The 83,655-nt window shown below is 55.2% G+C and carries 80 protein-coding genes, 1 tRNA gene and 2 pseudogenes (1 of these 83 cut by a window edge); 30 read left to right on the top strand and 53 right to left on the bottom strand.

Translation table 11 applies throughout. From position 1 onward, the window contains the following. Both F0319_RS15060 and F0319_RS15055 read left to right on the top strand, forming a co-directional pair. The coding region (locus F0319_RS15060) for a hemagglutinin repeat-containing protein (RefSeq protein ID WP_188035108.1) at nucleotides 1-3,363 on the top strand (3,363 nt) is incomplete at its 5' end. Further along, nucleotides 3,350-3,601: a hypothetical protein gene (locus F0319_RS15055; protein ID WP_127729056.1), complete on the top strand. Its 252-nt coding sequence runs from the start codon at nucleotides 3,350-3,352 to the stop codon at nucleotides 3,599-3,601. The genes F0319_RS15060 and F0319_RS15055, both read left to right, overlap by 14 nt. Before the next feature lie 56 nt (nucleotides 3,602-3,657). On the opposite strand, the gene F0319_RS15050 is transcribed toward F0319_RS15055, so the two are convergent. The 4 genes from F0319_RS15050 to F0319_RS15035 form a co-directional block, all read right to left on the bottom strand. After that, nucleotides 3,658-4,746, bottom strand: a complete 1,089-nt coding sequence (locus F0319_RS15050; RefSeq protein ID WP_149367292.1) for an AAA family ATPase — start codon at nucleotides 4,744-4,746, stop codon at nucleotides 3,658-3,660. 146 nt (nucleotides 4,747-4,892) lie between these two features. Beyond that, nucleotides 4,893-5,852 carry a YbgA family protein gene (locus tag F0319_RS15045; RefSeq protein WP_149367291.1) on the bottom strand — a complete coding sequence of 320 codons (960 nt, stop codon included), beginning with the start codon at nucleotides 5,850-5,852 and terminating at the stop codon, nucleotides 4,893-4,895. A 102-nt stretch (nucleotides 5,853-5,954) separates the two neighbouring features. Beyond that, entirely contained in the window at nucleotides 5,955-6,371 is a 417-nt protein-coding gene (uraH, locus tag F0319_RS15040; RefSeq protein WP_149367290.1) for a hydroxyisourate hydrolase, read from the bottom strand. A gap of 99 nt (nucleotides 6,372-6,470) precedes the next feature. Beyond that, nucleotides 6,471-7,196 (bottom strand): MerR family transcriptional regulator, encoded by a 726-nt coding sequence (locus tag F0319_RS15035; protein ID WP_149367289.1) that lies wholly within the window; start codon nucleotides 7,194-7,196, stop codon nucleotides 6,471-6,473. Between the two features lie 117 nt (nucleotides 7,197-7,313). Between F0319_RS15035 and F0319_RS15030 the strand changes: the two genes are divergently transcribed. Further along, nucleotides 7,314-7,838, top strand: coding sequence for a lipocalin family protein (locus F0319_RS15030; protein ID WP_008500115.1), 525 nt, complete (start codon nucleotides 7,314-7,316; stop codon nucleotides 7,836-7,838). Nucleotides 7,839-7,841: 3 nt separating this feature from the next. Here F0319_RS15030 and F0319_RS15025 read toward each other — a convergent pair whose 3' ends face one another. Genes F0319_RS15025 through F0319_RS15000 form a run of 6 tightly spaced genes read right to left on the bottom strand, consistent with a single transcriptional unit; the run spans nucleotide 7,842 to nucleotide 13,878 of the window. Next, nucleotides 7,842-8,852 (bottom strand): fimbrial protein, encoded by a 1,011-nt coding sequence (locus F0319_RS15025; RefSeq protein WP_111964361.1) that lies wholly within the window; start codon nucleotides 8,850-8,852, stop codon nucleotides 7,842-7,844. Then, nucleotides 8,852-9,370: a fimbrial protein gene (locus F0319_RS15020; protein WP_111964279.1), complete on the bottom strand. Its 519-nt coding sequence runs from the start codon at nucleotides 9,368-9,370 to the stop codon at nucleotides 8,852-8,854. The genes F0319_RS15025 and F0319_RS15020 overlap by 1 nt, the downstream gene beginning before the upstream one ends. Continuing rightward, on the bottom strand, nucleotides 9,361-11,886 hold the full coding sequence (locus F0319_RS15015; RefSeq protein ID WP_149367288.1) for a fimbria/pilus outer membrane usher protein: 2,526 nt from the start codon (nucleotides 11,884-11,886) through the stop codon (nucleotides 9,361-9,363). The genes F0319_RS15020 and F0319_RS15015 overlap by 10 nt, the downstream gene beginning before the upstream one ends. 20 nt (nucleotides 11,887-11,906) lie before the next feature. Continuing rightward, nucleotides 11,907-12,584, bottom strand: a complete 678-nt coding sequence (locus F0319_RS15010; RefSeq protein WP_111964281.1) for a fimbrial biogenesis chaperone — start codon at nucleotides 12,582-12,584, stop codon at nucleotides 11,907-11,909. Between the two features lie 53 nt (nucleotides 12,585-12,637). Beyond that, on the bottom strand, nucleotides 12,638-13,222 hold the full coding sequence (locus F0319_RS15005) for a fimbrial protein (RefSeq protein WP_149367287.1): 585 nt from the start codon (nucleotides 13,220-13,222) through the stop codon (nucleotides 12,638-12,640). 53 nt (nucleotides 13,223-13,275) lie between these two features. Beyond that, complete coding sequence (locus F0319_RS15000; RefSeq protein ID WP_111964283.1) at nucleotides 13,276-13,878, bottom strand: helix-turn-helix transcriptional regulator; 603 nt, start codon at nucleotides 13,876-13,878, stop codon at nucleotides 13,276-13,278. 706 nt (nucleotides 13,879-14,584) lie between these two features. Here F0319_RS15000 and F0319_RS14995 point away from each other — a divergent pair. From F0319_RS14995 to F0319_RS14975, 5 genes are all read left to right on the top strand, one after another. Then, nucleotides 14,585-15,346 (top strand): winged helix-turn-helix domain-containing protein, encoded by a 762-nt coding sequence (locus tag F0319_RS14995; RefSeq protein WP_149367286.1) that lies wholly within the window; start codon nucleotides 14,585-14,587, stop codon nucleotides 15,344-15,346. Nucleotide 15,347: 1 nt separating this feature from the next. Next, complete coding sequence (locus tag F0319_RS14990) at nucleotides 15,348-15,827, top strand: hypothetical protein (RefSeq protein ID WP_149367285.1); 480 nt, start codon at nucleotides 15,348-15,350, stop codon at nucleotides 15,825-15,827. A 189-nt stretch (nucleotides 15,828-16,016) separates the two neighbouring features. Continuing rightward, complete coding sequence (locus F0319_RS14985) at nucleotides 16,017-16,955, top strand: GlxA family transcriptional regulator (protein ID WP_149367294.1); 939 nt, start codon at nucleotides 16,017-16,019, stop codon at nucleotides 16,953-16,955. Between the two features lie 85 nt (nucleotides 16,956-17,040). Continuing rightward, entirely contained in the window at nucleotides 17,041-18,039 is a 999-nt protein-coding gene (locus tag F0319_RS14980) for a class I SAM-dependent methyltransferase (RefSeq protein ID WP_111964286.1), read from the top strand. 72 nt (nucleotides 18,040-18,111) lie between these two features. Further along, on the top strand, nucleotides 18,112-18,552 hold the full coding sequence (locus F0319_RS14975) for an acetyltransferase (RefSeq protein WP_149367284.1): 441 nt from the start codon (nucleotides 18,112-18,114) through the stop codon (nucleotides 18,550-18,552). 127 nt (nucleotides 18,553-18,679) lie between these two features. On the opposite strand, the pseudogene F0319_RS22380 reads toward F0319_RS14975, so the two are convergent. Next, nucleotides 18,680-18,897 (bottom strand): annotated as a pseudogene (locus F0319_RS22380) (virulence RhuM family protein); the annotation flags it as partial. Nucleotides 18,898-18,956: 59 nt separating this feature from the next. Continuing rightward, complete coding sequence (locus tag F0319_RS14960; protein WP_149367283.1) at nucleotides 18,957-19,298, bottom strand: SymE family type I addiction module toxin; 342 nt, start codon at nucleotides 19,296-19,298, stop codon at nucleotides 18,957-18,959. A gap of 125 nt (nucleotides 19,299-19,423) precedes the next feature. Here F0319_RS14960 and F0319_RS14955 point away from each other — a divergent pair. Both F0319_RS14955 and F0319_RS14950 read left to right on the top strand, forming a co-directional pair. Continuing rightward, nucleotides 19,424-19,659, top strand: a pseudogene (locus F0319_RS14955) (toxin-antitoxin system HicB family antitoxin). Next, on the top strand, nucleotides 19,632-20,228 hold the full coding sequence (locus F0319_RS14950) for a biosynthetic peptidoglycan transglycosylase (protein ID WP_149367282.1): 597 nt from the start codon (nucleotides 19,632-19,634) through the stop codon (nucleotides 20,226-20,228). Before F0319_RS14955 ends, F0319_RS14950 begins: the two are co-directional and overlap by 28 nt. Here the strand turns inward: F0319_RS14950 and F0319_RS14945 are convergent. Both F0319_RS14945 and F0319_RS14940 read right to left on the bottom strand, forming a co-directional pair. Further along, nucleotides 20,175-20,825: a hypothetical protein gene (locus F0319_RS14945; protein ID WP_149367281.1), complete on the bottom strand. Its 651-nt coding sequence runs from the start codon at nucleotides 20,823-20,825 to the stop codon at nucleotides 20,175-20,177. The genes F0319_RS14950 and F0319_RS14945 overlap by 54 nt on opposite strands. A gap of 109 nt (nucleotides 20,826-20,934) precedes the next feature. Beyond that, a tRNA-Sec gene (locus F0319_RS14940) sits at nucleotides 20,935-21,029 on the bottom strand. A 287-nt stretch (nucleotides 21,030-21,316) separates the two neighbouring features. On the opposite strand from F0319_RS14940, the gene F0319_RS14935 reads away from it, so the two are divergent. Both F0319_RS14935 and yicI read left to right on the top strand, forming a co-directional pair. After that, entirely contained in the window at nucleotides 21,317-22,708 is a 1,392-nt protein-coding gene (locus F0319_RS14935) for a glycoside-pentoside-hexuronide family transporter (RefSeq protein WP_149367280.1), read from the top strand. A gap of 12 nt (nucleotides 22,709-22,720) precedes the next feature. After that, nucleotides 22,721-25,039 carry an alpha-xylosidase gene (gene yicI, locus F0319_RS14930; protein ID WP_149367279.1) on the top strand — a complete coding sequence of 773 codons (2,319 nt, stop codon included), beginning with the start codon at nucleotides 22,721-22,723 and terminating at the stop codon, nucleotides 25,037-25,039. A gap of 55 nt (nucleotides 25,040-25,094) precedes the next feature. On the opposite strand, the gene F0319_RS14925 is transcribed toward yicI, so the two are convergent. Then, a complete protein-coding gene (locus tag F0319_RS14925; protein WP_149367278.1) occupies nucleotides 25,095-26,798 on the bottom strand; it encodes an AsmA family protein in 1,704 nt (567 codons plus the stop codon). Between the two features lie 119 nt (nucleotides 26,799-26,917). Then, entirely contained in the window at nucleotides 26,918-28,309 is a 1,392-nt protein-coding gene (xanP, locus tag F0319_RS14920) for a xanthine/proton symporter XanP (protein ID WP_023309879.1), read from the bottom strand. A 225-nt stretch (nucleotides 28,310-28,534) separates the two neighbouring features. Here xanP and gltS point away from each other — a divergent pair, with 225 nt between their 5' ends. Further along, nucleotides 28,535-29,737, top strand: a complete 1,203-nt coding sequence (gene gltS / locus F0319_RS14915) for a sodium/glutamate symporter (RefSeq protein WP_149367277.1) — start codon at nucleotides 28,535-28,537, stop codon at nucleotides 29,735-29,737. Nucleotides 29,738-29,739: 2 nt separating this feature from the next. Here gltS and recG read toward each other — a convergent pair whose 3' ends face one another. Genes recG through gmk form a run of 5 tightly spaced genes read right to left on the bottom strand, consistent with a single transcriptional unit; the run spans nucleotide 29,740 to nucleotide 35,606 of the window. Beyond that, the gene (gene recG, locus F0319_RS14910; RefSeq protein WP_149367276.1) at nucleotides 29,740-31,821 is read right to left on the bottom strand and encodes an ATP-dependent DNA helicase RecG; all 2,082 of its coding nucleotides are present in this window, start codon (nucleotides 31,819-31,821) and stop codon (nucleotides 29,740-29,742) included. Between the two features lie 3 nt (nucleotides 31,822-31,824). After that, on the bottom strand, nucleotides 31,825-32,514 hold the full coding sequence (gene trmH, locus F0319_RS14905) for a tRNA (guanosine(18)-2'-O)-methyltransferase TrmH (RefSeq protein ID WP_047059694.1): 690 nt from the start codon (nucleotides 32,512-32,514) through the stop codon (nucleotides 31,825-31,827). Between the two features lie 4 nt (nucleotides 32,515-32,518). Then, nucleotides 32,519-34,633 (bottom strand): bifunctional GTP diphosphokinase/guanosine-3',5'-bis pyrophosphate 3'-pyrophosphohydrolase, encoded by a 2,115-nt coding sequence (gene spoT, locus F0319_RS14900; RefSeq protein WP_111964293.1) that lies wholly within the window; start codon nucleotides 34,631-34,633, stop codon nucleotides 32,519-32,521. A gap of 19 nt (nucleotides 34,634-34,652) precedes the next feature. Beyond that, a complete protein-coding gene (gene rpoZ, locus F0319_RS14895; protein ID WP_000135058.1) occupies nucleotides 34,653-34,928 on the bottom strand; it encodes a DNA-directed RNA polymerase subunit omega in 276 nt (91 codons plus the stop codon). 54 nt (nucleotides 34,929-34,982) lie between these two features. Further along, a complete protein-coding gene (gmk, locus tag F0319_RS14890; RefSeq protein WP_010426438.1) occupies nucleotides 34,983-35,606 on the bottom strand; it encodes a guanylate kinase in 624 nt (207 codons plus the stop codon). A 251-nt stretch (nucleotides 35,607-35,857) separates the two neighbouring features. Here gmk and ligB point away from each other — a divergent pair, with 251 nt between their 5' ends. Next, complete coding sequence (gene ligB, locus F0319_RS14885; RefSeq protein WP_149367275.1) at nucleotides 35,858-37,528, top strand: NAD-dependent DNA ligase LigB; 1,671 nt, start codon at nucleotides 35,858-35,860, stop codon at nucleotides 37,526-37,528. 2 nt (nucleotides 37,529-37,530) lie between these two features. On the opposite strand, the gene F0319_RS14880 is transcribed toward ligB, so the two are convergent. Both F0319_RS14880 and F0319_RS14875 read right to left on the bottom strand, forming a co-directional pair. Next, nucleotides 37,531-38,148 (bottom strand): trimeric intracellular cation channel family protein, encoded by a 618-nt coding sequence (locus F0319_RS14880; protein ID WP_023334014.1) that lies wholly within the window; start codon nucleotides 38,146-38,148, stop codon nucleotides 37,531-37,533. A gap of 205 nt (nucleotides 38,149-38,353) precedes the next feature. After that, nucleotides 38,354-39,217: a YicC/YloC family endoribonuclease gene (locus F0319_RS14875; protein WP_090420358.1), complete on the bottom strand. Its 864-nt coding sequence runs from the start codon at nucleotides 39,215-39,217 to the stop codon at nucleotides 38,354-38,356. 125 nt (nucleotides 39,218-39,342) lie between these two features. On the opposite strand from F0319_RS14875, the gene rph reads away from it, so the two are divergent. After that, complete coding sequence (gene rph, locus F0319_RS14870; RefSeq protein WP_149367274.1) at nucleotides 39,343-40,059, top strand: ribonuclease PH; 717 nt, start codon at nucleotides 39,343-39,345, stop codon at nucleotides 40,057-40,059. A gap of 66 nt (nucleotides 40,060-40,125) precedes the next feature. Then, entirely contained in the window at nucleotides 40,126-40,767 is a 642-nt protein-coding gene (pyrE, locus tag F0319_RS14865) for an orotate phosphoribosyltransferase (RefSeq protein WP_115876714.1), read from the top strand. Nucleotides 40,768-40,852: 85 nt separating this feature from the next. Here pyrE and slmA read toward each other — a convergent pair whose 3' ends face one another. From slmA to coaBC, 3 genes are all read right to left on the bottom strand, one after another. After that, entirely contained in the window at nucleotides 40,853-41,449 is a 597-nt protein-coding gene (gene slmA, locus F0319_RS14860; RefSeq protein WP_008502690.1) for a nucleoid occlusion factor SlmA, read from the bottom strand. Nucleotides 41,450-41,569: 120 nt separating this feature from the next. Next, on the bottom strand, nucleotides 41,570-42,028 hold the full coding sequence (gene dut, locus F0319_RS14855; protein ID WP_008502691.1) for a dUTP diphosphatase: 459 nt from the start codon (nucleotides 42,026-42,028) through the stop codon (nucleotides 41,570-41,572). Continuing rightward, the gene (gene coaBC / locus F0319_RS14850) at nucleotides 42,006-43,217 is read right to left on the bottom strand and encodes a bifunctional phosphopantothenoylcysteine decarboxylase/phosphopantothenate--cysteine ligase CoaBC (RefSeq protein WP_149367293.1); all 1,212 of its coding nucleotides are present in this window, start codon (nucleotides 43,215-43,217) and stop codon (nucleotides 42,006-42,008) included. The genes dut and coaBC overlap by 23 nt, the downstream gene beginning before the upstream one ends. 172 nt (nucleotides 43,218-43,389) lie before the next feature. Here coaBC and radC point away from each other — a divergent pair, with 172 nt between their 5' ends. The 4 genes from radC (at nucleotide 43,390) to mutM (ending at nucleotide 45,585) form a co-directional block, all read left to right on the top strand. Next, complete coding sequence (gene radC / locus F0319_RS14845; RefSeq protein WP_143344485.1) at nucleotides 43,390-44,058, top strand: RadC family protein; 669 nt, start codon at nucleotides 43,390-43,392, stop codon at nucleotides 44,056-44,058. Nucleotides 44,059-44,276: 218 nt separating this feature from the next. Further along, nucleotides 44,277-44,513, top strand: coding sequence for a 50S ribosomal protein L28 (gene rpmB, locus F0319_RS14840; RefSeq protein ID WP_002436699.1), 237 nt, complete (start codon nucleotides 44,277-44,279; stop codon nucleotides 44,511-44,513). A 22-nt stretch (nucleotides 44,514-44,535) separates the two neighbouring features. Further along, nucleotides 44,536-44,703 (top strand): 50S ribosomal protein L33, encoded by a 168-nt coding sequence (gene rpmG, locus F0319_RS14835; protein WP_003024094.1) that lies wholly within the window; start codon nucleotides 44,536-44,538, stop codon nucleotides 44,701-44,703. A gap of 72 nt (nucleotides 44,704-44,775) precedes the next feature. Then, complete coding sequence (gene mutM / locus F0319_RS14830; RefSeq protein ID WP_111964297.1) at nucleotides 44,776-45,585, top strand: bifunctional DNA-formamidopyrimidine glycosylase/DNA-(apurinic or apyrimidinic site) lyase; 810 nt, start codon at nucleotides 44,776-44,778, stop codon at nucleotides 45,583-45,585. Nucleotides 45,586-45,587: 2 nt separating this feature from the next. Here mutM and coaD read toward each other — a convergent pair whose 3' ends face one another. The 7 genes from coaD to rfaQ all read right to left on the bottom strand — a co-directional run bounded on the left by coaD (nucleotide 45,588) and on the right by rfaQ (nucleotide 52,481). Further along, on the bottom strand, nucleotides 45,588-46,067 hold the full coding sequence (coaD, locus tag F0319_RS14825; RefSeq protein ID WP_111964298.1) for a pantetheine-phosphate adenylyltransferase: 480 nt from the start codon (nucleotides 46,065-46,067) through the stop codon (nucleotides 45,588-45,590). Between the two features lie 3 nt (nucleotides 46,068-46,070). Beyond that, the gene (locus F0319_RS14820; protein ID WP_149367273.1) at nucleotides 46,071-46,841 is read right to left on the bottom strand and encodes a glycosyltransferase family 2 protein; all 771 of its coding nucleotides are present in this window, start codon (nucleotides 46,839-46,841) and stop codon (nucleotides 46,071-46,073) included. After that, a complete protein-coding gene (gene waaA / locus F0319_RS14815; protein WP_029740803.1) occupies nucleotides 46,841-48,115 on the bottom strand; it encodes a lipid IV(A) 3-deoxy-D-manno-octulosonic acid transferase in 1,275 nt (424 codons plus the stop codon). Before waaA ends, F0319_RS14820 begins: the two co-directional genes overlap by 1 nt. 67 nt (nucleotides 48,116-48,182) lie before the next feature. Next, entirely contained in the window at nucleotides 48,183-49,172 is a 990-nt protein-coding gene (locus tag F0319_RS14810; protein WP_149367272.1) for a glycosyltransferase, read from the bottom strand. Nucleotides 49,173-49,183: 11 nt separating this feature from the next. Next, on the bottom strand, nucleotides 49,184-50,284 hold the full coding sequence (locus tag F0319_RS14805; RefSeq protein WP_143344488.1) for a glycosyltransferase: 1,101 nt from the start codon (nucleotides 50,282-50,284) through the stop codon (nucleotides 49,184-49,186). Between the two features lie 2 nt (nucleotides 50,285-50,286). Next, nucleotides 50,287-51,414 carry a glycosyltransferase family 4 protein gene (locus F0319_RS14800; protein ID WP_149367271.1) on the bottom strand — a complete coding sequence of 376 codons (1,128 nt, stop codon included), beginning with the start codon at nucleotides 51,412-51,414 and terminating at the stop codon, nucleotides 50,287-50,289. Next, a complete protein-coding gene (gene rfaQ / locus F0319_RS14795; protein WP_115876707.1) occupies nucleotides 51,411-52,481 on the bottom strand; it encodes a putative lipopolysaccharide heptosyltransferase III in 1,071 nt (356 codons plus the stop codon). Before rfaQ ends, F0319_RS14800 begins: the two co-directional genes overlap by 4 nt. A 150-nt stretch (nucleotides 52,482-52,631) precedes the next feature. Here rfaQ and F0319_RS14790 point away from each other — a divergent pair, with 150 nt between their 5' ends. Further along, the gene (locus F0319_RS14790) at nucleotides 52,632-53,588 is read left to right on the top strand and encodes a polysaccharide deacetylase family protein (protein WP_115876706.1); all 957 of its coding nucleotides are present in this window, start codon (nucleotides 52,632-52,634) and stop codon (nucleotides 53,586-53,588) included. A gap of 23 nt (nucleotides 53,589-53,611) precedes the next feature. Here the strand turns inward: F0319_RS14790 and F0319_RS14785 are convergent, their stop codons facing one another. The 6 genes from F0319_RS14785 to rfaD are packed head-to-tail and all read right to left on the bottom strand — an operon-like array spanning nucleotide 53,612 to nucleotide 59,806. Next, nucleotides 53,612-54,823 (bottom strand): O-antigen ligase family protein, encoded by a 1,212-nt coding sequence (locus F0319_RS14785; protein WP_149367270.1) that lies wholly within the window; start codon nucleotides 54,821-54,823, stop codon nucleotides 53,612-53,614. After that, a complete protein-coding gene (locus F0319_RS14780) occupies nucleotides 54,811-55,719 on the bottom strand; it encodes a glycosyltransferase family 2 protein (protein WP_149367269.1) in 909 nt (302 codons plus the stop codon). The genes F0319_RS14785 and F0319_RS14780 overlap by 13 nt, the downstream gene beginning before the upstream one ends. A gap of 5 nt (nucleotides 55,720-55,724) precedes the next feature. After that, complete coding sequence (locus F0319_RS14775) at nucleotides 55,725-56,834, bottom strand: glycosyltransferase family 9 protein (RefSeq protein ID WP_149367268.1); 1,110 nt, start codon at nucleotides 56,832-56,834, stop codon at nucleotides 55,725-55,727. Nucleotides 56,835-56,837: 3 nt separating this feature from the next. Next, nucleotides 56,838-57,821, bottom strand: coding sequence for a lipopolysaccharide heptosyltransferase RfaC (gene rfaC, locus F0319_RS14770; RefSeq protein ID WP_149367267.1), 984 nt, complete (start codon nucleotides 57,819-57,821; stop codon nucleotides 56,838-56,840). Nucleotides 57,822-57,824: 3 nt separating this feature from the next. Then, nucleotides 57,825-58,871 (bottom strand): ADP-heptose--LPS heptosyltransferase RfaF, encoded by a 1,047-nt coding sequence (gene rfaF / locus F0319_RS14765; protein WP_149367266.1) that lies wholly within the window; start codon nucleotides 58,869-58,871, stop codon nucleotides 57,825-57,827. A 2-nt stretch (nucleotides 58,872-58,873) separates the two neighbouring features. Then, complete coding sequence (gene rfaD / locus F0319_RS14760) at nucleotides 58,874-59,806, bottom strand: ADP-glyceromanno-heptose 6-epimerase (protein WP_008502707.1); 933 nt, start codon at nucleotides 59,804-59,806, stop codon at nucleotides 58,874-58,876. A gap of 215 nt (nucleotides 59,807-60,021) precedes the next feature. On the opposite strand from rfaD, the gene kbl reads away from it, so the two are divergent. Next, complete coding sequence (gene kbl, locus F0319_RS14755; RefSeq protein ID WP_115876700.1) at nucleotides 60,022-61,218, top strand: glycine C-acetyltransferase; 1,197 nt, start codon at nucleotides 60,022-60,024, stop codon at nucleotides 61,216-61,218. Nucleotides 61,219-61,227: 9 nt separating this feature from the next. Next, entirely contained in the window at nucleotides 61,228-62,256 is a 1,029-nt protein-coding gene (gene tdh, locus F0319_RS14750) for an L-threonine 3-dehydrogenase (protein ID WP_111964308.1), read from the top strand. 27 nt (nucleotides 62,257-62,283) lie between these two features. On the opposite strand, the gene F0319_RS14745 is transcribed toward tdh, so the two are convergent. Together F0319_RS14745 and F0319_RS14740 are read right to left on the bottom strand one after the other, a co-directional pair. Next, nucleotides 62,284-63,198, bottom strand: a complete 915-nt coding sequence (locus F0319_RS14745) for a hypothetical protein (protein WP_111964309.1) — start codon at nucleotides 63,196-63,198, stop codon at nucleotides 62,284-62,286. 15 nt (nucleotides 63,199-63,213) lie between these two features. Continuing rightward, nucleotides 63,214-64,419: a glycosyltransferase gene (locus F0319_RS14740; RefSeq protein ID WP_149367265.1), complete on the bottom strand. Its 1,206-nt coding sequence runs from the start codon at nucleotides 64,417-64,419 to the stop codon at nucleotides 63,214-63,216. Between the two features lie 205 nt (nucleotides 64,420-64,624). Here F0319_RS14740 and F0319_RS14735 point away from each other — a divergent pair, with 205 nt between their 5' ends. After that, nucleotides 64,625-65,425, top strand: coding sequence for a glycosyltransferase family 2 protein (locus tag F0319_RS14735; RefSeq protein ID WP_149367264.1), 801 nt, complete (start codon nucleotides 64,625-64,627; stop codon nucleotides 65,423-65,425). Nucleotides 65,426-65,428: 3 nt separating this feature from the next. Here the strand turns inward: F0319_RS14735 and F0319_RS14730 are convergent, their stop codons facing one another. Genes F0319_RS14730 through gpmM form a run of 3 tightly spaced genes read right to left on the bottom strand, consistent with a single transcriptional unit; the run spans nucleotide 65,429 to nucleotide 69,202 of the window. Beyond that, nucleotides 65,429-66,361 (bottom strand): divergent polysaccharide deacetylase family protein, encoded by a 933-nt coding sequence (locus F0319_RS14730; protein WP_111964312.1) that lies wholly within the window; start codon nucleotides 66,359-66,361, stop codon nucleotides 65,429-65,431. A gap of 3 nt (nucleotides 66,362-66,364) precedes the next feature. Then, the gene (gene envC, locus F0319_RS14725; RefSeq protein WP_240168105.1) at nucleotides 66,365-67,624 is read right to left on the bottom strand and encodes a murein hydrolase activator EnvC; all 1,260 of its coding nucleotides are present in this window, start codon (nucleotides 67,622-67,624) and stop codon (nucleotides 66,365-66,367) included. A 33-nt stretch (nucleotides 67,625-67,657) separates the two neighbouring features. Beyond that, complete coding sequence (gene gpmM, locus F0319_RS14720) at nucleotides 67,658-69,202, bottom strand: 2,3-bisphosphoglycerate-independent phosphoglycerate mutase (RefSeq protein WP_111964314.1); 1,545 nt, start codon at nucleotides 69,200-69,202, stop codon at nucleotides 67,658-67,660. Between the two features lie 247 nt (nucleotides 69,203-69,449). Between gpmM and F0319_RS14715 the strand changes: the two genes are divergently transcribed. The 5 genes from F0319_RS14715 (at nucleotide 69,450) to cysE (ending at nucleotide 72,559) form a co-directional block, all read left to right on the top strand. Further along, entirely contained in the window at nucleotides 69,450-69,881 is a 432-nt protein-coding gene (locus F0319_RS14715) for a rhodanese-like domain-containing protein (protein ID WP_023309913.1), read from the top strand. 11 nt (nucleotides 69,882-69,892) lie between these two features. Beyond that, nucleotides 69,893-70,144: a glutaredoxin 3 gene (gene grxC, locus F0319_RS14710; RefSeq protein ID WP_023309914.1), complete on the top strand. Its 252-nt coding sequence runs from the start codon at nucleotides 69,893-69,895 to the stop codon at nucleotides 70,142-70,144. 32 nt (nucleotides 70,145-70,176) lie between these two features. Beyond that, nucleotides 70,177-70,644, top strand: a complete 468-nt coding sequence (secB, locus tag F0319_RS14705; RefSeq protein ID WP_003860835.1) for a protein-export chaperone SecB — start codon at nucleotides 70,177-70,179, stop codon at nucleotides 70,642-70,644. Further along, nucleotides 70,644-71,663, top strand: coding sequence for an NAD(P)H-dependent glycerol-3-phosphate dehydrogenase (gene gpsA / locus F0319_RS14700; RefSeq protein ID WP_149367263.1), 1,020 nt, complete (start codon nucleotides 70,644-70,646; stop codon nucleotides 71,661-71,663). The genes secB and gpsA overlap by 1 nt, the downstream gene beginning before the upstream one ends. 74 nt (nucleotides 71,664-71,737) lie before the next feature. After that, nucleotides 71,738-72,559, top strand: coding sequence for a serine O-acetyltransferase (gene cysE / locus F0319_RS14695; RefSeq protein ID WP_008502718.1), 822 nt, complete (start codon nucleotides 71,738-71,740; stop codon nucleotides 72,557-72,559). On the opposite strand, the gene trmL is transcribed toward cysE, so the two are convergent. The 9 genes from trmL to F0319_RS14650 all read right to left on the bottom strand — a co-directional run bounded on the left by trmL (nucleotide 72,556) and on the right by F0319_RS14650 (nucleotide 82,659). Continuing rightward, a complete protein-coding gene (gene trmL / locus F0319_RS14690; RefSeq protein WP_021242431.1) occupies nucleotides 72,556-73,029 on the bottom strand; it encodes a tRNA (uridine(34)/cytosine(34)/5-carboxymethylaminomethyluridine(34)-2'-O)-methyltransferase TrmL in 474 nt (157 codons plus the stop codon). The two genes, cysE and trmL, sit on opposite strands and share 4 nt — an antisense overlap. Nucleotides 73,030-73,074: 45 nt before the next feature. Then, entirely contained in the window at nucleotides 73,075-74,415 is a 1,341-nt protein-coding gene (locus F0319_RS14685; RefSeq protein ID WP_149367262.1) for an MFS transporter, read from the bottom strand. A 184-nt stretch (nucleotides 74,416-74,599) separates the two neighbouring features. Further along, nucleotides 74,600-75,787 (bottom strand): FMN-dependent L-lactate dehydrogenase LldD, encoded by a 1,188-nt coding sequence (lldD, locus tag F0319_RS14680; protein ID WP_149367261.1) that lies wholly within the window; start codon nucleotides 75,785-75,787, stop codon nucleotides 74,600-74,602. Next, nucleotides 75,784-76,557 carry a transcriptional regulator LldR gene (gene lldR / locus F0319_RS14675; protein ID WP_023294814.1) on the bottom strand — a complete coding sequence of 258 codons (774 nt, stop codon included), beginning with the start codon at nucleotides 76,555-76,557 and terminating at the stop codon, nucleotides 75,784-75,786. The genes lldD and lldR overlap by 4 nt, the downstream gene beginning before the upstream one ends. Continuing rightward, nucleotides 76,554-78,209: an L-lactate permease gene (lldP, locus tag F0319_RS14670; protein WP_023294815.1), complete on the bottom strand. Its 1,656-nt coding sequence runs from the start codon at nucleotides 78,207-78,209 to the stop codon at nucleotides 76,554-76,556. The genes lldR and lldP overlap by 4 nt, the downstream gene beginning before the upstream one ends. A gap of 286 nt (nucleotides 78,210-78,495) precedes the next feature. After that, on the bottom strand, nucleotides 78,496-78,858 hold the full coding sequence (locus F0319_RS14665) for a YibL family ribosome-associated protein (RefSeq protein ID WP_095441432.1): 363 nt from the start codon (nucleotides 78,856-78,858) through the stop codon (nucleotides 78,496-78,498). 58 nt (nucleotides 78,859-78,916) lie between these two features. After that, nucleotides 78,917-79,507: a mannitol operon repressor MtlR gene (mtlR, locus tag F0319_RS14660; protein WP_111964317.1), complete on the bottom strand. Its 591-nt coding sequence runs from the start codon at nucleotides 79,505-79,507 to the stop codon at nucleotides 78,917-78,919. Further along, complete coding sequence (gene mtlD / locus F0319_RS14655; protein WP_455507565.1) at nucleotides 79,504-80,652, bottom strand: mannitol-1-phosphate 5-dehydrogenase; 1,149 nt, start codon at nucleotides 80,650-80,652, stop codon at nucleotides 79,504-79,506. Before mtlD ends, mtlR begins: the two co-directional genes overlap by 4 nt. Nucleotides 80,653-80,751: 99 nt before the next feature. Continuing rightward, nucleotides 80,752-82,659, bottom strand: a complete 1,908-nt coding sequence (locus F0319_RS14650) for a PTS mannitol transporter subunit IICBA (protein WP_045907896.1) — start codon at nucleotides 82,657-82,659, stop codon at nucleotides 80,752-80,754. A gap of 657 nt (nucleotides 82,660-83,316) precedes the next feature. On the opposite strand from F0319_RS14650, the gene F0319_RS14645 reads away from it, so the two are divergent. Next, nucleotides 83,317-83,655: the 5' portion of a DUF3302 domain-containing protein gene (locus F0319_RS14645; RefSeq protein WP_111964320.1), read on the top strand. 18 nt of this gene lie beyond the right edge of the window; only the first 339 of its 357 coding nucleotides appear in the window; its start codon is at nucleotides 83,317-83,319; the stop codon falls past the right edge of the window.

Below are 83,655 nucleotides of genomic sequence, written 5' to 3'. Positions count from 1 at the left end.
AAAAGCGTCGGACTGCAGGCGGGTCGCGACGTGAATCTGGCTGCAGAAGAGACCACGCAGGGCGACAGCTATAGGTCAGGCAAGAAAACCGTCATCAACGAATCGGTGCGTCAGCAGGGAACCGAGATCGCCAGCGGGGCGAATACCCAAATCCTCGCCGGGCGCGATGTCACCACCGAAGCCGCGCAGGTGACGGCGAAGGGCGATATCGGCGTGGCGGCAGGCCGCGACGTCAATCTCAATACCGCAACCGAAAGCGACTATCACTACAAAGAGCAGACCAAAACCAAAAAAGGGTTCCTGAGCAAGAAAAGCACCCACACCATCGAGGAGAACAGCGCGACGCGTGAATCCGGCTCATTGCTGAGCGGCGACAACGTGCAGGTGGTTGCGGGCAATAACCTGTTAGTGTCAGGCTCCGCCGTCGCGGGCGATGGCGACGTGAAGCTGAAGGCGGGCAACAACGTCGATATCGTGGCGGCCACGAACAGCGATACCTCCTGGCGCTTTAAGGAAGAGAAAAAATCCGGCCTGATGGGCTCGGGCGGGATTGGCTTCACCATCGGCAGCAGCAAAAGCACGCACGATCTCCGTGAGAAGGGCACTACCCAGAGTCAGAGCTTCAGTACGGTGGGTTCGACGGGAGGTAACGTCGCGATTTCTGCCGGAAACCAGGCCCATATCGGCGGTGCGGATCTTATCGCCGGGAAGGATTTAAGCCTCAGCGGCGACAGCGTCATCATCGAGCCGGGGCACGACAAGCGCACCCGGGATGAAACCTTCGAGCAGAAGAAAAGCGGGCTCACCGTGGCGCTCTCCGGCACCGTCGGTAGCGCTATTAACAATGCCGTGAGCGCGGCGCAGGAGACCAAAGAGCAAAGTGATGGCCGTCTGAAAGCCCTTCAGGCCACCAAAACGGTGCTATCCGGCGTGCAGGCCGGGCAGGCAGCGGATATGGCGGCAACCACCGGCGATCCGAACGCAATGGGTGTGAGCCTCTCGCTGACGACCCAGAAGTCGAAATCACAGCAGCATGCTGAGAGTGATGCGGTGGCAGGCAGCACGCTGAACGCAGGCAATAATCTCTCCATCACCGCGAACGGTAAAAACAAAGGCGCGAACAGCGGGGACATCGTGATTGCGGGCAGCCAGCTGAAAGCCGGGGGCGATACCACGCTGGATGCGCAGAACGATATTCTGCTGTCCGGTGCAGCGAATACCCAAAAGACCAGCGGCAAGAACAGCAGCAGCGGTGGCGGCATTGGGGTGAGCATCGGTGCCGGAGGCAACGGCGCGGGTATCAGCGTGTTTGCCAACGTTAACGCCGCGCACGGCAAGGATAAAGGTAACGGTACCGACTGGACCGAAACCACAATCGACAGCGGCAAAAACGTCACCCTAAAAAGCGGGCACGACACCGTGCTTGATGGCGCCCAGGTTAACGGCAATAAAATCGTGGCAGATGTTGGTCATGACCTGCTGATGCGCAGCCAGCAGAACAACAGCGACTACGACAGCAAGCAGACCAGCGTTGCGGCGGGTGGCAGCTTCACCTTCGGAACCATGTCCGGTTCAGGCTATATCAACGCCAGCCAGGACAAGATGAAGAGCCGCTTTGATTCGGTGGCCGAACAAACCGGGCTGTATGCCGGGGACGGCGGCTTCGACATCACCGTGGGGCATCACACCCAGCTTGATGGCGCGGTTATCGCCTCCACCGCCACGCCGGACAAAAACAGTCTCGATACCGGAACGCTGGGCTTCAGCGATATCCACAACGAAGCGGACTTTAAAACCTCGCACTCCGGTATCAGCCTGAGCGGCGGCGGCAGCTTTGGAGATAAATTCCAGGGCAACCTGCCGGGGGGCATGATTTCCGCTGCGGGTAATAAAGGCCATAAGGAAGGCACCACGCAGGCAGCCTTAGCAGAAGGCTCCCTCACTATCCGCGACAAGGCAAACCAGAAGCAGGACGTAGCCGATCTGAGTCGCGACACCGAACATGCCAACGACAGCATCAGCCCGATCTTCGACAAGGAGAAAGAGCAGAACCGCCTGAACGCAGTTGGAATGATCAGCGAAATTGGCAGCCAGGTGGCGGATATTGCCAGGACGCAGGGTGACCTGAACGGGCTGAAGGCGGCACAGAAAGAAACCGGCGCAACACTCCCCGCAAACGCGACAGAGAAACAGCGCCAGGATTATCTGGCGAAACTGCGAGATACCCAGGCATACAAAGAAGTGATGGTGACGTACGGAACCGGCAGCGCCATGCAGCGCGGCATCCAGGCGGCCACGGCAGCGCTGCAGGGACTGGCGGGCGGCAATATCGGAGGGGCGCTGGCGGGCGCGTCAGCACCGGAGCTGGCGTACATTATCGGTCACCGTGCAGGCATTAATGACGACACGGCGGCAAAAGCGATTGCCCATGCCATCCTCGGCGGCGTAACCGCAGCCCTTCAGGGCAACAGTGCCGCAGCGGGCGCTGTGGGGGCCGCATCCGGTGAACTGATTGCGACAGCGATTGCCAAACAGTTCTATCCGGACACAGACCCGTCGAAACTGACGGAAGATCAGAGGCAGACCGTGAGCACGCTGGCGTCTGTTTCAGCGGGCATAGCTGGCGGGATTGCTGGGGGGAATACGGCTGGTGCGGCGGCTGGGGCTAGTGCCGGGAAGAATAGTGTTGAGAATAATGAGTTTGGCCTACCTGGAATGGGCAGTTACTTGCAGTCTCAGGGCTCGCTGATGTTTAACACTAATTTGATTGATGAAAATGGAAATATCATGAATCCGATGAGTGATGAAGAGAAAGTTAAAGCCTCTCAACACATGGTCGTAGGCGATATGCCAGACAGTACAAATATTACGAAGGTGATTGTAAATGGTTACAAAGATGGTGTGATGATAGCGGGCGCGGCGTATTTGGCTCCGGTTGCAACCGCTGGGAAAGTGGTCGGGGGGATAGTCATAGCGGAAATTGCGAATGGGACATATCAATGGTTTGATATTAACAGCGAAAAGAATCTTAGTCTCCCGGTTAGCCAGCAAAAAACATGGGATTATAAATCGAGTTTATCGGCAGGCGTCTCCGCGGCATTAGTGGCAGGGCGCGGACCACTGGCTGGTCTGGGGATTTCTTACGGCGGTACTTTGTTCACAGATGGCGCGGATCCCGGTGCTTTTGCAGGAACGACGTCTGGATGGATATTTGGTTCGCTAGTCAACGTGGTTGCTCCACCGTTGCTTAGTCCTGTGCTAGGCCCGGGAAGTGCGCCAGTTAGCGATATTATTGGTTCTCTGGGGGGAGAGTTTATCGGCAATGCTGTTAAAGATGAGGTGAACAAAAATGACAAAAAATAAACCTACTATCGCCAGGTTACTGTTCAGCATTGCCTACCTGTTTGTTTGCTGCCTGGTGTTTTTCTCTCTGGCCCTGATTGTCGTTAAATTCATCATCAGCCATGAAGTGGTTTTTGACCGGCCAGAGATCAAGCGGGTGGTCGTTGTAAGCGCTATTGCAGCAATCGCGGCAGCCGTCAGATCGTGGTTATATGCATTACTCGATGAACGCAAGATACGAAGGAAGCCCCCGGAGTAATGTCGAGTTTGGGACTATGTTTCTTTTTGTTGGGCTTCTAAGGAGGAGAATGCGGCTTACCCCAGCCTCTCCACCCTCGTCTCCCCCTCCGCCATAGACAGCTGATACAGCGAAAACGATCGCTGTTTCTCAATCAACTTCGCCAGCTCCGGCGAGTGGCTGGTGAGCCAGATCTGCGAGTAGCGGCTGGCCTCGGCGATTAAGCTCGCCAGGGCGGGCAGCATCTGCGGGTGCAGGCTGTTTTCCGGTTCGTTCAACGCGATAAACGCCGGTGGGCGCGGGCTGAGCAGCGCTACCGCAAGGCACAGAAAGCGCAGGGTGCCGTCGGAGAACTCCGCCGGTTCCAGCGGTCTGCTCAGCCCCTCGCGCTGCATCATCATGCGAAAACGTCCGCCAGTGTTGTCGCTGTAAAACACGCAGCCGGGGAAGGCCTGATCGAGGATGCGCATCAGCAGCAGCTCGTCACCAATCTCGACGATGGTCTGAAACGCGGCCGCCAGGTTGGCGCCGTCGCTGGCCAGCACCGGGGAGCGGAAACCGACCTGCGGGGCGCGCATCGCCGAGCCGATTGATACAGAAAACTCATGATAAAAGCGCCAGTTACGCAGGGACTCGCGCATCTGCGACACTTCCGGGTAAAGGTGTGGTTCGCCGAGCTGTCCGAATACCGATTCGTTCTCGTACAGCGTGCCGCTGTGGGTCACCTTCTCGTGATGCACGTTGTTCAGAAACACCGCCTGGTTCTTACGCTTCATCAGCTGTGACGAAGGACGACGGTGCTGGCCGCTCAGCCAGATGGACTCCTCTTTGATCACCGGGTCGAGCTGAAACTGCGAGGGATAGGGCAGCTTCTCCACAAACCCGACCTGCAGCTCGTATTCGTAGGTCTCTGTTTCCACCGCGAGGTTCATCCGCCGCAGCTGGTCGCTGCGGGTTTTGCCTGCCCAGAACACCTTCAGAATGCCGCCCTCGTTCGCCAGCGCCTGGGAAAACTGCCCCTGAGCGGCGCTGTGCATTAGATGTATCGCCTTGTAGATATTGGATTTCCCGGTGCCGTTCGGGCCGAAGACGATGTTGAGCTGCTCCAGCTCCAGCGACATGTCGCGGATGGAGCGGTAGTTTTGAATGTGCAGGGTGTTGATCACAGGCAGGCCCCTTTTTGCAGAATAGGCCTGTATATAATCACAGTCTTTGAGATGAAATGCAAAAAAGAGACGACAGTGAGGATGTCGTCTAAACGGGGTACTGCTTTGGGCCTCTATGGGTCAATGGGGCCTTCGCATTTTTTTCATCACTTGACTGCCAGACGCAGACCCAAATCATCAGGATAGGGATCAAAGTAGTTTTGCGTCATCAGATACCGGTCGGGGTATTCGGCCAGGTAGTGCTTCAGCAGCGTGATCGGGGCGAGGATAGGCAACTGTCCGTTGCGATAGTGCAGGATCACGTCGCGCAGCTCGCCGCGCTGGCGGCTGTTCAGTTGGTTACGGAAATACCCCTGAATATGCATCAGCACGTTGGTGTGATTCTTCCGCGAGGCGGGTTTTTTCAGGATGGTCATCAGCTTTTCCCGGTACGCCACGAAGAAGGCGTCCAGGTCTTCCCACTCGTGCAGCGAGGCAACGAACGGGCCGATTTCACGGTAACCCGCCTGATGGTGCGCCAGCAGCTGGAGTTTGTAACGGCTGTGGAAGTCCAGCAGCGCGCGGCGCGTGAGGCCATTTTTACGCAGCGAGTTCAGTTCGTGCAGGGCAAAAACACGTTCGACGAAATTTTCCCGCAGCACCGGGTCGTGCAGGCGTCCGTCCTCTTCCACGGGCAGCCACGGCCAGGTTTCAAGGAGGGCAGCGGTGAACAGCCCGACCCCCTCCTTGCGGCCCCGGTTGCCGTTTTCATCGTACAGCCGCACGCGTTCCAGGCCGCAGCTTGGGGATTTTGCACAGACGATAAATCCCGACAGATCGCCGATTTTTGGCAGATAGTCCGCCGTAAAGTCGGCCATTTTCTGCGTGAGGTCATCATGAGGCGGCTTGCTAAAACGGAGCTGCGTTTCGCCGCTTTCCGTCAGCGTCAGGCGTATGGCCGGGCGAGGCGTCGGCAGGCCGATGGCCATCTCCGGGCAGACGGGCCTGAAATTCACCCACTGGGCCAGCTCATCCATGACGAAGCCCATACGCTTGTGTCCGCCGTCAAAGCGAACGGCGGATCCGGTCAAACATCCGCTAATACCCAGCACTGGTTTCGTCGTCATGGTGTGGTCCTCCCGTTCATATAATTAAAACTTACACAACATGACTAATTTGTCCAAGTATTCGCGGAACTATTTTTTTTATTCCTTTAGAATCAATGCGCCTTAGCTGCCCTTATAGGTCGAGTAACCATACTGGCTCAGCAGAAGCGGGATGTGCAGCTTCTCGTTGGTGCGGGTCACGGTAAACAGCACCGGGATCTCCGGGAAGAAGGTGTCCAGCTTTTTGCCGTGGAAGTACTCTGCGGTTTTGAAGGTCACTTTATACACGCCAGGCTGCATGTCCTGGTCCTGCGGATAGAGTGATTTGATGCGTCCGTCCTGGTCAGTTTTACCGCTGGCGATCGGGGTCCATTTGTCCTGCTGCTGCTGCTTTTCCAGCGTGACGGTGACGCCCGGTGGAGGCGTGCCGGTTTGCTGGTCGAGGATGTGTACGCTCAGGGTGCCGGCCGGGGCGGCGCTAAAGGCGGCAGGGGTAAAGGCCATCGCGGCCAGCATCAGCAGAGGGGCAGTTTTTTTCATGGTATTTTCCTGTGGAGTTATACGTCACAGGAAAACGTTAGCATCTGCGGCGCGGGAAAATATTCAACTTTTCGTGAAGATTCCCGCAGGAGAAAATTATCAGAGGATAATTACATCAAGCGATACCTGCTGCTGCCACTGCTCCACCTGCTTTTTCCGCGCGGCGGTGAGCTTGCCGCTGGTGACCAGAAGCCATTTACGCTCCGGGAAAATTTCCGGTGCCAGCGCGTCAGGCGGAACCGGCAGGATGTCGATGCGGTGGCCCTGGCCGGTGCGCGTTAGGGCTTCGAGCCAGATCTCGCACGGGTCGTTCAGGTGCCAGCCGCTGAGCAGAATATTATCGCCCGGCGCTTTTTTATCGCCTTCGAGGCAAAACGAGGTGTAGGCCATGATGATGCCGTCGAGGATCGCGCGCAGGGTCATGGCGGCGGCGACGTTGGCCGAGACCTGGCTGCGCAGCGGGCGCAGCACGTTCGTGACCAGCTCTGGCCTTGGGTACTCGCGTCCGGCGTCGTAAATCATCTGGCGCAGGGACTCGACTTTGCCGTCCTGCAGGCGTTGCAGCATGTTCTGCTGGAGGGTTTGCCAGTTGTTGGTCCGTCCCGGCGTCGGGCGTTCCAGCAGCGGTTTGACCTGGCCGATCGGGACGCCTTTTTTTACCCAGTCGAGGATTTTGAGCGCCTGCTGGACGTCCTCATCGCTGTACTGGCGGTGGCCGCCTTCCGTGCGCTGTGGCTTGAGTAAACCGTAGCGACGCTGCCACGCCCGCAGGGTGGTGGCGGTGATGCCGCTGAGTCTGGCGAATTCGCCGATGGAGTAAGCCATGTCCGTGTCCAGAGTGGAGGAATACTCTCAATATACTACGAATTTTCCCGAACGGGATGAAGCGCCGAAACGGTGCACTACACTTAACATCCAACCGCGCAAATGAAAGGAATTCTCATGAAGCTATGGCCCGTTGTGACCGGTGTTGCGATTGCTTTGACGCTGGTCGCCTGTAAATCCCCCACGCCGCCGAAAGGCGTGCAGCCTATTACTAACTTCGAAGCCAGCCGCTATCTCGGCAAATGGTACGAAGTCGCCCGTCTGGAAAACCGCTTCGAACGCGGGCTGGAGCAGGTGACGGCGACCTACGGCAAGCGCAGCGACGGCGGTATCAGCGTGCTTAACCGGGGGTACGATCCGGTGAAGAACAAGTGGAATGAGAGCGAAGGCAAAGCGTACTTCACCGGCGAGCCGACCACGGCCGCGCTGAAGGTGTCGTTCTTCGGCCCGTTCTACGGCGGGTATAACGTGATCAGGCTGGACGATAAGTACCAGTACGCGCTGGTGAGCGGCCCGAACCGCGATTACCTGTGGATCCTGTCGCGCACGCCAACCATCCCAGATGCGGTGAAGCAGGATTACCTGAACACCGCGCGCAGTCTGGGCTTCCGGGTTGACCAGCTGGTGTGGGTGAAGCAGTAGCCCCTACTGGTAGGAAAACGTAATGCTGGCCAGCGCGTTGGCCGAGCCGGGGACCAGTTCACCGGTTCGGATGTACCGCGCCTGGAACGGTAACGTGAGCGTTTGTGCCGCCGTGGTACTCTGGATAAAGAACTGGCCGGTCGCACCCGCGGCCGAGCTGTCCGGCCCCATCATCAGCGGCCCGCTGCCGTTGTAGAAAAACTGCACCCCAACGCCGGACGCCGTGGAGTCTCCGGTTAGCGTCACCACCGACGAGGTGTTCGACGGCGTGGTCTGATCGGTCATCACCGCGTGAACCGCCACGTTCGCGTCGCAGGTCAGGCCGACGTTAAACGTCCCCGATGGCGACGTGCTTCCCACCGTGGGCAGGGTGCGAATATCAATGGTGCCCAGCGCCACGCTGGCGTTTTTGCTGCCGACCGTACACCCGCTGGCGGTCACCGTGATGGTGGTCGGGCTGATAATCACCTGCGCCGTTTTTGTCTCGTTGTTATAGGCGGTGAGCACCGCGGCGTTGATGGTCGGGATCTGATAGACGCCGGATTTAAGGGCGGCACCGGTTTTAATAAAGGTGACCTTTGCTGACCATCCCAGATCCTGGGCAAACCCACTGGTGCCCTCTGCCGGGTAGCTTTGCGTGATACCGGTCTGCAGGGGAATATATTGTGTACTCTTAAAATCCTTCAGCCCGATGATATATCCCACGCCCGGTACGCCGGTCTCAAAAATGGTGTAATTCGCGCCGTCGACGGTGACCGTCGCACCGCTTGAGATGGCGCTGCTGCTGGGCTGCAGCGTGCCTTTGTTGCAGGTAAAAATAAGCCCGCACCAGAACACCTGCTGCACGCTGGCGGTGGCGCTCCAGGTTGAGCCGATAATGCTGCCCGGCACCACGGAGTCCGCTGGCCCGCTGTAGGTCATCGGCTGAGGGGAGAGCGTAATGTCCGATTTCCAGTCCAAAGCCTGCACGCTGGTGCAGAAAAGTAATCCGCTGAGAAGAAACGCTAAACGCATCATAGATACTCCGTTGTCCAGGTGGCGAGGGCTGACACATCACCGGCGCTCACGGGTGTAGCAGTGGCAACCAACTGCGCGTAGAAGGTCATCTGTACGCTGTCATCCCCCGCGGTTCCGTATGCGGTGGTCTTTGTATTCAGGGGAATGAGTACGCTCTCTTTATCGAGGATTTGCACCGCCACGCCGGTAGCGCCACCGTCGGCAATTTTCAGCAGCTGCGGGTTGGCATCATCCGGCGTTCCGCTGAAGCGAATTTTTACGCCAGCAAAGGTTGGCCCGCACGCTTCAAGCCTGAGCGTGAAGGGCGTTTTGATATTGCTGACGGCCCCGGCACGGCTGAACTGTTTAATACCAATAGTGCCCAGCGGCACGTTCTGCTCCCCGGAGTCCTGCGCCACCACGCAGGTGTTGCCGATCAAATTGCCGGTGACGGAGACCAGCACGTCGTAGCCGCGAACGGGGAGCGTGAAAACCAGCAGCAGCGCAATGCAGCCGATCCGAAGCGTTACTGACATACCACCTCCTGAGAATAAAGACCGGTGCGGGCGCTATAGTTCTGCTTGTTTAAGGCATAGGTAACGGCGCAGCGCTGGCGGTTGCCGCGACCCCACACGGCGTTCAGCGTGCCCTTCTCTGACAAACCGGAGAGATACAGGCTGCCGCCATCGCCGACGATGCCGCTGGTTTTGTCATCATCGAGCGAGACCAGCGTGCCGAAGGGGAGTACGTCGTTGCCGTGACGCACGATAAACATCGCTTTTGCCCCCTGGTGCGTAGCGAAGGTGGCGCGAACCAGGGCGCCATCGGTAGGCGTTTTGTTGGCGATGGCGTTTTCCAGCTCCACGTCGTTGCCAGCGGTCGTCACGTCCAGCGCGACCTGGTTAACGCGGTAAGGCGTGGCGTACGGGATCACCGCGTAGCCACGGCTGTCCGTTTTGATGCCCTTATGGTTAAGCACGGCAATGTTGCTGGCCCCCGGGGCTTTCACCAGAATGTTGGTGTTCCCGAGCGGCTGGCTCAGCGTCAGGCCATCTTCATGCACTACCGCGCCGCCGCTGATGCCGTAGCTGAGGTTGCGGGAGTCGCTGGCGTAGCTGTAGCCCAGGTTGTAATCTCCCCACGCGCCTTCGTATTGCAGAGTGGCATCGCCGCCGTAGTGCTGCTGCGCGCTGTAGCGCTGGTTGACGCTATAGAACAGGTTTTCCTGGCCCGGCAGGTAGCCGCTCACGCCCGTGCTGGCGGTTGTGCCGGTGGAGTCCGCATGGGTCGTGGTAAAGCGCGCACGGGTCGACAGCGTCGGGTTGCCCAGCGGGACCGAAATCGACATCGACAGGATGTTATCTTTCTTGTCATCGTACAGGCTCGAGCTTCGCTGGACGCTGACGCCAAGAGACACATTACGAAACGTGGCGTTCCACGCAAACTGCAGGCTTTGCGTGGTGTCTGACGTGTTCCAGTAGGTCTGCTGATCCCACGACAGTGACAGCGAGCCGTATTGTCCCATCGGCTGCGACAGCAGCAGCTGGTTTTTTGCCTTACGCGACATGCGCAGGTTGTACATGGTGTCGTATTGGGTGGTGACGGTGCCATCGTCTTCCACCGTCTGCTTTGGCGATCCGCCCGACATGCGTTTGTACGTGGTGTCGCTGAGGGTATAAAACCCTTTCGTGGAGTAGCGCAGCGAGAAGAAGTTAACCCGCGTGCCAATATCATTCAGCAGCTTGCTGTAGCGCAGGCGCACCGAATCACCGGTATAGTGCCGATCGTCCGCCAGCTGGCTGCGGGCGTGGGTCAGGTCAATAGAATAGGCGCCAAAGCGGCCGAGGTTCTGCCCAAACCCGAAGGCCAGGCCGTTATAGCGATCGGCAAACTGCGCCCCACCGTAAAACGTCAGGCCGTATCGCCAGCCGTAGAACAGCTCGCCCTGCGCGAAAGAGGGCGCATCCTGATTGCCCGTCGGACGGTATTTCCCGGCACCCAGGGCATATTTCACCTGTCCGTTACGCACCAGGTTCGGCACGCTGGCAAAGGGAAGCGTGTATTGCGTTTTGCTGCCGTCGTTCTCCTGAATGGTGACCGCCAGATCGCCTCCCGAGGAGGTCGGGTAGAGATCTTTCAGCACGAACGCCCCCGGCGGAACGGAGGTTTGATAGATGATGTTGCCGTTCTGGCGAACCGTGACCGTGGCGTTGCTGCGCGCAATGCCCCGGACTTCAGGAGCATAGCCGCTGAGGCTGGCGGGCAGCATGTTGTCATCGGTTTTCAGGGCGATACCGCGCAGGCCCACGGAGTCGAAAACCTGCGCCGAGGTGTACGTTTCCCCGGCGTACACCTGCGCGCGCAGGGCGTGAATATCGCGCTGCAGCCAGGTCTGCACGTGGGTAAGTTCATTGCTATCTTTGGTCCACGTGGTGAAATCACGCAGCCGCCACGCGCCCAGGTTGACGCCGCTGTTGAGGCTTGCAAACAGCTGCTGTTCCCGCGTGCGCGTCTCGCCGCGATATTCATTATTCGAGCCATTGACCACGTAATTCAGCCACGCGGCAGGAATGCCCGCCTCCCAGCTTTCCGGGCTGACATATCCGCGCGGCAAATTGCGCATCACACTTTGCGGTACGGTGAAGCTCAGGGTGAGCGTCTTTTGGTCCAGATCAAACTGCGTATCCGCAAACGCCTTCGTTAAGACGATGCAGCGTTGCGCCAGCGGCAGCACTCCGCCTTTCGCCTGATGACTATCGATGCCCAGCGCGTCGAATTGCTCGGGCGTGAGGCAGGGCAGCGCTTCACCCGAACTGTCTTCAGCAAGGCGGAACGTGACGTTACCTGTGAACGCGTAGTTGGTATTGATATACACGTTGAGGTTGTAATCACCCGGCGGCAACGCGCTCCCGGCGTTGACCCAGGCGAGATCGGCGCTGTTCGCGCTCTCGCCGTTGAGGAATGCGGGGTTAAATTGCAGCTCGCTTTCAGCAGCCACGGCTTGCCGAATCACCAGGGAGATCACCGTGGCGCACAGGATTTTTATTTTCACGTGGTCACGCCTTACTTTTATTATTGGGATAACGACGCGCGCGTGGCGGGAGTCCATGCCCCGTAATCGTTAATGGTCTGATAGCTCATGCTGCCCGCATGGCTGAAGGTTTCGGCCAGCGTCACGCTGCCTTTCGGGGGCACCATCACCGGCTGCACCGGCATACCGTCAATTTTCACGTTGATTGTGGTGAGGTAGTACGGCGTGGGGTTGCTGAGCGTAACCTTTCCGGCACGGTAGACACCGGCCAGTTTTTTCCACGCCTCTGCCGGGCTCTCACTGAGTCCTTCCGGGCGATAAAAGACCTTGATGCGGTTAGCCGACGCAAACTGCAGCGTGTTCCCGGAGCCGCTTTTAGCCTGCTGGGGGATGGCTTTGACCGTCATCCAGTAGAGCGTCTCCCGATCCTCTGGCAGGGCTTTGCCGTTAAACATGATTTTTACCGCGCTTTCGCTGGCCGGTTTCATGACGTACAGCGGCGGCGTAATCACGAAGTCGTTGGTGCGTTCGCCTTTCTCATTCTCCATCCAGGACTGGATGAGGAACGTGGCGTCGGGATGGGTGTTTCTCACCTGCATCATGGCCTGGCTGGTGGCGCTGGAGTAGACCATTCGCGTTGCGCCCAATCCAACGCCGCCGGCATAGACGGCGGAGGAACATAACGCGCCCGCCAGGCAAATCCATGTGTTTACGCGCATAGTGTTTCTCCTGAAAGCTAAGACAGGCCCGGCTCGCAGACCGGGCCTGAAGATTACGAATAGGTCACGGTGTAAGTCGCGACGGCGCTGGCATCGCCTGCGGTGGCGCCGCCCTTCGGCGAGTAATATTTCGCGCTGAAGTTCAGTGTGTTGGCACCCTTACGCAGAGGGATGGCCGATGCCGGTTCACCCAGCTTCACCACATTGCCTTGCTCGTCATAAAGGCGAATAGCCACGTTTTGCGCAGAGTTGGCGCTGCCGTTTGCACCGACGGACAAGCTATTGATATCGGAACCGTCCGGCGTACCGGTGAAGGTGACGGCCACTGTGGTCGCAGCAATCGGGTTCTCTGCCGTTGAGGCTGAGGTATCGGCGATTTCACAATCTTCCAGGGTGATGGCAAACGCTTTTGCCGTGCTGGCTTCACTGCCTGCCGTCTTCAGCGTTGCGGTCCGCACTTCACCCATATCCACGTCAATGTTGGCGCTTCCTGCGCTGATGGCGCAGGCGGAGGTCACCACTTTGCCGCTAAAGTTCACCGTGCCGCCGCTGGTGCCGGCAGCCAGCGCCGAGCCCACTGGCAGTACTGCCGCAATAGCGATCGCAAGCAGCGTTTTATTATTGAATTGAGCTTTCATTGTCCTGATTCCATTATGGTGTTATGTCGAGATTTGCTCTGAAAGCAGCAGGTCTAACTGGTTAAAAAGACCAGCAAATCTGTCTTGTTCCTGAGCCCGAGTTTTCTTATCGCTGAGCTTTTTAACGCGCTGACACGACGGTAAGAAAGCTGCTCTGTTTCGGCGATGTAACGCATATCCAGACCCTTTCGCAGTTCCTTCAATACCCTCCATTCACCCGGCGTCAGCGATAACGCCGTGGGTTTTTTTATTGGGCGATAACGGCTATCGACCATTTTTAATACGCTGGCTCGCCAGTGATAAAGCGGGTCCTGTAGCGAGATATAGGCGTCTATTTCACCGCGTATCCACAGCCAGGAATTTGCCGGTGCGGAATACATGCAAATAAGTACGTCGGGATAGAGGACTTTCATCTTCCTGATATATTTCAGGCAATCATATCCCGCGTGATATTTCTCCGTGCCGGATAAAAAAACTACGTCTACAGGTGCGGCCGCGAGTATTGTTTCAATCTCCGCATAATTATCGATCGATGCTGTTATCTGCATGGTCGGGACAATATTTTTTAATAACGCGGCGATCCCCTGACGCGCAAAGTGATCTCCACCCAATAGCGCGATATTTAAATGACGTGTGTTGTTGAGCTTATTCGCCATGTCATTCCCTCGATTTATAATTGTAATGAGACTCTTCTGTCGGGCAGAACGATGCCTGTATTTTCGAAGCAATTAAGCATTGCACGGTGTGAGCCCACTATACTCAGGGCGTTAAATAGGTAACCTGAATTAATCTTAATTTGTTTTAAGTACGTTTTAGGTGTAGCGTCAATTTCTCCTCGCTAAACCGGCTTTTGCTTATCTGCCTGTAAATAATCATACTGGTAGTTTTTATTGAAAAGTTGGCTTTAATAAATGTTTTGTAAGGAAATAGTCTGCGGACGTCATGTGATGCGGGTAGTTACTGACGGTGGCTAACAATTTTGCGCCGAAATTGTTAATTAAGACGACAGCTTTCGAACTTGTTGTAATTTCGAAACCCGCTGGCAGAGCGCGTCCCCTCTGCTTTTTATCAAAAAAACAAATTAAGCACGCTGAATAATTCAGACAACGATGGCTAAAGCGTTCAACGGGCGCCTTTGTCGAGTTTTGTCAGTGTCAAGACGGCTTTAAATGGCGGTTAAGAAAACTTCAGACCGGTCAGATAAAGAGAAAGGAAAAATAAGATTTTTCGCCAGGCGCCAGGATATACAGTTGCGCAATTATCCGTCACATTAATCCTTACACAGGCGAGGGATACGCAGGTTAACCGTGAAGGGAATCTACTGGAGCAACAGGCGTTGACCGGAGGTATTTAGCCCATTCTATGCATAAGCATTACATTATTAATGGCCTGGTAGAGTTTCACCCAGCCGCCAGCACATTACGCGATCTCAACAATCCTGACCGGGTGGTGGTATTAAATTCCCCGGCGGGCCGCTGTTTGTTGTTATTAATAGAAAGGGTCGGAAGTATTGTGACTCAACAGGAGTGCATGGATATTGTCTGGCAGCGCCGGGGGATGCTGGTTTCGCCTAATACCTATTACCAGAACATTTCTATTCTGCGCAAAGGTCTGAAGAAGGTGGGTTTCGAAACCGATCCAATTGTCACTATCCCGCGCATTGGACTCACGCTCGCAAGCGATACGCAAATCACCATTAAAGAGACGCAGCCGCAGGCTGAAGAGGAAGAATGTGCTGCTCCGGATATCTGTGAAGAGACTGTCGCCCCGACGGTCTTGAGAAACCGCTTCTGGCTGTCGGGCGCGCTGGTGCTATTGCTGATGCTGGCTGGCGTGAGCGTTATCAGCCATAACCTGCTGCATGACAGCTATTTCGTAGACGGGTACCGCTTCGCGATGAAGATGGGCGAGTGTCAGCTCTATTTTTCTCGCGATATTGAAACGCAACGCGATAGGGATAAAGCCCTGGCCTATGCCGCCCCGTTTAAAGACCAGTGCGCGAACTATCCCTGGGTGTATGTCAGCGGATACATCCTGCTGCCTCGCGCGTCGGTCATTCGCTGTGACAGACCGATGACGGAACCCAACCGCTGTATGTCCGATTATTTTATAGAGGATCGCTAGTATGGTTCGCTACCGTCAAACGCTTGTTGCGCTCTGCCTGTGCCTGTTGATGGGGGCTGTCGTGGCGGCGTATTACCTCTGGCATCGCCATTACATCCAGCCCTTTTCCTGCCAGGCGAACTTTATTCAGCATCACCGTGATGAAACGCTTTCTCTGTGGCTGAATTACACCGTGGAAGGCAACAACGGAATACTCAGTATGAATGGTCGGCTGAAAAGCGATCCCACGAAGACCCTGAATCGCAAAGTTTTCTTTCAGATTGAGCGCAAAGACAGCGTCTATAATCTGACGTCTATACGCAATATGAAATTTCCGGACGACAACATCAGCGACAGCTGGCTGGAGAAGTACGAACCCTTATTTTTTATCTATCCGAATAAGAATATTTATATGCGAATTAAGAAACAGCAGAATGAGAATTATTTATTTATTCTGGGAACGCTCCCGACCTATGTGTGCCACACGTCAAAAAACGGATAGCGACAGGGAAAAATATTTTTAAGTTTTTGCGACCATCATTTATGCTTGATTTAATAGCCAGGACCTATCTTAGGAAAATATAACAGCAACAATAATGTTGCGATAATGTAATTATTCTTCGGCAAGTTAATGAAAACTTTAATTGATGATAGCGTCAGAATGACGCCTGCGCGGAAAAAATCCCTGCATATGGGGTTACTCCTGTGGCCTCATTTCTCGCTTTTCGCATATTCAGGATTGATAGAGGCGTTACGTATTGCTTCCAGCGTCCAGAAGCGTAGCCAGAAAATACGCTTTAAACTCAGCCTGATAAGCACTTATCCCGACTTACCGGTAGTGAGCAGCTCAGGACTCAGCGTGCGGCCCGAGGCCGCCCATGCGCCGCCCGGCGACTTCGACTATATTGCGGCGATCGGTGGAGGTCTTGATCATCTTCACCAGGGACACCGTGGCGACAGAGCGTTTCTCACGGATGCTCATCACAACAACGTTCCCCTGATTGGTATTGGTACCGGCAGCTTTATTCTGGCGGAGGAAGGCTTATTGAACGAGCGCCGAGCCTCGATCCATCCTCATCACCATGACGTTTTCACGCAGCGCTTTCCGCAGGTTTATGCTGAGCAAGGCCTCGATTTTATCGACGAAGGCGATGTACTGACCTGCCCGGGTGGGATCTCAACGCTCACCCTGGTAACGGCGCTGATCCGCGCCCACGGGGGAGACGACATTGCGGCCACCACCTCCCGGCGTCTGTCTCTTCCTCCGCATGATGCCGCCACGCCGCGGCCCGCGAATATCGCCATGATCCCTGATTCGCGCCTGCGCAGGGCGGTGACGATCGTCGAACAGTATCTGACTCACCCGCTCAGCGCCGCCAGGCTCGCGCAGGACGTTAAGCTGAGCGAACGTCAGCTTAATCGCCTGTTTCACGCCGAGTTTGGCAAAACGGCGCGGGAATTTATTCGCAGCGCCAGGCTGCGCTATGCCTGCTGGCTGCTGAAAAACTCTCAGCAAAGCGTTACGGATATCGCGCGACGGATGCGGTTTAGCGACTGCGCCCACTTTATTCGTCATTTTCAGACCGAGTACGGCTGCACGCCGGGGGTATGGCGCACGTCGCAGAACTGATGCACCTATTTCGTGCTTTCTTCGTAGGGTATTACTGGCTCGCCTGGATAGACTTCCGTTAAAAGCCTAACGGAGGGAAGACGACATGAACTGGCAGCCTTTTCGCGGCGATGCACCGGAAAATATGACGATTTTCAGCGCGTCATTTCCCGACGTCAGCGACCAGTGGCCGATGAAAGACGATGCTGCCCGTGAGATCGCCTCCCTTGACCGCGCCTTGAAAGCGGAGCCGGCGCTTCGGCCGCCGCGGGTGGAATACGACGAAGGGGGGCTGGCCGTGCTTGTCCCGCAGAATCGCTATTCCGAACAGGCCTTTCGCAACCGCCCGGCGCTCACCGCGTGGCGCACCCGGCTGGTGCCCTCCGCGCTGGCGCTGTTTGTGGTGCAAAACCCGCTGGAGGACCGCCTGCCCGACGGCACGAAAATGGACAGCGACAGCCGCCAGTGGTTTATCCACGCTAACGATGCGGTTGGCGTGCGTTCTCGCGCCCGGGTGCTGGCCGCTCTGGTGGATAAGTACATTCATAATGAAAGCGAGAACAACTGGGTCAGCCTCGCGAGCGGCGCCGCCATCCCGGTGCTGGAGGCGCTGCGCGAAGCAAAGCTTGATGGCCAGCAGGTCTATCTCACGCTGGTGGACAAAGACCCGGTGGCGCTGAGCTGGGCGGAAACCATGGCGGCGCAGGAAGGCATTGTGGTGGGCGAACAGCTGACGCTGCTCAGGCGCAACCTGCTCCATACGCTGGTGCGTAATGAGGACCTGCTGCTGGAGCTGGGCGAGCATCAGGCCGAACTGGTCGACGCGCTGGGGATATTTGAATACTTCAACGACGTCGATGCGGTGACTTTCCTCCAGCGCGCGCTGCGGCTGGTCAAGCCCGGCGGGGCGGTGATTGTGTCGAACATGCTCACCAGCAGTCCGCACATTGACTTTGTGCTGCGGGGTATCGGCTGGGAGGATATTTACCCGAGGTCGTTACAGCAGCTGCAGGATATCCACCTCGCGGCGGGCGTGCCGGTGGAAAACGTCACCGTAGTAGTGCCGAAGGACGGAGTGTACGCAGTGATGGAGATTAGGGGTTAGCGCGATCGGTGTGGGGGGGCAGAGCGCAAAGCGTGGGTTGAAATAGTTCGATTTTCCAATCATGATCCCCCCATGAAAATAGAAACCGCACTCCCCACACACTTCGAACGTCTGGTCGCGATCTGGGAATCCTCCGTCCGCGCCACCCATCACTTTTTACAGGAAAGCGATATTGCGGCGCTGCGCCCGCTATTGCTCAACGCGTATTTGCCTGGCCTCAGCGTCGTGATGGCCCGCGATGACGCAGGCATTATCCACGGCTTTTTAGGCGTGGATGAAAACCGCATTGAAATGCTGTTTGTGGATGATGCTAGCCGGGGGAAGGGCGTCGGGAAATTGCTGCTGCAATATGCCATCGCAGAGTTTGGCGCGAACGAGGTGGATGTGAATGAGCAGAACCCGCAGGGCGTGGGATTTTATCGCCATATGGGGTTTGAGCAGGTCGGGCGCTCGGAACTGGACTGGCAGGGGAATCCGTTTCCGTTGCTGCATATGCGGTTGAATCGGGATTAGCGCTTAGCCTGCTTATCCCATTTTAATATTCTCTCCTTCGGCTTCTTTCAGGAGGCGTTGCTTCTTTTCATACTGACTGTATTCCGGGCACGCCTTCTCGTCCGCCATTTTCTTGCTGAACTTGTCAGTAAGCCTTACAGGTTGCTTTTTTTAGCTCACCTACTTCTTAGATTGCTTTGATATGCGGAGTAATTGCCTGAGGCGTGACGTGATAAAGTGTCGCTCTGGCTGCGACAGCCAGAAAGTTTCATGTTCGAAGCGACATCTGATGCGAATAGTTGCGTCATCGCTGGCAAACATAACAAATTCGCCAGCCCGAGATGGGATGACGCCATTGCCTGCCATGTCGCCTCCACATCCTCAACGATTAACGCACCAGGCATGTAGTATGCCAGAAACAGCCGCTAAGCCAGGTGGTTTGTATTTGATTTTGCGAGGCGCTTTCCAGCATGCGGAATTTGGATTGCCGCAAGCGCGTCTACTATCTTAACGAGCTTTGCCTTCGTCCGTTTATAATCATCCTGCAACCGCTGCTTCTGCTCGTTATACGCCAGCAGAACGATGCACCCTTTCATCACCTTAACCGTGACCTGCTGCCCGGTATCAAAACCCGCCGCGCGCAGCCACTTATCGGAAAGGATGATTTTCGGCGTGGATTTGTCGAAAACATTCGGGCGGTATCCCACAATTAACGAACGCTCGGTTCCGGATTGGTTGGTGTCTGGGGTAGAATGCGAATCAGCCATAATCAACTCCTTGATAGATGGTGAGGTCAGATGCTCCGGTTGTGTTCCCGCATATCGGAGCGTTGCTAGTAGAGGAGGTTTAGGTGGCCTCCTATATGTGTCGGAGTAGATGGATAGGTGGCCTTATGTCAATCATATCGCGTGAAAAAAAACAAAAGGCGGTGGGCAGTCTCCGCAGTTTAAGATGCGAATTGATCCGGCATTGAAGGAACAATTGGATGCTGTGGCTGCTGAGGAAGGGGTGAGCCTCGCTAGCTGGTTAAAGGAACTGGCTAGAGAAGCTTTAAAGCATAAAGGCATCACTCGAAAGGTTAAATTTGAAAAGGGTAAAAAATGGATCAGCCTAAGAATGGACAAATAATTAGAGATGTTAGGAATATTTTTATTTGTCTCAACTACGATTTATTTGAAATATCAAATAAGATGCAAAGCGTCGATAATTATTCTGAATTTGATGATTTTGAATTTTTGGTAATGTCCTTAGAAGATCGAAGGTTTTTGAGACACTGTGGATATGACTTCAAAGCTTGTCTAAGAGAGATATTCAAATTTCTTTCCAGAAGAAGGCATGGTGGCGCTAGTACTATTGATATGCAAATGGTACGGACAATAACTAATTTTAGGGATTTAACCTTTTATAGAAAATTATATGAGATTATATTGTCAATTTTAGTTAATTACAAGTTTTCAAAGAAGCAAATTATTCGATGCTATTTAAAAAATGCCTTTTTCGGGACAAGGTTGTATGGTTATGAAGCCGCTGCAAGTAAAACTTTTAACAAGCAATTTGAATCCCTTGATTATTATGAAAAAGCATTCCTTGCAGCAATGTTATTAAGGCCAAAGCCATTGGTAGAGAATGAAAAATGGAGACAATCAGTCATTATCAGAGCGATGTATGCGCAAAGAATGAGGGTTTTTGTGAAATAGGGCAAATATTAGTGTAAAAAAACCCGCTTTGTTTAAATTATATTGATTTAGTTTCTCACAATTCCCATTTCTTATTGTTGACCATTTTTTGTCGCTAATGTTAATTAATGCTTTAGATATTTCTCTTAAACCATCAAAAGCGAGAGAATAATTAATCCTTAAATCTTCAAGTTTGACTTTTTTGTTTTTTCTAATGCAGTCGTCGATTATTCTATGAGCTTTAAAAAGGTAATGATGAACATTTTTTTCAAGATCAATTGCTAAGTGTGCTAGGCCTAAAGATCTTAGCTCTAAAAAATAAGACGTTAAGTTTTCATTCCATTTAATAACTGATTTTCGATAATCTAAACGTGATTTTTCTATTTCTTCTGTATTGTTGTTTATGAAATTTTCAATTAGATTTCGGCCATAAAATATACGCATTCCGGCATCTTTTTCGATATTGCTGGCTATTTCTTTTATCCGTTCTATTTCTTTTTGAGTTTGATTTATTTTTATCTGATGTAAAAAACTCTTCCTTTGGAACCGCTGTGATAGAAGTGCTCCAACTACACCAGTTAACAAAAAGGTTATAATTATTTTGAATATCTCAAACATAAATTCTCATCCTCAAACAAAAATTTATCCTGCATAGTAAGCAAATATTACACTATTAATAGTAATGATTAAAATAGCGTACGAGAGAAGTGAAGTAGGATGGCATTTTTGGCGGAAGATCACAGGAGTCGAACCTGCCCGGGAACGCTGGCGTCCCCAACTGGATTTGAAGTCCAGCCACCTCACCGGAGATGACGATCTTCCGCGCCTCGATTGCTACATGGAGGCGGGGCGCATTATAGCTACTTTCAGGCATTTACCACATACCCCGACACACTTTTTTCACCTCTCTTTTGACCTGTACACCCCTGTTTCAGTTAATTCCTAAGAAAATCCTCAGGTTAGCCTTTTGTGCTCTTCGACATTTACCGCGATCACAAAAAACAAGAAACGTAATCTGCTAACCAGAAAACGCAATACCCACCCCTGAAACAATGGTTTAAAACTCTGTAACCGGTCTCAGCGCCCCCTACAGCGTGAAGGATAAAAAAATGAGCGAAGTATTGTCAGTAAAAGAGAAGATTGGCTACGGCATGGGAGACGCCGCCAGCCACATCATTTTTGATAACGTCATGTTGTACATGATGTTTTTCTACACCGATATTTTCGGCATTCCCGCCGGGTTTGTCGGCACCATGTTCCTGCTGGCGCGCGCGCTGGATGCGATCTCCGACCCGTGCATGGGGCTGATTGCCGACCGCACCCGCAGCCGCTGGGGCAAGTTCCGACCGTGGATTTTGTTCGGCGCGATCCCGTTCGGCATCGTCTGCGTGCTGGCCTACACCACGCCGGACCTCAGCCTCAACGGTAAACTGGTTTACGCTGCAGTGACTTACACCCTGCTGACCCTGCTCTATACCGTGGTCAACATCCCCTACTGCGCGCTGGGCGGCGTGATCACCAACGACCCGACGCAGCGTATCTCCCTTCAGTCCTGGCGCTTTGTGCTGGCGACCGCGGGCGGCATGCTCTCCACGGTGCTGATGATGCCGCTGGTTAACCTCATTGGCGGCGACGATAAGGCGTTCGGCTTCCAGGGCGGCATCGCCGTGCTGTCGGTGGTCGCGTTCCTGATGCTGGCGTTCTGCTTCTTCACCACCAAAGAGCGCATCCAGGTGCCGCCGAGCACCACCTCTATGCGGGAAGACCTGCGCGACATCTGGCACAACGACCAGTGGCGCATCGTTGGCGTGCTCACCATCCTCAATATCCTCGCCGTCTGCGTGCGCGGTGGTGCGATGATGTACTACTGCACCTGGATCATGGGCTCGCCGGAGGTGTTCGTCGCGTTCCTCACCACCTACTGCGTCGGCAACCTCATTGGCTCCGCGCTGGCGAAACCGCTCACCGACTGGAAGTGCAAGGTCAGCATCTTCTGGTGGACCAACGCCGCGCTGGCGGTGGTCAGCGTGGCGATGTTCTTTGTGCCAATGCATGCCACCGTGCTGATGTTCGGTTTCATCTTCGTCATTGGTGTATTGCACCAGCTGGTGACGCCGATCCAGTGGGTGATGATGTCCGATACCGTCGACTACGGCGAGTGGACCAACGGCAAACGCCTGACCGGCATCAGCTTTGCGGGCACCCTGTTCGTGCTGAAGCTCGGCCTGGCGCTGGGCGGGGCGATGATCGGCTGGATGCTGGCAGGCGGCGGCTACGATGCGGCAGCCAAAACCCAGAACAGCGCGACCATCAGCATCATTATCGGCCTGTTTACCCTGGCCCCGGCTGTCTGCTACGTGCTGAGCGCCATTATCGCCAAACGCTACTACACGCTGAAAACCCCCTTCCTGACCAAAATCCTGGGCGAGCTGGCGCAGGGCGCGCGCCGCAACCAGCAGGAGTTTGAAAACCTGCCGGTCAGCAAAGAATTACAGAACTAAGAGGACGAGAGCATGAAAATCAGTGATGGAAACTGGCTCATTCAACCGGGCCTGAACGTGACGTATCCGGTTCAGGTGTTCGACGTGGAGCAGCAGGGCAATGACCTGGTGGTATTTGTTGCGCCGCGCGACGTGCGCGAGCGTACCTGGCAGCTCGACACGTTGATGTTCACGGTGCGCCTGTTTGCCCCACAGGAAGGGATTATCGGGGTGCGCATCGAACATTTCCAGGGCGCACTGAATAACGGCCCGCACTATCCGCTGAACGTTCTGAAAGACGTGAAGGTAGAGATTGAAAACAACGCCGATTTTGCCGAGCTGAAAAGCGGCAGTATCAGCGTGCGCGTCACCAAAGGCGAGTTCTGGGCGCTGGATTTCCTGCGTAAAGGCCAGCGCATTACCGGCAGCCAGCTGAAAAACAACGGCTACGTGCAGGACAGCAACACCGACCGCAATTACGTGTTCGAGCGTCTGGATCTGGGCGTGGGGGAAACGGTCTACGGCCTGGGCGAGCGCTTCACCGCGCTGGTGCGCAACGGCCAGACGGTCGAAACCTGGAACCGCGACGGCGGCACCAGCACCGAGCAGTCCTACAAAAATATCCCGTTCTACCTGACCAACCGCGGCTACGGCGTGCTGGTGAATCATCCGGAGAACGTCTCGTTTGAAGTTGGCTCCGAGAAGGTTTCCAAGGTGCAGTTCAGCGTGGAAGGGGAATATCTGGAATACTTCGTGATCGACGGCCCGACGCCAAAAGAGGTATTAAACCGCTATACGCAGTTCACCGGGCGTCCGGCGCTGCCGCCTGCGTGGTCGTTCGGCCTGTGGCTGACCACCTCGTTCACCACCAACTACGACGAAGCGACGGTGAACAGCTTTATCGACGGCATGGCCGAGCGCGACCTGCCGCTGCACGTGTTCCACTTCGACTGCTTCTGGATGAAGGCCTTCCAGTGGTGCGACTTCGAGTGGGACCCGGTGACCTTCCCGGATCCGGAAGGGATGATCCGCCGCCTGAAAGAGAAAGGGCTGAAGGTCTGCGTGTGGATCAACCCGTACATCGGCCAGAAATCCCCCATCTTCCGGGAGCTGAAAGAGAAGGGCTACCTGCTCAGGCGCCCGGATGGCTCCCTGTGGCAGTGGGACAAATGGCAGCCGGGGCTGGCGATTTATGACTTCACCAATCCGGACGCGTGCCGGTGGTATGCCGACAAGCTGAAAGGCCTGGTAGATATCGGCGTCGACTGTTTCAAGACCGACTTTGGCGAGCGTATCCCGACCGACGTCCAGTGGTTTGACGGATCCGATCCGCAGAAGATGCACAACCACTACGCCTACATCTACAACGAACTGGTGTGGAACGTGCTGAAAGAGACGGTGGGGGAAGAAGAGGCGGTGCTGTTTGCCCGTTCGGCGTCCGTGGGTGCGCAGCAGTTCCCGGTGCACTGGGGCGGCGACTGCTACGCCAACTATGAGTCGATGGCCGAAAGCCTGCGCGGCGGGCTGTCGATTGGTCTGTCCGGCTTTGGGTTCTGGAGCCACGATATCGGCGGGTTCGAAAACACCGCCCCGGCGCACGTCTACAAGCGCTGGTGCGCGTTCGGGCTGTTCTCCAGCCACAGCCGCCTGCACGGCAGCAAATCCTACCGCGTGCCGTGGGCATACGATGACGAGTCCTGTGACGTGGTGCGCCACTTCACCCAGCTGAAGTGCAGGCTGATGCCGTACCTGTATCGTCAGGCGGCGCTGGCCCGCGAGTTCGGCACGCCGATGCTGCGCGCGATGATGCTGGAATTTCCGGACGATCCGGCGTGCGATTACCTCGACCGCCAGTACATGCTGGGGGATTCGGTGATGGTCGCGCCGGTGTTCTCCGAGGCGGGCGACGTGCAGTTCTACCTGCCGGAAGGACGCTGGACGCACCTGTGGCACAACGACGAAATTCAGGGCAGCCGCTGGCATAAGCAGCAGCACGATTTCATGAGCCTGCCGGTCTACGTGCGCGACAACACGCTGCTGGCGCTAGGCAACAATAACCAGAAGCCGGACTATGCGTGGCACGAGGGAACGGCCTTCCAGCTGTTTAACCTGGACGATGGCGCAACGGCGGTGAGCGAAATCCCTGCGGCGGACGGCTCCGTGGCGTTTACGCTGAAGGCGTCACGTCGGGGCGACATCGTGACCTTTACCGGCGCGGGAGACGCGCAAAACTGGTCGGTGTGCTTGCGCAACGTGCAGAAGGTGAGCGGCGTGAAGGGCGGTTCGCACGCGGGCAGCGAGTGGGGTGTGGTGGTGAAAGCGGAGGGCGATGAGGTGGTGGTTCACCTTTAATTCCCCTAACCCTCCCCCCCAAAGGGGCGAGGGAATGGTTTGCTTCCTCTCCCTTTCAGGGAGAGGGCTGGGGTGAGGGTGGTGTTGAAACCACCCCGCCCGTCATCGTCTGCTGCACCTGCTGTTTATCCATATTCACCGCGCTCAGCTTCCCATTCACCGTCGGCTTCAGCGGGGCATTCGCCTGCACGCTGCCGCTGGCGGTGAGCTGAATATTGCCGTCGCCCGTAATCGGCAGAGCAGGCCAGCCCCACTGCTGCAGCACGTTGAGCGGTACGCCGCGCCCGTTCAGGCTTACCTTAGTCTGCCGCTGCGGGAGTTGTGAAACGGTCGCCGTGGCTTCCAGAATGCCTTTTTCGGTAAATGCGCTCAGGTCGGTAATGTTCACCGTGGCGGCGTTGGCATTCAGCGCCAGCGACGGGCGGCGCACGTCGACGCGGTTAAAGGTCGCCGCCGCGCCGTTCAGGGTTGCGCTCCCGCCCCAGACGCCCCACTGGCGATCTTTCACCAGATGCAGGTTTGCGCCATAACCGTCCAGAGAGGTGATCTGCCAGGGGAAGGCGGGATCGATGTCGATCACCAGGTTACGGCTCAGGCCGAATTTTTGCAGCGTGACGCTGTTCAGCCATTCCGGCAGAGGCTCCATCCACAATGCTTTCCAGTTCTGCGGTAGGGTGTACTCCAGTCCGGCGATGGCGACATCGTCCAGCACCAGCGCTTTACCGTCGCGTAGCCAGTTGCCCGAGGTGCGTACCATGCCGCCCTCCCAGCGGGAGGTGAACTGACGCAGCGCCATGCCCTGCGGGGAAAACTCCGCATTCAGGATCGGGTCGAAAAGATGCAGCGAGCCGTAGATAAACTCGCTGGCGTTCATGGACAGACGACCTTCCTGGCTCTGCCAGTCACCTTTGCTTAGAGTCAGGTTGCGCAGGCTTAAATCGAGATCGGTCACCGCCCAGTCCGGGCCCTGAAGCCGGGCGTCGGTCACGTCCAGACGACCAATCTGCAAAGAGGGAATGGTGCCCAGCGGTGCGAAGAACGCCGTCAGCGTTTTATCGCTCTGCAGGCGGATCTCGTTGAGGCGCATGGTGTCGATAATCCAGCTCCCGTCGGCGTTGCGCAGGGCGGAGCCGGTGAGTGAGCCACGAGCCATGTCGGCGCCAATCGTTTTCAGCACCACCTCCTTGCCGTTAAGCTGGCCCTCGATCAGCACGTTGGTGGCCGGTACGCCGTTCAGGGTCAGCGAGCCCGCGCTCATCTGAATCTGCGCGTTGTTCCCCAGCACGTTGCCCGCTTCCGGCTGCCACGGGCTGACGCCGCCCGTGACCTTCTGCGCGCTCAAATCCCATTCGGTATTCGGGCTGTTAAACGCCATGTTGTTCAACTGCAGGCGATCCGCCTGGAAAGGCAGCGGCGCCGTCTGCGGCGAGAGATTCAGCGTGCCGTCGAAGAGGGTGATGGTGTCCATGTGCAGCGGATCGGTTATCTGACGGCTGCTCAGGCCAATATCGACTTTTTTGGCTACCAGCGTGGCGGGTTTACCGTCCCGACCAAAGGTGACATTTTCCAGAATGATGTGGGAAGGCGACGAAAAGCGGTGAGTCATCTTGTCGAAACTGAGTTCGTAGTCGGTATTCACCGTTACCCAGCTGCTGACCTGAGACGCGCCCCAGCGGGTCTGGAGCAGAATATAGAGCGCCAGCATCACAATGAGCAGGGCTACCAGAAGATAGATGAGGAGCTTTCCAATAAATTTCATGGTCTTCCATCCCGCAAAACGCACATAAGGGAGTTATGCACGATTTATGCGCAATCCTCAAGGCGGGAATGGTGTAATTCGATGTCACGGCAGGCATTGACTGCCTGCCGTGAGAGAAATCAATTTTTCTCAGGCGGGAAAACGAGGTTTAGCACGATAGCGGTGATACCGCCCGCAGCAATGCCGGAAGAGAGCAGGTTTTTCACCCAGTCAGGGGCAAACTGCAGGATCAGCGGCTGCTGGGAAACGCCCAGACCAACGGCCAGCGACAGCGCGATAATCATGATCGCGCGGCGGTTCAGTGGTTCGCGGGAGACGATACGCACACCGGAGGCTGCGATAGTCCCGAACATCACCAGCGTTGCGCCGCCCAGCACTGGCTCAGGGATGTGCTGCACAAAGCCGCTTACCGCCGGGAACAGGCCGAGGACGATCAGCATCAGCGCTACTACAAAACCGACGTAGCGGCTGGCCACGCCGGTCAGCTGGATGACGCCGTTGTTCTGGCCGAAGCAGGAGTTCGGGAAGGTGTTGAATACCGCAGAGACAAACGAGTTCAGGCCGTTCGCCAGCACGCCGCCTTTCAGACGCTTCATATACAGCGGGCCGGATACCGGCTGCTCGGAGACGTCCGAGGTAGCGGTGATATCGCCGATGGTCTCCAGAGAGGTGATCATAAAGACCAGCATCAGCGGCAGGAGCAGCCCCCAGTCAATGCCCAGGCCGTAGTACAAAGGCGTGGGGACGACGATCAGTGCGCTGTTGGTCGGCGCGGTGTTCTCCGGCAGCATGCCCAGCGCCCACGCCAGCAGATAGCCTGCCGCCATGGCAATCACCAGCGAGGCGACGCGCAGGTAAGGGTTACGCTGACGGTTAAGCAGAATAATGATGGCCAGCACCACGCCTGCCAGCAGCAGGTTTTTCGGTGCGCCGAAGGTGTGGTCGCTCATTGCCGCATAACCGCCGCCGATGGACGTCAGGCCCACCTGAATCAGCGACAGTCCGATAATCATGACGACCACGCCGGAAACCAGCGGGGTGATAACGCGGCGAGCCAGATGCAGAACGCGGGAGATCACCATCTCCGTACAGCTGGCCAGCATCAGCGTGCCGAACAGCGCCGCCATCATGGTCGGAACATCCGCACCGCCGGTTTTCAGGGCCGTACCGCCCATGATCAGCGGTGCCACGAAGTTAAAGCTGGTGCCCTGAATCGACAACAAACCCGACCCCACCGGACCCCACGCTTTAATTTGAATAATCGAGGCCACGCCGGAGGCGAAAAGAGACATGCTGATAATGTGCTGCGTGTCCTGCGCCGGTAAGCCGAGCGCCTGGCAAATCAGCAGCGCCGGAGTGATCACCGCAACAAACATAGCCAGAAGATGCTGGCAGGCGGCGAAAAGCGTTTGCGGCAGCGGCGGGCGGTCTTCAAGGCGGTAAATCAGTTCGCTATTTTGCTTCTGCGCAATCGGTTGCGCATCAGGCGACTCTATGGTGTTAACGGACATCGGCGGCAATCCCACGGTGGAAAAGCGGGCATTTTATCTGACCACCTGGTAAAAGCAAACGATTGCCAGCAAAAAAAGGGAAGAAATTCTGCCGCTGTGAGCAGGTTTTCTACAACGCATCGGAAAAAAAAATTACACTTTTTGCGCCGGGGGCTCATGAAGAGCGCAAACCGGCCCAGGATAACGCCGCGTGTGTATGGAACACGCGCAAAAAAGGAGCCTTCTATGATTCATCTCGATACGTTGTCGACCCTTGTTGCCGCAACGCTGGTCTTACTGCTTGGTCGTAAGCTGGTACATAGCGTTTCCCTTCTGAAAAAGTACACCATTCCTGAACCCGTCGCCGGCGGCCTGCTGGTAGCGCTGGCCCTGCTGGTGCTGAAAAAAAGCCTGGGCTGGGAAATAGATTTTGATATGTCCCTGAAAGACCCGCTGATGCTGGCCTTCTTTGCCACCATTGGCCTGAATGCCAACCTGGCGAGCCTGCGCTCGGGCGGTAAGGTGCTCGGCGTATTCCTGATTGTGGTGGTGGGGCTGCTGCTGATGCAAAACGCCATTGGCATCGGCATGGCAACGCTGCTGGGGCTGGATCCGCTGATGGGGCTGCTGGCGGGGTCGATTACCCTTTCGGGCGGTCACGGAACCGGGGCCGCGTGGAGCAAGCTATTCATCGAACGCTACGGCTTTGAAAACGCGACGGAAGTAGCGATGGCCTGTGCCACCTTTGGCCTGGTGCTGGGTGGCCTGATTGGCGGCCCGGTGGCGCGTTATCTTGTGAAGCACTCTACCACGCCGGACGGCAGGCCGGACGATGAGCTGGTGCCTACCGCCTTTGAAAAGCCGGACGTTGGGCGCAGTATCACCTCGCTGGTGCTGATTGAAACCATCGCGACGATCGCCATCTGCCTGACCGTGGGCAAAGTGGTTGCGCAATGGCTGGCGGGCACAGCGTTTGAGCTGCCGACGTTTGTTTGCGTGCTGTTTATCGGGGTGATCCTGAGCAACGGTCTGGCGCTGATGGGCTTCTACCGCGTGTTTGAAAGGGCGGTGTCGGTGCTCGGCAACGTCTGCCTCTCGCTGTTCCTGGCGATGGCGCTGATGAGCCTCAAGCTGTGGGAGCTGGCCTCGCTGGCGCTGCCGATGGTGGCGATTCTGGCAGTGCAAACCCTGTTTATGGCGCTGTACGCTATGTTCGTCACCTGGCGCATGATGGGCAAAAACTACGATGCGGCGGTGCTGGCGGCGGGGCACTGCGGGGTTGGTCTGGGGGCAACCCCAACGGCTATCGCTAACATGCAGGCGATCACAGAACGGTTCGGGCCATCGCACATGGCGTTTCTGGTGGTCCCGATGGTCGGGGCGTTCTTTATTGATATCGTCAACGCGCTGGTTATCAAGCTATACCTGATGCTGCCAATGTTTGCCTGAAATCAGGCGTTGGAATACCGCTCGGTTTCCGGCATCCAGCGCTCAATTAACGCTGCCGCCTGTTCGGGGTAGCGTTCATGAATGTGGCGCGCAAGGCGCTGAACTTCCGGGATCATAGCCTGATCGCGCAGCAAATCCGCCACTTTGAATTCCGCATTCCCCGTCTGGCGCGTGCCCAGCAGTTCACCCGGGCCGCGGATCTCCAGGTCTTTTTGCGCAATCACAAAACCGTCGTTGCTGTCGCGCAGCACCTGCAACCGCATCTGGGCGGTTTTCGAGAGCGGGGCTTTGTAGAGCAGGACGCAGTGGGAGGCTACCGCGCCACGGCCAACGCGTCCGCGCAGCTGGTGGAGCTGGGCAAGGCCCAGGCGCTCCGGGTTTTCGATAATCATCAGGCTGGAGTTCGGGACGTCCACGCCCACTTCAATGACCGTCGTGGCGACCAGCAAATGCAGCTCGCCCTGCTTAAACGACTGCATCACCGACTGTTTTTCAGCGGGCTTCATGCGTCCGTGAACCAGACCCACGTTCAGCTCCGGCAGCGCCAGCTTGAGTTCTTCCCACGTGGCTTCGGCAGCCTGCGCTTCCAGCAGTTCAGACTCCTCGATCAGCGTACAGACCCAGTAGGCCTGACGTCCTTCGTGGGTGCAGGCGTTGCGCACGCGGTCAATAATATCGCTGCGACGCGTGTCAGGAATCGCGACCGTTGTGACCGGCGTACGTCCCGGCGGCAGTTCGTCGATGGTGGAGGTATCCAGATCGGCGTAGGCGGTCATTGCCAGGGTGCGCGGGATCGGCGTGGCGGTCATGATCAGCTGATGCGGGTGGAAGCCCTGTTGAAGGCCTTTTTCCCACAGCGCAAGACGCTGATGGACGCCAAAGCGGTGTTGTTCATCGATAATCACCAGCGCAAGGCCGCTGAACTGCACCTGCTCCTGGAAGATAGCGTGCGTGCCGACAATCATCTGCACCTGCCCGCTGGCGATGGCTTCCTGCTGCGCAAGTCGCGCTTTGCCTTTTTGCTTCCCGGCAAGCCAGCCCACTTCAATCCCCAGCGGCGCGAACCAGGCGCGGAAATTGTTGGCGTGCTGTTCAGCCAGCAGCTCGGTCGGCGCCATAAGCGCGACCTGTTTACCGTGGGAAATCGCGCGCAGGGCTGCCAGCGCGGCAACCAGCGTTTTACCGGACCCTACATCGCCCTGCACCAGGCGCATCATCGGCACGTCGAGCGCCATATCGCGTTCAATCTCAGCGGTGACGCGCGCCTGCGCGCCGGTGGGTTTAAACGGCAGAGAGGCCAGCAGCTTATCTTTGAGCGCATCATTCTGGCTTAAGGGCTGAGCGTGGAAGCGCTGCGCGCCCGCACGAAGCGCCAGCATGCTCAGGTTATGCGCCAGTAATTCCTCAAGGATAAGACGCTGTTGGGCGGGGTGTTTGCCGCTTTCTAAATCGCTGAGCTGCAGCGTTGGCGGCGGACGGTGCAGGGTTCGCAGCGCCTCGGGCAGGCTCATCATGCCCTGCGCCAGCTCGGGCGGCAGCAGCTCGGTAATGGCGCAGGTATCCAGTAGCTCCAGCGCCTGATCGGTGAGCTTACGCAGCGTCGCCTGCTTGATGCCTTCGGTCGTCGGGTAAACCGGGGTGAGCGTCTCCTGCAGCTCCGGCGTGCTGAGATCGCCCTGCACGCGGTACTCCGGGTGGATCATCTCTGCGCCGTATTTCCCGCGTTTGGCTTCACCATAGGCCAGCACCCTGCGGCCCGTCGCCAGGCTGTTTTTCATCGCCGCGCTGAAGTTGAAAAAACGCATGGTAAGGATGCCGGTGCCGTCGCTAATCTGGCAGGTCATCATCCGGCGTCCGCCGAAGGTGATATTGCAGTTCAGTACTTCGCCTTCAACGGTGGCGTAAATGGCGGGAAGGAGATCGCCAATCTTATAGAGCTGGGTGCGGTCTTCGTAACGCAGGGGGAGGTGAAGCAGGAGATCCTGCACGGTGTGCAGGCCAATTTTCGCCAGCTTATTGCTTTGCGCCGCGCCCACGCCCGTCAGGCTGTTAAGCGGGATGGCATCCAGCAGGCGGCCTTTCATCGCTTACCCGGCGTACTGCATGGTGGCCCACCACTCGGCATCGGCTTCAATTTCGCCCTGCGCGTTGACGTGGGGGTAAGGCAATTTTTTCTGCTTCGCAACGCGAGCCAGCACCGGATAACCACCTTCAAACAGCAGGCGCTGCTGTTCATCTTCCGGCAGCATGCTGTTGCTGCGCTCGTACATCCCCGCGTTCTGACGCTGGCGCTGCGCTTCATAAAGAATGAGCGCGGACGCCACGGAGACGTTGAGAGACTGGACCATGCCGATCATCGGAATGATGATGTCCCGATCCGCCAGATCCAGCGCTTCCTGGGAGATCCCGGTTTTCTCCTGACCCATTAAAATGCAGGTCGGGCGGGTATAGTCGATCTCGCGGAAATCTACGGCTTTAGCGGACAGGTTAGTGGCAAGGATCTGCATCCCGCGCCCTTTCAGGTGCGATACGGCTTCGCCAATGGTGTGATGATTTTTGACGGACACCCAGCTGTTGCTGCCTGCCGCCGCTGAGACCGTATTTCGCATACGGCCATCCGGCCAGACGGCGTGCACTTCATGCACACCGACAGCATCTGCGGTACGGACGATGGCAGAGACGTTATGAGGTTTATGCACCTGCTCCATGCAGACCGTCAGGTCAGGCTGACGCCTGGCGAGCATTTCGCAGATACGTGCATAACGTTGTGAATTCATAAACCTAGTTTCGGTTTCGGGTGACTTTAATCACGTCCGGCATGACGCGGATCTTGCGCATAATATTCGCCAGATGTACGCGGTCGCGGGCGGTCAGACGAATAAAGGCGCTATAAACGCGGCCATCTTTTTCTTCCGTATTCAGACTCTGAATGTTGGAAGAGGCCGTGTTGATCGCTGCCGTCAGGTTCGCCAGGGCACCCTGGTGGTTGAACATATCCACCTTAATTTCGGTGATAAATTCCTGCGCGGTCTCTTTATCCCACTCGACCGCCATAAACTTCTCGGCTTCTTTCTGGTAGCCGCGAATGTTACGACAGGATTCATGGTGGATAACCAGCCCTTTGCCCGGGCTGACGTGCGCAATAATCGGGTCGCCAGGAATTGGGCGGCAACATTTTGCGAAGGTGATCAGCACCCCGTCCGCGCCTTTAATCGGCAAATGAGCATGGCCAGATGCGCCTGGAGCAGAAGGTGTCGCTTCGCCCTGCTGCAAGTTTTTCGCTACTACGACACTCATGGCGTTGCCCAGACCAATTTCCGCCAGCAGATCGTCCAGAGACGTGAGCTTCATTCGGTCGAGTTCGCGCTGGATATGCTCCGGTGGGATCTCAGCCAGCTTACGGCTACCGCCCAACGCGTGGTTGAGCAGCCGACGTCCCAGACTGACGGAATCATCACGCTTGAGGTTTTTCAGCAGCTGGCGAATTTTGGCGCGTGCTTTGGAGCTTACGACAAAGTTCAACCAGGCCGCGTTCGGACGTGCGCCCGGCGCGGTAATAATTTCTACCGTCTGGCCGCTGGAGAGCGGCTGAGACAGCGGATAAGGCTGTCTGTCGACGCGCGCGCCGACGCAGGCATGCCCGATATCGGTATGCACGGCGTAAGCGAAATCGACCGGCGTTGCGCCCGCAGGCAGTTCGACAATGCGACCTTCTGGAGTGAAAACGTAAATCTCATCCGGGAAGAGATCGGATTTAACGCTCTCGATAAATTCAAACGAGCTGCCCGCACTCTGCTGAAGTTCCAGCAGGCTCTGCATCCAGCGCTGGGCGCGGATTTGTGCGGTCGTACTGCTTTCGCCGCCGTGCTCTTTATAGGCCCAGTGTGCGGCTACACCCATCTCTGCCATCTGGTCCATGTCTTCGGTGCGAATTTGCACCTCAACAGGCACGCCGTGCGGACCAATCATCGAGGTGTGCAAAGATTGATAGCCGTTCGCTTTTGGAATGGCGATATAATCTTTCATGCGCCCCGGACGCGGCTTGTAGAGGCTGTGCATCTGCCCCAGCACGCGATAACAGGTGTCCGAGTCATGGACGATCACGCGGAAGGCGTAGATATCCATGATCGAGTGAAAACGTTGCTCTTTGAGCACCATTTTGCAGTAGATGGAGTACAGGTGTTTCTCGCGACCGCTCACGCGGCACGGAATTCCCGCTTCCTGCAAGCGCCCTTCGATTTCAGAGAGGATTTTTTGAATCATCTCTTTACGGTTACCGCGTGCGGCTTTCACCACCTCTTTAATGACGCGATAACGGTTCGGGTACAACGCTTCAAAACCCAGCTCTTCCAGCTCGGTTTTAATGTGGTGAATACCTAAACGGTGCGCCAGCGGGCTGTAAATTTCGAGGGTTTCACGGGCAATACGGCGACGTTTATCCGGACGAAGTGAGCCCAGCGTGCGCATGTTGTGGGTACGGTCAGCGAGTTTGATGAGAATGACGCGGATATCCTGCACCATCGCCATAATCATCTTGCGGAAGTTTTCGGCTTGCGCCTCTTTCTTGTCGCGGAAATTCAGCTTATCAAGCTTAGAGACCCCTTCCACCAGTTCGGCAACGCTTTTGCCAAACAGCTGTTCCATGTCCTGGTAAGTGGCAGGGGTATCTTCGATCACGTCGTGCAGCAGAGCGGCCATGAGCGTTTCGTAGTCGAGTTTCATCTCGGCCAGAATACAGGCCACCGCTACCGGGTGCGTGATATAGGGTTCACCGCTTGAACGTGTCTGGCCCTCGTGAGCGTCACGTGCAACGAGATACGCCTGCTGAAGACGCTTAATCTGGTCTTCAGGCAGGTAGGTTTGAATCAGTTGATTCAGGCTTTCAAACAGATACAAGGGCGACCCGCAGGTTTAATTAACGACGACCTTCAGCAATAGCGGTTACGGCCTGCAGTTCTGCGGCTTCCTGCTCTTGCTGCTCCTGGCGCTCACGCACGTCGAGGATCTGGTTGTTGATCAGACCTTCTTCGATTTCGCGAAGTGCAATAACGGTGGTTTTATCGTTTTCTTCCGGTACCAGCGGATCTTTACCGCCTACCTGCATCTGACGAGCGCGACGCGCGGCGACCAGTACCAGGTCAAAACGGTTACCAATTTTCTCTACAGCGTCCTGAACAGTTACGCGTGCCATACTTAAAATGCTCCACAGGTGAAGAAATGACTGGGCATGATACTGAAAGTGGGTTCAGTCTGCCAACAGTTTGGTGATTAATGCGTCATGTCGCTGCTTCTGGCGGCTCATACGCAGACGTTCTGCACGAAGAATGGTTTTGAGATCGCTCAGCGCGGCATCAAAATCATCATTCACAATTAGGTAATCATATTCCGCGTAATGGCTCATTTCTGCAACAGCCTGTTCCATACGCTTTGCGATCACTTCTTCGCTGTCCTGGCCGCGCCCACGCAGGCGGCGATCCAGCTCATCTTTCGATGGCGGTAAAATAAAGATACTGCGCGAGTCAGGCATTTTCTTGCGAATTTGCTGCGCACCCTGCCAGTCGATATCCAGAAACACATTCACGCCCGTGGCCAGAACCTGCTCAATGGTTTCACGCGAGGTACCGTAGTAATTACCAAATACTTCAGCGTGTTCAAGAAACGCGTCTCTGCCGATCATCGCTCTGAATTCGTCGTGATCCACAAAGAAATAGTGTTCACCGTGCACTTCACCCGGACGCGGCGCTCGCGTGGTATGAGAAACAGAAACCTGTGTGTCGTACAACGGTTGGGTTTTTAACAGTGCCTGAATAAGGCTGGATTTACCCGCGCCGCTAGGGGCAGAAACAATATAAAGCGTGCCTTGAGCCATGAGAGTCTTTTGTATGTGTTAACGAAGAAGTCCTACATACGGGCTTATTATACACGTCACCGCCGTGTGACGTAGTCTTTGTCACACTTTTTCCCTCGGATTATTGAATTTTGCGTGCCGTTTTCAGGTTTTATCTGTGGTTTTCAGCCACCAAAAGAAATACCGGATAGCGTCTCGCATTGTGAAACGTTGCCGTTAGCGTTGTTTCAGGCATCAGGATATACCTCCTGCAATGCAAAGGAGGGGTAGCGATGTGGCGATGGATAAGCGGGGTAATGTTGTTGTGGTGTGGCTATGGCGCGGCGGTTTGCCCAGTGTGGTCGCAGGCAAAAGCAGAGAAAGAGATGGCGTCGTTAAGCGCGCAAATCAAACGCTGGGATAACGCTTACTGGAAGGAGGGTGTGAGCGAGGTCAACGACGAAGTTTACGACCAGCTTCACGGGCGGTTAACGAAGTGGCAGCACTGTTTCGGCAGTGAACCTTCAGGAGAGAAACTCCCTACCCTGACGGGGAGCGTAAAACATCCTGTCGCCCATACGGGCGTACATAAAGTGGCCAGCAAAGAGGCGCTGAGTCAGTGGATGCTCGCGCGGCAACATCTGTGGATGCAGCCCAAAGTTGACGGTGTGGCGGTAACGCTGGTCTATCGTGACGGAAAGTTAACCCAGGCCATTAGTCGAGGGGATGGCCTGAAAGGGGAAGACTGGACCGATAAGGTACGTTTAATCCCGTCTGTTCCGCAAAAGCTCACCGGCAAGTTGGCAAATAGCGTCTTACAGGGCGAGCTTTTCTGGTTAAGCGACAAGCACGTCCAGCGGCAGATGGGCGGGGTGAATGCTCGCGCAAAAGTTGCGGGTGCGATGATGCGGCAAAAGGATAACGCGCTATCGAATAAGCTCGGCGTATTCATCTGGGCCTGGCCTGACGGACCGAAAGACATGCATACATCTCTAGCTGAACTGTCTCAGGCCGGTTTTACGCTGTCGGCACGGTATACGTTACCCACCGATTCTGTTGATGCCGTTGAGAAACAGCGCGCGGCCTGGCACGTAAGCGCATTACCCTTTGCCACGGATGGCATTGTGGTGCGTTCGGAGGATGAACCCGCGGGCGAAGGTTGGTTACCGGGAGAAGGCAGCTGGGTCGTCGCGTGGAAATATCCTCCTGCAGCCCAGGTCGCCGAGGTGAGTGATATTCATTTTTCCGTGGGGCGAACGGGCAAAATTTCCGTTGTAGCAGCGCTGGAACCCGTGCAACTGGATGATAAACAGGTGCAGAGGGTGAGTCTGGGCTCGGTTGCGCGCTGGCAGGGGCTGGATATTGCCCCGGGGGATCAGATCCAGATCAGCCTGGCCGGGCAAGGTATCCCCCGGTTTGATAAGGTGCTCTGGCGTGGAACGGACAGACATAAACCAGAGCCTCCGGCCCCACGTTATCATTCTCTTAGCTGTTTCTATGCTTCACCGGAGTGTATGGAACAGTTCTTTGCCCGGCTGACCTGGCTTAGTTCAAAGCAGGTACTTGATATTGATGGATTAGGCGAGTCAGGCTGGCGAACCCTCTGGCAGGCGCATCATTTTGAACATCTCTTTTCGTGGCTGTTATTAACGCAGGCGCAGCTGCAGGCTGTACCGGGATTTTCCTCTGCGCGCGGGCTGGCGCTCTGGCACCGATTTAATCTGGTGCGCGAGAAGCCTTTTATCCGCTGGCTCATGGCATTGGGTGTGCCAATGTCGCAGTCTTCGCTGAAGGCAATGGGAGACATATCGTGGCAGAAGATGAGCGGGCGCAACGCAAAGGACTGGCAGACCCTGCCGGGAACGGGAGAGGAGAAAGCGCGACAAATCATTAACTGGCTGCACGCGCCTCAAATTGATGTGCTGGCGAAATGGCTCGCTGAACAGCACATCAACGGGTTCTGAAGCTAGTGTGCGCTGTGTTTGTAATGAAAAACGGGTAGTCCAAGCTTAAGACGCAGCGCCAGCATGCGGGCCGTAAAGCCAAACAGTAGCGTCGAGATGACCACGACATCATGGTTTGAAACGTAATGCTGCAGGGCAATATAGAGCACCGCTGCCGCAAAGGAGATGCCAGCATACAGCTCTTTTTGAAAGACCAGAGGAATACGTTTGCAGAACATATCGCGCAGCACGCCGCCGAATACGCCCGTGACCACGGCAGCAATGGTGGCGATTACCGGGCCTTCACCCATATCGAGTGCGATTTGCGCACCGATGATCGAAAAGACGATCAGCCCCAGCGCATCAAGCACCAGGAACAGGCGGCGAAGATGGGGCATAACGGGCGCCACGATGGTGGTTAACACGGCGGCCGTTGCCACGATAATCACATACTCAGGGTGTTTAACCCAGCCGAGCGGGTAATGGCCAAGCAGAATATCGCGCACGGAACCGCCGCCCAGTGCGGTCGCTGTAGCAATAATGATTACGCCGAAGGTGTCCATACGGCGACGTCCGGCGGCAAGTGCGCCGGTCATGGCTTCTGCGGTGATGCCAATGAGATAAAGGATGTGAAGCAGCATATACCCTCCGGTGTGAACGCGTGGGAGGTTAGCGATTTGTGCGCAAGATCACGATTGAGATTTTCTAAGGCGACCAGGTTTGCCCTATAAATTTTTATCAGGATAGGTTGGATGGGCTTGATGAGCCGCGGTAAAAAACAAAAATAGGCGCTGAGATGGATTAGAAATAGTAATGGGTGGCACCATCGACACCACCCGAAATGCATTACTCGATATTCTGGATCTGCTCGCGCATCTGCTCAATCAGCACTTTCAGCTCAATCGCTGAATTCGTCACTTCTGCATTGATCGACTTAGACGCCAGGGTGTTCGACTCGCGGTTAAACTCCTGCATCATAAAGTCCAGACGGCGGCCCACAGCTTCTTTCTTCTTCAGAATGTTGTAGGTTTCTTTAACGTGCGCTTCCAGACGGTCCAGCTCTTCAGCGACATCGATACGCTGCGCCATCAGCACCAGCTCTTGTTCCAGACGGGTGTTTTCCAGCTGAACTTCCGCTTCTTCCAGTTTGGCGACAAGACGCTCGCGCTGCCATTGCAGCACTTCTGGCATATGGGCGCGGACTTTGGCTACTTCGGTGCTCACGCCTTCAAGGCGCTGCTCAATCATCGCTTTCAGCGCCTGGCCTTCGGTTTCACGGGCAACGATAAAGTCGTCCAGCGTGCCGTCGAGGGCTGCCAGGATTTCAGCGGCAATGGCATCCAGATCCTGTTCACCGGCGGCCATGACGCCAGGCCAGCGCAGAATATCAACCGGGTTGATTTCGCCTTCATCGCTCTGCATTTTGACCCAGTTCGCCGCATTCACGAGCTGTTTCGCCAGTTTTTCGTTGAGGATCAGTTCGCCCTGTGCGCTGGCATCAGGCTCAAAGCGCAGGTTACATTCCACTTTCCCGCGCGTCAGACGCGTACGGATACGTTCACGTACGACAGGCTCAAGGCTGCGGAACTGCTCCGGCATACGGAAATACGTTTCCAGGTAACGCTGGTTTACCGAGCGCATTTCCCATGTGGCGCTACCCCAGCTACCCTTGATTTCACGCCGGGCGTAGGCGGTCATACTGCGGATCATAGACATTCCCGTTTTTAAAGGAGAGATGGGGGGATTATAGCTTTCGGGGGCTTCTCAGGATAGGAATAAGCGTCCTTTATCCGTATAATGCGCAGCCACATTCGTTTCAAGCCGGAGAATCCATCATGCGTCCATCAGGTCGTAGCGCCAATCAGGTGCGTCCCGTCACCCTGACCCGTAACTATACAAAACACGCTGAAGGCTCCGTGCTGGTTGAGTTTGGTGACACGAAGGTTCTGTGCACCGCGTCCATTGAAGAAGGCGTTCCGCGTTTCCTGAAAGGTCAGGGCCAGGGCTGGATCACCGCAGAGTACGGCATGCTGCCGCGTGCGACCCACACCCGTAATGCCCGTGAAGCGGCAAAGGGCAAGCAGGGCGGTCGTACCATGGAAATTCAGCGTCTGATCGCGCGTGCGCTGCGTGCAGCCGTTGATCTGAAAATCCTCGGCGAATTCACCATCACGCTGGACTGCGACGTTATTCAGGCAGACGGCGGTACGCGTACGGCGTCCATTACTGGCGCATGCGTGGCGCTGGCTGATGCCCTTAACAAGCTGGTTGCGGCCGGTAAGCTGAAAACCAACCCAATGAAAGGTATGGTTGCGGCGGTGTCCGTGGGTATCGTTAACGGTGAAGCGCTTTGCGATCTGGAATACGTTGAAGATTCTGCCGCCGAGACCGACATGAACGTGGTGATGACCGAAGACGGTCGCATCATTGAAGTACAGGGCACGGCGGAAGGCGAGCCGTTCACCCACGACGAGCTTCTCTCCCTGCTGGCGTTGGCCCGAGGGGGAATCGAATCCATTGTAACGACGCAGAAAGCGGCGTTAAAAAATTGATTTTAAGGCGACCAATGAGTCGCCTTTTTTTTGCCTGTAAGACAGAAAAACCAAAGGAGCAAATCCATGAAATCGTATCAGCGCCAGTTTATTGAGTTTGCGCTTAACAAGCAGGTACTTAAGTTTGGCGAGTTTACGCTGAAATCCGGGCGTAAGAGTCCCTATTTCTTCAACGCCGGGCTGTTTAATACCGGGCGCGATCTGGCACTGTTAGGCCGTTTCTATGCCGAAGCGCTGGTGGATTCCGGGATTGATTTTGACCTGCTGTTTGGCCCGGCCTATAAAGGCATTCCGATTGCGACCACTACAGCGGTGGCGCTGGCGGAACACCATGACCGCGACGTGCCGTACTGCTTTAACCGCAAAGAGGCTAAAACCCACGGTGAAGGCGGAAATCTGGTCGGCAGCACACTGCAGGGCCGCGTCATGCTGGTCGATGACGTGATCACCGCGGGTACGGCGATCCGCGAATCGATGGAGATTATCCAGGCCAACGGTGCGACGCTTGCTGGCGTGCTGATTTCTCTGGATCGTCAGGAGCGTGGTCGCGGTGAAATTTCCGCTATTCAGGAAGTTGAGCGCGATTACAGCTGTAAAGTGACGTCGATTATCACCCTAAAAGAGCTGATTGCGTATCTGGAAGAGAAGCCTGAGATGGCGGACCATCTGGCAGCGGTAAAAGCGTATCGCGAAGAGTTCGGGGTTTAATTGCATTGCCCGGAGGCGAAACGCTTACCGGGCCTACTACCAGTTTGTAAGCCGGATAAGGCGAAGCCGCCATCCGGCGATAGCGTTACTGTAATTGTGCTGCCACTAACGGCCAGCGGGCATCAAAATCGTCCGTTGGACGGTATTTGAATTCGCTACGCACAAACCGGGAGAGCATGCCTTCACAAAACGCCAGAATCTGGCTCGCCAGCAGCGTTTCATCAATGCTGTAACCTTCGCCCTCACGCATTTTCTTTTCGCGCAGTACCTGGCGCAGCTGCGCTTCAATTCGCTCGAAAAGCTGGTTAATGCGGCCCTGCAGTCTGTCCTGTTCAAACATCAGCGCGTGGCCGGTGAGGATACGGGTTAATCCCGGATTGCGTTCACCGAAGCCCAGGATTAACAGTACAATCAGACGCAGACGCGCGGTCGTGTCTTTTTCATCTTTCAGAATCAGGTTGATGCGCGTGATCAGGCTGTCTTCAATGAATTCGATCAGGCTGTCGAACATCCGGGTTTTGCTCGGAAAATGACGGTACAGCGCCGCCTCAGACACGCCCACAGAGGCGGCCAGTTTAGCGGTGGTGATGCGTTGACTGCCATCGCTGGATTCAAGCATCAGAGCCAGAGATTGAAGTATTTCTTCGCGACGATTCCTTTTCGCGGTTTGTTTTTCTGCCATGTTACAAAATACCCCTGAAAATAAGCACTTGCCAGGCTGGCATCCACACAGCGACCGCAAACTGGCGTTTGCGGTTTGTTATTGCATTATGACGCTGTGAGATACGTGTCTTTCGGGCCGTTATTTGCGCCCGGAATGGCCGAAGCCGCCTTCGCCACGGTCGGTGGCGTCAAAGTCTGCCACCAGGTTAAATTCTGCCTGTACCACCGGTACAAAGACCATCTGTGCGATACGCTCGCCTGGTTCAATGGTGAAGCTGTCCTGACCACGGTTCCAGACGGAGACCATCAGTTGACCCTGATAGTCGGAGTCAATCAGACCCACCAGGTTACCCAGCACAACGCCGTGCTTATGGCCCAGACCAGAACGCGGCAGGATCACCGCTGCCAGAGACGGGTCAGCAATGTGAATCGCCAGGCCCGTTGGAACCAGGGTAGTGGCACCCGGAGCCAGTTCTACGGCGTCATCGAGACAGGCGCGCAGGTCAAGACCGGCAGAGCCGGAGGTGGCATAGGTTGGCAGCGGGAATTGCTCGCCAACACGCGGGTCCAGAATCTTAACGTCGATTTTTTTCATCATAACGGGTAACGATCTCGTCCAGTAATTGTTGGCCCAGGAGTTCCTTGCGCTCAAGCGGTAAGACTTTATCTCCATCCTGCCAGAAAAGGTGCAGTGCGTTGCTGTCGCTGTTAAATCCTTGTGTGGCCAGCGATACATCGTTCGCGCAAATCAAATCGAGGTTTTTGCGGGTACGTTTTTGCCGGGCATATTCTTCCACATTATTCGTTTCTGCGGCAAACCCAACAACGTATGGACGATGGCTTTTTAGTGCGGCGACACCGGCAACGATGTCCGGATTTTTCACCATTTTTATTGTTAATTCATCGCCTTGCTTTTTAATTTTAGCCTCGGCGATCGTCTCGGCACGATAGTCTGCAACGGCTGCACAGCCGATAAAAATCTGCTGGCTTTGAGCATGTGCCTGCACGGCTGCTTCCATCTCCAGCGCGGTGGTAACGTCAATTCGCTTCACAAACGCAGGGGTAGGCAGCGATACCGGGCCGCTCACCAGCGTGACGTTCGCGCCGCGCTTCGCCGCTGCGGCGGCAATGGCAAAACCCATCTTACCGGAGCTGTGATTGGTGATATAGCGCACCGGGTCCAGCGGCTCGCGCGTAGGGCCCGCGGTAATCATGATGTTGAGATGTTGCAGATCGTTGACAGGCGAAAAATGGGCGGCGGCCATATCAACAATCGTCAGCGGATCAAGCATGCGACCCGGGCCAACGTCGCCGCAGGCCTGGCTGCCGCTGTCCGGTCCCCAGATAAGCAGTCCGCGTGAGGCCAGCGTCTCAAGATTGTACTGGGTGGCCGCATTACGGTACATCTGCTGGTTCATAGCAGGAACGACGGCAACAGGCGCAGGCGTGGCCAGACAAATGGTGGAAACCAGGTCGTTTGCCATACCGGCCGCCACCCGAGCGATTAAATCGGCCGTGGCGGGGGCGAGGATAACCAGGTCTGCCCATTTACCCAGTTCAATATGGCCCATCGCGGCTTCGGCGGCCGGATCGAGCAGGCTTTCAGAAACCGGGTATCCTGAAACGGCCTGCAGGCTCAGGGGAGTGATAAAGGCTTTACCGCCTTCGGTTATCGCGACCCGCACGTCAGCCCCTCGCTCGCGCAGGCGACGCACGAGGTCCGGCGCTTTATAAGCAGCAATGCCGCCGCTCACGCCAAGAACGATTTTTTTACCGGCCAGGCTCATCATGATTCTTTCCTGTTGGGTTTCACCAGAGAGCAGGCATTTTATCACAATCCCCAAAGCGGGGTGATTTTGTCCTTCGGCCACTTTGCGAGCCGCCACGCAAGAACGCAATGTGGTCGTCGAGCGACGGATTGGCCTGTGGCAGCATGAGGTTAAAAAAGGGAGAAAGGGCATGGAAGAAAAGGATGAGGAGCTGCTGCCGCGCGAAAAACTGCTGCGCTATGGTGTCACCCTGTTAAAAGACGATGAACTATTGGCGCTCTTTTTACGTACCGGAACGCCCGGAAAAACGGTATTTACGCTGGCAAAAGAGCTGATAGCACATTTCGGTTCGCTGTACGGTTTACTGACCGCCGATCTGGCGCAGTTTAAGCACGTAGAGGGGATCGGCGTGGCGAAATATGCCCAGTTGAGGGGAATAGCTGAACTTGCCCGCCGTTTTTATAATGTCCGCATGGAGAAGGAAGATCCGATCCTGACGCCAGAAATGACGCGTGAATTCCTGCAAAGTCAGTTAACCGATATTGAACGCGAGATCTTTATGGTGATCTTTGTCGATAACAGAAATCGAGTGCTTAAACATAGCTGTCTCTTTGCGGGCACATTGAGCCACGTTGAGGTGCATCCGCGTGAAATTGTGCGGGAAGCGATAAAAGTGAATGCAGCGGGCGTGATCCTCGCGCATAATCACCCCTCTGGCTGTGCAGAACCGAGCAGAGCTGACAAAGAAATCACCGAGCGCATTATCAAATGCTGTCAATTCATGGACATTCGTGTGCTGGACCATCTGATAATTGGCCGCGGTGAGTACATTTCTTTCGCAGAACATGGCTGGATTTAGGCTATTTCTCGCGATCCATCGGGATCTTTGTCTGTTCGGGACTTGAGCACACCGCCGAGTCAGCGTATACTACGCCACCTTTGAGAATCTCGGGTTTGGCATTTGGGCCTGGCAATCGAGAGTTCACTTAGAACTATGCGATGACCGGGCTGTAAAGCCTGACGAGGCGCCGATACCCCATACGAAGCTCGAGCTAATTTGATTTTTGGAGAATAGACATGTCCCGAGTCTGCCAAGTTACTGGCAAGCGTCCGGTGACCGGTAACAACCGTTCCCACGCACTGAACGCGACTAAACGCCGTTTCCTGCCGAACCTGCACTCTCACCGTTTCTGGGTTGAGAGCGAGAAGCGTTTTGTCACCCTGCGCGTATCTGCTAAAGGTATGCGTGTAATCGATAAGAAAGGCATCGATACAGTTCTGTCCGAACTGCGTGCCCGTGGCGAAAAGTACTAAGTACTTAAAGAGGAAATAAATCATGGCTAAAGGTATTCGCGAGAAAATCAAGCTGGTTTCTTCTGCTGGTACAGGTCACTTCTACACCACCACGAAGAACAAACGTACTAAGCCGGAAAAACTGGAACTGAAAAAATTCGATCCAGTTGTACGCCAGCACGTACTGTACAAAGAAGCTAAAATCAAATAATTTTAGTCTCCTTGTAACGAAAAACCCCGCAACTGCGGGGTTTTTTGCATTCTGTATCTCAACGGAGGAACCATGCCTGAATTACCTGAGGTAGAAACCAGCCGCCGCGGTATTGAGCCCCATCTGGTCGGCGCGACGATTCTTCACGCGGTGATCCGCAATGGACGTCTGCGCTGGCCGGTGTCCGATGAGATCCACGCGTTAAGTGACAAACCCGTCCTGAGCGTACAGCGTCGCGCGAAATACCTGCTGCTGGAGCTGCCCGACGGCTGGATCATTATCCACCTGGGGATGTCCGGAAGCCTGCGCATTCTTACCGAAGAACTGCCTGCGGAAAAGCACGACCACGTCGATCTGGTGATGAGCAACGGCAAAGTGCTCCGTTATACCGACCCACGGCGCTTTGGCGCGTGGCTGTGGACGAAGGAGCTGGAAGGGCATAACGTGCTCGCGCATCTGGGTCCGGAGCCGCTCTCAGACGCGTTTAACGCGGAATACCTCAAGGCAAAGTGTGCGAAGAAGAAAAGCCCGATTAAGCCCTGGCTGATGGATAACAAGCTGGTGGTCGGCGTGGGGAATATCTATGCCAGCGAATCGCTGTTTGCAGCCGGGATCCATCCCGATCGGCTGGCCTCTTCGCTGTCGGCGGAGGAGTGCGAGCTACTGGTCCGGGTGATTAAAGCCGTATTGCTGCGCTCGATTGAACAGGGGGGAACAACGCTGAAGGACTTCCTGCAAAGTGACGGCAAGCCGGGCTATTTTGCCCAGGAGCTGCAGGTCTATGGCCGTAAAGGCGAACCGTGCAGAGTCTGCGGCACGCCAGTGATTGCCACGAAGCACGCCCAGCGCGCCACGTTCTACTGCCGTCAGTGCCAGAAATAGGGCTACTTGAGCTTTTCCATCAACGCCTGGTGGACGTTAACCGGCAGGAAATGGGTAACGTCCCCATGATGGCGCGCCACCTCTTTTACCAGCGTGGACGAGATAAACGACCACTCTTTGGAGGGCATCAGGAACACGCTTTCCAGCTCCGGCATCAGGTGGCGGTTCATGTGCGCCAGCTGCATCTCATACTCGAAGTCTGCTACCGCGCGTAAACCTCGGATCAGAATATTGGCCTGCTGAGCGCGGGCGAAGTTAGCCATCAGGTCGCTAAACCCGACCACCTCAACATTCGGCAGGTGCGAAATGGCATCGGTAGCGAGCTGCACGCGCTCGTTGAGATCAAACATCGGCTTTTTGCTGGGGCTGGCGGCAATGGCCAGGATCACCTTGTCGAACATGCTCGCCGCACGGGTGATGATATCAAGATGACCGTTGGTGATCGGATCGAAGGTACCCGGATAAATCGCTTTTGTGCTCATGGCTCACGTTTTCTCTGAGTAGCCGCGGCAGAGCGCCCACAGCTCGGTGTATTTGTTGAAAGTATACTGGGCATTTACTACCGCGAGTAACCAGCCCTGCTTACCGTCCAGCACGCCACCACGCAGCAGCAGCGTTTTCAGAAACGCGCCCAGCGTGTGGGTGAAGATACCCGTCAGCGAGGCCTTCTTGCCGCGCTGGTGACGCTCCTGCGCCCATGCGGTGGCATAGTTAAGCTGTTTACGCTGGAAGCTCGCGAAATCACGGCAGGTCAGGTGCAGCAAATCGCCCGTCAGGGGGATGACCTGGGCGCTATCGCAGCTCAGGGATTCATGAACCAGATTGTCATTGTACTGATATCGCTCGCGCTCGTAGAGGCGCATGACGCGATCGGGATACCAGCCGCTGTGGCGCATAAAACGACCAAGGAAGTAGTTGCGGCGGGCAATGCTGTATACGGCGCCAGGCTGAGGCGAAGAAAGCACCGCCTGAATGGCCTGCTGAAGCTCCGGCGTGATGCGTTCGTCGGTGTCGAGCATCAATACATAATCACCGGTGGCATAGCCCTGCGCGCGCTGGCGCTGGATGCCATAGCCTTGCCAGTCCGTATCGGTAAAGACTTTTGCGCCCGCAGCCCGGGCAACGTCTACCGTATCATCCGTACTTCCGGAGTCGAGCACGACAATCTCGTCAGCCCAGGCAACCGACGCCAGGCAGTCCGGAAGCAGGTCGGCGGCGTTTTTGGCGATCATCACGACCGACAGACGCGTTGACATTAGTGGCTCCGCTGAGGCAGATAAGGTTGCAGAAGCTGCAGCAGACGGGTCAGTGCGCCCTGGTTCTGGTGCAGCACTTCGACGGCATGGCGGCCGTACCACAGGCGATAATCTTCGTCAGTCAGAAGGGTCGATACCTCTTTGACCACCGAATCCGCATCGGTCACGGTAATTAAACCATCGGCCTGCTGTAATTTCGCGCAGATGTCTTTGAAGTTAAACGTGTGCGGTCCCATCAGCACCGGAATGGCGTGGGCTGCCGGCTCCAGCGGGTTATGACCGCCGCGCTCGACCAGGCTACCACCGACAAACGCGAGGTCAGCAATGCCGTACAGCAGCATCAGCTCGCCCATCGTATCGCCAATCACCACCTGGGTGCTGCCGGAAGGGATTTCACCGCTGCTGCGCAGCGTGAAGCTGAAGCCGCCTTTCTGGACCATTTCACGGGCATCTTTAAAACGCTCCGGATGGCGAGGCACGAGGATCAGCAGTAAATCAGGGAATTTTTCCAGCAGCTTGCGGTGAGCCTGCAGGATGATCTCTTCTTCGCCATCATGGGTACTGGTTGCAATCCAGACCTGACGACGTGGAGCCCACTGGCGACGCAGCGTGATGGCGCGAGCGGCGAGTTCAGGGGTTACAGAAATATCAAATTTCAGGCTTCCCGTTACCGCAAGCTGGTTGCGTTTCAGGCCCAGAGAGATAAAGCGTGCTGCATCTTCTTCATTCTGCGCGGCAATCAGCGTGATCTTACTGAGCAGGCGGCGCATAAATTTACCCAGCTTGCCGTAACCTTTCGCCGAGCGCTCTGAGAGGCGCGCGTTGGCGATTACCAGCGGGATTTTACGGGCATGCAGGGCGGAAATCATGTTCGGCCATAGTTCGGTTTCCATCACGATCACCAACTTCGGGCGCACGGTGTTGAGGAACCGATTCATGGCGCAGGGCAGATCGTAAGGCAGATAAACGTGCTGCACGTCTTTACCGAAAGCGGATAACGCGCGCTCCGAGCCGGTTGGCGTCATCGTCGTGACGGTGATTGGCAGTGAAGGGTAGCGGTGACGCAGGGCGCGAACCAGCGGGATCGCCGCCAGCGTTTCACCAACAGAAACAGAATGCAGCAAAATACCGTCCGGTACGACTTTATTGCGGCAGAAGCCATAGCGTTCAGCCCAGCGTTTGCGATACGCAGGCGCTTTCCGGCTACGAAGCAACAGTCTCAGCCACACCAGTGGCTGAATGATGTAGAGCAGAGCGGTATACAACAATTCCAAGCGATTATCCGTTTTTTTTAGTTTCGGCGGGCAAATTCTAAGCATTTAGGCCAGGTAAAGCTATCTCTTATGCCAGATACCGTTTCAAACGGAAATAACGTCTACCCAGCCGCCAGCGCAGACGCGGACTTTTTGCACTTTTCCAGATGAGTTTCCAGATGCCTGTTTCGAAGAATTCTTTAATAATCATTGATTTCTTCTTCTCATCCTTCATGTTGTCGAAGGTGTGAATAATTCCCAGCCCCTCTTTGGCAATTTGCCAGTGGCAGGCAGGGATCCCTTTTACCTTATCCGGGTAACGCTGATTAATGGCGTCGAGCATCTGCAGGATTTTCATGTAGTGACGCGCGGAACGAATCAGCGTGTCGTCATTGTCCGGCATATGGGACACCGATGCAGAGTGAATGTAGTAGTCGTAATAACGTTCACTGGTGTACTGAACCCGCTCTGCCGCGAGCAGCACTTCGGTGGTCCACGGAATATCCTGATGGCGCAGGCCGGGTTCAAAATGGAAGCTGTGTTTACGGATAAAGTCGTGGCGATAGATGTTCAGCCAGGTGACGTGAAGGAATTTGCGAGAATCCAACGCCATTTTTAACCACGCAGGGCCAGCCATGACCCCTGTCGAAGCCAGTTTGTCTTCAGGAAAAATCGGGCGCGAGGGCTTCTTGTTATTCTCCCAGACGTAGTTCCCGTTACAGGTGGCGACATCCAGATCCTGCGTGACGGCCATATCCAGCAGGCGCTGGTACATGCCTAGTTTAAAGACATCATCAATATCCGGGAAAGAGAGATATTGACCCGTCGCAACGGCCAGACCGGTATTACGCGCGATGGATACCCCCTGGTTTTGCTGTTCTATGACCTGCATCTGCGGCAGTTTTTCTCGCCATTTCTCGACGATTTCCATCGAGCGGTCAGTAGAGCCGTCATTGACAATGATGACTTCCATGCTGTCGATGCGTTGATTGACAAGGCAGGTAAAGAACTGATCCAGGAAAGCTTCACCGTTATAAACGGCAACCACCACGCTTAACAATGGGGCAGAATTTTGCATAAAAAACCTGATTATTTTTGATTGTCGACCAGAGCAACATATTGCTGGCAAATGGCATTGATACCGAACGACGCGATAGTTGCATCGCCAACGACCGGCGGGGCGGTATAAATATCCGCCAGCGTTTTTGCCAGTGAGGCGTCATTTAACTCTGCCAGCCCGCGAGCTAAAGCCCCGGTAAGGATTTCGGCAGGGCCTCCTGGGCAATTTGTACTGACCGGTGGCGTCTGGCAGATAATGGCTTCGACCAGCACATTACCAAAACCTTCGCAGTCAGAACTTAACACTAAAAGGCGTGCCCCTTTAATCCAGGGATAGGGATTGGACTCGAACGGGCGGAAAACCGTTTTGTTTTCAATGCCCAAATCGCGGGCAAGCTGCTTGAGTTTTTGAATTTGAGCGTCAGATCCATTGCCCATCATGACCAGCGTTGTGTCAATTTTACTCAGGGCGAACGCACGTAAGAGACGGTCGTGGCGTTTGTGCTCATGGAAGCGGCCAACATGAATGATGTAATCCTTTCCCTGCATCTCGAAGGGCGCATCCGCCAGACGCTGAATTTCAGGAATATCGAAAGGATTATGGATAACCGCTTTGCGTCGAAGATTGAGTGCCAGCGTCTCGGAAAGATCGTTCAACACGGCGCCTGAGACGGCGACGACGTTGCGGTTTTCGTAGGTATGACGAATTTTAAGATGTTTAAACCAGCGCGAAAGCCCGCTGCGATGGCGAAGATAGGAGAACGAGAACATGCCATGCACGCAGAACCAAACTTTGTTACGTTCAAGGGCGCGGCAGTGCGCCACAATGCGGTCTGTTTTGTGCAGATGAGAGAACACCACATCAAATTTGCCGCTGCGTTCAGCCCGCTCAATAGCTTGATCCAGCAATTGGGCGCGGCGTGGAATTTCCGTCAGCTTTCGCCACGGTTTTTTACATGTGTCCTGAACAACCTGATAATCGATGCCCTCCGGGATGGCGTAGTCGCACACTTTCCGCAGAGAGAATAGAGAGACCTGATGCCCCATATCTATTAATCCGCGGGAGAGTGTAAGAACCGTTTTTTCAGCTCCTCCACCGGGTAAACCATCAATAATCATTAGGATGCGCATTTTTAATCCAGTAATTTTTGATAAAGCGTAATAAGCTGACTTGACAGTTTTTCGGGAGTGGCGTCTTTTACACGTTCACGTGCCGCTCGTCCCATATTGTTATTTTTTTCCAGTGAAGGGATAGCGGCTACCGCTTCCTTCAATGTACTGATATCAAGCGCGTCACAATAAAATCCGTTCTGGCCTTGTTGAATAAACTCTGCACCACCGCAACTCTCTGAAGTAATGACGGGCAAGCCGCAGGCCATCGCTTCAAGAATAACGTTAGGAAAGGGATCATACAGCGTTGGTAACAGTAAACCATCGGATAGCTGATAAAAAGGCAGAGTTTCTTTTTGCACCCCCAGGAAACGGATTTGCCCCTCGCAGCCTAACGAACGGGCGAGGTCGCGATAACGATTTTCTGCTTTATCTTGTCCAACCACAATCAGCCAGGCCGATGTTCCAGCAATAGCGCGTATGGCGCTCGCCAAGCCTTTTCGTTCAAACCCTGATCCTACAAAACAGAACACCACCGCATTGACCGGCAAACCAAATTGTTGGCGCAAAATCGCACGTTGCGCCGCCTGGGCCGGAACGAATCGGCTGGAATCAATAGAATTATAAATCACATGGATTTTATTTGCGTCAATATCAAAGTCTTCAACGATTTCGCGTTTGATCATCTCCGCATTACAAATTACGGCTTTTAACTCAGGTGCCTGATACATGTCCCGTTCCGCGCGCATCACGTAGCGGTGATAGCGGTCATACATCAGCATTTGCGCACGCCAGGCAGGTAAAATGCGCGCGCGCTGAAGCAGCCAGCGACGATGCACTCCATCACCCGCGCGATAGATATCACACCCCGGGATGCGCTCATGGCTTTGAACAATATCAAACTGCTGTTGCTGCCACAGCGCGCGCGCGGCTTGTGCAAACCCACGTTCTCGACTGATGCGGCCCCATTTTTGAGGGTTGCAAATGTGGATATGCCAGTCGTCTTGCTTCTCTCCCTGCCACTCACGCGTGATGACGTTGAGTTCAAGGTTCTGATTGCTCAATGCGGTGAGAGCTCGCGAAACGAAGCGCTCTGCCCCACCATCAGGGCGATATTTTTGGCGAACAATGGCCAGACGATGGTTTTTCATGACAGATATCTCCTTGCAGCGGAGACGACTGCATCAACAGGAATGGCATCGAGATAGCGTTCTTTCGTTTTAGTATCAATGGCATCCGGATCGGGCAGCGGGCCGTAATCGCCGGCCCAGATCACTTCCCCTTTAACCTGCCACGGTGACCAGAATGTCAGTTTTGATGGACCAAACAATGCCACGCAGGGCGTTTGCAGCGCGGCGGCCATATGCATTGGAACGGAGTCAACGCCAATAAACAGAGAGGCATGATCGATAAGCGATGCCAGTTGACGCAGCGTCAACTGGCCTGCCAGCGAAACCACGCCGGTTTTGGGTGCGGCAGCGAGAATGCGATCGATCATCGCCAGCTCTTTTTTATCCGGCCCCGCGGTGAGCACAATCGTATGACCATCCTGCTGCAGAGCAGTCATGGTTTGCGCCATCTTGTCTTCGCTCCAGCATTTAAAGAACCAGCGGGACGTCGGTTGGATCACGATATAGCTGTCGCCCACACCCTTCTGCGTCAATCTTTGACGGGCATGATCCCAGTCTTCTTCGGTGTAGGCCATGGTTACGGCAGGCTGTGGCGCGATCGGCAATGGTGCCAAAATGGAGAGATTCTGTTCGACCGTATGCAGGGATTTATGGCCGTCGACAGAGACCAGATCGGTATGACAAAAACGCCAGAACGCACTATTGCGTTTGTTAAACGCAAATCCGAGGCGAACGGGGGCACCGGTGAAACGAGTAACGATCGCGCTACGCCATTGATCGGCAAGGTTAATTACCAGATGATAATGCTGATTTCTTAACGCACACAACAACTGCCACTCTTTTTGAAGATGCTTCAGCGTGCCCAGCTGTTTCCATTTGCGATCGATTCCATAAATTGTACCGATCGCTGGATGCGCGGCGAGCATATCGCGCGTTTCTTCATACAGTAGGACATCAATCTGCGCCTGCGGCCATTTTTGACGTAACGAATCAATGACGGGAGTGGTCAGCAACATGTCGCCATGATGGCGGAGTTTGATAAGTAAAATGCGCAAATCAGGTGTGTCAGGTAAGTTATTCATCATCATCTTATCGGCGTTGTACTGATGGCAATTCTAATAGACCTGTTAGCGACTTGCACTCTTTCTCCATAATCTCAGTAATTTCCCTGGAAGGGTTTACTCATGCTTTGGAGAGTGCGTAACATAGCGCTAACTTTCCTGTCTTGCGGACTCATTATGAACAAACCAGCGTTTATCATCACAATTGATACTGAGGGCGATAATCTCTGGCAAAATCACCGCGTCATTAAAACGGAAAATGCGCGCTATCTGGCGCGTTTCCAGACGCTTTGCGAGCGTTTCGGCTTTAAGCCCGTGTGGCTGACCAATTATGAGATGGCGATCGAGCCCGTTTTCATCGAATTCGCAAGGGACGCGATCGCCCGCGGTCAGGGGGAGGTGGGAATGCACCTCCACGCATGGAATAGCCCGCCGGAACACGATCTCACGGGAGATGACTGGCGCTGGCAGCCTTATCTGATTGAATTTTCCGATGAGATGATGCGCGAGAAAGTGCTGTTCATGACCCGACTGCTGGAAGAGACCTTCCAGACCAAAATGTTAAGCCACCGTGCCGGACGTTGGGCATTTGACAGTCGCTATGCAAAATTGCTCGTTGAACTGGGTTACCAGGTTGATTGCTCCGTGACGCCACGCGTGAACTGGCGCAATGCGAAAGGCTCCCCGCAGGGTAATGGCGGAACGGATTATCAGCATTTCCCCGACCACGCCTATTTCATGGACTTAGACAATATTTCCCGGGCAGGTAATAGTCCATTACTCGAAGTGCCGATGAGCATTCAGTATAAGCACCCGGCGTGGTTGAACACGTTCAAACAGGGTTACGATCGGCTTCGGGGTAAATACCGTTCCCCGTCCGTCAACTGGCTAAGACCGTCCGGTGGGAATGCGGCGCAAATGATTCAGGTCGCACAGCAATGCCTTTCTCGAGGAAGTGAGTACGTGGAGTTTATGCTTCATTCGTCGGAATTTATGCCAGGCGGAAGTCCTACTTTTAAAGATGAGGCAGCGATAGAAGGGTTGTATCAGGATTTAGAAACGCTCTTTGGCTGGTTATCCGATAAGACGGTAGGGATGACGCTGGCGGAGTTTTATCAATACAAGAAAAAATAATGCCCGCGAGGCGGGCACTATCATTAACGTTGCCTGGTTTGCGAAAAAGGTGTACTCAGCGCAAACACGGTGACAAAGAAAATTAAGGCCTCTGAACTCAATAGTATGACGTCCGTCATGCCGTAGAGTAATAAAAGAAGCAGGGTCGTCAGCAGCAGACCATTTTTGTTTTTTAGTGCGTAAGCGAACATCGATATATAGGAAAAGAGTAATATCGCTAGCCCGGGGATCCCTTGCAGTGAATATTTTTCAATAAACTCATTGTGCAGATGCACTTTGATAAACTCGAGTGCGGCCGCAAGATGTGGATGCCCATTTTTCACATATTGCTGTGTCCATACTTCGCGGTCTTCAACTGATTGCCCTAAAGGATGGGCAAGTCCGTTTTGAATACCCACACTCCACATAGAGAAACGAGCGCCGAGTGAGGTTGAATCATATCCTTGTTGATAACTTTCAACCTCAGCTTGAGTTTGTTGTATCTTTGGTAAAATTAAAGGCTTGTAGCTAACGATAACAATACCTGCCACAATGCATAAGAAAATCAACGTTGATTTAAGGTGTATTCTTCTGAAGTGGTAGAGCGTGAGTATAATCGCCAGGAGTAAATATAATCCCATTGCGGCACGCGTGCCCGTTAGAAGAATGACAAAGTAAGAGATTAAGATAATGAGTCCTGCGGCTACATACAGTTTTATATTTTTTTGTAGATAAAGGCTGTATACAAACGCCAGTGACAGTACAGAGTAAACATAGGCCGAAACGGTTGCACGGTTTATGGCCATCTCGATACGCCCCATACCCTGTGATGCTTGCCATAAGCCATAGCCAGTAGCAAGAATAAACCCAGCACCAGAAGCGTATAAGAAATATTTCTGGAAGGATGCTTGATCAATGTAAGACTTAAACCGGTCAAGATAGAATATAAGGATACTCGCCAGAATCAATTTTTTACTTGCACCGAGATAGTCGCTATAAACGTTCAAACCCTCACTATGATACTCATACACCATATACCAGCTAAGATTAAGCAACCCGATTAATAAAATCGGCAATGCGATAGTAAAAGGGCGCACTGTGATCTTTTTATATTCGCAAGCTAAACCGATGATGCTGGCATAAATTGCAATATAGAAAAACTCGCGCTGCTTCCCTGAACTCAGCAGCGCCAGCGCAAGCGAAATAAGGCTCAAAATCAGCGTAAGCTGATAAAGCCGCAGTTTTACTTTTTCCATAATGCCTCAATGACCCTTTTTTTGTAGCTGAAACGTACATCTCTGGAGAAGAAAAAAGAGAAAGAATAAAGAGCGTTTACCCGCTGCTTAACCAGTTTGAGTTGCTGGTCAGTCAGATGCTTGCGGTGGTTACTGTAAATATCAAACCAGTGACAATTCACAAGGTGTCTAAATGATGGCGGAAATGTTTTTTCCATCTGTAGTGTGCATTCAACCAGCATAGCGATTTTACTGGCGTCGAGTCGACTCGACAAACTGTCGCTACGTTTAATGTAATAATAGTGTCCCTGACGCTGATAAACTATTTTACTCGATTGCATCAGCATGCCGGGAAATACGGCGAAATCTTCATAGCAGATTATCGAAGGAATCGGGTTGTTTGCATACAATTTTCGATGCATGAATTGCCCGATGAGATGTGCCTGAAAATCTTTGTGCTGCAGGAACCGCTTTATTGCTTCATGCTGTGACAAAGCAACAGGAGAGAAATCCTGCCAGTCGGCGGTGATTTTCTTAGTGTCGCGAATTTCCAGCAGGCGCGTCAGTAGCATATCAGGGTGTTCTTTTTTGAGAAAGGCCACTGCGTCCCTGATGCTGCCTGGTTTCAATCGGTCATCGCTATCCAGCATGGTAATATATTCACCTGAGGCCAGCGAGAGGGCACTGTTTCGAACATGACCTACGTTACGGTACTCAACGTATCGGGATTGGGCATTCGGAAACGCTGGCAGCCATGCTTCAATAATATCCTGCGTTGAGTCATTGGAGCTGTCGTTAAAGATAATGATCTCTACATCGTTGCCCGCACCATCAATTGCGTTTTGCAGGCTTTCCAGGGTTGCGTGAAGCGTATCTTTAGCGTTATGCGCGGCAATAATGATGCTTAGAAAAGCCATAGTAATTATTTTCCCTGAGCATCAAAGGAGTATGCGGTTGCGTTAGTTGTTGATAACTCGCAAATAAAATGTTTGAGGTCACGTAGCGATTCTTCAGTTACAGCGAAGAGTTCTTCTCTGCTCTGTGAGAAGTAATACCGTGTTTCAAAAACGTATGAGCAAATGTTGTCATCATTTCCAATTAGCAATACGTTGCCCAGCGGACGCTGTTCATAGTGGCAACAAGGCCCGAACAATAGGATAACTGGCACCCCAACGGCATCGGCGATGTAAACATTCCCCGAGTCAGAGGCAATATAACAATCCATTTTAGAAATGGCCCACGGCAGCTCTTCAAGCGAGATTTTGCCAATCAGATTAATAAAGTTGGGCAGTTCACCATAAGCGCGGGTGATATCGTCCATCCACGATTGTTCATTTGGGGCGCCAAAAACATAAAATTCGCAAGGCAGGTCAGCGAGACGATCGGCAATTTGCTTCCAGATGACCGGCGGAACGGTTTTCGCTTTATTCCCGGCGGCTACGCTGATGCCAATGCGGATCACGCCGGGTTTATCAAGGATTGCCGGATAGGTTGCGGGTTTGAAAAGTGGCTTTGTGGCGTGCTTTGGCGAGTCTTGCCAGGTTAAGGTGCGATCGGCCAGTTTGAGATAGTTCGTGACCGAAAGAGTCTTCTTACCATGTTCAACAATACCGTCTGCCGTGGCATAGAAAATACCGTGATACCATCTGCGCGTGTAAGTGCTTAAAAACTGTTTGTTTTTAGCATTACACACGGAGGCGAAAAAGAGATTTACGCTGTTAGGTTGCAGGAGATAGACATTGTCATAGCGATTCATGATCCGGCAGGCAAAGACCAGTTTTCGCCACAGGTTACGCTTATGCTGCTCGATGAAAAAAATTTCATCGATCGTCTCATCATGCTTCGCCAGCGCACCCACGCTACGACTGATGAGTACGTCGCTTTTTTGAAGGTATGCCAGAAGGGGCGTTGCATTAACAAAATCGCCGATTTTAGCTGTCTGGATGACCAGGTTTTTACCTGTCTCTTTGCGGAACAGCTTTCGGATAACCTTCACCGGAAAAAGTAAAATCAGCAGAAATACGTAACTCATGCGTTAGATATCCCTGTTGGAAAGCCAACGGCTGCCCTGTAAAAATGAAAAAATAGCATCTGCGCTGATATCCTTCGTTTGCTGGGTCGGGCTGACCATCTGATGCTGGTTCTTACCGTAACCCCCGATCAATCCGGGATCGGTCGGACCAAAAATCGTAATATTCGGACGATCCAGCGCCGCGGTTAAATGGCTTAAACCGGTATCAACGGAAACAACAGCATTCGCCCCCGCCAGCTGTGCAGCAACCTGCGCCAGCGTGAGTTTCGGCAATACCTCGACGTGCGAAAATCCTGCAGCCAGACGCTCTGCACGCTGCCGCTCATGTTCAGCGCCCCAGGGCAGTTTAATATGGATGCCGGTAGGTTGCATTAGTTCAATCAGGCTTCGCCAGTGCGTTTCCGGCCAGTGTTTATCGTCGCGAGTTGTGGCATGCAGGAACACAAGATAAGGCTGAGCACAGGGATCTGTATTGCGCAAAAAGTGCTGTGCAATGGCGTAGTCGCCCTGGGTTTCCGGTTTGGCATAGCCCAGGCTTTTTGCGAAAAGCTCGCGGGTACGTTCGACGGCATGCTGTTGCTTTGCGATGTAGTGGCGGCGGTTATAGAACAGGCTCGCCAGCGGTTCGCGGGCGGTGTGCCAGTCCATGCCGTGCTTTATGCCGCGTGCCAGACGCGTCACCAGCGCAGCGCTTTTCACCAGCCCCTGGGCGTCGATGATAGCGTCGTAATATTGTGCCTGCACCGCCTCACGGAAGGCTTTGCGTTCGGCTTTAATTGGCGCGGAGAACCACGCTTTGCGCCAGCGGCGAATCGCCACCGGGATCACGCGGTCAACCGCTTCATGCCAGGTGGGGATCTGTGCGAAACCTTCTTCCACTACCCAGTCAAAACGAATGCCGGGAATGGCCCGCATGGCGTCCGTCAGTGACGGCAGCGTATGCAGAACATCGCCCATCGAAGAGGTTTTAACGATCAGTACCCGCATTCGTTATCCTTCTTCGCTCAGCAGCAGTTCGTTAAGTTCTTCGAGAACGCGCTCTGGGGTAATGTCGATCAGGCTCTGATGATAGCCTTCTGCGGCATCGCCTTTGCGCACTTTGTGGTAGCCGGTGATCAGGCGAATGACGCGCGCTTTATGAGAAAGCGGGGGCGTGAAGTCCGGGCTACTTGGGCCATACAGCGCCACAAGCGGGCGGTTGAGCGCGGCAGCGACGTGCATCAGGCCAGAATCGTTACTTACTACAGCCTTACAGGCGGCAATCAGAATAACCGCCTGTTCAAGCTGCGTTTCTCCCGCCAGGTTGCGGCACCAGGCCTGCTGTTCATTACTCAGCGTCGCGAGAATTTCGTTGCCTGCCTCGTGGTCCTTTGCCGAGCCGAACAGGACAATCTGGTAGCCTTCGTCAATCAGCTGTTTCGCCAGCTCCGCATAATGATAGTGCGGCCAGCGTTTTGCCGGGCCGAACTCGGCGCCAGGGCAAAAGCCAATCATCGGGCGTTCAAACGAAAGACCAAACGCGTTACAGGTCTGGGATTTTTCACCGTCGTTAACCTGAAGCTGTGGCCAGAGCAGCGGCTGCGGCAGGTCTTTCGCACTGCGCATCACGCCTTTGTCATAGGCCAAAGCCACGTAGCGTTCCACCATCAGCGGCCAGGCCTCTTTATCCAGCACCCGTGCATCGTTCAGCAGGCCGTAGCGCATTTCGCCGCGCCAGCCGGTACGGTGCGGTATCCCCGCAAAAAAGGGCACCAGGGCGGATTTAAAGGAGTTTGGCAGGACATACGCCCGATCGTAGCGCTTCTCGCGCAGGCTATGTCCGAGTTTGCGGCGTTCGCCGATTTCCAGCGCCCCGTGGCCAAGCGGCATCGGGATGGCTTCATTCACTTCCGGCATACGCGACAACAGAGGACGGCACCATGCAGGTGCCATCACGTCGATTATCGCCTGGGGATAGCGCGCCTTGAGCGTGCGATAGAGACTTTGCGACATCATCATGTCGCCCACCCATGACGGGCCGATCACCAGAATCTTCATACTTACGCGTCGCGGTTCAGCCAGGCCATATATTCCGTTACGCCTTCGGCAACGGTCTTGAACGGCTTGTCATAACCCGCTGCGCGCAGGTTAGTCAGATCGGCCTGCGTGAACGCCTGATAACGGCCTTTCAGCTTGTCAGGGAACGGAATGTACTCAATGCTGCCTTTTTTGTGATACGCCAGCGTGGCGTCAGCCACTGCCTGGAAGGACTCCGCGCGGCCGGTCCCCAGGTTGAAGATGCCGGATACGCCGTTTTCCCAGAACCACAGGTTCACTGCGGCAACGTCGCCTACGTAGACGAAATCACGCTTAAAGCCGTCACTGCCTTCGAACAGTTTCGGACTTTCGCCGTTATTCAGCTGGGTGTTCAGGTGGAACGCTACGCTTGCCATACTGCCTTTGTGGCCTTCGCGCGGTCCGTAGACGTTAAAGTAACGGAAGCCGACGATCTGCGAGTTCGCTTCCGGCAGAACCTGACGCACGTACTCGTCGAACAGAAACTTAGAATAACCGTAGACGTTCAGCGGCTGTTCATACTCGCGGGACTCGATGAAGTCCGAGGTGCGGCCGCCGTAGGTTGCAGCAGAGGAGGCGTACAGGAACGGAATTTCACGCTCCAGGCAGTAGTGCAGGATCTCTTTGGAGTACTGATAGTTGTTGTCCATCATGTACTTACCGTCCCACTCGGTGGTGGAAGAACACGCACCTTCGTGGAAGATGGCTTCGATCTCGCCGAACTCTTCCCCTGCCATAATCTGGATAAGGAAGTCTTCTTTATCCATGTAGTCAGCGATGTTCAGATCCACCAGGTTGACGAACTTGGTGCCGTCTTTCAGGTTGTCAACCACCAGGATGTCGGTGATGCCTTTGTCATTGAGAGCCTTAACAATATTGCTGCCGATAAAGCCCGCGCCGCCGGTAACGATGATCATAACTGTAACCTTTGAAGTGTGGAGCCCGGGGACAATCCCGGACGCTAATGTCTCTATCATATCATTAGTATGGCTGCCCTTCAGCCATTCACCTTCACAGCGCAGGGGTACGCGTGATTTATGCTGCAAAAACGACAAGAGATGACGTGTCATCTCGTCATGAACTATAGGTTTGGGTAATATGTCCCGAAATTTGCCGAGTCTGGAGAATTGCAATGCGTGGTGATTTTTACAAACAGTTAAACAGCGACCTCGATACCGCACGTGCGGAAGGGTTGTTCAAGGAAGAGCGTATTATCACGTCTGCCCAGCAGGCGGACATCACCGTTGCCGACGGCAGCCATGTGATCAACTTTTGTGCGAACAACTACTTAGGTCTCGCAAATCACCCTGAGCTGATTGCCGCTGCAAAAAACGGCATGGATACCCACGGTTTCGGCATGGCCTCCGTACGCTTTATCTGCGGTACGCAGGACAGCCACAAGCAGCTTGAGCAAAAGCTGGCGAGCTTCCTCGGAATGGAAGACGCGATTCTTTACTCCTCCTGCTTTGACGCCAACGGCGGTCTGTTTGAGACCCTGCTCGGTGCAGAAGATGCGATTATCTCCGACGCCCTGAACCACGCTTCCATCATCGACGGCGTACGCCTGTGTAAAGCGAAGCGTTTCCGCTACGCCAACAACGATATGGTTGAGCTGGAAGCGCGCCTGAAAGAGGCTCGTGAAGCGGGTGCTCGCCACGTGCTGATCGCCACCGACGGCGTGTTCTCCATGGACGGCGTGATCGCCAACCTGAAGGGCGTGTGCGACCTGGCGGATAAATACGACGCGCTGGTGATGGTCGATGACTCTCACGCGGTCGGTTTTGTCGGCAAAAACGGCCGCGGTTCCCACGAATACTGTGACGTGATGGGCCGCGTGGACATCATCACCGGCACGCTGGGCAAAGCGCTCGGCGGCGCGTCCGGCGGCTATACCGCCGCGCGTAAAGAGGTGGTTGAGTGGCTGCGTCAGCGCTCCCGTCCGTATCTGTTCTCCAACTCCCTGGCGCCGGCGATTGTTGCCGCCTCCATTAAAGTGCTGGAGATGGTGGAGTCCGGCGCTGAGCTGCGCGACCGCCTGTGGTCCAACGCCCGTCTGTTCCGTGAAAAAATGAGCGCCGCAGGGTTTACCCTGGCCGGTGCCGACCATGCGATCATTCCGGTAATGCTCGGCGATGCGGTCGTCGCGCAGCAATTTGCCCGTGAACTGCAGAAAGAAGGGATTTACGTCACCGGGTTCTTCTTCCCGGTGGTGCCAAAAGGTCAGGCGCGTATCCGCACCCAGATGTCTGCGGCGCATACGCCTGAACAAATTGAACGTGCGGTAGAAGCCTTTACCCGCATTGGTAAACAGCTGGGCGTAATTGCCTGAGGACGTGTGATGAAAGCGTTATCCAAACTGAAAGCGGAAGAAGGGATTTGGATGACCGACGTGCCGGAGCCGGAAGTCGGTCATAACGATCTGCTGATCAAAATTCGTAAAACGGCCATCTGCGGTACTGACGTTCATATCTATAACTGGGACCAGTGGTCGCAGAAAACCATCCCGGTACCGATGGTTGTCGGTCACGAATATGTCGGCGAAGTGGTGGGTATCGGCCAGGAAGTGAAAGGCTTCAAAATTGGCGACCGCGTCTCCGGTGAAGGCCATATTACCTGCGGCCACTGCCGTAACTGCCGCGGCGGACGTACTCACCTGTGCCGTAATACCATCGGTGTGGGCGTAAACCGTCCGGGCTGCTTCGCGGAATATCTGGTGATCCCGGCCTTTAACGCGTTCAAAATCCCGGACAATATTTCTGACGATCTGGCCTCCATTTTCGACCCGTTCGGCAATGCGGTGCACACGGCGCTCTCCTTCGACCTGGTTGGTGAAGACGTGCTGGTCTCCGGCGCGGGCCCAATTGGCATTATGGCGGCAGCCGTGGCGAAGCACGTGGGTGCGCGCAACGTTGTGATCACCGATGTGAACGAATACCGTCTGTCGCTGGCGCGCAAAATGGGCGTCACCCGTGCGGTGGATGTCTCGAAAGAGAGCCTGAGCGACGTGATGGAAGAGCTGGGCATGACCGAAGGCTTTGACGTGGGTCTGGAGATGTCCGGCGCGCCACCGGCGTTTCGCACCATGCTCGACACCATGAACCACGGTGGCCGTATTGCGATGCTGGGTATTCCGCCATCGGATATGTCCATCGACTGGAACAAGGTCATCTTCAAGGGGCTGTTCATTAAGGGCATCTATGGCCGCGAAATGTTCGAGACCTGGTACAAGATGGCGGCGCTGATCCAGTCCGGTCTGGATCTGTCCCCGATTATCACTCACCGTTTCTCCATCGATGAGTTCCAGCAGGGCTTTGACGCGATGCGTTCCGGCCAGTCAGGGAAAGTGATCCTGAGCTGGGATAAGTAATCAAAAAGGGGCCTGAGGCCCCTTTTTTTATTGATTCTTTTTCTCTTCGTCCGTCAGGTAGCGCACCTTGCGGGTGTAGTCCTGACCTTTGAACAGCAGTTTGTTATCCGGCGATTCAAGATACTTTTGCCATTCTGAGAGAGGGAAACCGCCGTGCGCGCCAATCACCTCTTTCGGCACAACGGCTTCCTGACCGCCGATCTTCTTGGAGACCGGCCAGTTCATCCAGTCACCCAGGTTAACCGTTTTTAAATCCAGCATGTCCAGCAGCGCGGCGAGCGGCAGCTGATCGGTCGGCGGCTGCGTGTCGTCCATCAGTTCCCAGGTATCCTGGAACAGCGTCAGCCACAGCGGGCAGATACGGCGCCAGGTTTTTTTAGTTGCCGCAAGAAACGCGCCGTTAACGTGATCGACCAGATAAGGGCGCACCGTCTCCTTGTAATACGCCGGCACTTTCTCCGCAGGCGCACCGTCCAGCTTGGCAATCATTTTACCCTGACGGAAGCTGGAGTAGATGTGCATATCGGCCATGTTGATCTCTGGCATCTTCAGCAGATTGAGATCGGAATCGATCATCAATATCCCTTCACCGCGAGCCTGTAGCGGGGCGTTAAGCTTCACCAGACGGCTGAGGTAGATCTGCTTATAGCGGTAACTTTCCTCACGAACGGGAAGGTTAAGCGTCACTACGCGGGTTTTAGGCGGCAGTATCCCAAAGGCGGATTCGGGTTGATCGCTGACGATGACGATTTCGCTCACCCCGGTGGCATAACGTTCCGCGAAGGTGGCAGAGAGTAATGCTTCTTCGACGAAATCTGCGCCGGTACACGGAATCACAATAGAGTCCACCGCAGCAAGCGCGCCCGTCACGGGAAGAGAGCTGTAAGGAATGTTGTGTCGCCCGGTGATATGACGATAGCGAGCATTAAGAAATTTAAACATAGTTATCTCGTTTGGTCAGCGCGCGCCAAGCACGGCTTCGACACCGCTGACGTAGTTTTCAATGGCGTAGTTATGACAGACTTTCTGGTAAGCAGCTGCCGCCAGTCGAGCCCGCAGTTCCGCGTCTGCCCAGATATTGTCCAGATGTTGTGCAAGTTGTGAAACATCGCTCCAGGGGAAGAGCAGCCCTGTCGAATCATGGTCAATTAATTCCGCCGTGCCGGTTACCTGAGAGCCAATCACGGGGATATTGAGAAGCATCGCTTCCAGCACCACGCGCGGTAGCCCTTCGCTTTTTGAGGCGAGGATAAAGGCGTCAAACGTAGCGAGGTAATCAAACGGGGTGTTCTGAAAACCGGTGAAGATGACGTGATGTTCAATTCCCAGCGCTCGGGCCTGTTCCGCTAAAGCGCGGCGTTCGGCACCTTCGCCGACCAGCACCATTTTCCATTTCGCCTGCGGATGCTTCTGGCTGAACTGTGCCAGCGCCTCCAGCGTGTGGTGATTGGCTTTGCGAGGGATTAAGGAGCCAATACTGCCGAACACAAACGTGTCGTCATCGATATTCAGGCGCTGGCGCATCGCACTTCGGTCAGGCAAAGGCTGGTGGATGTCGATGGCATTATTGACCGTCGTACACAGTTCGGGCCGGACGCCATGCTGAAGTAACACGCGTTCAACGCCGTGCGAGACGGCGATGATTTTTGTGGCATGGGCATTAACCAGCTTTACCAGAGGTGGGGTCAAAACAGGTTCAATGCGGCAGTGTTGGATCACCCGCGCCTGCAGGTTCGCCGCCGCCAGATAGCCTTCTTCATTTGAGCCAGGTTGGTTATTCATATAGAGCGTATCGAAACCGCCCTGCGAGAAAAGAGCTTCGATCTGGCTGACGTTAGGCCTGATGCGCCACATAATATCCACGTGACGCGTTAATGCCTTGCGGGCGCTGCGTGAGAAAAACAGCAGGCTACGCCCAGCTTCCTTCAACAATTTGGCCCAGACCGGCTGCGGACGTTGAGGGATCACGATGAGCGGGATCCCGATGCCGTTGAGCACCTGGCCAATCGTCTCACCTTCAGCACGACTATAATCACTGTAAAAACAACAGGTAATATCGAATTTATCGCGATTGATTCGCTTCAGGAGCTCAAGCATACTGTTGGTGCCTCCCCCCCATTCTTTACCCGTATCCAGGAGGAGAATTTTTCTTTTGTGCGGCATGTCTGAATCCGTGTGCTACCCTTCATCTGACAGCATTATAAAGAATCTGTTGAAATAAAATAGATTTTTCTATTTTATTGCGCTTCAGGATTAGAGAAAATTTCAAGCGCGTTTATTTTAAAAGTGTGATTCAGGACTTTAACCATCTCTACTCATTTATATAGTATTAATAATATTAATTTAGGCTGCTATTGAGAGTGGGAAAATGTTTAAAATAACGGTCTGCTTATTAACGTTTAATTCTGAGAGATTGTTGCATGATGTTATTCCGCCTCTTTTAAAAATAGCGGATGAAGTCGTCGTGGTTGATTCAGGGAGTACGGACAAAACACGATATATTTGTGAAAGCTTTGGACTGCTCCCGGTCTATAAAAAATTTGGCTGGCATGGCGAGCAGATGAACCATGCCATATCCTTAGCCAGCAATGACTGGGTCCTGTGCATCGATAGCGACGAAATTCTTGACCAGGAAACGGTTAATGCCATTTTAAGGTTAAAAGCAGGTGATGAGCCTGACCCCGGAACGGCATGGCGAATATGCCGCCACTGGTTTGTTCTGGGTGAAGAAGTCCGGACGATTTATCCTGTTTCATCCCCTGATTATCCTGTGCGTCTTTTTAACCGTAAACAGTCCCGGTTTAATAACCGACCGGTAGACGATCAGGTCGAAGGTTTTCTCCGTTGTGAACGTATTCAGGGTTATGTAAAACATGATACGTTTCCCACGTTGCACGAGCTTTTTAATAAATTAAATTGTTATACAACCCGCCTGGTTCAACATCAAAAAATACGGCCCTCTGTTGGGCGCGGCGTAATCAGCGCCATCGGTGCTTTTTTCAAATGGTATCTTTTTAGCGGCGCCTGGCGTCAGGGCAAAGTGGGGGTGGCAACGGGACTGTATGCCACAGCCTATAGTTTTTTGAAGTATTTCAAATCCTGGTATCAGTATCAGGAAAAAAAAGAGTCCGTTGCTAACGAGCAGACGGACTCACAGATTGCGAAATAGGCGTCAGGCTTTCTTGCCCCATCCCTGCCACTGCTGCTGGACGTATTTCACCAGCGTACTGTTACTGATGCTGTCTCCGATGACGGAGAAGAAGCGGGTCGCATAGACCGGTTCAAGCGGCTGCTTCGGTACACAGCGCTTCACGCCGCGGAACGGATTACGCGGCGCTGTCGGGACGGGCTGCGCAGAATTCGGTGTAGAGGTATCCACCTGCGGCTCGTTCAGTAGATCGCTCGGACGTACCAGCGTGATATCGGAAGGTAAGGTCGGCAGCATCTGCTGCAGGACGCGAACGGTAGACGGGTGCGGGTGACCGATGGCGATGGCTGATCCATTGCGGCGGGCCAGCTGTACCGCGCGATTGAACTGCATGCGAATATCGGCTTCGTTCTGGGTATCATCCAGGAACACCTTGCGCTTAATCACCTTTACGCCCGTTCCCTGAGCGGCACGCATCGCCTGGCTGTTGCCGATGGTCATGCTGTCGAGGAAGTAGAGGTTGTAACGCTCCAGCGCCTGCATCACTTTGAGCATACCGTACAGGCTTGACGTCATCGCGCTGCCCATATGGTTGTTCAGCCCTACGGCATACGGCACTTTGTTGTAGGCGTCACGGATGATGCGCTCGATTTCCTCGCTGCTCATGTCCGGGCGCAGGGTATCTTTTTCCAGCGGCTGCTTGCTGAGAGGTGCCATTGGCAGGTGGATCAGCACCTGATGGTCGCTGCTGTGTGCTTTGGTCGCCATCTCACGCGCGTGGGGAGCATTCGGAAGGACGGCGACAGAGATGGCCGACGGCATCGCCAGCACCTGATTTTCATAGTGCGGACGATAACCGAAGTCATCAATCACGATAGCGAGTTTACCTGCGTATACCGGTGCAGCCAGCGCCAGCGCGCTGACGACGGAGAAAACCATTCGACGAAATTGAAGCAAAACTTATCTTCCCAACCACGGCTGTGGATTGACCGCCTGACCCTGGCGACGAATTTCGAAATAGAGTGACGGGCGGCCCTGACCGCCACTGCTGCCCACAAGGGCGATGGGTTGGCCGGCGCGCACCTGCGTGCCGACGCTGACCAGCGCGCTCTGGTTGTAGCCGTAAAGGCTCATATCACCTTTACCGTGTTCGACCACCACCACCAGTCCGTAACCCTGCAGCCAGTCGGCCAGAATCACGCGGCCATCGGCGATGGCTTTCACTTCGCTACCTTCAGACGCACCGATAACGATCCCTTTCCAACGTAGCTCACCCTGCAGCTGTTCGCCATAGCGATGCAGAATTGAACCACGAACGGGCCAGAAAGCCTGGCCGCGAGGAGAACCCAAACCGCCGGTACGCGACATCAGGGAACGTTCGCTCTCGCTTGGCTTGTAGGTGGTGCCTTTGCGGGACGCTTCCTGCTGCTTGTCGCGAACGGCCTGCGCCTCGCGCGCTTCTTTTTCGGCACGCGCTTTCGCCGCGGCTTCCGCACGGGCGATGCTGTTACGCAGTTTTGATTCGTTGGCGCGCATTTCGCTGAGCTGGCTCTGTCCTTCCTGAATAGAGGATTCAAGGCCGGAAAGGGTTTTCTTACGCTCGTTGCGCGCCTGCTCGAGCTTCGCCTGCTGGGCCTGCTGATCGTAGAGCAGCGTCTGCTGCTGGCTCTGCTTCTCTTCCAGCTCGGCTTTTTGCGTGGTGACCTCTTCGCGCGTCTGCTTCAGTTGCGCGATAGTCTCCTGACGCGCCTGGTTGAGATAGCCAAAGTAGGCCTGCAGGCGCTGGCCGCGCTGGCTCTCTTCGCCGCTGAGGATCAGCTGGAGTCCGGTATGTTCACCCTGGCGGAATGCGGCATCAAGCTGTGCGGCAAGATTGCGCTCCTGCGCATCGCGCTGGCGTTCCAGTTTGGCAATCGACGCGTTCATCTCGTCTATCTGCTTGTTCAACAGGGCGAGGGTGTTTTGCGTTTCACGGAGTTTACGCGCGGCGGCGGAGATCGCCTCTTCCTGTTGCTTTAGCTGGGCAAGAAGTGCGGATCGCTGCTGTTGCTGTTGGCGTACCGCACGCTCTTTGGCGGCGATATCGGCCTGAATGGATTTCAGCTGGTCGCGGTCATCCGCGTGGGCGGATGCGGCGCACAGCAATACGCCAGCGCTGAGTGCGCTGGCGTAAAACAGAGGTCTGACTGATAACCTAAGCGGCTTCACGACCCATGTGATTGAAAAAATCGCCTTTCCCCTCATGGGGAGCGATTATTCCACGATGAACAGCGGCTTACCAGTCATCTCTTCAGGGATCGGCATCCCCATCAGCGACAGCATGGTTGGCGCGATGTCAGAAAGCTTGCCACCTTCCACTGCTTTCAGTGATTTATCACCCACATAAATCAGCGGAACGGGCAGGTTGGTGTGGGCGGTATGCGCCTGGCCAGTCGCCGGGTCGCGCATCTGTTCAGCGTTACCGTGATCTGCGGTGATCAGCAGCTGGCCGCCAACGGATTCAACAGCTTTCGCAACCTGATCAACGCAGTGATCCAGTGCTTCAACCGCTTTCACTGCCGCTTCCATCACCCCGGTATGACCCACCATGTCGCCGTTCGGGTAGTTACAAATGATGGTGTCGTATTTACCGCTCTCGATGGCTGCAACCAGTTTTTCCGTCAATTCTGCAGAGCTCATTTCTGGCTGCAGATCGTAGGTGGCGACTTTCGGTGAGTTGACCAGAATGCGGTCTTCGCCTTTGAACGGTTCTTCAACGCCGCCGTTAAAGAAGAAGGTCACGTGTGCGTATTTTTCAGTTTCGGAAATACGCAGCTGCGTTTTATCGTTCTTCGCCATCCACTCACCGAAGGTATTGGCCAGCGAGGCTGGTGGATACGCGCATGGGGCTTTGATGTCTGCCGCGTATTCGGTCAGCTGGATGAAGTCGATGTTTACCACTTTCTTGCGGGCAAAACCGTCGAAGTCGCTGTTGACGAAAGCACGGGTGATTTCGCGCGCGCGGTCAGCACGGAAGTTCATGAAGATCAGCGCGTCGCCATCTTCCATGGCGGCGTCGGCCTGACCTTCAGCGCGAATGACGGACGCTTTGACGAATTCGTCGTTTTCATCACGAGCATAAGCTGCTTCCAGCGCTTCAACGGCGGTCGCGAACTGGAATTCCCCTTTTGCCAGGGTCAACAGGTCATAGGCCTGTTCAACGCGATCCCAGCGGTTGTCGCGGTCCATGGCGTAGTAACGGCCAATAATGGATGCTACGCGGCCTTTACCCAGCGCGGCGAATTTGTCTTCGAAGGCTTGCAGAGAGCCTTTTGCGCTGCGTGGTGGCGTATCGCGACCGTCCAGGAAGGCGTGCAGATAGATTTTTTCTGCACCGCGTTCAGCGGCCAGTTCAACCATCGCCATGATGTGATCTTCGTGGCTGTGCACGCCGCCAGCAGAGAGCAGGCCCATAATGTGTACAGCCTTGCCAGCGGCAACGGCTTTATCGACCGCGCCAGACAGCGTTGGGTTGGAGAAGAAGGTGCGTTCTTTGATTTCAACGTCCAGACGCGTCAGGTCCTGATACACAATACGCCCGGCGCCCAGGTTTACGTGACCGACTTCGGAGTTGCCCATCTGGCGGTCCGGCAGGCCCACTTCCAGGCCAGACGCGTCAATCAGCGTATGTGGACGTTTTGCCCACAGGGCATCCATGACCGGGGTTTTGGCGTTGAAAATAGCGTTATCCTGGCTATCTTCACGGTAGCCATAACCATCCAGAATCACCAGTACCATAGGTTTTTTAGAAACCGACATTGCGACAACCTCATGCTCAAGAGTCAAAATTTGCGTAATTTTACTACAGCTGAATCGATCAAATAGCCGCAGAAGATCAAAGAAAGCGCAGTGGCAAGGTGCCCTCCAGACCATTTTGAGGCATTTTTTTAGGTGGCATGCCGCAGAAAATGGATTAGGTTATGGTCGCTGGCTGTATTTGCCAGAACGCACAGGTATACTCCTGTCCTGGTTTTTTTTATCACTTAGTCGGGAGTAGTTACCCTCCATGCAAGAAATTATGCAATTCGTTAGCCGCCATCCGGTTCTGAGCATCGCGTGGATTGGCCTGCTGGCTGCTGTGCTGTTCACCACATTTAAGAGCCTGACGTCTAAGATTAAGGTTATCACCCGTGGTGAAGCGACGCGTCTGATTAACAAAGAAGATGCCGTCGTTGTCGATCTGCGTCAGCGTGACGATTTCCGTAAAGGTCACATTGCGGGCGCAATCAACCTGTTGCCAGCTGAAATCAAAGCGAACAACGTCGGTGAGCTTGAAAAACACAAAGCCCAGCCGATTATCGTTGTCGATGCGACCGGCATGCAGGCACAAGAATCTGCCAGCGCGCTTCATAAAGCAGGCTTCGAAAACGTAACTGTGCTGAAAGAAGGTATTTCCGGCTGGAGCGGGGAAAATCTTCCTTTGGTGCGCGGTAAATAAGGAGTTCAGTCATGGCCAATATTGAGATCTATACCAAAGCGACGTGTCCGTTCTGCCATCGTGCGAAAGCGCTGCTGAACAGCAAGGGCGTCACGTTCCAGGAACTGCCGATCGACGGTGACGCGATTAAACGCGAAGAGATGATCAAACGTAGTGGTCGCACGACGGTTCCGCAGATTTTTATTGATGCGCAGCACATTGGCGGCTGTGATGACTTGTATGCGCTCGACGCCCGTGGTGGACTCGATCCGCTGCTGAGCTAAGAGACTTTAGGACAATTAAAAAGGGTATTTCCATGTCAGAACAAAACAACACCGAAATGACTTTCCAGATCCAGCGTATCTACACCAAGGACGTCTCTTTCGAAGCGCCAAATGCGCCACACGTTTTCCAGAAAGATTGGCAGCCAGAGGTTAAACTTGATCTGGATACCGCATCTACCCAACTGGCAGATGACGTGTATGAAGTCGTGCTGCGTGTGACCGTTACCGCATCCCTGGGCGAAGAAACTGCATTCCTGTGTGAAGTACAGCAGGGCGGCATCTTCTCTATCGGCGGTATCGAAGGCAACCAGATGGCACATTGCCTGGGTGCGTACTGCCCGAACATTCTGTTCCCGTATGCGCGTGAATGCATCACCAGCCTGGTTTCTCGCGGTACATTCCCGCAACTGAACCTTGCGCCAGTTAACTTTGATGCGCTGTTCATGAACTATCTGCAGCAGCAGGCTGGCGAAGGTGCTGAACAACATCAGGATGCCTGATGGGCACTGTTAATGCGTCAATGACTGTGATCGGTGCCGGCTCATACGGCACCGCTCTTGCCATCACGCTGGCAAGAAATGGTCACGATGTGGTCCTCTGGGGCCACGACCCAAAACATATCGCAACGCTGCAGCGCGACCGCTGTAACGTGGCGTTTCTCCCGGACGTTCCGTTCCCTGACTCCCTGCACCTTGAAAGCGACCTTGCGACCGCGCTGGCGGCCAGCCGCAACATTCTGATTGTGGTTCCGAGCCATGTCTTTGGCGACGTGCTGCGTCAGATTAAGCCGTTGATGCGCCCGGATGCGCGTATTGTCTGGGCGACTAAAGGACTGGAAGCCGAAACCGGACGCCTGCTGCAGGACGTTGCCCGTGAAGCGCTGGGTGATGAGATCCCGCTGGCGGTCATCTCCGGCCCGACCTTTGCCAAAGAGCTGGCCGCTGGCCTGCCGACGGCGATTTCGCTGGCCTCAACCGATCGGGCCTTCTCCGACGATCTTCAACAGCTGCTGCACTGCGGCAAGAGCTTCCGCGTCTACAGCAACCCCGATTTTATCGGTGTGCAGTTGGGCGGAGCGGTGAAGAACGTGATTGCGATTGGTGCCGGGATGTCCGACGGCATTGGTTTTGGTGCCAACGCGCGCACGGCGCTGATCACCCGGGGTCTGACCGAGATGTCCCGTTTGGGCGAAGCGCTGGGTGCCGATCCGGCCACGTTTATGGGAATGGCTGGCCTGGGCGACCTGGTGCTGACCTGTACCGACAACCAGTCTCGTAATCGCCGTTTTGGCATGATGCTCGGACAGGGCAGCGATGTGAAAGACGCGCAGGAGAAGATTGGTCAGGTGGTGGAAGGCTACCGCAATACCAAAGAAGTCCGCGAGTTGGCGCACCGTTTCGGTGTCGAAATGCCAATAACCGAGGAAATTTATCAGGTATTATATTGCGGAAAAAATGCGCGCGAGGCAGCATTGACCTTATTAGGTCGTGCGCGCAAGGACGAGCGCAGCAGTAACTAGTCGGAACCGTTGTCACCTGAATGACCCAGCCAGCGCAGAACTGGCTGGTCATTAACTATCGTCTGGAGTAAGCAATGCCGTGTGAAGAACTGGATATCGTCTGGAACAACATTAAAGCCGAAGCCCGGGCGCTGGCCGACTGTGAGCCTATGCTGGCCAGTTTCTACCACGCAACGCTACTCAAGCACGAAAACCTCGGCAGCGCGCTCAGCTATATGCTCGCCAACAAGCTGGCATCTTCAATAATGCCTGCTATCGCTATCCGTGAAGTGGTGGAAGAGGCTTACGCCGCTGACCCGGAAATGATCGCCTCTGCCGCCTGTGATATCCAGGCCGTGCGCACCCGTGACCCGGCGGTCGATAAATATTCTACGCCGCTGCTGTACCTGAAAGGCTTCCACGCTCTGCAGGCGTACCGCATTGGCCACTGGCTGTGGAATGAAGGCCGCCGCGCGCTGGCGATCTTCCTGCAAAACCAGGTTTCCGTGACGTTTCAGGTTGATATTCACCCGGCGGCTAAGATTGGCCGCGGGATCATGCTCGACCACGCCACCGGGATCGTTGTCGGGGAAACGGCAGTGATTGAAGACGACGTCTCGATCCTGCAGTCGGTTACCCTGGGCGGTACCGGCAAAACCAGCGGCGATCGCCATCCGAAAATTCGTGAAGGGGTGATGATAGGCGCGGGTGCCAAAATCCTCGGCAATATCGAAGTCGGACGCGGCGCGAAGATCGGCGCAGGCTCCGTGGTGCTCCAGCCGGTTCCGCCGCACACCACCGCCGCTGGCGTACCGGCGCGCATCGTCGGTAAGCCAGACAGCGATAAGCCGTCCATGGACATGGATCAGCACTTCAACGGCATTCACCATACCTTCGAGTATGGCGACGGCATTTAACTTCTGAGAATGGCGCCCGGATATCCCAGCTGGCGCCATGCTTCATACACCACCACCGACACCGCGTTCGACAGGTTCATGCTGCGGCTGTCCGGCATCATCGGAATACGGATTTTCTGCTCAGCGGGCAGGGCATCCAGAATCGTGGCCGGCAAGCCGCGGGTTTCCGGGCCAAACATCAGATAGTCACCTGCCTGATAGCTTACGGCGCTGTGCGCTGGCGTGCCTTTGGTGGTCAGGGCGAACATGCGCTGCGGCTGCTCTGCTTCCAGAAACGCGGCGTAATCGTGGTGGCGAATAACGGCGGTAAATTCATGATAATCCAGCCCTGCGCGACGCAGGCGTTTGTCGTCCCACGTAAAGCCCATCGGCTCAATAATGTGCAGACGAAAACCGGTGTTGGCACACAGGCGGATAATATTGCCGGTATTCGGCGGAATTTCTGGTTCGAATAAAACGATGTTAAGCATGCTGCCCCCTTAATTGCGGGGGCAGGATAGCAGAAAAGAGAGGAACTACGCGACGCCGGGCTCCTGCGAGCGGCTATACAGCATTTTGTAGACGGTTGCCGCGGCGGCCACCAGAGCGGGTACGCTGAGGATCATTAAAATACTGTCCGCCTGCCACTGCATCGAAAGAAGCTGGGCGCTGGTCATGGTTCCCGCCACGCCGCCAAAGCGGCCGATCCCCTGCATCCAGGCGATGCCCGTCGCGCGGCACTCGGTAGGGTAAAAGGTGGCGGCCAGGGTTTGCATGCCCGACTGCGCGCCGTTCATCGCGATCCCCATCAGGAAGATCAGCCCGCCAAACAGGGCGATATGATTATGCTCCATGCCGAGTAGCAGGATCAGCCCCATCGTCAGGATAAACCCGCCCGCGACCACCTTGTGCGCTTCCCAACGGTCCATCATCCAGCCCGCGAGCAGGATCCCGGCCGTGCCGCCGAAGGTGAACAGCGAGGTGAGCCAGGCGGACTCCGCCAGGGCATAACCCATTCCCTGCATCAGCGTCGGCATCCAGCTCAGCAGGACGTAGTAAATCACCAGCCCCATAAAATAGGTCACCCACAGCATCAGGGTGCCGGGCAGCCAGGGCATGGAAAACAGCTGCGACACGCTCCCTTTTTTAGACGCGACTTTCTCCTCCGCCAGGAAAAAGCCCGTGACGCTATCCAGCGTGCTGCGGGCGAACCGGTTGGCGATGCGGCGGACCTGCATGACATCTCTTCCGCGCTGCACCAGAAACTTCACCGACTCCGGCAACAGCAGCGCCAGCAGCAGCGTTAAAACCAGCGGCGCAATCGCGCCGGTCAGCAGTACGCTTCGCCAGCCGTGATGGGGGATAAGCCAGGACGAGATCGCGCCGCCGCCCGCTGCACCCAGAGGGAAGCCGCAGTACATGGTGTTAATCGCCATGGCGCGACAGCGCTGGGGGGCAAACTCGGAGATAAGCGTAATGGCGTTGGGCATCGCAGCTCCGAGCCCGAGCCCCGTCAGGAAGCGCCACAGAGTCAGGGTATTCAGACTTTGCGCCCAGGCCGTCCCCAGACTCGTCAGGCCGAAGAACAGGCACGAAAAGACCAGCACGCGCTTGCGCCCCATCCGGTCCGATACCGGACCGGCGATCAGCGCGCCCAGCGACAGCCCCAGCAGCGCCGCGCTCAGCACCGGCCCCAGATCCTGTTTATGGATCCCCCATTCTGCCGACAGCGTAGGCGCGATGTAGCCCATCGCCGCCGTATCAAAGCCATCGATCGCCAGAACCAGAAAGCCCAGCACAATGAGCAGCCAGTGAAACCCTGAAAAGCGGCTGTCGTCGATCACCTGCTGAATATCCACCTTACCTGAATAGGTCATACGCTCCCCTCTGATGTGATGTTGTTTTTGTGTTCTTGTCTTTGCTTGTCTATACAATTGCGGACGGCAGGTGGATGTCAAATTTTCTTATTCAATATGTTATCCGGATGTTATTTTCAGCATAAAAAAGCGCCCGAGGGGGAGATCGGACGCATGAGAAAGAGGTGTTAACGAGGGGAAGAATTTAAGCCGCGTTTCCCTGAGCAAGGGGAGCCAGCGCCGCCGGTAACTTGCTTAACTCCTGCACCAGGGAGTCTCTGCTGATTTCGCCGATCGTTTTCGCACCGGTCAGCGTCATCGCCACCTTCATCTCTTTTTCGATCAGGTTGAGCAGATTCGCCACGCCTGCCTGACCGGCCGTCGCCAGGGCGTACAGATAAGCGCGTCCCAGCAGCACGCTGTCGGCACCCAGCGCAATCATGCGCACCACGTCCAGCCCGTTGCGGATCCCGCTGTCGGCCAGGATGGTAATATCGCCCTTCACCGCATCGGCTATCGCCGGCAGGGCGCGTGCGGAGGAGAGCACCCCGTCAAGCTGACGTCCGCCGTGGTTAGAGACCACAATCCCGTCAGCGCCAAAGCGTACCGCATCGCGGGCATCTTCCGGGTCGAGGACCCCCTTGATCACCATCGGGCCGTCCCAGAACTCGCGGATCCACTCCAGGTCTTTCCACGAGATCGACGGATCGAAGTTGTTCGCCAGCCAGCCGATGTAATCCTCCAGCCCGGTCGGTTTGCCAAGGTAGGCCGAGATATTCCCCAGATCGTGTGGACGACCGTTCAGGCCGACGTCCCACGCCCACTGCGGATGCGTTACCGCCTGCCAGTAGCGGCGGAGCGCCGCATTTGGGCCGCTCATGCCGGAGTGGGCATCACGATAGCGCGCGCCGGGGGTCGGCATATCGACGGTAAAGACCAGCGTGGAGCAGCCCGCCGCTTTGGCACGCTCGAGCGCGTTACGCATAAAGCCGCGATCGCGCAGGACGTACAGCTGGAACCACATCGGGCGTTTGATGGTTGGGGCGACCTCTTCAATCGGACAAACCGAGACGGTAGAGAGGGTAAACGGAATGCCTTTGGCATCCGCTGCAGCGGCGGCCTGCACTTCGCCACGGCGGGCATACATACCGCACAGGCCTACGGGCGCGAGCGCGACGGGCATGGAAAGCGTTTCGTTAAACAGTTTCGTCTCAAGGCTCAGGTCAGACATATTCTTCAGCACGCGCTGGCGCAGAGCCACCTCCGACAGATCCTCCACGTTGCGGCGCAGGGTGTATTCGGCATACGCCCCGCCGTCGATGTAGTGGAACAGGAACGGGGGCAAAATGCGCTGCGCCGCGGCGCGATAGTCACTGGCTGCTGAAATAATCATGCTTTGTTCTCCCTGGAAATATCACTGTCGCCAGGCAGACGGGTAATACGCGCCTGTCGGGCCTGGTCTTCATCGAATCGTTTGATGGTGGTATGCACGAAACCGAGATGCGCCATCATTGCTTTGCGCGCGGCTTCGGCGTCACCGGCCAGAATGGCGTTGAGCACCGCCTCGTGCTGTTCGGTCAGTTGGGCAAACACCGGCGGAACCAGATACATGCGCTGGCGGCTCTGCTTCACGGAGGATTGCAGCAGGTCGAAAAACCCGCGCATGGTCTGGAGCAGCACCACATTGTGCGACGCCTCGGCAATCGCAAGGTGAAAACGGACGTCCGCCTGGGAGGCGATATCCGGGTCGCTGCTTTGCGTGGCCTCAAAGCAGGCGATGAGTTTCTCTTTGTCGGCGTCGGTTGCCCGCATGGCCGCGTGCCAGGCGGTACTGGTTTCGATGGCGTGGCGCGCTTCAAGGATGTCGAAGCTGTAGTCCGGGTCGTTCTCCATCAGCGTTTTCAGCGGCTGAACGATGTTTTGCTCGGACCAGTCGTCATGCTGCCAGCGCACAAAGGTGCCGCCGCCGCGACGGCTTACCAGTACCCCTTCGCTGACCAGCGTCGCCAGCGCCTCGCGCAGTGAATTGCGCGACACGCCAAGCTGGGCGGCGAGCTGGCGTTCGGCGGGCAACTTCATGCCCGCTTCCAGCTGTTGTTCTTCAATCAGCGCCCGCACGCGAGAGGCAATCTCGTCGGACAGGCGTCTGGGCATCACTATCATGGGATCATCCAGGTTAAGACATAGGCCTGCAGGGTGGTGATCACCCCGACCATGCAGGTGAATATCAGGCTGTGTTTCACGGTAAAGCGGAACAGATCCGACTCTTTACCGACCAGTCCCACCGCCGCACAGGCAATGGCAATGGACTGCGGGGAGATCATTTTCCCGGTCACGCCGCCCGTCGTGTTTGCGGCCACCAGCAGGACGTCCGACACGCCAATCTGCTGGGCCGCCGTGGCCTGCAGTGCGGCAAACAGGGCGTTAGACGAGGTATCGGAACCGGTCAGGAACACCCCCAGCCAGCCGAGGAACGGCGAGAAGAAGGTGAAGGCGTGGCTGGTATGTGCCAGCGCCAGTGCCAGCGTTGATGACAGGCCGGAGTAGTTCGAGATAAACGCGAACGCCAGCACCATGCCGATGGAGTAAATCGGCAGCATCAGCTCTTTTACGGTCGCCGCAAAGGTCTGTACCGCAGCCGCAGGCTTCATGCGCAGCCACACCACGGAAAGAATAGCGGCAAACAGGATGGCGGTCCCGGTGGCGGAGAACCAGTCGAATTTATAGACCGCGGCATACGGCGTGGCGGCGTGCACCACCGGCGGCATACGGGCGACCATCTTGTCGAGGAACGGGACAGAAACGTTAATGACCATGTCGTACAGCGCGCCGCCCGGGGCGAACAGAGCTTTAAACGGCGGGATGCTCCACAGCGTAACCGTGGCGGTCAGGAAGAGGAACGGCGACCAGGCGCGGATCACCTGGCCTGCGGTGTAGCCGGTGCGGGCCAGGGTTTGATCGACCTGCGAGGCGCCCATGTCGGCGAAGCGGAAAATACGAACCGGCTGCCAGCGTTTCAGGAACAGCGTCAGGCAGACCAGAGAAACCAGCGAAGAGATGATGTCCGGCAGCTCCGGGCCAAGGAAGTTCGAGCTGAGGTACTGGGCGATAGCGAACGAACCGCCCGCCACCATCACCGCAGGCCAGGTCTCCTTCACGCCGCGCCAGCCGTCCATAATCGCCATGATCCAGAACAGGACGATAATGGTCAGGAAGGGCAGCTGGCGGCCAACCATCTGGCCGATCTCGAAGCTGTCCAGCCCGGTGACCTGCCCGGCTACCAGAATCGGAATACCCATCGCGCCAAACGCAACCGGAGCGGTGTTCACAATCAGGCACAGACCTGCGGCATAGAGCGGGTTAAAGCCCAGACCCACCAGCAGCGCGGCGGTAATCGCCACCGGTGCGCCAAAACCTGCCGCGCCTTCCAGAAACGCCCCGAAGGAGAAGCCAACAATCAGCATCTGCAGGCGCTGGTCCGGCGTGATGGAGAGAATCGACGAGCGGATAATGTCGAACTGCCCGGTTTTCACCGAGATTTTATAGACAAAGACCGCCGCGATGATGATCCACGCAATCGGCCACAGGCCGTAGAAGAAACCGTAGACGACGGAGGCCAGCGCGCGATCGACCGGCATTTTGTAGAAGAACAGCGCCACCATCAGGGCGATGGCAACGGTGTACGTCGCGGCGAGGTAGCCCTTCAGCTTGAGCTTAATCAGCGCAAAGAAGAAGAACAGGATCGGAAGCGATGCGATCAGGCTCGACAGCCAGATATTTCCAGCCGGGTCGTAGTTTTGTTGCCAGAGGCTCATGCAGGTCTCCTGGGGACCAGACAGCCTGCGCTGCGGGTGAGTCTCCGCTCAACTCTGCGTCACAGGTTGTGTAAAAGTGGTCCTGCCAATGTTGTGTTGTAGGGTTAATGACAATGAATGGTTAACCAGATGTTATGAGCTAGCAATGGTTTTGTGAGCGGAAATAATGGAATTGTGAACCTGGGAAGAAAGAAAAGGGGGATTGGTTGGGCCAATTTGAAGCGGGGTGAGGGCATCAGGCCCCACCCCGGCCCTCTCCCACGGGAGAGGGGGAGGGGAAGAATGGTTAGAACGCGGTCTTACAAAAGCCCGTCATCTCTTTCAGGCCCATTTCGCGGCCAAGCTCGGTCATCGGGTGAACCACCACCAGACCACGGACGCTTTTCTTCAGCTTGCCCATATCAGCCTGTTCTTTTTTGGTGATCGCACGGCGGTGCGGCATGTTCATCAGCTTCTGCGCTTCTTTACTCAGCTTCTGGCCTTTGACTTCGCGCAGGCGCTCGATTTCCGCTTCCAGCTTCGCGGCCTCTTTCTCAAGCTCGGCGTATTTCTCGGCGGAATCGACCAGCGACAGACCCGCCATCTGGTGGCGGATCAGATCCAGGCGGTCGCTCAGGCGTTTAATTTCGTTCTTTTCGACTTCTTTCATGACAAATAACTCTGAAAACGGGGAATTTACAGGGAAGGATACACCAATGTGAGCAGGCTTACTTCTGAAACGCTTTTTTTAAGCTGATTCGGGAAATCAGCTCAGTCAGGGAGAGAACCATCGTGGATCGGACAACCTGTTGATAACGCAGCTTTTGCATCGCGTAGAGCTCAGGGTCGCTGTTATCAAAATGGGGAGCAGGGGGCAGCGCGGTAACGCAGTGCAGCTCGCCGAAGGGCCCCAGAATCTCATCGTCGGTAAAGGTATACTCGTTACCGTCATGATTGAGCTCTTCTCGCAGCGCCATCAACAGCTCCGCATCTTCATACTCTTGTCGGTTCAGCACGCCAAGACCATAAATCAGCTTCAGACGCACGGATAGATCGCCCAGCGGTCCGTCTCCGTCCAGTAACGGTTCTACAGCATATTTTACCGCGTAGTCGTCTTTGCGAAACACCTGAAGCACCAGGATATTCACCGCCTCGGTTAACAGCTCGACGGCGGCAATCAGGAAACTTCGTACGGTTTTGCCAGCATTCAGACGCTCAAGCACACGATTTTCAAAGGCCTGGGTTTGTTCCATTATTGCCTGCATATCTGACAATCTGTAATCAGGGCGCAGGCTAACCTGCGCCGCATTCTGCATCATTTGGTTGCGTTGTATGCGTTAACCGCCTCCGCAACCACGTCGCTGTTGGCGTCCAGACCGGAGATCTGCGCCAGCGCAGCCTGCGCGCCTTTATCATCAATCAGCTGAGCCAGCTCAATCGCCTGTGGGTCCTGCTCGCTGCGGTAGTGCATCGCTGCGGCAATCCCTTTCACCAGGTTGGCGTGCGGCAGGCCGTATTCCAGAGTGCCCAGCAGCGGCTTAATCAGGCGATCGCCCGCGCTCAGCTTACGCAGCGGCTGGCGGCCCACGCGCTCAACGTCATCTTTCAGATACGGGTTTTCAAAGCGACCGAGGATTTTCTGGATGTATGCTGCGTGTTTCTCAGCATCAAAACCGTAGCGTTTGATTAGCACCGCGCCGCTCTCTTCCATTGCCCCTTTTACCACCGCGCGGATCTTCTCATCGAGTATCGCGTCACGAATGGTCTGATGACCGGCCAATTTTCCGAGGTACGCGGTTATAGCATGCCCGGTGTTCAGCGTGAAGAGCTTGCGTTCGACAAATGCCATCAGGTTATCGGTTAATTCCATTCCCGGAATGGTCGGCAGGTCACCTTTAAACTGGGTTTTATCGACGATCCACTCGCTGAAGGTTTCCACGGTCACTTCCAGCGGGTCGTTGGTCGCGGATTCGGAAGGCGGAACGATGCGATCCACGGCGGAATCCACAAAACCCACGTGCGCTTCAACCCAGGCTTTGTCTTCGTCTGCCACCGCGTTAAGAACGTGGCCTTTCAGCTGCGTAGTGCCGCGCACCATGTTTTCACAGGCGATGATGTTCAGCGGGGTGTCGATGCCCTGCGCTTTACGTTTTGCCAGGCCTTTTGCAACCGCAGGGGCGATGCGCTCAAGGACGACCGGACCCACGGCGGTGGTGACCAGATCGACGCTGGCGATCAGGTCAATAACGTCTTCACCGATGCTGCTGACCGCGTTGACGCCGGATACCGTCTCAACCTGCTCGTTTTCGCCCACCACATGGACCTGATAGCTATGACGGGCATTCAGGGCATCCAGGACAACCTGATTCACATCGGCGAATGTCAGAGTAATGCCCGCGTCAGCAAGCAGTTTACCGATAAAACCACGACCGATATTACCTGCGCCAAAATGTAATGCTTTCATAGTGTTAACCTTCATCAATGTTTTTACCCGAGAGGGCTGGGGTGAGGAACGTTTTCCCCCTCACCCTAGCCCTCTCCCCGGAGGGAGAGGGAAGAGAACTTATTTGTTAAGCAGAGCCAGCACTTCTTCCACGCTGGTGGTATTGGCCAGACGCTCAATGACGGATTCATCATCCAGGGCGTTGGTCAGGCTGGTAATCACCTGAATGTGCTCGTTGTTGCGAGCGGCGATACCAATCACCAGACGGGCGATGTCGTCTTCTTCTTCACCGAAGCGCACGCCCTGCGGGTACTGACAGAATACGACGCCGGTTTTCAGGACGCGATCTTTCGCTTCAACCGTTCCGTGCGGCACCGCGATGGATTCGCCCAGGTAGGTTGGCGTCAGTTTTTCGCGTTCCAGCATCGCGTCGACATATTCAGGCTGAACGTAGCCGCCTTTCACCAGCTGCTCACCGGCAAAGCGAATCGCTTCTTCTTTGGTGGCCGCGGTACGACCGAGGAAAATATTCTCCGCACCCAGCTTAAACAGATGAGCATTGCTCTCGTCAAAGCTGTCCTGCAGGCTGGAGCGCACTTTCACTTCGTTGTCTTCGTGACGCTGCGCGGCCACCAGACGTTCGGTCAGGCTGGTGTACAGGCCGCTGTCGAGGAAGTTGGTCAGCGAAATGTGCTGTGCCTGCGGCACCTGGCGCATGGCGCGTTCGGTCAGATCGCGGTGCGTGATGACCAGGTCAACATCCGGCGGCAGGCTGTTAATGGCGCTGTTGGTCACGGAGATGTTGGTCAGGCCCGCATCCTGCACTTTCTTACGCAGCACGCCTGCTCCCATCGCGCTGGAACCCATACCGGCATCACAGGCAACGATGATTTTACGCACGTGGCTCAGGTCGTTAGAGACATCACCTGCTGCCAGTGGGGTCGCGCCTTTGGATTCGGCTTTCATGTCGTGCATACGACGGGTCGCCGCTTCGATGTCATCATCTTCTTTCACCTTGCTGGTTTTCAGCAGGATAGAAGAGACCACGAAGGAGACGGCCATTGCCGCAAAAATAGCCGCGAGGTTCGCGAAGTAAGCGCCTTTTGGCGTCATCGCCAGTACCGCCAGGATAGAACCCGGAGAGGCCGGAGAAACCAGACCGCCGCCCAGCACGCTCAGGGTGAACACGCCGGTCATACCGCCGAGGATAACGGCCAGGATCAGACGCGGGTTCATCAGCACGTACGGGAAGTAAATTTCGTGGATACCGCCCAGGAAGTGAATTATCGCCGCGCCGCCAGCAGACTGTTTAGCGCTGCCACGGCCGAAGAAGATGTACGCCAGCAGAACGCCCATACCTGGACCCGGGTTAGCTTCAATCAGGAAGAAGATAGACTTGCCGAGATCGTGAGACTGCTGGATACCCAGCGGCGAGAAGATGCCGTGGTTGATGGCGTTGTTAAGGAACAGGATTTTCGCCGGTTCAACGAAGATAGACGCCAGCGGCAGCATCTCGTGCGCCACCATGAAGTTAACGCCTGCCGCCAGAATTTTAGACAGCACTTCAACCGCAGGGCCAATGCCGAGGAACGCCAGAATGGCGAGGATCATCCCGATGATGCCCGCAGAGAAGTTATTCACCAGCATTTCGAAGCCGGATTTGATCTTACCATCAACCCAGACGTCGAATTTCTTAATCGCCCAGCCGCCCAGAGGACCGGCAATCATCGCACCGAGGAACATCGGCATATCTGCACCGACGATAACGCCCATGGTTGTGATGGCACCCACTACGCCACCACGGTCACCGCCCACCAGACGACCCCCGGTGAAACCGATGAGCAGCGGCAGGAGATAGGTAATCATTGGGCCAACAAGTTTCGCCAGCGTCTCGTTAGGCAACCACCCTGTCGGAATGAACAATGCGGTGATGATACCCCACGCGATAAACGCGCCGATATTTGGCATCACCATGTTGCTGAGGAAACGACCAAAGCTTTGAACTTTGATCTTGAAATCGGATGACATAAAACACCCCTTCTTCTGTTTACGCTAAGGCTTATGGCCCGAGGTTTATTGTTAATGAGGCGGCAGAGGTAGCCGGGCCCTGTTCTGATGCTGTGAAATCTGGCACTGAATCGTTCAACTGTCCAGACAGTGAAAATTTATGTGATTCATGTCACGTAAATGTAGGGGGTGAGGATATCTATGAGGTGATCTGAATCACAAAAACGATGGGCAAAAAAAATACGATGGCGAGAAAAAAAGCAAAACACACCCTTTTGTGTGATTGTTGTCACGTTTTGTTATGGCGTGTTTGTTTCTGGATTGTGACTGATTTCACAAAATATTTTTATGCAGATTTCTCCCGCTGTGATCGACGGCAAACTCTGCATAGCGATTCAGCGCCAGGATGATATGGCACGACACGATAAGCTAAAAAACCACTTTTTCTGTGTGGTATGGCGAAAAGTTAAAAGGTGGATTACGCTCATATTGTAAGGTTAAGTCTATTATTATTCAGGATATATTTTGACACGCTTATAAACTTGCATGGAGATATTATAAAAACCCATACTCCCCGGCTCGGAAATAATAAGCACAACCCCGTGTTTATAAAAAATTAATTAGGTTGCGTACCGTTTTATTAATTTAATGAGTTGACGTTGTTTAAGTGAGGAGAATATGTTTCTCAACTATTTTGCGCTGGGCGTATTGATTTTTGTATTTCTGGTTCTCTTTTATGGAATCATCGCTATCCATGACATCCCTTATAATATGGCCAAAAAGCGTAACCACCCACATGCCGATGCCATTCATACGGCAGGCTGGATTAGCCTGTTTACGCTTCATGCCATCTGGCCATTCCTGTGGATTTGGGCCACGCTGTACCGTGAAGATCGCGGCTGGGGTATGCAAAACCACATCACAAAGCCTGATGAGGTTCCGGGCATGGATGCGCTGGCCAAACGCGTGGCCGAATTAGAACAAAAGCTGGCCGCGGTAAAGCCTGCTGCTGATAAG

Origin of the sequence: Enterobacter vonholyi, from assembly GCF_008364555.1 — a bacterium.
Lineage (GTDB): Bacteria > Pseudomonadota > Gammaproteobacteria > Enterobacterales > Enterobacteriaceae > Enterobacter > Enterobacter vonholyi.
This window is presented reverse-complemented; position numbering and strand designations above follow the sequence as displayed.

Excerpts from the sequence above, each read along its gene's own strand:
- recG (WP_149367276.1), bottom strand. The coding sequence starts at position 31,821 with ATGAAAGGCCGCCTGCTGGATGCCATCCCGCTTAACAGCCTGACGGGC.
- gpsA (WP_149367263.1), top strand. The coding sequence starts at position 70,644 with ATGGGCACTGTTAATGCGTCAATGACTGTGATCGGTGCCGGCTCATAC.
- rfaC (WP_149367267.1), bottom strand. The coding sequence starts at position 57,821 with ATGCGGGTACTGATCGTTAAAACCTCTTCGATGGGCGATGTTCTGCAT.
- F0319_RS14925 (WP_149367278.1), bottom strand. The coding sequence starts at position 26,798 with ATGAAATTTATTGGAAAGCTCCTCATCTATCTTCTGGTAGCCCTGCTC.
- F0319_RS14810 (WP_149367272.1), bottom strand. The coding sequence starts at position 49,172 with ATGCAAAATTCTGCCCCATTGTTAAGCGTGGTGGTTGCCGTTTATAAC.
- F0319_RS15030 (WP_008500115.1), top strand. The coding sequence starts at position 7,314 with ATGAAGCTATGGCCCGTTGTGACCGGTGTTGCGATTGCTTTGACGCTG.
- radC (WP_143344485.1), top strand. The coding sequence starts at position 43,390 with ATGGAAGAAAAGGATGAGGAGCTGCTGCCGCGCGAAAAACTGCTGCGC.
- F0319_RS15020 (WP_111964279.1), bottom strand. The coding sequence starts at position 9,370 with ATGTCAGTAACGCTTCGGATCGGCTGCATTGCGCTGCTGCTGGTTTTC.
- F0319_RS14980 (WP_111964286.1), top strand. The coding sequence starts at position 17,041 with ATGAACTGGCAGCCTTTTCGCGGCGATGCACCGGAAAATATGACGATT.
- rfaQ (WP_115876707.1), bottom strand. The coding sequence starts at position 52,481 with ATGATGATGAATAACTTACCTGACACACCTGATTTGCGCATTTTACTT.
- F0319_RS15000 (WP_111964283.1), bottom strand. The coding sequence starts at position 13,878 with ATGGCGAATAAGCTCAACAACACACGTCATTTAAATATCGCGCTATTG.
- yicI (WP_149367279.1), top strand. The coding sequence starts at position 22,721 with ATGAAAATCAGTGATGGAAACTGGCTCATTCAACCGGGCCTGAACGTG.
- trmH (WP_047059694.1), bottom strand. The coding sequence starts at position 32,514 with ATGAATTCACAACGTTATGCACGTATCTGCGAAATGCTCGCCAGGCGT.
- lldR (WP_023294814.1), bottom strand. The coding sequence starts at position 76,557 with ATGATAGTGATGCCCAGACGCCTGTCCGACGAGATTGCCTCTCGCGTG.
- F0319_RS15035 (WP_149367289.1), bottom strand. The coding sequence starts at position 7,196 with ATGGCTTACTCCATCGGCGAATTCGCCAGACTCAGCGGCATCACCGCC.
- lldP (WP_023294815.1), bottom strand. The coding sequence starts at position 78,209 with ATGAGCCTCTGGCAACAAAACTACGACCCGGCTGGAAATATCTGGCTG.
- F0319_RS14665 (WP_095441432.1), bottom strand. The coding sequence starts at position 78,858 with ATGAAAGAAGTCGAAAAGAACGAAATTAAACGCCTGAGCGACCGCCTG.
- mtlR (WP_111964317.1), bottom strand. The coding sequence starts at position 79,507 with ATGATGCAGAATGCGGCGCAGGTTAGCCTGCGCCCTGATTACAGATTG.
- F0319_RS15025 (WP_111964361.1), bottom strand. The coding sequence starts at position 8,852 with ATGCGTTTAGCGTTTCTTCTCAGCGGATTACTTTTCTGCACCAGCGTG.
- mutM (WP_111964297.1), top strand. The coding sequence starts at position 44,776 with ATGCCTGAATTACCTGAGGTAGAAACCAGCCGCCGCGGTATTGAGCCC.
- secB (WP_003860835.1), top strand. The coding sequence starts at position 70,177 with ATGTCAGAACAAAACAACACCGAAATGACTTTCCAGATCCAGCGTATC.
- kbl (WP_115876700.1), top strand. The coding sequence starts at position 60,022 with ATGCGTGGTGATTTTTACAAACAGTTAAACAGCGACCTCGATACCGCA.
- gpmM (WP_111964314.1), bottom strand. The coding sequence starts at position 69,202 with ATGTCGGTTTCTAAAAAACCTATGGTACTGGTGATTCTGGATGGTTAT.
- uraH (WP_149367290.1), bottom strand. The coding sequence starts at position 6,371 with ATGAAAAAAACTGCCCCTCTGCTGATGCTGGCCGCGATGGCCTTTACC.
- coaD (WP_111964298.1), bottom strand. The coding sequence starts at position 46,067 with ATGAGCACAAAAGCGATTTATCCGGGTACCTTCGATCCGATCACCAAC.
- gltS (WP_149367277.1), top strand. The coding sequence starts at position 28,535 with ATGATTCATCTCGATACGTTGTCGACCCTTGTTGCCGCAACGCTGGTC.
- ligB (WP_149367275.1), top strand. The coding sequence starts at position 35,858 with ATGTGGCGATGGATAAGCGGGGTAATGTTGTTGTGGTGTGGCTATGGC.
- F0319_RS14785 (WP_149367270.1), bottom strand. The coding sequence starts at position 54,823 with ATGGAAAAAGTAAAACTGCGGCTTTATCAGCTTACGCTGATTTTGAGC.
- tdh (WP_111964308.1), top strand. The coding sequence starts at position 61,228 with ATGAAAGCGTTATCCAAACTGAAAGCGGAAGAAGGGATTTGGATGACC.
- F0319_RS14805 (WP_143344488.1), bottom strand. The coding sequence starts at position 50,284 with ATGCGCATCCTAATGATTATTGATGGTTTACCCGGTGGAGGAGCTGAA.
- rpmG (WP_003024094.1), top strand. The coding sequence starts at position 44,536 with ATGGCTAAAGGTATTCGCGAGAAAATCAAGCTGGTTTCTTCTGCTGGT.
- F0319_RS14875 (WP_090420358.1), bottom strand. The coding sequence starts at position 39,217 with ATGATCCGCAGTATGACCGCCTACGCCCGGCGTGAAATCAAGGGTAGC.
- rph (WP_149367274.1), top strand. The coding sequence starts at position 39,343 with ATGCGTCCATCAGGTCGTAGCGCCAATCAGGTGCGTCCCGTCACCCTG.
- F0319_RS14990 (WP_149367285.1), top strand. The coding sequence starts at position 15,348 with ATGGTTCGCTACCGTCAAACGCTTGTTGCGCTCTGCCTGTGCCTGTTG.
- trmL (WP_021242431.1), bottom strand. The coding sequence starts at position 73,029 with ATGCTTAACATCGTTTTATTCGAACCAGAAATTCCGCCGAATACCGGC.
- slmA (WP_008502690.1), bottom strand. The coding sequence starts at position 41,449 with ATGGCAGAAAAACAAACCGCGAAAAGGAATCGTCGCGAAGAAATACTT.
- F0319_RS14735 (WP_149367264.1), top strand. The coding sequence starts at position 64,625 with ATGTTTAAAATAACGGTCTGCTTATTAACGTTTAATTCTGAGAGATTG.
- F0319_RS14950 (WP_149367282.1), top strand. The coding sequence starts at position 19,632 with ATGGATCAGCCTAAGAATGGACAAATAATTAGAGATGTTAGGAATATT.
- grxC (WP_023309914.1), top strand. The coding sequence starts at position 69,893 with ATGGCCAATATTGAGATCTATACCAAAGCGACGTGTCCGTTCTGCCAT.
- F0319_RS14650 (WP_045907896.1), bottom strand. The coding sequence starts at position 82,659 with ATGTCATCCGATTTCAAGATCAAAGTTCAAAGCTTTGGTCGTTTCCTC.
- F0319_RS14995 (WP_149367286.1), top strand. The coding sequence starts at position 14,585 with ATGCATAAGCATTACATTATTAATGGCCTGGTAGAGTTTCACCCAGCC.
- F0319_RS14960 (WP_149367283.1), bottom strand. The coding sequence starts at position 19,298 with ATGGCTGATTCGCATTCTACCCCAGACACCAACCAATCCGGAACCGAG.
- cysE (WP_008502718.1), top strand. The coding sequence starts at position 71,738 with ATGCCGTGTGAAGAACTGGATATCGTCTGGAACAACATTAAAGCCGAA.
- rpmB (WP_002436699.1), top strand. The coding sequence starts at position 44,277 with ATGTCCCGAGTCTGCCAAGTTACTGGCAAGCGTCCGGTGACCGGTAAC.
- gmk (WP_010426438.1), bottom strand. The coding sequence starts at position 35,606 with ATGGCTCAAGGCACGCTTTATATTGTTTCTGCCCCTAGCGGCGCGGGT.
- F0319_RS14790 (WP_115876706.1), top strand. The coding sequence starts at position 52,632 with ATGAACAAACCAGCGTTTATCATCACAATTGATACTGAGGGCGATAAT.
- F0319_RS14945 (WP_149367281.1), bottom strand. The coding sequence starts at position 20,825 with ATGTTTGAGATATTCAAAATAATTATAACCTTTTTGTTAACTGGTGTA.
- F0319_RS15045 (WP_149367291.1), bottom strand. The coding sequence starts at position 5,852 with ATGACGACGAAACCAGTGCTGGGTATTAGCGGATGTTTGACCGGATCC.
- F0319_RS14975 (WP_149367284.1), top strand. The coding sequence starts at position 18,112 with ATGAAAATAGAAACCGCACTCCCCACACACTTCGAACGTCTGGTCGCG.
- xanP (WP_023309879.1), bottom strand. The coding sequence starts at position 28,309 with ATGTCCGTTAACACCATAGAGTCGCCTGATGCGCAACCGATTGCGCAG.
- rpoZ (WP_000135058.1), bottom strand. The coding sequence starts at position 34,928 with ATGGCACGCGTAACTGTTCAGGACGCTGTAGAGAAAATTGGTAACCGT.
- F0319_RS14935 (WP_149367280.1), top strand. The coding sequence starts at position 21,317 with ATGAGCGAAGTATTGTCAGTAAAAGAGAAGATTGGCTACGGCATGGGA.
- lldD (WP_149367261.1), bottom strand. The coding sequence starts at position 75,787 with ATGATTATTTCAGCAGCCAGTGACTATCGCGCCGCGGCGCAGCGCATT.
- dut (WP_008502691.1), bottom strand. The coding sequence starts at position 42,028 with ATGATGAAAAAAATCGACGTTAAGATTCTGGACCCGCGTGTTGGCGAG.
- rfaF (WP_149367266.1), bottom strand. The coding sequence starts at position 58,871 with ATGAAGATTCTGGTGATCGGCCCGTCATGGGTGGGCGACATGATGATG.
- coaBC (WP_149367293.1), bottom strand. The coding sequence starts at position 43,217 with ATGAGCCTGGCCGGTAAAAAAATCGTTCTTGGCGTGAGCGGCGGCATT.
- rfaD (WP_008502707.1), bottom strand. The coding sequence starts at position 59,806 with ATGATCATCGTTACCGGCGGCGCGGGCTTTATCGGCAGCAATATTGTT.
- F0319_RS14985 (WP_149367294.1), top strand. The coding sequence starts at position 16,017 with ATGGGGTTACTCCTGTGGCCTCATTTCTCGCTTTTCGCATATTCAGGA.
- F0319_RS14715 (WP_023309913.1), top strand. The coding sequence starts at position 69,450 with ATGCAAGAAATTATGCAATTCGTTAGCCGCCATCCGGTTCTGAGCATC.
- F0319_RS15005 (WP_149367287.1), bottom strand. The coding sequence starts at position 13,222 with ATGAAAGCTCAATTCAATAATAAAACGCTGCTTGCGATCGCTATTGCG.
- F0319_RS14685 (WP_149367262.1), bottom strand. The coding sequence starts at position 74,415 with ATGACCTATTCAGGTAAGGTGGATATTCAGCAGGTGATCGACGACAGC.
- F0319_RS14740 (WP_149367265.1), bottom strand. The coding sequence starts at position 64,419 with ATGCCGCACAAAAGAAAAATTCTCCTCCTGGATACGGGTAAAGAATGG.
- F0319_RS14745 (WP_111964309.1), bottom strand. The coding sequence starts at position 63,198 with ATGTTTAAATTTCTTAATGCTCGCTATCGTCATATCACCGGGCGACAC.
- F0319_RS15055 (WP_127729056.1), top strand. The coding sequence starts at position 3,350 with ATGACAAAAAATAAACCTACTATCGCCAGGTTACTGTTCAGCATTGCC.
- F0319_RS14800 (WP_149367271.1), bottom strand. The coding sequence starts at position 51,414 with ATGAAAAACCATCGTCTGGCCATTGTTCGCCAAAAATATCGCCCTGAT.
- F0319_RS14780 (WP_149367269.1), bottom strand. The coding sequence starts at position 55,719 with ATGGCTTTTCTAAGCATCATTATTGCCGCGCATAACGCTAAAGATACG.
- F0319_RS15010 (WP_111964281.1), bottom strand. The coding sequence starts at position 12,584 with ATGCGCGTAAACACATGGATTTGCCTGGCGGGCGCGTTATGTTCCTCC.
- pyrE (WP_115876714.1), top strand. The coding sequence starts at position 40,126 with ATGAAATCGTATCAGCGCCAGTTTATTGAGTTTGCGCTTAACAAGCAG.
- F0319_RS14820 (WP_149367273.1), bottom strand. The coding sequence starts at position 46,841 with ATGTCAACGCGTCTGTCGGTCGTGATGATCGCCAAAAACGCCGCCGAC.
- F0319_RS14880 (WP_023334014.1), bottom strand. The coding sequence starts at position 38,148 with ATGCTGCTTCACATCCTTTATCTCATTGGCATCACCGCAGAAGCCATG.
- mtlD (WP_455507565.1), bottom strand. The coding sequence starts at position 80,652 with ATGAAAGCATTACATTTTGGCGCAGGTAATATCGGTCGTGGTTTTATC.
- F0319_RS14775 (WP_149367268.1), bottom strand. The coding sequence starts at position 56,834 with ATGAGTTACGTATTTCTGCTGATTTTACTTTTTCCGGTGAAGGTTATC.